The 115,343-nt window shown below is 64.7% G+C and carries 106 protein-coding genes, 3 pseudogenes and 1 riboswitch (2 of these 110 running past the window's edge); of the genes and pseudogenes, 76 read left to right on the forward strand and 33 right to left on the reverse strand.

The window, feature by feature from the left end; genetic code table 11:
- From ftsY to trmD, 12 genes are all read left to right on the forward strand, one after another.
- Positions 1 to 93, forward strand: partial view of a signal recognition particle-docking protein FtsY gene (gene ftsY, locus R4P47_RS04815; protein WP_411567292.1) — the final stretch only. Its footprint begins 1,317 nt before the window's first position; the window shows 93 of its 1,410 coding nt (coding positions 1,318-1,410); the start codon falls outside the window, past its left edge; it ends in the stop codon at positions 91 to 93.
- A 202-nt stretch (positions 94 to 295) separates the two neighbouring features.
- Complete coding sequence (locus tag R4P47_RS04820; protein WP_188078600.1) at positions 296 to 1,585, forward strand: ammonium transporter; 1,290 nt, start codon at positions 296 to 298, stop codon at positions 1,583 to 1,585.
- A gap of 72 nt (positions 1,586 to 1,657) precedes the next feature.
- The gene (locus R4P47_RS04825; RefSeq protein ID WP_019664269.1) at positions 1,658 to 1,996 is read left to right on the forward strand and encodes a P-II family nitrogen regulator; all 339 of its coding nucleotides are present in this window, start codon (positions 1,658 to 1,660) and stop codon (positions 1,994 to 1,996) included.
- Positions 1,986 to 4,517: a [protein-PII] uridylyltransferase gene (locus R4P47_RS04830; RefSeq protein ID WP_317784155.1), complete on the forward strand. Its 2,532-nt coding sequence runs from the start codon at positions 1,986 to 1,988 to the stop codon at positions 4,515 to 4,517. Before R4P47_RS04825 ends, R4P47_RS04830 begins: the two co-directional genes overlap by 11 nt.
- Before the next feature lie 238 nt (positions 4,518 to 4,755).
- Positions 4,756 to 5,688 (forward strand): M23 family metallopeptidase, encoded by a 933-nt coding sequence (locus R4P47_RS04835; RefSeq protein WP_317784156.1) that lies wholly within the window; start codon positions 4,756 to 4,758, stop codon positions 5,686 to 5,688.
- 127 nt (positions 5,689 to 5,815) lie between these two features.
- Complete coding sequence (ffh, locus tag R4P47_RS04840; RefSeq protein WP_068049621.1) at positions 5,816 to 7,375, forward strand: signal recognition particle protein; 1,560 nt, start codon at positions 5,816 to 5,818, stop codon at positions 7,373 to 7,375.
- A gap of 17 nt (positions 7,376 to 7,392) precedes the next feature.
- A complete protein-coding gene (locus R4P47_RS04845; protein ID WP_317784291.1) occupies positions 7,393 to 8,499 on the forward strand; it encodes an amidohydrolase family protein in 1,107 nt (368 codons plus the stop codon).
- A complete protein-coding gene (locus tag R4P47_RS04850) occupies positions 8,496 to 9,326 on the forward strand; it encodes a CPBP family intramembrane glutamic endopeptidase (protein WP_300522744.1) in 831 nt (276 codons plus the stop codon). The genes R4P47_RS04845 and R4P47_RS04850 overlap by 4 nt, the downstream gene beginning before the upstream one ends.
- Positions 9,327 to 9,514: 188 nt before the next feature.
- Positions 9,515 to 9,991: a 30S ribosomal protein S16 gene (rpsP, locus tag R4P47_RS04855; RefSeq protein WP_037189654.1), complete on the forward strand. Its 477-nt coding sequence runs from the start codon at positions 9,515 to 9,517 to the stop codon at positions 9,989 to 9,991.
- Positions 9,988 to 10,230: an RNA-binding protein gene (locus tag R4P47_RS04860; RefSeq protein ID WP_027496687.1), complete on the forward strand. Its 243-nt coding sequence runs from the start codon at positions 9,988 to 9,990 to the stop codon at positions 10,228 to 10,230. Before rpsP ends, R4P47_RS04860 begins: the two co-directional genes overlap by 4 nt.
- Positions 10,231 to 10,244: 14 nt before the next feature.
- Positions 10,245 to 10,787 carry a ribosome maturation factor RimM gene (gene rimM, locus R4P47_RS04865; protein WP_317784157.1) on the forward strand — a complete coding sequence of 181 codons (543 nt, stop codon included), beginning with the start codon at positions 10,245 to 10,247 and terminating at the stop codon, positions 10,785 to 10,787.
- A 3-nt stretch (positions 10,788 to 10,790) separates the two neighbouring features.
- Entirely contained in the window at positions 10,791 to 11,471 is a 681-nt protein-coding gene (trmD, locus tag R4P47_RS04870; protein ID WP_317784158.1) for a tRNA (guanosine(37)-N1)-methyltransferase TrmD, read from the forward strand.
- Positions 11,472 to 11,476: 5 nt separating this feature from the next.
- Here the strand turns inward: trmD and R4P47_RS04875 are convergent, their stop codons facing one another.
- A complete protein-coding gene (locus R4P47_RS04875; RefSeq protein ID WP_300523306.1) occupies positions 11,477 to 12,430 on the reverse strand; it encodes a serine hydrolase in 954 nt (317 codons plus the stop codon).
- Between the two features lie 68 nt (positions 12,431 to 12,498).
- On the opposite strand from R4P47_RS04875, the gene R4P47_RS04880 reads away from it, so the two are divergent.
- The 14 genes and pseudogenes from R4P47_RS04880 (at position 12,499) to R4P47_RS04945 (ending at position 27,801) form a co-directional block, all read left to right on the forward strand.
- A complete protein-coding gene (locus R4P47_RS04880; RefSeq protein WP_149405566.1) occupies positions 12,499 to 14,838 on the forward strand; it encodes a Tex family protein in 2,340 nt (779 codons plus the stop codon).
- A 117-nt stretch (positions 14,839 to 14,955) separates the two neighbouring features.
- A complete protein-coding gene (locus R4P47_RS04885; protein WP_149405660.1) occupies positions 14,956 to 15,810 on the forward strand; it encodes a hypothetical protein in 855 nt (284 codons plus the stop codon).
- A gap of 132 nt (positions 15,811 to 15,942) precedes the next feature.
- Entirely contained in the window at positions 15,943 to 16,284 is a 342-nt protein-coding gene (rplS, locus tag R4P47_RS04890; protein WP_032378188.1) for a 50S ribosomal protein L19, read from the forward strand.
- Positions 16,285 to 16,468: 184 nt separating this feature from the next.
- A complete protein-coding gene (gene lepB, locus R4P47_RS04895) occupies positions 16,469 to 17,245 on the forward strand; it encodes a signal peptidase I (RefSeq protein WP_317784159.1) in 777 nt (258 codons plus the stop codon).
- Positions 17,242 to 18,003, forward strand: a complete 762-nt coding sequence (locus R4P47_RS04900) for a ribonuclease HII (protein ID WP_269593619.1) — start codon at positions 17,242 to 17,244, stop codon at positions 18,001 to 18,003. Before lepB ends, R4P47_RS04900 begins: the two co-directional genes overlap by 4 nt.
- 37 nt (positions 18,004 to 18,040) lie before the next feature.
- Complete coding sequence (locus R4P47_RS04905; RefSeq protein ID WP_008717288.1) at positions 18,041 to 18,346, forward strand: DUF2469 domain-containing protein; 306 nt, start codon at positions 18,041 to 18,043, stop codon at positions 18,344 to 18,346.
- A 411-nt stretch (positions 18,347 to 18,757) separates the two neighbouring features.
- A complete protein-coding gene (locus tag R4P47_RS04910) occupies positions 18,758 to 19,102 on the forward strand; it encodes a histone-like nucleoid-structuring protein Lsr2 (RefSeq protein WP_068049609.1) in 345 nt (114 codons plus the stop codon).
- Positions 19,103 to 19,461: 359 nt separating this feature from the next.
- Complete coding sequence (locus R4P47_RS04915; RefSeq protein ID WP_149405567.1) at positions 19,462 to 19,818, forward strand: YraN family protein; 357 nt, start codon at positions 19,462 to 19,464, stop codon at positions 19,816 to 19,818.
- A complete protein-coding gene (locus R4P47_RS04920) occupies positions 19,818 to 21,323 on the forward strand; it encodes a YifB family Mg chelatase-like AAA ATPase (RefSeq protein ID WP_300523295.1) in 1,506 nt (501 codons plus the stop codon). Before R4P47_RS04915 ends, R4P47_RS04920 begins: the two co-directional genes overlap by 1 nt.
- Positions 21,320 to 21,790: pseudogene (locus tag R4P47_RS04925) on the forward strand (DNA-processing protein DprA); the annotation flags it as partial. The gene R4P47_RS04920 and the pseudogene R4P47_RS04925, both read left to right, overlap by 4 nt.
- A 59-nt stretch (positions 21,791 to 21,849) precedes the next feature.
- Positions 21,850 to 23,301, forward strand: coding sequence for a site-specific integrase (locus tag R4P47_RS04930; RefSeq protein ID WP_317784160.1), 1,452 nt, complete (start codon positions 21,850 to 21,852; stop codon positions 23,299 to 23,301).
- An 83-nt stretch (positions 23,302 to 23,384) separates the two neighbouring features.
- The gene (locus R4P47_RS04935; protein WP_317784161.1) at positions 23,385 to 25,220 is read left to right on the forward strand and encodes a hypothetical protein; all 1,836 of its coding nucleotides are present in this window, start codon (positions 23,385 to 23,387) and stop codon (positions 25,218 to 25,220) included.
- Positions 25,217 to 27,367, forward strand: a complete 2,151-nt coding sequence (locus tag R4P47_RS04940) for a hypothetical protein (RefSeq protein WP_317784162.1) — start codon at positions 25,217 to 25,219, stop codon at positions 27,365 to 27,367. The genes R4P47_RS04935 and R4P47_RS04940 overlap by 4 nt, the downstream gene beginning before the upstream one ends.
- A 98-nt stretch (positions 27,368 to 27,465) precedes the next feature.
- The gene (locus R4P47_RS04945) at positions 27,466 to 27,801 is read left to right on the forward strand and encodes a hypothetical protein (RefSeq protein ID WP_317784163.1); all 336 of its coding nucleotides are present in this window, start codon (positions 27,466 to 27,468) and stop codon (positions 27,799 to 27,801) included.
- 300 nt (positions 27,802 to 28,101) lie between these two features.
- Here R4P47_RS04945 and R4P47_RS04950 read toward each other — a convergent pair whose 3' ends face one another.
- The 7 genes from R4P47_RS04950 to R4P47_RS04980 form a co-directional block, all read right to left on the reverse strand.
- Positions 28,102 to 28,491, reverse strand: coding sequence for a hypothetical protein (locus R4P47_RS04950; RefSeq protein ID WP_317784164.1), 390 nt, complete (start codon positions 28,489 to 28,491; stop codon positions 28,102 to 28,104).
- A gap of 147 nt (positions 28,492 to 28,638) precedes the next feature.
- Positions 28,639 to 31,188 (reverse strand): class I SAM-dependent DNA methyltransferase, encoded by a 2,550-nt coding sequence (locus R4P47_RS04955; RefSeq protein WP_317784165.1) that lies wholly within the window; start codon positions 31,186 to 31,188, stop codon positions 28,639 to 28,641.
- Positions 31,189 to 31,192: 4 nt separating this feature from the next.
- Positions 31,193 to 34,408, reverse strand: coding sequence for a type I restriction endonuclease subunit R (locus R4P47_RS04960; RefSeq protein WP_317784166.1), 3,216 nt, complete (start codon positions 34,406 to 34,408; stop codon positions 31,193 to 31,195).
- 3 nt (positions 34,409 to 34,411) lie between these two features.
- Complete coding sequence (locus tag R4P47_RS04965; protein ID WP_317784292.1) at positions 34,412 to 35,560, reverse strand: restriction endonuclease subunit S; 1,149 nt, start codon at positions 35,558 to 35,560, stop codon at positions 34,412 to 34,414.
- 35 nt (positions 35,561 to 35,595) lie between these two features.
- Positions 35,596 to 37,602: a class I SAM-dependent DNA methyltransferase gene (locus tag R4P47_RS04970; RefSeq protein ID WP_317784167.1), complete on the reverse strand. Its 2,007-nt coding sequence runs from the start codon at positions 37,600 to 37,602 to the stop codon at positions 35,596 to 35,598.
- A 376-nt stretch (positions 37,603 to 37,978) separates the two neighbouring features.
- Positions 37,979 to 38,284, reverse strand: a complete 306-nt coding sequence (locus R4P47_RS04975) for a hypothetical protein (protein ID WP_317784168.1) — start codon at positions 38,282 to 38,284, stop codon at positions 37,979 to 37,981.
- 159 nt (positions 38,285 to 38,443) lie between these two features.
- Positions 38,444 to 39,331 (reverse strand): hypothetical protein, encoded by an 888-nt coding sequence (locus R4P47_RS04980; protein ID WP_317784169.1) that lies wholly within the window; start codon positions 39,329 to 39,331, stop codon positions 38,444 to 38,446.
- Between the two features lie 99 nt (positions 39,332 to 39,430).
- Between R4P47_RS04980 and R4P47_RS04985 the strand changes: the two genes are divergently transcribed.
- Entirely contained in the window at positions 39,431 to 39,703 is a 273-nt protein-coding gene (locus R4P47_RS04985) for a helix-turn-helix transcriptional regulator (protein ID WP_317784170.1), read from the forward strand.
- A 305-nt stretch (positions 39,704 to 40,008) separates the two neighbouring features.
- Here R4P47_RS04985 and R4P47_RS04990 read toward each other — a convergent pair whose 3' ends face one another.
- The 4 genes from R4P47_RS04990 to R4P47_RS05005 all read right to left on the reverse strand — a co-directional run bounded on the left by R4P47_RS04990 (position 40,009) and on the right by R4P47_RS05005 (position 43,024).
- Positions 40,009 to 40,374, reverse strand: coding sequence for a hypothetical protein (locus tag R4P47_RS04990; RefSeq protein ID WP_317784171.1), 366 nt, complete (start codon positions 40,372 to 40,374; stop codon positions 40,009 to 40,011).
- 30 nt (positions 40,375 to 40,404) lie between these two features.
- Positions 40,405 to 40,917, reverse strand: coding sequence for an LppA family lipoprotein (locus tag R4P47_RS04995; protein ID WP_317784172.1), 513 nt, complete (start codon positions 40,915 to 40,917; stop codon positions 40,405 to 40,407).
- 95 nt (positions 40,918 to 41,012) lie between these two features.
- Positions 41,013 to 42,731, reverse strand: a complete 1,719-nt coding sequence (locus R4P47_RS05000) for an alpha/beta hydrolase (RefSeq protein ID WP_317784173.1) — start codon at positions 42,729 to 42,731, stop codon at positions 41,013 to 41,015.
- Positions 42,728 to 43,024 carry a hypothetical protein gene (locus tag R4P47_RS05005; RefSeq protein ID WP_317784174.1) on the reverse strand — a complete coding sequence of 99 codons (297 nt, stop codon included), beginning with the start codon at positions 43,022 to 43,024 and terminating at the stop codon, positions 42,728 to 42,730. Before R4P47_RS05005 ends, R4P47_RS05000 begins: the two co-directional genes overlap by 4 nt.
- Positions 43,025 to 43,596: 572 nt before the next feature.
- Between R4P47_RS05005 and R4P47_RS05010 the strand changes: the two genes are divergently transcribed.
- From R4P47_RS05010 to R4P47_RS05045, 8 genes and pseudogenes are all read left to right on the forward strand, one after another.
- Positions 43,597 to 45,060 carry a hypothetical protein gene (locus R4P47_RS05010; RefSeq protein WP_317784175.1) on the forward strand — a complete coding sequence of 488 codons (1,464 nt, stop codon included), beginning with the start codon at positions 43,597 to 43,599 and terminating at the stop codon, positions 45,058 to 45,060.
- A gap of 278 nt (positions 45,061 to 45,338) precedes the next feature.
- Positions 45,339 to 45,482, forward strand: a complete 144-nt coding sequence (locus R4P47_RS05015; RefSeq protein ID WP_317784176.1) for a hypothetical protein — start codon at positions 45,339 to 45,341, stop codon at positions 45,480 to 45,482.
- A complete protein-coding gene (locus tag R4P47_RS05020; protein WP_317784177.1) occupies positions 45,479 to 46,372 on the forward strand; it encodes a type II toxin-antitoxin system death-on-curing family toxin in 894 nt (297 codons plus the stop codon). The genes R4P47_RS05015 and R4P47_RS05020 overlap by 4 nt, the downstream gene beginning before the upstream one ends.
- A gap of 655 nt (positions 46,373 to 47,027) precedes the next feature.
- Positions 47,028 to 47,475: pseudogene (locus R4P47_RS05025) on the forward strand (IS1380 family transposase); the annotation flags it as partial.
- A 415-nt stretch (positions 47,476 to 47,890) separates the two neighbouring features.
- Positions 47,891 to 48,544 (forward strand): annotated as a pseudogene (locus R4P47_RS05030) (DNA-processing protein DprA); the annotation flags it as partial.
- Positions 48,545 to 48,639: 95 nt separating this feature from the next.
- Positions 48,640 to 49,422 carry a siderophore-interacting protein gene (locus R4P47_RS05035; RefSeq protein ID WP_094669808.1) on the forward strand — a complete coding sequence of 261 codons (783 nt, stop codon included), beginning with the start codon at positions 48,640 to 48,642 and terminating at the stop codon, positions 49,420 to 49,422.
- Positions 49,423 to 49,491: 69 nt separating this feature from the next.
- Positions 49,492 to 50,418, forward strand: a complete 927-nt coding sequence (locus R4P47_RS05040) for a tyrosine recombinase XerC (protein WP_317784178.1) — start codon at positions 49,492 to 49,494, stop codon at positions 50,416 to 50,418.
- A gap of 208 nt (positions 50,419 to 50,626) precedes the next feature.
- On the forward strand, positions 50,627 to 51,805 hold the full coding sequence (locus R4P47_RS05045) for a MinD/ParA family protein (protein WP_316629671.1): 1,179 nt from the start codon (positions 50,627 to 50,629) through the stop codon (positions 51,803 to 51,805).
- 13 nt (positions 51,806 to 51,818) lie between these two features.
- Here R4P47_RS05045 and R4P47_RS05050 read toward each other — a convergent pair whose 3' ends face one another.
- The gene (locus R4P47_RS05050; RefSeq protein WP_317784179.1) at positions 51,819 to 52,316 is read right to left on the reverse strand and encodes a M23 family metallopeptidase; all 498 of its coding nucleotides are present in this window, start codon (positions 52,314 to 52,316) and stop codon (positions 51,819 to 51,821) included.
- 346 nt (positions 52,317 to 52,662) lie between these two features.
- On the opposite strand from R4P47_RS05050, the gene rpsB reads away from it, so the two are divergent.
- The 6 genes from rpsB to R4P47_RS05080 all read left to right on the forward strand — a co-directional run bounded on the left by rpsB (position 52,663) and on the right by R4P47_RS05080 (position 57,756).
- Positions 52,663 to 53,565, forward strand: coding sequence for a 30S ribosomal protein S2 (rpsB, locus tag R4P47_RS05055; RefSeq protein WP_317784180.1), 903 nt, complete (start codon positions 52,663 to 52,665; stop codon positions 53,563 to 53,565).
- Positions 53,566 to 53,725: 160 nt separating this feature from the next.
- Entirely contained in the window at positions 53,726 to 54,550 is an 825-nt protein-coding gene (gene tsf / locus R4P47_RS05060) for a translation elongation factor Ts (protein ID WP_037189637.1), read from the forward strand.
- 176 nt (positions 54,551 to 54,726) lie between these two features.
- Entirely contained in the window at positions 54,727 to 55,455 is a 729-nt protein-coding gene (gene pyrH / locus R4P47_RS05065) for a UMP kinase (protein ID WP_032397808.1), read from the forward strand.
- Between the two features lie 55 nt (positions 55,456 to 55,510).
- Complete coding sequence (frr, locus tag R4P47_RS05070; RefSeq protein ID WP_121870139.1) at positions 55,511 to 56,068, forward strand: ribosome recycling factor; 558 nt, start codon at positions 55,511 to 55,513, stop codon at positions 56,066 to 56,068.
- 36 nt (positions 56,069 to 56,104) lie between these two features.
- The gene (locus R4P47_RS05075; RefSeq protein ID WP_317784181.1) at positions 56,105 to 57,019 is read left to right on the forward strand and encodes a phosphatidate cytidylyltransferase; all 915 of its coding nucleotides are present in this window, start codon (positions 56,105 to 56,107) and stop codon (positions 57,017 to 57,019) included.
- Positions 56,992 to 57,756: a class I SAM-dependent methyltransferase gene (locus tag R4P47_RS05080; protein ID WP_317784182.1), complete on the forward strand. Its 765-nt coding sequence runs from the start codon at positions 56,992 to 56,994 to the stop codon at positions 57,754 to 57,756. Before R4P47_RS05075 ends, R4P47_RS05080 begins: the two co-directional genes overlap by 28 nt.
- Before the next feature lie 43 nt (positions 57,757 to 57,799).
- Here R4P47_RS05080 and R4P47_RS05085 read toward each other — a convergent pair whose 3' ends face one another.
- Together R4P47_RS05085 and R4P47_RS05090 are read right to left on the reverse strand one after the other, a co-directional pair.
- A complete protein-coding gene (locus R4P47_RS05085) occupies positions 57,800 to 58,642 on the reverse strand; it encodes an HpcH/HpaI aldolase/citrate lyase family protein (protein WP_094642195.1) in 843 nt (280 codons plus the stop codon).
- A 102-nt stretch (positions 58,643 to 58,744) separates the two neighbouring features.
- On the reverse strand, positions 58,745 to 59,164 hold the full coding sequence (locus R4P47_RS05090) for a lipopolysaccharide assembly LapA domain-containing protein (protein ID WP_149405994.1): 420 nt from the start codon (positions 59,162 to 59,164) through the stop codon (positions 58,745 to 58,747).
- A 159-nt stretch (positions 59,165 to 59,323) separates the two neighbouring features.
- Between R4P47_RS05090 and rlmN the strand changes: the two genes are divergently transcribed.
- On the forward strand, positions 59,324 to 60,475 hold the full coding sequence (gene rlmN, locus R4P47_RS05095; RefSeq protein WP_094642194.1) for a 23S rRNA (adenine(2503)-C(2))-methyltransferase RlmN: 1,152 nt from the start codon (positions 59,324 to 59,326) through the stop codon (positions 60,473 to 60,475).
- Positions 60,476 to 60,483: 8 nt separating this feature from the next.
- On the opposite strand, the gene R4P47_RS05100 is transcribed toward rlmN, so the two are convergent.
- The gene (locus R4P47_RS05100) at positions 60,484 to 60,753 is read right to left on the reverse strand and encodes a DUF2631 domain-containing protein (RefSeq protein ID WP_149405992.1); all 270 of its coding nucleotides are present in this window, start codon (positions 60,751 to 60,753) and stop codon (positions 60,484 to 60,486) included.
- A 217-nt stretch (positions 60,754 to 60,970) separates the two neighbouring features.
- Here R4P47_RS05100 and puuE point away from each other — a divergent pair, with 217 nt between their 5' ends.
- A complete protein-coding gene (puuE, locus tag R4P47_RS05105; RefSeq protein ID WP_269593730.1) occupies positions 60,971 to 61,870 on the forward strand; it encodes an allantoinase PuuE in 900 nt (299 codons plus the stop codon).
- 1 nt (position 61,871) lies between these two features.
- Here the strand turns inward: puuE and R4P47_RS05110 are convergent, their stop codons facing one another.
- The gene (locus R4P47_RS05110) at positions 61,872 to 62,393 is read right to left on the reverse strand and encodes a DUF1990 domain-containing protein (protein ID WP_317784183.1); all 522 of its coding nucleotides are present in this window, start codon (positions 62,391 to 62,393) and stop codon (positions 61,872 to 61,874) included.
- Between R4P47_RS05110 and dxr the strand changes: the two genes are divergently transcribed.
- From dxr to R4P47_RS05135, 5 genes are all read left to right on the forward strand, one after another.
- On the forward strand, positions 62,392 to 63,654 hold the full coding sequence (dxr, locus tag R4P47_RS05115) for a 1-deoxy-D-xylulose-5-phosphate reductoisomerase (protein WP_317784184.1): 1,263 nt from the start codon (positions 62,392 to 62,394) through the stop codon (positions 63,652 to 63,654). The genes R4P47_RS05110 and dxr overlap by 2 nt on opposite strands.
- 6 nt (positions 63,655 to 63,660) lie before the next feature.
- Positions 63,661 to 64,872 carry a M50 family metallopeptidase gene (locus R4P47_RS05120; RefSeq protein ID WP_068050266.1) on the forward strand — a complete coding sequence of 404 codons (1,212 nt, stop codon included), beginning with the start codon at positions 63,661 to 63,663 and terminating at the stop codon, positions 64,870 to 64,872.
- Between the two features lie 61 nt (positions 64,873 to 64,933).
- Positions 64,934 to 66,073: a flavodoxin-dependent (E)-4-hydroxy-3-methylbut-2-enyl-diphosphate synthase gene (gene ispG, locus R4P47_RS05125; RefSeq protein WP_269593732.1), complete on the forward strand. Its 1,140-nt coding sequence runs from the start codon at positions 64,934 to 64,936 to the stop codon at positions 66,071 to 66,073.
- A 121-nt stretch (positions 66,074 to 66,194) separates the two neighbouring features.
- A complete protein-coding gene (locus R4P47_RS05130) occupies positions 66,195 to 67,031 on the forward strand; it encodes a GNAT family N-acetyltransferase (protein ID WP_068050264.1) in 837 nt (278 codons plus the stop codon).
- An 82-nt stretch (positions 67,032 to 67,113) separates the two neighbouring features.
- On the forward strand, positions 67,114 to 68,928 hold the full coding sequence (locus R4P47_RS05135) for a penicillin-binding transpeptidase domain-containing protein (RefSeq protein WP_188078638.1): 1,815 nt from the start codon (positions 67,114 to 67,116) through the stop codon (positions 68,926 to 68,928).
- Between the two features lie 21 nt (positions 68,929 to 68,949).
- Here the strand turns inward: R4P47_RS05135 and R4P47_RS05140 are convergent, their stop codons facing one another.
- The gene (locus tag R4P47_RS05140) at positions 68,950 to 69,822 is read right to left on the reverse strand and encodes a helix-turn-helix transcriptional regulator (RefSeq protein WP_317784185.1); all 873 of its coding nucleotides are present in this window, start codon (positions 69,820 to 69,822) and stop codon (positions 68,950 to 68,952) included.
- Between the two features lie 139 nt (positions 69,823 to 69,961).
- Between R4P47_RS05140 and map the strand changes: the two genes are divergently transcribed.
- Entirely contained in the window at positions 69,962 to 70,837 is an 876-nt protein-coding gene (gene map, locus R4P47_RS05145) for a type I methionyl aminopeptidase (RefSeq protein WP_317784186.1), read from the forward strand.
- A complete protein-coding gene (locus R4P47_RS05150; RefSeq protein ID WP_317784187.1) occupies positions 70,834 to 72,369 on the forward strand; it encodes a cobyric acid synthase in 1,536 nt (511 codons plus the stop codon). The genes map and R4P47_RS05150 overlap by 4 nt, the downstream gene beginning before the upstream one ends.
- Here the strand turns inward: R4P47_RS05150 and R4P47_RS05155 are convergent.
- From R4P47_RS05155 to R4P47_RS05165, 3 genes are read right to left on the reverse strand one after another with little or no spacing between them, the layout of a single operon-like run.
- Complete coding sequence (locus R4P47_RS05155; RefSeq protein ID WP_317784188.1) at positions 72,353 to 73,048, reverse strand: ABC transporter permease; 696 nt, start codon at positions 73,046 to 73,048, stop codon at positions 72,353 to 72,355. The two genes, R4P47_RS05150 and R4P47_RS05155, sit on opposite strands and share 17 nt — an antisense overlap.
- Positions 73,045 to 73,962: an ABC transporter ATP-binding protein gene (locus R4P47_RS05160; protein WP_317784189.1), complete on the reverse strand. Its 918-nt coding sequence runs from the start codon at positions 73,960 to 73,962 to the stop codon at positions 73,045 to 73,047. Before R4P47_RS05160 ends, R4P47_RS05155 begins: the two co-directional genes overlap by 4 nt.
- Positions 73,959 to 74,321, reverse strand: coding sequence for a GntR family transcriptional regulator (locus R4P47_RS05165; RefSeq protein ID WP_176460506.1), 363 nt, complete (start codon positions 74,319 to 74,321; stop codon positions 73,959 to 73,961). Before R4P47_RS05165 ends, R4P47_RS05160 begins: the two co-directional genes overlap by 4 nt.
- Positions 74,322 to 74,427: 106 nt before the next feature.
- On the opposite strand from R4P47_RS05165, the gene R4P47_RS05170 reads away from it, so the two are divergent.
- The gene (locus tag R4P47_RS05170; protein WP_317784190.1) at positions 74,428 to 74,994 is read left to right on the forward strand and encodes an alpha/beta hydrolase; all 567 of its coding nucleotides are present in this window, start codon (positions 74,428 to 74,430) and stop codon (positions 74,992 to 74,994) included.
- A 6-nt stretch (positions 74,995 to 75,000) separates the two neighbouring features.
- On the opposite strand, the gene mtr is transcribed toward R4P47_RS05170, so the two are convergent.
- Positions 75,001 to 76,386, reverse strand: a complete 1,386-nt coding sequence (gene mtr / locus R4P47_RS05175) for a mycothione reductase (protein WP_317547192.1) — start codon at positions 76,384 to 76,386, stop codon at positions 75,001 to 75,003.
- Positions 76,383 to 77,423 (reverse strand): alpha/beta hydrolase, encoded by a 1,041-nt coding sequence (locus tag R4P47_RS05180; protein ID WP_317784191.1) that lies wholly within the window; start codon positions 77,421 to 77,423, stop codon positions 76,383 to 76,385. The genes mtr and R4P47_RS05180 overlap by 4 nt, the downstream gene beginning before the upstream one ends.
- A 192-nt stretch (positions 77,424 to 77,615) precedes the next feature.
- On the opposite strand from R4P47_RS05180, the gene mqo reads away from it, so the two are divergent.
- From mqo to R4P47_RS05235, 11 genes are all read left to right on the forward strand, one after another.
- On the forward strand, positions 77,616 to 79,136 hold the full coding sequence (gene mqo, locus R4P47_RS05185) for a malate dehydrogenase (quinone) (protein ID WP_283346993.1): 1,521 nt from the start codon (positions 77,616 to 77,618) through the stop codon (positions 79,134 to 79,136).
- Between the two features lie 11 nt (positions 79,137 to 79,147).
- Positions 79,148 to 79,624 (forward strand): GNAT family N-acetyltransferase, encoded by a 477-nt coding sequence (locus tag R4P47_RS05190; RefSeq protein WP_068050238.1) that lies wholly within the window; start codon positions 79,148 to 79,150, stop codon positions 79,622 to 79,624.
- 51 nt (positions 79,625 to 79,675) lie between these two features.
- Positions 79,676 to 79,827: riboswitch (cobalamin riboswitch) on the forward strand.
- 40 nt (positions 79,828 to 79,867) lie between these two features.
- Positions 79,868 to 81,823, forward strand: a complete 1,956-nt coding sequence (locus tag R4P47_RS05195; RefSeq protein ID WP_188078636.1) for a magnesium chelatase subunit D family protein — start codon at positions 79,868 to 79,870, stop codon at positions 81,821 to 81,823.
- An 11-nt stretch (positions 81,824 to 81,834) separates the two neighbouring features.
- Positions 81,835 to 82,455: a cob(I)yrinic acid a,c-diamide adenosyltransferase gene (cobO, locus tag R4P47_RS05200; RefSeq protein ID WP_149405980.1), complete on the forward strand. Its 621-nt coding sequence runs from the start codon at positions 81,835 to 81,837 to the stop codon at positions 82,453 to 82,455.
- A complete protein-coding gene (locus tag R4P47_RS05205; protein ID WP_317784192.1) occupies positions 82,449 to 83,843 on the forward strand; it encodes a cobyrinate a,c-diamide synthase in 1,395 nt (464 codons plus the stop codon). The genes cobO and R4P47_RS05205 overlap by 7 nt, the downstream gene beginning before the upstream one ends.
- A gap of 13 nt (positions 83,844 to 83,856) precedes the next feature.
- Entirely contained in the window at positions 83,857 to 84,243 is a 387-nt protein-coding gene (locus tag R4P47_RS05210; protein WP_188078634.1) for a cobalamin biosynthesis protein, read from the forward strand.
- 2 nt (positions 84,244 to 84,245) lie between these two features.
- Positions 84,246 to 85,262: a zinc-binding alcohol dehydrogenase family protein gene (locus tag R4P47_RS05215; RefSeq protein ID WP_149405978.1), complete on the forward strand. Its 1,017-nt coding sequence runs from the start codon at positions 84,246 to 84,248 to the stop codon at positions 85,260 to 85,262.
- Positions 85,263 to 85,319: 57 nt separating this feature from the next.
- Positions 85,320 to 86,987, forward strand: a complete 1,668-nt coding sequence (locus tag R4P47_RS05220) for an alkaline phosphatase D family protein (RefSeq protein WP_283346989.1) — start codon at positions 85,320 to 85,322, stop codon at positions 86,985 to 86,987.
- 52 nt (positions 86,988 to 87,039) lie between these two features.
- Positions 87,040 to 88,722 (forward strand): ATP-binding cassette domain-containing protein, encoded by a 1,683-nt coding sequence (locus tag R4P47_RS05225; protein ID WP_317784193.1) that lies wholly within the window; start codon positions 87,040 to 87,042, stop codon positions 88,720 to 88,722.
- Entirely contained in the window at positions 88,689 to 89,969 is a 1,281-nt protein-coding gene (gene cobA, locus R4P47_RS05230) for a uroporphyrinogen-III C-methyltransferase (RefSeq protein ID WP_317784194.1), read from the forward strand. Before R4P47_RS05225 ends, cobA begins: the two co-directional genes overlap by 34 nt.
- Before the next feature lie 7 nt (positions 89,970 to 89,976).
- Positions 89,977 to 91,464, forward strand: a complete 1,488-nt coding sequence (locus R4P47_RS05235) for an MFS transporter (protein ID WP_283347160.1) — start codon at positions 89,977 to 89,979, stop codon at positions 91,462 to 91,464.
- Here the strand turns inward: R4P47_RS05235 and mgtE are convergent, their stop codons facing one another.
- The 3 genes from mgtE to yaaA are packed head-to-tail and all read right to left on the reverse strand — an operon-like array spanning position 91,465 to position 94,805.
- Positions 91,465 to 92,811, reverse strand: a complete 1,347-nt coding sequence (mgtE, locus tag R4P47_RS05240) for a magnesium transporter (RefSeq protein ID WP_269593644.1) — start codon at positions 92,809 to 92,811, stop codon at positions 91,465 to 91,467.
- A gap of 42 nt (positions 92,812 to 92,853) precedes the next feature.
- Positions 92,854 to 94,065, reverse strand: coding sequence for a DUF2786 domain-containing protein (locus tag R4P47_RS05245; RefSeq protein WP_269593645.1), 1,212 nt, complete (start codon positions 94,063 to 94,065; stop codon positions 92,854 to 92,856).
- Positions 94,062 to 94,805: a peroxide stress protein YaaA gene (gene yaaA, locus R4P47_RS05250; protein ID WP_317784195.1), complete on the reverse strand. Its 744-nt coding sequence runs from the start codon at positions 94,803 to 94,805 to the stop codon at positions 94,062 to 94,064. Before yaaA ends, R4P47_RS05245 begins: the two co-directional genes overlap by 4 nt.
- A gap of 69 nt (positions 94,806 to 94,874) precedes the next feature.
- On the opposite strand from yaaA, the gene R4P47_RS05255 reads away from it, so the two are divergent.
- Positions 94,875 to 96,626: a proline--tRNA ligase gene (locus tag R4P47_RS05255; protein WP_317532396.1), complete on the forward strand. Its 1,752-nt coding sequence runs from the start codon at positions 94,875 to 94,877 to the stop codon at positions 96,624 to 96,626.
- A 60-nt stretch (positions 96,627 to 96,686) separates the two neighbouring features.
- Entirely contained in the window at positions 96,687 to 98,426 is a 1,740-nt protein-coding gene (locus R4P47_RS05260) for an acyl-CoA dehydrogenase family protein (RefSeq protein WP_411567293.1), read from the forward strand.
- Positions 98,427 to 98,435: 9 nt separating this feature from the next.
- Here R4P47_RS05260 and R4P47_RS05265 read toward each other — a convergent pair whose 3' ends face one another.
- A complete protein-coding gene (locus R4P47_RS05265) occupies positions 98,436 to 99,044 on the reverse strand; it encodes a TetR/AcrR family transcriptional regulator (protein WP_262498350.1) in 609 nt (202 codons plus the stop codon).
- Between the two features lie 82 nt (positions 99,045 to 99,126).
- On the opposite strand from R4P47_RS05265, the gene R4P47_RS05270 reads away from it, so the two are divergent.
- On the forward strand, positions 99,127 to 100,581 hold the full coding sequence (locus tag R4P47_RS05270; protein WP_317784197.1) for a DHA2 family efflux MFS transporter permease subunit: 1,455 nt from the start codon (positions 99,127 to 99,129) through the stop codon (positions 100,579 to 100,581).
- Here R4P47_RS05270 and R4P47_RS05275 read toward each other — a convergent pair.
- Positions 100,544 to 100,984: a ferritin-like domain-containing protein gene (locus tag R4P47_RS05275; RefSeq protein ID WP_317784198.1), complete on the reverse strand. Its 441-nt coding sequence runs from the start codon at positions 100,982 to 100,984 to the stop codon at positions 100,544 to 100,546. The genes R4P47_RS05270 and R4P47_RS05275 overlap by 38 nt on opposite strands.
- Positions 100,981 to 101,484 carry a hypothetical protein gene (locus R4P47_RS05280; protein WP_317784199.1) on the reverse strand — a complete coding sequence of 168 codons (504 nt, stop codon included), beginning with the start codon at positions 101,482 to 101,484 and terminating at the stop codon, positions 100,981 to 100,983. Before R4P47_RS05280 ends, R4P47_RS05275 begins: the two co-directional genes overlap by 4 nt.
- Positions 101,485 to 101,652: 168 nt before the next feature.
- Here R4P47_RS05280 and rimP point away from each other — a divergent pair, with 168 nt between their 5' ends.
- The 8 genes from rimP (at position 101,653) to R4P47_RS05320 (ending at position 110,060) form a co-directional block, all read left to right on the forward strand.
- The gene (gene rimP, locus R4P47_RS05285) at positions 101,653 to 102,228 is read left to right on the forward strand and encodes a ribosome maturation factor RimP (protein WP_300521678.1); all 576 of its coding nucleotides are present in this window, start codon (positions 101,653 to 101,655) and stop codon (positions 102,226 to 102,228) included.
- Positions 102,225 to 103,232, forward strand: a complete 1,008-nt coding sequence (gene nusA / locus R4P47_RS05290; RefSeq protein WP_068050201.1) for a transcription termination factor NusA — start codon at positions 102,225 to 102,227, stop codon at positions 103,230 to 103,232. The genes rimP and nusA overlap by 4 nt, the downstream gene beginning before the upstream one ends.
- Positions 103,233 to 103,328: 96 nt before the next feature.
- On the forward strand, positions 103,329 to 103,661 hold the full coding sequence (locus tag R4P47_RS05295; protein WP_317784200.1) for a YlxR family protein: 333 nt from the start codon (positions 103,329 to 103,331) through the stop codon (positions 103,659 to 103,661).
- 97 nt (positions 103,662 to 103,758) lie between these two features.
- A complete protein-coding gene (gene infB / locus R4P47_RS05300) occupies positions 103,759 to 106,653 on the forward strand; it encodes a translation initiation factor IF-2 (RefSeq protein ID WP_317784201.1) in 2,895 nt (964 codons plus the stop codon).
- 154 nt (positions 106,654 to 106,807) lie between these two features.
- The gene (locus R4P47_RS05305) at positions 106,808 to 107,098 is read left to right on the forward strand and encodes a DUF503 domain-containing protein (RefSeq protein WP_068050194.1); all 291 of its coding nucleotides are present in this window, start codon (positions 106,808 to 106,810) and stop codon (positions 107,096 to 107,098) included.
- A 103-nt stretch (positions 107,099 to 107,201) separates the two neighbouring features.
- Complete coding sequence (rbfA, locus tag R4P47_RS05310) at positions 107,202 to 107,735, forward strand: 30S ribosome-binding factor RbfA (protein ID WP_269593735.1); 534 nt, start codon at positions 107,202 to 107,204, stop codon at positions 107,733 to 107,735.
- Between the two features lies 1 nt (position 107,736).
- Positions 107,737 to 108,735, forward strand: a complete 999-nt coding sequence (locus tag R4P47_RS05315; protein WP_317784202.1) for a bifunctional oligoribonuclease/PAP phosphatase NrnA — start codon at positions 107,737 to 107,739, stop codon at positions 108,733 to 108,735.
- Complete coding sequence (locus R4P47_RS05320) at positions 108,732 to 110,060, forward strand: MATE family efflux transporter (RefSeq protein WP_094642139.1); 1,329 nt, start codon at positions 108,732 to 108,734, stop codon at positions 110,058 to 110,060. The genes R4P47_RS05315 and R4P47_RS05320 overlap by 4 nt, the downstream gene beginning before the upstream one ends.
- A 3-nt stretch (positions 110,061 to 110,063) precedes the next feature.
- Here R4P47_RS05320 and R4P47_RS05325 read toward each other — a convergent pair whose 3' ends face one another.
- The 4 genes from R4P47_RS05325 to R4P47_RS05340 are packed head-to-tail and all read right to left on the reverse strand — an operon-like array spanning position 110,064 to position 113,170.
- Positions 110,064 to 111,158, reverse strand: coding sequence for a sulfate/molybdate ABC transporter ATP-binding protein (locus R4P47_RS05325; RefSeq protein WP_317784203.1), 1,095 nt, complete (start codon positions 111,156 to 111,158; stop codon positions 110,064 to 110,066).
- Positions 111,155 to 111,967: an ABC transporter permease gene (locus tag R4P47_RS05330; protein WP_317784204.1), complete on the reverse strand. Its 813-nt coding sequence runs from the start codon at positions 111,965 to 111,967 to the stop codon at positions 111,155 to 111,157. Before R4P47_RS05330 ends, R4P47_RS05325 begins: the two co-directional genes overlap by 4 nt.
- Positions 111,964 to 112,761, reverse strand: a complete 798-nt coding sequence (gene modA, locus R4P47_RS05335; protein ID WP_411567294.1) for a molybdate ABC transporter substrate-binding protein — start codon at positions 112,759 to 112,761, stop codon at positions 111,964 to 111,966. The genes R4P47_RS05330 and modA overlap by 4 nt, the downstream gene beginning before the upstream one ends.
- Positions 112,762 to 112,771: 10 nt before the next feature.
- A complete protein-coding gene (locus R4P47_RS05340; RefSeq protein WP_411567295.1) occupies positions 112,772 to 113,170 on the reverse strand; it encodes a TOBE domain-containing protein in 399 nt (132 codons plus the stop codon).
- A gap of 242 nt (positions 113,171 to 113,412) precedes the next feature.
- Between R4P47_RS05340 and R4P47_RS05345 the strand changes: the two genes are divergently transcribed.
- The 3 genes in view from R4P47_RS05345 to truB are tightly spaced (at most 35 nt apart) and all read left to right on the forward strand, a layout consistent with a single transcriptional unit that may run on beyond the window.
- On the forward strand, positions 113,413 to 114,336 hold the full coding sequence (locus R4P47_RS05345; RefSeq protein ID WP_317784205.1) for a metallophosphoesterase: 924 nt from the start codon (positions 113,413 to 113,415) through the stop codon (positions 114,334 to 114,336).
- Complete coding sequence (locus R4P47_RS05350) at positions 114,333 to 114,998, forward strand: 4'-phosphopantetheinyl transferase (RefSeq protein ID WP_317784206.1); 666 nt, start codon at positions 114,333 to 114,335, stop codon at positions 114,996 to 114,998. The genes R4P47_RS05345 and R4P47_RS05350 overlap by 4 nt, the downstream gene beginning before the upstream one ends.
- A 35-nt stretch (positions 114,999 to 115,033) precedes the next feature.
- Positions 115,034 to 115,343, forward strand: the 5' portion of a protein-coding gene (gene truB, locus R4P47_RS05355; RefSeq protein ID WP_317784207.1) for a tRNA pseudouridine(55) synthase TruB. 623 nt of this gene lie beyond the right edge of the window; only the first 310 of its 933 coding nucleotides appear in the window; it begins with the start codon at positions 115,034 to 115,036; its stop codon lies beyond the right edge, outside the window.

The following is a 115,343-nucleotide window of genomic DNA, read 5'->3' on the forward strand; positions in this document are numbered from 1 at the left end:
GGAGTGCCCGTCAAGCTCGTCGGTCTCGGCGAGGGTGCCGACGATCTGGCACCGTTCGAGCCGGGTGCCTTCGTCGACGCGTTGCTGGGCTGATCTCGACTCGGGGGTAGTTCCCGAACCGGGGCAAAAGCACAAACGCCAGCACGAAACCTTTTTGCAACAGAATTCGGTCATGCGTTCACATGCCCGAAACACCCGAGTGTCACGGATGAAACTTCGTGAAACCACTCTTCTTGCGTAACGGCGCGCCAACCGGTGTGCAGGAGAATGGAGGGTGTACGTGAGTCCCGAGGATATGTTGGCCAACTCCGGCAACGCCGCGTGGATGCTGATGGCAGCATCGCTGGTACTGCTGATGACGCCGGGCTTGGCGTTCTTCTACGGCGGTATGTCGCAGTCGAAGTCCGTGTTGAACATGATGATGATGTCGTTCGGAGCAATGGCCGTCGTCTCGATCATCTACTTCCTGTGGGGATGGTCGATGTCCTACGGAACCCAGGACATCGGCGGTGTCTTCGCCAACCCGTTCGAGTTCTTCGGACTCAAGGATTCGATCACCGATGCCGACGGTAACTACATCGCCGGCGCATGGGGCTACGCCAACGTCATCGACGTGGCATTCCAGGTCACCTTCGCCATCATCACGGTCGCACTGATCAGCGGCTCGATCGCCGGTCGCGTCAAGTACGGCACCTGGCTCGCCTTCGCCGGCATCTGGGTCACCCTCGCGTACTTCCCGCTGGCCCACATGGTCTGGGGCGGCGGACTGCTCTCCGGATCCGAGAACGGTCTGGCGGCGATGATCTTCGGAACCACCGACGACGGTGAGGGCGGGCTCGTAGCCAACGTCGCTCCGATCGACTTCGCCGGTGGCACGGTCGTGCACATCAACGCCGGTATCGCCGGCCTGATTCTGGCGATCATCATCGGCAAGCGCGCAGGCTTCGGCAAGGTCGCCTACCGCCCGCACAACCTTCCGTTCGTCATGCTCGGCGCAGCACTGCTGTGGTTCGGCTGGTTCGGATTCAACGCAGGATCCGCCTTCGCCGCCGACGGCATCGCCGGCGTGGCCTGGGTCAACACCACCGCCGCCACGGCAGCGGCGATCGTGGGCTGGCTCATCACCGAGCGTATCCGCGACGGTCATGCCACCAGCCTCGGCGCTGCCTCGGGCATCGTCGCCGGTCTGGTCGCCATCACTCCGGCCGCAGGCGCACTGACGCCGGTCGGTGCCATGATCCTCGGCGTCATCGCCGGTGTGCTCTCCGCACTCGCTGTCGGACTGAAGTTCAAATTCGGCTACGACGACTCGCTCGACGTCGTGGGCGTTCACCTCGTCGCAGGACTCTGGGGAACGATCGGAATCGGCTTCCTCGCATCCGAGACCGGCCTGTTCTACGGCGGCGACTACAAGCAGCTCGTCGTGCAGATCGTCATCGCACTGTTCGCGCTGGTCTTCACCGCCATTGTCACCGCGGTCATCGCGTTCGCGCTCAAGCCCCTCGGCTGGCGCGTCTCCGACGAAGAAGAGGCGAACGGCATCGACGAAGCCGAGCACGCTGAGACTGCATATGATTTCGCCTGACAAGGTAGAGATAGACGTGAACGCTGCACCGTACGACAACGGGCACTCGAGGTCTTGTGAAGGGAAGCAAAAATGAAGCTGATCACGGCAATCGTCAAACCGTTCACCCTGGAGGACGTCAAGACGGGGCTGGAGCAGGCCGGCGTACTCGGAATGACAGTCAGTGAAGTTCAGGGATACGGCCGCCAGAAGGGCCACACCGAGGTGTACCGAGGTGCGGAGTACTCCGTCGACTTCGTCCCGAAGGTCCGTGTCGAGGTAGTCGTCGACGACGCCGCTGTGGAGAAGGTCGTCGAGGTCATCGTCGAGGCTGCACGCACCGGCAAGATCGGTGACGGCAAGGTCTGGGTTTCCCCGGTCGACTCGGTCATTCGAGTCCGCACCGGAGAACGTGGCGCTGATGCACTCTGACCCCAAAGGGTCTCGGGCCGTGGGCCCCGGTTCTGGCGCGAAAGCGTCAGGATCGGGGCCTTCGGTCTCCATGGGCTCCGCATCGAAGGGCACGAGCGATGCTGCAGCAGATCTCGCTCGGGCCAGAAAACAATTGCTCGACGGCGGAACACGCAATCGTCGACTCGATGCACCCTCGCTTCGGCAGGCTCTGGTCGATCTCCACGAGTTCTGGCTGACCACCAAAGGTGCCGAGCTCGGGATCAAACCGGACTCCGGTTTCGCGATCGTCGCCGTGGGCGGTCTTGCTCGACGCGAACTGCTGCCGTATTCGGATCTGGACCTGATACTGCTGCACGACGATCTCGAACCACGCATCGTCTCCGATGTCGCCGACAAGCTCTGGTACCCGTTGTGGGACGCACACATCAAGCTCGACCACAGCGTGCGAACGGTGCCACAGGCGCTGCAGGTCGCCGCAGCCGACATGACGGCATCTCTCGGAATGCTCGAGGCGCGGCACATCGCCGGCGACGTCGAATTGAGCAACCTCCTCATCGGCGGCGTACGTCGCCAGTGGCGCAACGGTATTCGAGGGCGCTTCGACGAGCTGATCGAGCAGACCCGCGGGCGGTGGTCGCGCAGCGGTGAGATTGCACACCGCGCCGAACCCGATCTCAAGAGCGGCCGCGGAGGGCTGCGTGATGTTCAGTTGCTCGACGCCCTCTCCATCGCACAATTGACCGACGGCATGCCCGGTCTCGGACCCGAATCGCCCGGTGGCGGTTTGGCTTTCGCACACGGACGTCTGTTGGACGTGCGCACCGAACTGCACCGCGTCGCCGGTCGGGCACGGGATCAACTGCGCGCCCAGGACGCCGACGAGATCGGTGCCGCGCTGCGGATCGGTGACCGCTTCGATCTCGCTCGCGTACTGAGTGATTCGGCCCGCACCATCAGCTACTCGGTCGACGTCGGACTGCGCACTGCCGGCAATTCGCTTCCTCGAAAGGGTCTTTCACGCCTCCGTCGAGTTCCGGTCCGGCGGCCGCTCGACGAGGGGGTCGTCGAACATGCCGGCGAAGTCGTTCTCGCCCGCGACGCTCGACCCAACAAGGACCCCGGCCTGATCATGCGCGTCGCCGCCGCCTCGGCGCAGACCGGAATGCCGATGTCGGCCTCGACCCTGAACCGACTGTCCGACAGTGCTCCCGAGCTCCGCGAGCCCTGGCCGAAGGAAGCCCTCAACGATCTGCTCGTGTTGCTCGGATCGGGTCGCAAAGCCATCGCGGCGATCGAAGCTCTCGATCGAACCGGTCTGTGGGGCAGGCTCATTCCGGAATGGGGTGCGGTCCGCGATCTGCCGCCACGAGATGCCGTGCACACGTGGACAGTCGATCGGCACCTGGTCGAAACTGCCGCCTACGCAAGCGCATTGACCACCCGAGTTGCGCGTCCGGACCTGTTGGTGCTCGGCGCGCTGATCCACGACATCGGCAAAGGACGCGGCGGCGACCACAGCGTCGTCGGAGCCGATCTGGCCATCCAGATCGGCAACAGGCTCGGACTGTGGCCGTCCGACGTGGCACTGCTGACGTCGATGGTGAGGTACCACCTGCTGCTGCCGGAGACCGCCACCAGACGCGACCTCGACGACCCGGCAACCGTGCAAGCCGTCGTCGACGCACTCGGTGCCGACACCATCCTGCTCGAGCTGCTCCACGCACTGGCCGAGGCGGATTCGCTCGCCACCGGACCGGGGGTGTGGGGCGATTGGAAGGCCTCGCTCATCCGCGAGCTCGTGCGCCGTTGCCGATTGGTGATGGCGGGGGAGAGTCTGCCCTCTCCGGATCCACTCGACCCTGCGCACGTCGAACTCGCATCGCGGGGAGGCGTCCATGTCGACATCGCGCCGACCGACGGGCTGCACACCTTCGTCGTCACCGTCATCGCCCCCGACACGCCCGGGCTGCTCTCCGACGCCGCGGGAGTTCTCGCACTGCATTCGCTTCGCGTTCTTTCGGCCTCCCTCGGAAGTCACGAGGGATCGGCGATCAACTCGTTCGACGTCGCGCCGCTCTTCGGATCCCCGCCACAGGCCGGTCTCCTGCGGCAGGAAATCATCCGAGCCCAGGCCGGCGAACTCGACCTCGTCGCCGTGCTCGACGCCAAGGAACGCGACGCCAGAGCCGAAACCGTCGAGGACGATTCCGAGGATTCTGCAGTCCCGGTTCTCTACGCCCAAGCCCCGCCTCGGGTGCTGTGGTTCGACGACAACGAACCGGGTCAGGTGGTGCTCGAGCTACGAGCAGAGGACCGGCTCGGTCTGCTCTGCCGACTGGCCAGTGCGATCGAACAGCAAGGATCGGACATCCGGTGGGCCCGCGTCTCGACCCTGGGTAGCTCGGTGGTCGACTCCTTCTGCATCGACCTTGCGGGAGCCGACAGCAGGGCGGTTCGCGAGGACCTCGAGCGCGCGATCCTCGCGGTGGTACCTGCCCCGGAACCACCCAAGCCCCCGGAAAAGCCCGAAGGCACCTGACCGCGGGTCGGAATGCGAGAGCAGACCGACTCGCGCTGGTGACTATTCACGAACTTCCGGCCACCGGGCCTGCCGCCGATGCCGATTTGTTACATTCGTCCCAGACGCAGAAACGACACTCTCGACCGTTCGAGCGACCTCCACACTGCTCGAACCACGTCGTTCCTGCAGGCTCCACACTGCTCGAACCACGTCGTTCCTGCAGGCTCCACTCCTGATCTTTCGAGAGGCACCAACTGTGGGATCCCACCGACGGTCGACCGTCCACACACCGACCGACATCGCGGCACGTCCGACGAGTGGCAGACACCGCGCCGTACAGGACACACCCGACCTCGGTCGACGGGCGGCAACCATCGTCGCCGCGACGGGCGCGATCGTCGTCGGTGCCACGACGATGGGTGCCGGTACCGCAGGTGCCGCGCCGATCCCCGAGCCACCCGCAGCAGGACTGCCGTTCGCCGTACCGGAGGGTCTGCTGCCCGCGGGATTCGAGCTGCCCCAGTTCGAACTCCCGCAGTTCCTTCCCCCACAGTTCGCGCCACCGCCCGCACCGTCGCAGCCGGCACCGCCCGAGGCCGCGCCTACCGCACCCGCGCCTGCTGCGGAACCGGCACCGGCACCGGCTCCGACCGCGGACCCCCTGGCTTCGTTCGGAGTCGCCGATCCCGGTGCCGTCGCCCAGCAATGGCTCGACGACGTCGGCCTGGGCCAGTTGGGTACGGAGTCTCCTCTCGACAGCCTGCGCTCGCTGAAGAAGGGCACAGTGCAGCCCGTGGCTGGAGTGTTGACGTCCAACTTCGGCTCGCGGTGGGGAACCCAGCACAGCGGCCTCGACATCGCGGCACCCATCGGAACGCCCATCTACGCCGCCGCTGACGGCACCGTGTCCGACGCAGGACCTGCATCCGGCTTCGGTCTCTGGGTCAAGGTGCGGCACGACGACGGCACCGAGACGGTCTACGGACACGTCAACGACTTCTCGGTTCAGCCCGGCCAGCGCGTGGCGGCCGGTGAGCAGATCGCAACCGTGGGCAACCGCGGCCAGTCGACGGGCCCACATCTGCACTTCGAGGTACACGATCCCTCCGGCGTCAAGGTCGACCCCGCGCAGTGGCTCGCGACGCGGGGAGTTGCAGTGACGTGGAACGATTCCGCGCGCCTGGCCTGACTCGACATCGCCACGTTCGACACGACAGTCGAACGCCCCAGCGACGACGCGGCGGGCTGCCGCTAGTGTGGTGACCGTGCCGGATTCGGCTCGTTTTCGGTGATCGGCTAGCTCAGGAGTGCAATCGGTGTTCGAATCCCTTTCCGACAGGTTGACCGGGACTCTCAAGGACCTGCGTGGCAAAGGTCGACTGTCCGACGCGGATATCGACGCCACCGCCCGTGAGATCCGTCTTGCCCTGCTCGAAGCGGACGTGGCACTGCCCGTCGTACGTGAGTTCATCAGCCGCATCAAGGCCCGGGCCAAGGGTGCCGAGGTCTCGGGCGCGCTCAACCCCGCCCAGCAGGTAGTCAAGGTCGTCAACGAGGAACTGGTCGGCATCCTCGGCGGCGAGACTCGCCGGCTCGTGTTCGCCAAGAACCCGCCAACGGTGATCATGCTCGCCGGTCTGCAGGGTTCGGGTAAGACGACGCTGGCGGGCAAGCTCGCGAAATGGCTCAAGGGCCAGGGCCACACGCCACTGCTCGTCGCGTGCGACCTCCAGCGTCCCGGTGCCGTGAGCCAGCTGCAGATCGTGGGCGAGCGCGCCGGTGCCGCCGTCTTCGCGCCGCATCCGGGCACGTCCATCGGTGGCGGCGACAATGCACTCGGAGTCTCGGCCGCGGATCCCGTCGAGGTCGCCCGGGCCGGCATCGCCGAGGCTCGAAGCAAGCAGTACGACGTGGTCATCGTCGACACCGCTGGTCGCCTCGGCATCGACACCGAGCTGATGAGTCAGGCCGCGGGAATTCGTGACGCGGTCCAGCCGGACGAGACTCTGTTCGTTCTCGACGCGATGGTCGGCCAGGATGCCGTCAGTACCGCCGAGGCGTTCCGTGACGGCGTCGGCTTCACCGGTGTCGTTCTCACCAAGCTCGACGGCGATGCTCGCGGCGGTGCCGCGCTGAGTGTCCGCGAGGTCACCGGCCAGCCGATCATGTTCGCGTCGACCGGTGAGAAGCTCGAGGACTTCGACGTCTTCCACCCTGATCGCATGGCCAGCCGCATCCTCGGCATGGGCGACGTGCTGAGCCTCATCGAGCAGGCCGAGCAGCACTTCGATGCCGAGCAGGCCGAGGCGACGGCCAACAAGATCGGCTCGGGGCAACTCACGCTCGACGACTTCCTCGAGCAGATGATGGCCGTCCGCAAGATGGGACCCATCGGAAACCTGCTGGGCATGCTGCCCGGTGCCGGGCAGATGAAAGAGCTCGCCAATGTCGACGAGAAGCAACTCGACCGCGTGCAAGCGATCATCCGCGGCATGACGCCACAGGAGCGGAACGACCCGAAGATCATCAACGCGTCGCGTCGACTCCGTATCGCGAACGGCTCCGGCGTCAAGGTCTCCGACGTCAATCAGCTGGTCGACCGATTCTTCGAGGCGCGCAAGATGATGTCTGCGATGGCCGGTCGGATGGGAATGCCGGGCGCGCGCAAACAGGTGCGGAACAACAAGAAGGGCAAGAAGGGCAAGAAGGGTGCACGCGGCCCGACGCAGCCGAAGATCCGCGGTGGATTCCCAGGCATGCCGGGCGGAATGCCTGCCGGAATGCCCGACCTGTCGTCCATGCCCAAGGGCCTCGACCAGTTGCCACCGGGGCTCGAAGGCATCGATCTGTCGCAGCTGAAACTACCCAAGAAGTAAGCGCGCACGTGTCGGCGATGCGGGTGCGGGGCCGCGGACTGCCGGACGGGTCCGAGATCGATCTGTGGATCGAGGGTGGCGTCCTGTCCACGGAGCCGATCGCGGATGCCGATCTCGTTCACGACGGCGGCTGGATTCTGCCCGGTCTGGTCGACGCCCACTGCCATGTCGGAATCGAGTACGGCGGGGGACACACCGACCTGATCGGGTCGATCCGCCAGGCCGAAACCGAGCGAGGCGTCGGCGCGCTGCTGTTGCGCGACGCCGGGTCTCCGGTCGACACGCGCGAGCTGGACGAATACGAGGACCTTCCCCGCATCATCCGAGCGGGCCGTCACATCGCATCACCCAAGCGCTACATCCCGGGTCTCGCAATCGACATCGAGGACGAATCGCAGCTGCCCGAGGCGGTGGCCCAACAGGCACGATTCGGCGATGGCTGGGTCAAGCTCGTCGGCGACTGGATCGATCGCTCGGTGGGAGATCTCCGACCGCTGTGGAACGACTCGATCCTCGTCGACGCCATCGCCGCTGCCCACGCCGAGGGCGCGCGGGTGACCGCACACGTCTTCGGTGAAGATGCCCTGCCCGGATTGATCGCGGCAGGGATCGACTGCATAGAACACGGCACCGGCCTGACCGACGAGACCGTCGAGATGATGGTCGATCACGGCACAGCACTGGTACCGACGCTGATCAACATCGAGACGTTCCCCGGCATCGCCGACTCCGCCACCCGGTATCCCGTCTACGCCCGGCACATGCGGGCGCTGCACGAACGCGTCGCCGATACCGTCGGACGAGCTCACGACGCAGGCATTCCGATCTACGCAGGCACCGACGCAGGCGGTTCGATCGCGCACGGTCGTATCTCCGACGAGGTCGCCGCACTCGCGGCCGTCGGACTCTCACCGACCGACGCACTCGGTGCCGCCTGCTGGGACGCCCGGTCGTGGCTGGGTCGACAGGGCCTCGAACACGGCGCGCCCGCCGATCTCGTCGTCTACTCCGAAGATCCGCGGGGAGGACCGGATGTGCTGTCCAACCCGGATCTGGTGATCCTTCGCGGACGAGTGACCGACCGGCGTGGTCGCACGACGAGTGGATCGACGGTCCGGGGGTGACCGACCCGGGTGACGGCGCAGGACGAGCCGATCCAGACCGCCCCAGCTGGGCCGGTCTGGCTCCGATGAATCACGTTCATCAGCAAGGATCGGGACTGTCCGAAACCTACTGGCGCGCCGAGCAGGCCGCGCTCGAACGCAGACGCGGCCAACGGTGGGGACTGCCGGCCGCGGCGCTGGTGCTGGGGCTCAATCTGGCCGGATTCCTGGTTCTCGGCCTCGTCGTGACGTCGGACGCCTCGGCCGTTTTCGTGGTGGGCATCATGATCCCGAGCCTGCTCGCCACGGGAGTGGCGGTGGCCATCTCGAAGTCGCGGGGCAACGGTCCCGTCGTCGACTTCGGCCTCCCCAGATCCATCCCCGAATTTCTCGGGCACCTCCGATCCGGGTTGGCGTGGGGTGGCGTCGCCGTGGTCGGCGGCATAGTGCTGGCTCTGATTCTGTTGTCTCGTATCGAAGTCGGCGACCCGACGCCCCTCGGCACTGTCACGGATACGGCCGTCGGCTTGAAGATCGTTCTGGCCCTGTGGATTTGGCTCGGTGCACCGATCTGCGAGGAAACGATGTTCCGCGGCATGCTGTGGGGAGCGCTCGAGAAACGCACCCGCCCGATGCCGATGGCCTGGTTGGGCAACCGATGGGTGGTCCTGGCGATCACCGCGGTGTTGTTCGCGGTGTGGCACCGAGAGTGGTGGCGCCTGGTGGTGCTGCTGTGGGGAGGATTCGCAATCGGAATCGCTCGAATGCGCTCCGGTTCGATCGTCGCGTCGATCACGGCACACTCGTTGAACAACACCCTTCCTGCCCTGGTGGTCCTGCTCGCCTGACGGGAGTGGTTCTGCGGGCCCGATTCACCGATAGTGCGACCCGTCTGGCACAATGAACAGCTGTTCGCCCGTCATCCGGTTACGTACCGAGCGGCGGTCACAACACCCTTCAACGCAAAACCGGGTTCGCATGCCGTGCGGACCGCTGAATTGCGCCGTGACCAACTTTCGAAAGGCTCCACCAGAACATGGCTGTCAAGATCAAGCTCATGCGTATCGGCAAGATCCGCACCCCGCACTACCGCGTCGTCATCTCCGATGCCCGCACCCGTCGTAACGGCCGTGCGATCGAGACCATCGGCACGTACGAGCCCAAGCAGGACCCCAGCATCATCGAGATCAACTCCGAGCGGGCGCAGTACTGGCTGAGCGTGGGCGCACAGCCGACCGAGCCGGTCGAGGCTCTGCTCAAGATCACCGGCGACTGGCAGAAGTTCAAGGGCCTCCCCGGTGCCGAGGGAACCCTCCGCCTCGCCGAGCCCAAGCCGTCCAAGCTCGACCTGTTCAACGCCGCACTGGCGCAGGCCGACTCCGAGCCCCAGGGCGAGGCCACCACCGCCAAGAAGAAGAAGGCTCCCAAGGCCGACGACGCCGCTGCGGAGACCACCGACGCTGCAGCAACCGAGACGGCAGACGCGCCGGCCGCCGAGGCTGCTGAGAAGTGAGTGCCGTTGTCGCCGATGCTGTCGAACACCTCGTTCGCGGCATCGTCGCCAATCCCGATGACGTTCGCGTCGAGATGATCACCGGCCGTCGTGGCCGCACCGTGGAGGTCCACGTGCACCCCGACGATCTGGGCAAGGTCATCGGCCGTGGCGGTCGTACCGCTACGGCACTGCGCACGCTCGTCTCGGGAATCGGTGGTCGCGGCATCCGTGTCGACGTGGTCGACACGGACCAGTAGGTCACGTACCCATCATGGAGCTGGTCATCGGCCGTGTCGCGAAGTCGCACGGCATCAAAGGCGAAGTCGTCGTCGAGGTTCGCACCGACAACCCCGACGACCGCTTCGCCGAAGGAACCGTTCTCTCGGGCCGCAAGCCTCGATCGAACGCCGAGCCAGCCTCGTACACAGTGGACGCCGTCCGGGAACACTCCGGGCGGCTTCTGCTGCGTCTGAACGGTATCGACGACAAGACGGCCGCCGACCAACTCAGGGGCATTCTGTTCGTCGTCGAATCCACCGATCTTCCGCCGTCCGACGACCCGGACGAGTTCTACGACCACGAACTCGAAGGCCTCACGGTGATCCTGACCGACAGCACCGTCGTGGGAACGGTCCGCGAAGTTCTCCACTCCGCAGCGGGGGAGCTGCTCTCCATCACGCCGGATCCGAGTTCCGGCGAAGCAGCACGTGCCGAAATCCTCGTGCCGTTCGTAGCGGCCATCGTGACGACGGTGTCGTTGGCAGACAAGACGATCGAGATCGATCCGCCCGAGGGTCTGCTGGATCCGGAGTAGATCGTGCGCCTCGACGTCGTCACCATCTTTCCCGAGTACCTCACGCCGCTTCGAACCGCGTTGCTGGGCAAAGCAATCGACCGCGGCCTCGTCTCGGTCGAGGTCCACGATCTGCGGTCGTGGACTCATGACGTGCACAAGGCCGTCGACGATTCGCCCTACGGCGGCGGACCGGGAATGGTCATGAAGCCGACCGTCTGGGGTGACGCACTCGACGACGTGCTGACCGATGATTCTCTCCTCGTCGTCCCGACGCCTGCCGGTGTGCCGTTCACCCAGCGGACAGCCGAGCGGTGGTCCGCCGAACAGCATCTCGTATTCGCCTGCGGCCGATACGAAGGCATCGATCAACGAGTGTTCGACGACGCCGCACGTCGGGTCCGTGTCGAGGAAGTCAGCATCGGCGACTACGTGCTCATCGGCGGCGAAGCGGCTGTTCTCGTCATGGCCGAGGCCGTGGTGCGGCTGATGCCAGGGGTTCTCGGCAATCAGCAGTCGCACCAGGAGGATTCGTTCTCCGATGGTCTGCTCGAGGGGCCCAGTTACACGCGTCCCGCACAGTGGCGAGATCTCGACGTTCCGCAGGTACTGCTCTCGGGTGATCACGCCAAGATCGCTGCGTGGCGCCGACGGCAGTCACTGGACAGGACCGCCGAGCGCCGTCCGGACCTGTTGCAGGACTGACGAATTCAGCTGACGGTGCCGTCGGGGAAGAGCATCGAGACGAATCCGGTGAGAGTGTCCCTGGCATGCAGCGCGCTGGCGTCGTCACTGACGTCGACCACCGCGGTGTCCGGATAACTTTCCATGTCGTCGGCGTAGAAGATGTCCTCGCGTGACGACAGAGCCAGAACGTAGCGGTTGTCGACACCGATGGTGCCCGTCGACAGGTGTACCCACCGATCGGACACGCAGCACATCCAGCCCTGTTTCACAGCGTGCACACTCTCGCCGGGCAAACCGTCGACGATCCCGAAATGTTGCTTGTAGCCGTCCGCGGCAATCGGTGCTGAACGGCGCAGCATTCCGATCACGATGTCCGTGGATGCCGTGGTCAGACCGCCGCTGCCGTTGAGCAACCCCGCGTAGTAACCGACCAGGTCGCTGGGTGTGGTCTCGGTGTTGTACCACTCGTCGTCCCCGGGCGGCGTGGTGCTCGTCAAGCCGTAGCGAGCCGCGACCGTGCGCACGATCTCCGACGAGCCGTAGCGATACCAGAGCGTGTACGCGGCGTTGTCGTCGGACAACTCGAGCATGCTGGTCATGGTGGTCAGGTCGTCGGCAGAGACCGGACGGTTCTCCGACTGCGCTCGGAACAACACCTCGTCGGCGATGAAGAGCTTGGATACCGATGCGGTTTCGACCTGGATATCGGCATTGCTGCTGTAGTAGGAGCCCGTCTGACGATCCAACAGTGCGAAATCGACGTCGGCACCGCGGGCCTGGGCCGACGCGATCGCCATCGGGATACGAGCTTCGAGGGCTACGCCGTCGACCTTTTTCATATCGGGAAAGGGCGACGCCGACGTCTCGGCGGTGTCCTTCGAGGCGGAGTCACCGACCTGGTCGTCGGGAGGAGCCGAGCATCCGGCCAGTATCAGGGAGGCGCAGGCTGCAGCCAGGAACCGAGACCCCCTGACCATCCGCGTATCTCTCCCACACGTTGAACCGCTGACCGACTTGTCCCACAGTAGCGGTAGGGTCCATCGCCGTGACCACTGCTCTGAAATCTGTGAACAAGCGCATAGCCGAAGAACTCGACGTTCGTGAAGAACAGGTTCGTGCCGCCGTGGAACTGCTCGACGGCGGGTCGACGGTCCCGTTCATCGCGCGCTACCGCAAGGAAGTCACCGGCACTCTCGACGACACGCAACTGCGTCAGCTCGATGAGCGACTTCGGTATCTGCGCGAGCTCGACGAGCGCAGAGACGCCGTGATCGAGTCCATCCGCTCGCAGGGCAAGCTCGACGACGCGCTGGAGCAGTCGCTGATGCTGGCCGACACCAAGGCGCGCGTCGAGGACATCTATCTGCCGTTCAAGCCAAAGCGTCGAACCAAGGCGCAGATCGCGCGTGAGGCCGGGCACGAGCCCGTCGCCGACGCTCTGTTCTCCGACCCCACCACCGACCCGGCCCAGTTCGATCAGGAGCAACTCGACGGCGCACGGGCGATTCTCGTCGAGCGCTTCGCCGAGGACGCGGACCTGGTGGGCGAGCTGCGCGAACTGATGTGGACATCCGGCAAGCTCGTCGCGTCGGTTCGCAAGGGCAAGGAGGAGGAGGGTGCCAAGTTCTCCGATTACTTCGAGTTCTCGGAACCGTTCACGAGCCTGCCCTCGCACCGAATCCTCGCCACGCTCAGAGGCGAGAAGGAAGAAATACTTTCCCTCGGTTTCGAGCCCGAGCGCGACGAACCGACCCCCGGGGTGCCGAGCGTCTACGAAGGTCGGATCGCGACCAAGTTCGGGATCGAGAATCGAGGACGGCCTGCCGACAAGTGGCTGCTCGATACCGTCCGATGGGCGTGGCGCACCAAGATGCTGGTGACCGTCTCCCTCGACACTCGTATGCGACTGCGTCAGTCGGCCGAGAAGGACGCCGTCGACGTCTTCGCGAGCAACCTCAAGGATCTGCTGCTCGCCGCACCGGCCGGCAACCGCACAACCATGGGCCTGGACCCGGGCTTCCGTACCGGCACCAAGGTCGCCATCGTCGACGCCACCGGCAAGGTCGTCGACCACGACACCATCTACCCGCACAAGCCGCAGGGCAAGTGGGATCAGGCGGTGGCCACCCTCGCCGGCCTGGCCGCCAAACACAAGGTCGAACTGATCGCCATCGGCAACGGCACCGCATCGCGTGAAACCGACTCGCTGGCAGCAGAATTGATCGCCAAGTTCCCCGCCGCCAACCTGACCAAGGTGGTGGTGTCCGAGGCCGGAGCGTCGGTGTACTCCGCTTCCGCGTACGCCTCGAGCGAGCTGCCCGAACTCGACGTATCGATCCGCGGTGCCGTCTCGATCGCCCGCAGGTTGCAGGATCCGCTGGCCGAGTTGGTCAAGATCGATCCCAAGTCCATCGGCGTCGGGCAGTACCAGCACGACATCTCCGAAACCCTGCTGGCCCGTTCCCTCGGGGCCGTAGTCGAGGACGCGGTGAACGCCGTCGGCGTCGACGTCAACACCGCGTCGGTTCCGTTGCTCTCGCGGGTCTCCGGTATCGCCGGCTCTCTCGCCGAGAGCATCGTGGCGCACCGCGACCAGAACGGTCCGTTCTCCAGCCGCAGCACGCTCAAAGATGTACCGCGTTTGGGCCCCAAGGCTTTCGAGCAGTGCGCCGGATTCCTTCGTATCTCCGGGGGAGCGGATCCCCTGGACCGGTCGAGTGTTCACCCGGAGGCATATCCCGTCGTGCGGCGCATCGTCGGCAAGGCAGGCCTGGGTGTGCGCGAGGTAGTCGGTAACACGGCTCTGCTGAGAGGTCTCGACCCTGCCGAATTCGTGGACGAGCGATTCGGTCTGCCCACCGTCACCGACATCATTTCCGAACTCGAGAAGCCGGGACGCGACCCTCGCCCCGAGTTCAAGACCGCCACCTTCGCCGCCGGTATCGAGAAGGTCGCCGATCTGAAGCCGGGTATGACGCTCGAAGGTGTCGTGACCAACGTGGCAGCGTTCGGCGCGTTCGTCGACGTCGGTGTGCACCAGGACGGGCTGGTGCACGTCTCGGCGATGTCGCACAACTTCGTCAAGGACCCCCGCGAGGTCGTCAAGTCCGGTGACGTGGTGCGCGTCAAGGTCATGGAGGTCGACCTCCCGCGGCAGCGCATCGGCCTGAGTCTGCGGTTGGACGACGAGCCCGGTGCCGGTGGCGGCAAGGACGCCTCTCGCGGACAGCAGCCCGACCGGCCCCGAGGCCAGGGCCGAGCTGCGGGCAGCGGCCAGAGCAACCGCAGTCGAGACGCGCGCCCACAGCGCGGCGGCGGCCAGTCGGCAGCACCGGCGGCCGGCTCCATGGCCGATGCGCTACGGAAGGCGGGATTCGGAAAATAGCGGGCGGATCCTCGGGTCGATGCTGCCCTGGGCGGTCCCGAACACGAATAGTGTGAAAGGTGATTCACCGGTCGTTCGGCCGTTCGGCAGGAAGGACGTGAGCCACACGTGAGGTGGTTGCAACACGGGGTCATCGATCACGGCCGCCTGCCGCTGCTGTGTTTCCTACTGGGGCTGTTGGTGGGGTTTCTGCTGATCCGACTCAGCGTCAGGATGATTCGCGCAGATGTGAAGTGGTGGCCGGGAAACATCACGCCCGGCGGTCAGCACATCCACCATGTCGTCTTCGGGATCGTGCTGATGCTGCTCGCGGGGATCGGCTTGATCGCGGTGTACGTCGACGGTTCCGAGTCGGTCGGGGCGGTGCTGGCAGCGGTCTTCGGTATCGGGGCTGCTCTCGTCCTCGACGAGTTCGCGTTGATCTTCTATCTCCGCGATGTCTACTGGTCCGAACAGGGGCGCACGTCGGTGGACGCCGTGTTCGCGGCAGTGGGATTCACCGGCCTGCTGCTGCTCGGCTTGCACCCTCTGGAGCTGCTCAGCCCGGCCGGCTTCCGGGCCGATCCCGACCCGTGGGTGCGCGGCACCCTGGCGGTGTTGGCCCTGGCCAATCTCGCGCTTGGTGTCGTGGTACTGCTCAAAGGAAAGATCTGGACCGGACTGCTCGGGCTGTTCGTCCTGCCGATCCTCGTTCTGGCCGCGGTGCGGTTGAGCAGGCCGAGTGCCCCGTGGGCGAGGTGGCGCTACACCACCAGGCCGAAGAAGATGGAACGCGCACTGCGCCGGGAGAAGCGGTGGCGACGGCCGATCATCCGGGCCAAGATCTATCTTCAGGACGCGATCGCAGGCAAGCCGAGCATCGTGCATGCACGTGAGGCCACCGAGCAGGAATTGGCGCGAACGGTATTGCCTGCGCCGATGCCGAGCGGGACGGCGGCGAGCCGAGAAGCGCCGATTTCGTCGAACGCCTGATGGTCTGGCACAATTGTCGGGTTGCCTCTAGCAGGCACGGACCTCACTCGGAGTACGAACCAGTCGAGCCGCTGTGTCAGCGAGCCGCTCGGTTCCTCTACTCATGCGCAGAACGCAAGGATGGCACAACCGATGAACACTCTGGACTTTCTCGACAATCAGTCGCTGCGTGGCGACATCCCCGATTTCCGTCCCGGCGACACGCTGAACGTGCACGTCAAGGTCATCGAAGGCTCGAAGGAGCGCATTCAGATCTTCAAGGGCGTCGTCATCCGACGTCAGGGCGGTGGCGTTCGCGAAACGTTCACGGTCCGCAAGGTCTCGTTCGGCGTCGGCGTCGAGCGCACCTTCCCGGTGCACAGCCCCAACATCGCTCAGTTCGAGGTCCTCACCCGCGGTGACGTCCGTCGCGCCAAGCTCTACTACCTCCGCGATCTGCGTGGCAAGGCCGCCAAGATCAAGGAAAAGCGCTGACCGGTTCCGCCCGGACACATCAGTTCACACCATGCCGCGTTGCCCGTCAGGGCGACGCGGCATGGTGCGTTCTGCCCGCGATCGACCCGCGTTCCACCCTGTCGACGGGCGGATCGAGAGCCGCGAACCGCCCATGCGCAGACCGTCCGGCCGTGCGGGCGACGGTTCCGGCTAACCTGATCACGTGACGCAGTCCCCACAGGATCCAACCGACGAGCCCGACGACGAGTCTTCACGGAAGAAGCGTCGGGAACGCAAGCCCCGATCGTTCTGGCGTGAGCTCCCCATTCTGATTCTGGTAGCGCTGGTACTGAGTTTTCTGCTCCAGACATTCGTCGCACGGGTGTATCTGATCCCGTCCGAATCGATGGAGCCGACCTTGCACGGCTGCACCGGTTGCACCGGTGACCGCATCGTGGTGGAGAAGATCGGATACCGGTTCGGCGACCCGAAGCCCGGCGACATCGTCGTCTTCCGTGGCCCGGATTCGTGGAACGACGAATTCGTGTCACAGCGGTCCGACAACTCGGTGATTCGTGGCGCACAGGAAGTCGGCTCGTTGATCGGAGTCGTCGCGCCCGACGAGAACGATCTGGTCAAGCGCGTCATCGCCACCGGCGGTCAGACCGTCGAATGTTGTGACGACCAGGGGCGAGTGCTCGTCGACGGACAGCCGTTGGACGAGCCGTACATCCAGATGGATTTCCCGTTCACCTCGGGAACGATGACGTGCGACACCGAACTGAAGTCCGGACGATGCTTCGACCCCGTCACCGTGCCGGAGGGCAACGTCTGGGTCATGGGTGACAACCGGAGCAACTCGCGAGATTCCCGGTATCACGTCACCGACGAGTTCACCGGAACCGTTCCCCTCGACAACGTGATCGGGAAGGCCGTGTTCATCGCGCTGCCGCCGTCACGAACCGGCATCCTGGATTCTCCCGACATCCAGGGTCGATGACGGCAACCCCGCGACGTGCGCCGCGTGCGCGCGCAACTCTGACTCGGTCGTCGTGGCCGCCGCGTCCGATCATCCGACGGGCGGCCGGATTGCGGACGATGGAATCGGCGTTGGAGCGGGGCGGACTCGGTCCGGTCGCAGGAGTCGACGAAGCGGGAAGAGGAGCCTGCGCCGGTCCGTTGACGGTCGCAGCGTGTGTTCTCGGGGCGCGCGCACATGCCGCCCTGGCGGATCTGGACGACTCGAAGAAGTTGACCGAGCGACGACGCGAAGAGCTCTTTCCCAAGATCCAGAGGCTGGCACTGGCATGGAGCGTGGTGTCGATCGATGCGGCCGAGGTCGACCGCATCGGGGTCCACGTGGCGAACATCGAAGGAATGCGACGCGCGGTTGCCGGGCTCGGCATGACCCCGGGCTACGTACTCACCGACGGCTTTCGAGTGCCCGGACTTCCGGTTCCGTCGCTACCGGTGATTGGCGGTGACGCCACCGCAGCGTGCATCGCCGCGGCGAGCGTGCTCGCGAAGGTCTCCCGGGACCGATTGATGGTGCAGTTGGACGACACGATTCCCGGCTACGGATTCGCCGTGCACAAGGGGTACAGCACCCGTGCTCACTCGGCCGCCATGACCGCTCTCGGGCCCAGCCGCGAGCATCGAATGTCCTATGCGAATGTCGCAGCGGCCGCCGCGGGGCTTTCTCCGGACGCCGTCGACGCCCTGGGGCGAATGGACTGCCGCGACGCCGGTACGCGATGATTGCTGTTCACGCCCGACTGGAGGATGAAAGAGACCGATGAGTGCCGAAGATCTCGAAAAGTACGAAACCGAGATGGAGCTCTCGCTGTATCGCGAGTATCGGGACATCGTGGGTCAGTTCAACTACGTCGTCGAAACCGAGCGGCGGTTCTATCTGGCGAACTCCGTCGAACTCATTCCGCACAACGCCGACGGTGAAATCTACTTCGAATTGCGAATGTCCGACTCGTGGGTGTGGGACATGTATCGCCCCGCCCGTTTCGTCAAGCATGTCCGAGTGATCACCTTCAAGGACGTCAACATCGAAGAGTTGGACAAACCAGATCTGCGTCTGCCGGAATAGCTCCTCGTCCGACGCTGGAGCGTGACGGAGTCGCCCTGAGCGTCGGATGTCGGAGCACCGTGCCGCGAACCACCCGATGCGGTGCGGTCGTGCTGTACCGATCGTTTTGCCACCCGAAAAATTGGACGCCCGGCCAAATCGGTCCGCATGTCCTGTTTCCGTGTTCGGTGTCACGGAAAGTTGTTCCCCGTCCAATGGTGCACGGCGGTTGAGATCGGGTTTCCCGTGTGAAATCGATTGCGCAACAAAGCTATTCGAATTGGTCGATTAGTCGCTCGAAATGCTGAACAATTTCTGCACCGATATTCGTCGATTCGACACGTCACGAAACGCCTGCAGTTCTTTGCGTGGATACGAGAATGGGTGGTAGAACTTGAATATCACATCCCCCAGACGTGTAAGAGGTACGAGATGGCACGCAAGACGCTTGTGCAGATGATCGACGATGTAGACGGATCGGTCATCAAAGACGGCCAAGGTGAATCCATCGAATTCGGCATCGGTGGAAACCAGTACCGCATCGATTTGAACCTCAAACATGCCAACGAATTGCACGAACAGTTGGCATTCTGGATCGAGCACGCCGAGAAGATTTCCGGACGCCGCACCCGTAAGGGCGGCGCTGCATCTGCACCGGCCCGCGGCAAGGTGGATCTGCAGGACATTCGAGCATGGGCCCGCGAGAACGGCCACGAGGTCAGTGCCCGCGGCCGTATAAGTCAGGATGTGCAGGCGGCCTACGAGGCTGCTCACTGATCGTCCTTCGCGAACCGAGGCTGGGTGTCTCGGCAGCACGTTTTGCGTATCGGCACTTTCGATGCCGGTATCGACACGCCGCATCAGCTCCGTCCGATTCTCTGAATCAGGACGGAGCTTTTTGCGTATCGAGTCCGCTTTCACCCGGCGGCTCGGACACGCTACGAGCCGTAGCACGGCGGTCCGACACAGTGGACTGATCGCCGCCGACAATCGGACCGTTCGTCCACAGTCGAGCAGTTGTCCACAGGGCAATTTCCCACCTGCACTTTCTTCGCTTCTCCTCCTTCGGGTCGTGTCACCGTCGAGACGACCGAATCGGCCGCAATGCACGGTCGGAGAGTGGAGGAATGGCGGACATGGCAACCAATCAGGAACTCGGTGCGCGCGGTGAGGAACTCGCGGTGCGCCATCTCGAGGACATCGGTCTCGAGGTGATCGAGCGGAACTGGCGGCATCGTTCCGGAGAACTCGACATCATTGCGCGCGAGGGCGAGACGGTGGTGTTCGTCGAAGTGAAGACTCGATCGGGAATCGGATACGGAACACCCGCCGAAGCGGTGACGTACACGAAACAGACTCGAATCAGAGGGCTGGCGCTGCGATGGCTTTCGCTGCAGCAGGGACCGTGGGTGCAGATCAGATTCGACGTGATCGCGATCGTGGTCGGTCGCAACGAGGAACCGGTCATCACGCACGTTCGGGCCGCGTTCTGATGCCACTCGGGAGAGCGCATTCGGTTGCGGTCAACGGGGTCGACGGTGTGCTGGTGGAAATCGAAGCCGATATCGGGCAGGGCCTACCCGGTACGCATCTTGTGGGTCTTCCCGATACTGCGCTGAACGAATCGCGTGACCGGGTCAAAGCCGCGGTGAAGAACTCGGGCGGTACCTGGCCGGACAGCCGGGTGATTCTCGCGCTGTCGCCCGCGACCCTGCCGAAGGGCGGATCTGTGTACGACCTTGCACTCGCGTTGTCGGTTCTCGATGCCGCGAAGGCGATTCCGCGCGGATGCCTGTCCGACACCGTGTTTCTGGGTGAATTGGCACTCGATGGGAGGCTGCGCGCAGTCCGTGGGGTCCTGCCCGGGGTGCTCGCTGTCAAGAGTGCGGGCTGGCAGCGGGTGGTCGTTCCGCTGCAGTGTTTGCCCGAGGCGGGTCTGGTGGACGGGATCGAGGTGCTGGGTGCGGGTTCGCTCGGGGACGTGGTGGCCTGGCTTCGCGGTGAGCAGGCACTCGAATCACCCGTCCCGACCGAATGGCACGAGGAGATCTATCCGGACCTCAGTGATGTCGCCGGACAGGCGGATGCGCGATGGGCACTGGAGGTCGCCGCCGCAGGCGCACATCACATCATGTTGACCGGGCCACCGGGCATCGGAAAAACGATGCTGGCGCAACGCCTTCCGGGAATTCTGCCGCCGCTGACCGAATCCGAAGCGCTCGAAGTGACAGCCATCCACTCGGTGGCGGGTCTGTTGACCACCGCGCGGCCGCTCATCACGTCACCGCCGTTCATCGCGCCGCATCATTCGACCTCGGTGAGTGCCTTGGTCGGGGGCGGAACCGGAATGGCCAAACCGGGAGCGGTCAGCCGCGCACATCGCGGAGTCCTGTTTCTGGACGAGTGCGCCGAGATGAGTGTTCGGGTACTCGAGGCCTTGCGTACTCCGTTGGAAGACGGGGAGATTCGCATTGCCCGTCGTGACGGAGTGGCCAGGTATCCGGCCAGATTTCAGTTGGTTCTCGCCGCCAATCCGTGTCCGTGTGCGCCTGCGCGGCAGGTCGACTGCGTCTGCCCGCCCACAGCGCGACGCAAATATCTCGGCAAGCTGTCCGGGCCGTTGCTGGACCGCGTCGATCTGCGCATTCAGATGATGGGTGTCGCGACAGGTGCACTGGTCGACGAAGTGGGGGAGGGTACGAGCGAAATTCGCGCACGTGTGACCGGGGCCAGGGACGCCGCCGCGCAGCGGTGGCGAGAGTTCGGCTGGAGGACCAATGCGGAGGTTCCCGGACCCGCTCTGCGCCAACGATTTCGATTGGCGCGCTCGACGCTCGCTCCGGTCGAGCGCGCGTTGCGCAACGGATCGCTGACCGCGCGCGGCGCAGACCGAGCCATTCGGGTGGCGTGGACGCTGAACGATCTGGCCGGTGGTTCGGTCCCCGGTGCCGACGAGGTCGGAGCGGCACTCGATTTCCGTGACAGGGGAGTGGCATGACGCACGACGCGCGCCGTCTCGCCTGGGCGTATCTCTCTCGCGTGGCGCAGGGTCCGCATCGGCCGGTGGTCGATCATGCTGCCGCGCACGGTCCCGAAGCGACGGCACAAGCCGTGCGGGCGGGCAGGTTGGGGGAGCGGCTCGCGGTCCGCGCCCACATCGACACCGCTGCAGCAGATCTCGATCACATCGCTGCGCTCGGTGGTCGGTTGATCACGCCGGACGACGACGAGTGGCCGGCGTGGCGCTTCCTCGGATTCGACGGACCGGGCATGACCGCAGGGGTGGATACGTGTCCACCGATTGCGTTGTGGGCGCTGGGAACTCGGCCGGTGGCAACGATCACCGAGCGGTCGGTGTCCATCGTCGGGACACGCGCATCGAGTCCCTACGGTGATCATGTGACGGCGGAGATATCCGCCGATCTGGCGCTCGACGGCTGGACGGTCATCTCGGGAGCCGCCTTCGTTCTATAGCAAGGCACCTGTTGTTGCTAGTCTTCCAAGAACTTATGGGGTGAGTTGAGATGGCCGACAGGGTGTGGCGGGTCTTTCAGTACGACTTCGAGAGGCGCTGGCCTGATGTGCCGGCAAAACTTTGTGGCGACAGCCCGGATCTGGCGACATGGGCTCGGGAGTCAGGGATGCGGCATCGTCAGCGCTTCCTGATCGCGCCAACCGGATTTCCTGACCTGCGGGTGAACGCGTACTTAGCGTCACCGAGGATTCGGAGCCTTGCGGAGACTACACAGCGGGACTACGCGCATTCGCTGGCGTTGTGGCTGAACTTCCTAGATGTCACGGATCAGGTCTGGTGGGAAGCCGGTGAGGACGACGCCGAGGAATTCAAGTTCTGGCGGTTGACCGACCCACAGAACGAACAGCCCGTGGGAACCTCGACCTTCAGCAAGGACCTCGCCGCTTGCAAAAAGTTCTACACTTGGATTAGCGAAAGGTACCCAGTCATTGCCGACCCGTTCGCGCAGATCTCGTCCCCAATTGCGAAACGCGGGGCCGATGTGAAGTGGCTCGATCCTGCGGCAGTTGTACGGTGGCGGGACCTAGGATTGCGAGGGCGACTGCCGTCAGGTCGCCGGGACCGGTCGTGGCGGGGACGCAACGAACAGCGAGACGCAGCCTTCGTCGACGGCTTGTATGGCACGGGGCTACGACTGACTGAGTGGGCCAGCGTGGTGCTACCCGAGTTACCTCAGCTGGAGGTCGGGCGGGGTTATTACCGGTGCGAGCTGGCTGACATGTGCGCCAAGGGCGGAAATGGACATTCGTACTGGATTCCGCGTGCGGCGCTAGCCGAGCTTCGGGCTTACACGGAGGGGGTAAGGGCGCGGGTAGTGCGCGAGGCGCAGGCTGCAGGTCGTTACGAGCGGCTTCCCTGGATCCGGGTGGTGGCGGGGGAGCCCAGCCGTGTGTCCGTGACGATGCCAGATCGGGTAGCTGGGACGGCGACGCGTCCGTGGGCACTGATGCGGCCGGGTCAGCGGCGCGCGTTGTTTCGGTCCACGCCGGCGGGTCTGGAGCCATTGTGGCTGTGGCTGAACGAGGACGGGATGCCGCGGGATCCGCACGGATGGCATCACACATTCGAGGCGGCCAACCGCAGAATCAGCGGGCTAGGGCTGGACGGGTTCAGGTGCACCCCCCACATGTGTCGCCACAGCTTTGCGCTTCGCTGGTTCTCGATCGGCAAGCTGGTTCGTGGTCACCAGATGGCTCATTTGTCGAAAGACCAGACCGACGATTTCCGTGAACAGTTCGGCGACACCTGGCATCTGGTGCAGACAATGTTGGGACACAAGAGGGTGGAGACCACCAAAGATGTATATCTGGAGCCGTTTCGGCGGTTGGAGGTAGAGCAGCTGCTGGCTCATTCCGAGGGTTTTCCCGTGGCGCGGTTCATGGCAGAGGCATTCGCCTCGCACCCCCGTGTACGTACCGACCCGCTGGCGGGGGACTCGTGAGCCCGCGAGGCCGCAAAGCCACCTACCCCAACCGCGGTGGGTCCACGACGGACTGGGGCCTTATGCCTGGGGGTGGTCTAGTCGTGAGGTGCTTCTCACCGGACGGCAAAGAGCAGCGAGACTTCGATTTTGCCAACCTGACGGTGTCGCCACAGCTACAGGCGGCGCTGGCGGGCGCGTTCGCTCTACGCGTTGCACCGAAAAGGAGTTTGACCAGGCTGTCAGCGGTAGCTAATCCGTTCCGGGTTTCCCTGCGTTTCAGCCAATACCTGGCGCAGCTCGCCTGGCCGCCAACGCAGGTGGAGCATTTGGCGCCGGAGCACGTCGACGGCTTCCTGGCTTCGCGCTCGCTGCAAAACTCAACCCTTTATTCGGAGGCGCGGGAGATCAAGACAATGCTCTTGCTGGTCGAGGGAATCAAACCGGAGTTGGTAGTGAAGTGCCGGGAGCCGCTTCCGAAGCGGGTTCGGCTTGAGGAAAATCGAAAGCAGAGCTACAGCAGCCAGGAGTTCAAGCGGATCGCCGACGCGGCCCGATCGGATCTTCGGAACGCAGCTAAGCGGATTCGCGTCAACCGTGAGCTGCTGACGCGTTACCGGGCTAATGAGCTGACAGATCCGGATCGACGTTTGGAGCTGTTGGACTTCGTGGAATGCCACGGTGATGTCCCGCGCACGATCGGCCGAGATAAATGGACCGCGCATCGAGAAGTCCCGATGCCGTGGGTCAAGAAATTTGGCACGGTGGCCGACGTGGTTTCCGGTGCGCATCTGACTGTCCGCGAGGCCACAGCCGGGGTGATCCTTCTCGGCGCGATGACGGGGGAAAACCCGAGCGTGCTCCTGGATACCCCATCGACCCACCACCGGGCCGATGGCTTTGCCGGTGGGCCACGGACGGCGATCGTGGACGCGATCAAGCCGCGTCGGGGCCGAAAGGCCTACATGAACCTGGTGATCTCGCAGGTCCCGGACTGGATCAGTATCCCGGGGGAACCGTCTGAGCTCTCTGCGCGCGATGAGCTGCACACCCCATTTGGGGTTTATGCGTTGTTGCACGAGTTGACCGCAGCTTCGCAGCGTGTGACGGGTTCGGACAAGCTGTTTTTGGCCTACCACGTCAGGGGGCGTGCAGTAGGCGGAGACGGGCGAGGGCTTCGGCCGCTGGCCCCGGCCCACTCGTGGTACTCCACGGTGAGATGGTCGGAGGAGAAGAATCTGAGGGCAGATCCTGACCCAAGAGCTGCCGCCGCAGGCGAGGCCGCCGAGCCGAGAATTCTGCAGGCCAGGCTGGACAGGATCCGGCTGACCTATCTGGAGCTGCATCAAGTACCGGTCGCGCACACTGAGCAGACCCTTGCAAGCCACTACCTTGGTCGCAACCGCGGTAACTACGCGGAGTATCGGAAGGTGGTCGCCGATGCCCTGGCCGAGGAGGTCAATAAGGCTCGCGCTTACGGGCTCATGGCCACGTTCAGTGAGGCCGACCTCAAGGCCGCTCGCACTGACCCGAGCTCGGCAGCTCGCGACTTCGGCGTCGGTTCGGTCACCTTGAATAAGCTAATCGAAGGTCAGTTAGACACGGTGATGAACGGCTGCGTCGATAACGAGAACAGCCCGAAATCCCCATCCGGGCATCCCTGCCGCGCATCGTTCATGGCGTGCCTGGACTGTCCCTGCGCGAGGGCATTGCCCAGGCACCTGCCGATTCAGACACTCGTCCACGACACCCTCGGGGCCCGCCGATCGGAGATGACCCCGCTCACTTGGACGCGCCGCTTCGCGTTGCCGCACACACAATTGGCAGACCTCCTCCGCCAGCACGACAACGCCGACGTCGCGGAAGCGCGCGATGCAGTGACCGATACCGACCGGGCTATCGTTGCGCGGTTCCTCAACAGAGAGCTCGATCTACGATGAGCGGCACCGCACGCGAAGAGAATTTCTCAGTGCCGGTCGGGACTGAATGGCCAGGTCCGGACACGATCGTATTGCTTCACCGCGAGCTGGTGCCTGGCGTCGACATGGAAGTCCTGTCACGTTTCGCCCACGACCGGTGGTATCTCAATTCGGCAGTCTTCGAGGAGAATGCGCAGTCGGCTAGTCTGAACTTTGCCGCGATTCCGGCCCCGCTCCGTCTGATGGCTAAGCACTACTACTGGCAGCAGATCAACACCGACTCGCCGGCAGGCATGCGTTCGGCTCCGCCCGTCCAGACCTCGATCGCGTCGCTTCTTACCACATATCCGCAGTTCAAGTCTTTCATCCTCTGGCTGGACAACTGCGGTATCACCGCGCTGAACCAGGTCGATGCAGCAGTTTTGGACAATTATCTGATCCATCTGCTCGACAGCGAGACAATCACCCTTGGCCTCAAGTACCGGCGGGCCGCCGAAGTCCGCCGCCTGTGGTCTTACCGTGCCTTACTTCCCGAGCAGATGCGGCTTCCGGCGGTTCCGCCTTGGGGCGGTGACCCGACCAGGGAACTGTTCGGCCGCTCCAAGGCCGAGCGGGAGAACTTGACCCACCGAATCAGCGAGGCCACCATGCAGCCATTGCTGTCATGGGCGCTTCGTTTCGTCGAAGATTTTTCCGAGGACATCATCAACGCCCATACCGAATACCGCTTCCTGCACGACAGGAGCCGAAAACGGCGCCGCGCCCTGGGAACGCTAGAGCGGTCGCCCAACGGCCAAATCGAGCAGCGGATGGCGCTTTGGCTGGAGCATCTGCGTGCCTCTGAGCTGCCGCTGCCGGGCAAGCGCCAGCCTGACGGAAGTCTTGCCGTTCACTGGCCCCACGTCGGTAAAGTCCTGAACTGCACCGAGAACCGGACAATGGCGAACACTCCTGCGGGGAAAATGGCATTGGATTCGGGCATCCGCGTAACCGACGGTTGCTTTCTGGAGGTCCCAATCACTGGGACAATCGGAGGACAACGCTGGCGAAACGGTCCTATTGAGTTCGACGAGGCCAGGCGTCTGGGCAGGCTGTTGAGCACAGCGTGTTTCGTCGTGTTGTCCTACCTCAGCGGTGCTCGGCCGGGCGAGGTTCTCAACCTCCGTCGCGGCTGTGTCAGCTACGACTCGGTCACCGATCTGCACCTGCTGAGCGGGGTCTACTTCAAGAATGCGGTAGATGCGAACGGAAACAAGATTCCGGCCGGGGAACTACGCCCCGACCCCTGGGTGGTGGTAAGTACCGTCGCGGACGCCGTCGGTGTCCTCGAACGGTTGCACGGTCACGAATTGCTATTCCCAATTCAGATTTTGGTGCACCATCGGCAGCAAAATCTTCAGCGTAAGGGGCGGGCGCGTGTCAGTTCCGTGATCTCCCGTGATATGGCTGACTTCGTCGCCTGGTGTAACAGCATGGCCGGGCACCTCGGCGTCGATCCTATTCCAGCCGATCCCAACGGGCCTCTCAACCCTTCCCGGTTCCGCAGGACTTTGGCGTGGTACATCCGGCGCCGCCCGCGTGGGCTTGTCGCGGGCGCGATCCAGTACGGCCACGTCCACACTCGGCTGATCCAAGGCTATGCCGGCGATTACGACTCGGGGTTCTCCGATGACTACGCCTTCGAGGACTTCCTGGCCCGCATGGAGGAACTTGCCGAGGACAAGGAAGCTCTTGCTAGCGGCGAGAAGCTATCCGGGCCGGCAGCCGGCCCCTACCGCGATCGCGTGATCGCCGCGCACCGGAACTACGCCGGACATGTCCTGAAATCTGATCGAGAAGCACGAGAACTGATGGCCAATCCTCTGCTGAAGATCTTCCACGGGCACGGCATGACCTGCGTGTTCGATCCGCAGCAAGCGGCGTGTCAGTTGCGTGGCACCCGAGACGACCCGCTGGTCACCCCCGACGTCGACGACTGCCGACCGCGTTGCCCCAATATTGCCCGCACTGACAGGGATATCGACGTTGTTCGCGCCAGGCACGCGGAGCTCAGCGAGATCACCGGTGATGTCCTTGCTCCGCCAATCCGTCACCAGCGGGACCGACACGAGATGGACAGGCTTGAGTCGATCTTGAGCGCCCACGCGGACGCCGGAGTGGTGCAGTGACCGGAGATCCCGCACACGAAACGGACCCTGTTCGGAAAAAAATCATTGCCGCGATGCACCGCCTAACGGCGGGTCAACCGCTGCGATCGACCGGGCGGATGAGCGTGTCCCAACTTGCTGTCGAGGCCGACCTACCCCGCTGGCACCTCACCCACCAGCATGTCGACCTCAAAGAGCTATTCCAGGCACAGGTCAAGACTGCGCAGTCCACACCTGCGGCGTTTGCACGGGACCTCAGCGACTTCGAGAAGCTCAAAGCCCAGCACGCCAAGCTCATCGCGAGTTACGCCGAACTGGAAGCGCAGGTCGCGTTCTACGCAGCCGTGATCAACACGATGGCGCTGGAAAAGGCCGCCGCTCAACATAAGGCCCCACTCGCTGACCTGGGGGCGCGGCGTCAACGAGCCCCGAGACCGGCGGACGATCCAGGCTGACGCCCGGTTCTCGGACCTCGACGGATGGCCCCCACTCGGTACAGCGAAGCCCTCCGCGAGAAAAAGCCGTCGCGGCTGTCTCGTGTCTCGGTCACGCGAGAGGCAGGTTCGTAGCCTTCGGCATAACCTTGTCGCCGCCGACGGTCGTACCAATCACAGCGAGCGATTCAGACGCATGATCGGTCACCCACGTGGGCAGCCTGATCGAGCTTCCGCACAGTGTCGACGCGATCCGTTGGTCATTGCGCTATCGACAGTCGGTATCCTTTGTGGACAGAGGCGGTTCGATCGGGTCGCGGGTCACGTCGCCCACCGACGCGCGTCGGCGCGTGCGAGCTTGAGTATTGGCTCGATGGGGCGCCCTTCGGTGACCCATTGCGCTGCGCTGCGGTCGTCGAGGTCGGCGAGGGAACTGCGCAGCCAGGTTGCGCAGGTCCAGGCATCGGCTGCAGCACGCAACGTCGACCATAAGGTGAGCAGGTCCGGGTACACCGTGCCTGAGTCGGTGAACTGCCAGGTCGGATAGACCCATCCGCCGCCGTCGAGCCGGCAGGCGATCAGCGTGCCGGTGGACGATGCCTTCGCGACGGCCTGCCGGCTCACGCCCCACCACTGGGTCAGACCCGAGGTGTCGTAGAACGGGCCGACGAGCTGGTCGAAGCTACGAGCAGTCGGTAGGGCGGAGATCATAAGATGGCTCCCTTGAGGTCAGGTCGGCCGATGGAGTAGTTAGGCGGCTTCTCCGTTGTCGGGTATCCATTGCGGTACCTCACGTTCGCAGACGGCGATGGTCGCACCGGAAATTGTAGTCCGATATTGGGCTGTGAGGCTGTGCCCTTACGTCCCTCCATGACGGTCATCGGCGGCTGCGTCGGCGAGTCCCCCGAAATCCGAAAGGAGGCTATTCACGTCGTCCTGCAGTTCGCTCTCCGGCCCGTACTGGTAGCTGACCATGCGCACGCTGCGCCCCTCCGTCCGGTTGTAGAAATACGTGGTGAAATGGGCGCTGCTCGGCGCTGCGCGGAGCTGCACGAAGTGCCCTAGGCGCAGCGGCGACTGTGATCCATCTCGGACGAGGTAAAGCTCGTCTTCGAACATTTGCTCCCCCACAGCGAACTCCCGAGCCGCAAAGGGCGTCCGAGTCCCCAATGCGACTTCGGCGGTCTGGATGAGGCCGTCGCGACGGCGTTTGGCGCTGCCGGGGCGAACCAGCACGAGCTGCGACCAAACGTTCCCGAGGAGCCCGCGGAGCTCCCTGAGGTCCGAGTCGAGCGAGTCGACTTGCGTCCTCAACTCCTGCTCTGAGGTGTATCCCGTGTGGCCGGACCAACGGTTGCGCTTGCTGTTCAACTCCTTGAACTTGTTGACGACGTCTTTCGAGATCAGCCGCTCGATTCCGGCGCGGCCAAGTTCGGCGAACGCGCGGCGGATACGGGCCACGTCATCGGCGTCACCGTCCTCTAGCGCGCTGCGGAGGTACTTTGACGTTTTCTCGACGATCACCACCCAGGTACCAAACGAAGCCTTCTCGATGCCTAGGTGCTGCTCATGCAGGGTTTGACGGATAGCGGCCTCGGTTTCGCTGCTGCTGCCCGGATCGGTGCGGCTCGCGGAGAGCAGTACCGTCGCGTGGAAGGTCACGATCGCCTCCCAGGCGCGTAAATAGGCGCGCTGCTGTTCCCCCACCGACTGGGCGGACTCCGCGGTCCACAGTGCCGATGCGATCGGGTACGGCAGCTGGTCGAGCCAGGACGTCAACGAGTCGTCGAAAGCGGCGGCGACCTTGCTTACTACCTCGTCAGCGTCCTCCGGCGCTGACCAGATGCTCGCTCGTCTGGTGCCGAGGTCAGTCTGGAACGAGCTGAGCCGCCCATCCGCCGCCGCGAGGGCGAGCTGCACGCGGAGATCCGGGACCGGCAAGAGGAGCTCGTCGGCCCACCGCATCAATGAGTTGGGATCCGACCGCAGTATCTTAAGGTTGTGGCCCGAGCTTCCCTTGTCAATCGCATGGAGCCTACTGGCGACGCCCTGCTCCGAGTTGAGCCACGCCGCCATGAAGGGCGGGTGGATCGAGTCGTCGTCGAGATGGATCACCAGGACCCGCCCGCCGGCGTTCGTCTCGGATAGGTTCGTAGCGGCTATGCCACCCCCGCCGGTGGGCACGAACAACCGCCGCTCGTCCTGCTCGCTATTTGGATCGATTGCTATGCCGGGCTCTCCGGCGAGAAGACTGCTGAGTCGCCGGCTGGGCCAGCCTTTGGCAGCCATGTCTCGCAACAGCTCGCGCGAGTCGTCCTTAAAAACGTGACTGGGATCGAGGTCGACGGTCTCGCGCGGCTCCTCGATAAGCGAGACGCCGGAGTCTGGCCCATAGCGAGCATTTAGCAAGCCACCGTCGATCGCTGTGTCGTTGTACGTGGTGAGGCGCCACGAGAGCTGACGGCCCTCGCGTGTGGCGCGCGACAGCCGTGCGTCCCTTCGAGTGAACTGGCGAGTGCTGATGGTGCGGTTGCGCGGGCCCGGCTTCATCGTCCGCAGCCCGAATTCGAGCTCGTGGAACGCCTCAACCGGGATCGACCTGCGACCGTGCTCCGTAGTGAACATCGTCTGCAAGTCGGCGACCATCGCTTTACCCCGGGAGACGTCCCTGGCATTGTTCGAGAATGTAAGGAGGTAAAGGGGGATCTGCGTGTTCGGCGAAAGGCCGTCGGGGAGCCGAGTGACCGATTCCAGAAGGCCTTCGTCGAGTATCCGCTGCCGCACCGTAGCGGTTGTGCCGCCGGAGCTCAGAGCGCCCGGGTTCACCAATGCCGCGACACGTCCTCCGCCCTGCTCAGCCAGGTGAAGCTTCTCAAGGGCCAACGAGATGAACAGCCAGGTGCTGTCGGAGCTCTGCGGAAGACCGAACCGGAACTCACCGTTTGACTGGCGCGCTTTCACTTCCGAGGCCGAGCTACTCCAGTCCATTCCCCAAGGCGCGTCGACGATCACCAGGTCGGCGCTGAAGTCCTTGAAGGCATCGTGCGCCAGCGTGTCCGCTTGAGCGATTTCGGCGTCGTGGACCGCGTTGAATCGACGTCGGCCAGCGGACGCGGCGGCCTCGTTAATGTCCTGGCCGCGGTAGCGGGTCTCTACTCCAGCCGCCTGGAGCGCTTCGACCAGTAGGAAACCGGCGAACCCCAAGCCAGCCGCAGGGTCCCAGATCTCGACGGTCGTGAGACCCGGATCGAGGCGACTGAGCCCTCCGACGGCAAGGGCCCTCGCCAAGGACACACTTGTCGCATGGTCCAAGCCAACCGGGCCGCGGTCACCGTCGGTGTATGGCGCGGACTCGAAGTCTTGGAGCACCGCGCGAACTGCCGGGTGTGGAGCGCTCTTCGTCGCCATCGCCTTATTCGCTCTTGCCCGAATGGTCGTCGTCGAGATCCGTCGCATCCACCATCCGCATCCTGCGCGACTTGTACAGGTACTGCCCGATCAGTCGGACAAATTCGTCGGCACGCTCGTTCTCACCGGTCAGCGCACCGGTGAGCTTGCCAAACGCGCCTTCGTTCAGCACGGCAGCGTCGGTCAGCGTCTCGCGCAGCTCCCGCGAGGCCAGGAACTGGTCGACGGCGTTGTGGTCTATCTGGTCGGCGATGCGCTGGTCCTCCTCGGCCATGCCTGCGGCCGCGATGACGAAGCCCGCGATCTGCGGGTCGGCGAACTCCGCGCCAAAGAGCGAGTTGATGCGGGCGATAATGTCCGACAGCAACTCCTGCTGCGGATCGGGCCTGGACACTCCGGACCCGATGCCGGTTATGCCGGACAGCCCGGGCGTGTTCTGGTCGCCGGAGAGGCCGATGTCGGCCTTTCCCTGTTCGATCTGGCGGACGCGGCGCAGCTCAAGGCCGGACACGTCGGCGTCCGCTCCTGGGTCGTTGGAGGGGAGTAGCCGCACGAGCTGCCGAAGAAACTCGGCTAGCTTCTCCAGATTACTGGTGGCGTAGTCGACGACCTGCGACATGAAGTCGTACAGGCGTACGTAGGATCCGCAGTCCTTGCGGAAGGTCCGCAGCTCGTCTAGGCCCTGACTGTCCTGCTGGTCCGCCGCCTCGGCCCAGCGCTGCGCGAACTGGTCGCGGGCCGGGGTCACGGCAGCCGCCAGCGCCGCGTGCGACTGCGTCGGCGTCCACCACGCCTTCGCGTAACGCTCGACGTCCTCGATGGTGTAAATCCGCGCCTGGGCCAGTTTGGTCGCGAGCCGATGCACCAAGTTCGGGTCGGTCTCGGTCTCGATGTGGGCCTCGAGGTAGTAGGTGAGGAATGCTTCGCGGATCTCGGCCGGGTCGTTGACGAAGTCGAGCACGAATGTGCGATCTTTTTTCTCCCCTGACGGCGCTCGGTAGGTGCGGTTGAGCCGCGATAGCGTCTGGACGGCATGCACGTCCGGGAGTTTTTTGTCGACATACATAGCGCACAGCAGCGGCTGGTCGAAGCCGGTCTGAAACTTGTCGGCGACGAGCATCAGGCGATACTCGGGACGGCGGAACTCCCGCGCTAGGTCCGAGCCGAGACCGGGGTTCATCGACGCCTCGGTGACATCGGTCAGGCCGTACTCGTCGTCGCTGATCTTGTCGGAGAAGGCGACTATGGACTGGTAGTCGTAGCCCTTCTGCGCGAGGTACTTGTCGACCTCGACCTTGTACCGCACTGCGGCCTGGCGGGAGTCCGTGACGACCATCGCCTTGGCGTGGCCGTCGAGGAGCTGGGCAACGTTCGCGCGGAAGTGCTCGACGATGATCTCGACCTTTTGGCCGATGTTCGTCGGGTGCAGGTTCGCGAACCGCATGATCTTGCGGGCCGCGACCTTCGGGTCGACGAGGCGGTCGTCGCTGTCTGCCATGATGCCCGTGACGACGCCGTCCTCGCCGCGCTGCTCGATCTCGAACGCGGTCCGGTAAGTCTGGTAGCCGTGCAGCACGTCGAGGATGAAGCCTTCCTCGATCGCCTGCCGCATCGGGTAGACATCAAATGACACCGGCTTGCCGTCTTCGTCCTTGCGGCCGAACAGCACCTTCGTCTTCGTTTTCGGCGTGGCGGTGAAGGCGAGCAGCGACACGTTCCGAGCACCGGCTCTGGCCGCCGTCTCTGCGGCGATCTGCGCCTCGCGAGCGTCGTCGGCCTCGACGATCTCGTTCACGACGTCTTGGGAGTCGACTTCCTCGTCGGTTGCGACCTGACCGCCCTCGGTGAGGACCTTCTTCAGGTCCGATGCCGTTTTGCCGGACTGCGAAGTATGCGCTTCGTCAATGATTACGGCGAAGTTCTTGTCGCCCAGCGTCGTCTCCAAAAGGCCTTTGACATAGGGGAACGTTTGGATCGTGACGACGATGATGAGCGCCGAGCCGGTCAGCGCATCCAGTAGCGCGCGCGACTTCGAGCCACCGGATCGCCGCACAGCTGCCGAGTCGATAACGGCGACGGTGCCGACAGTGTCGTCGACCTGCTCGACGGCCTGCTGCAGCTGCGCGTCGAGTACGCGGCGGTCGGAGACGATGAGGACCTTGTCGAAGATCTTTTCGTAAGCAGCGTCGTGGAGCCGTGCTAGCCGGTGCGCGGTCCAGGCGATTGTGTTGGTCTTCCCCGACCCGGCCGAGTGCTCGATGAGGTAGCGCCTGCCGGGCTTCTCCTCGGCGATGGTCTCGACGAGCTTCGTCACCGCGCGCCATTGGTGGTAACGCGGGAACATCAGCGTCGTGGATCGCCTGATCTTGCCGGTAGCCGGATCCTCGTCGGCCTCGGTCTTAAGAAATATTTGCGAGCCGAGGATGGCCAGCCAGTTGTCGCGTTGTAGGACCCGCTCCCACAGGTAAGAAGTGGCGGCCCCGCTAGGGTTCTGCGGGTTGCCCGCAGCACCGGTGTCCTTGTGTCCGCGGTTGAAGGGCAGGAAGTAGGTCTTCTCTCCCGCGAGCTTGGTGGTCATGTGAACCTGGTCGTCGTCGACGGCGAAGTGCACTAGGGCACGGGTGCCAAATCCGAGCAACGGCTGCCCCGCAGGGTTCCGATCGTTGCGGTACTGACTGACCGCCGTGCGCCATTCTTGCTTGAAGAACGACTTGAGCTCGACTGTCGCCACGGGCAACCCGTTGACGAAGAGCACCAGATCGATCGACCGGTTGTCCCCACGCTTCGGCGAGAAATGCACCTGCCGGACGACACGCAGCCGCATCTTCCGGTAGTTCTCGGTGGTGGTCGGGTTCTGCGTGGTGGCCGGCTTGAATTGACACATCCGCAGATGCGCCGTCGCCCCGCGGGTGTGGGAAAACTTCCGACGCAGTACATTGAGCGTGCCGCCGCCCGAGCTCATCGGCGTGTCCAGCCGCGACACGAGCGACTCCAGCAGCGCCTCTCGGTCGGCCTGCTCTGCACCGGTTCCCACACGGACGACCTTCGCGTACTCCTCGGTCTGCGTCTCGTTCAGCCACCAGTGCACGTCCTCGGGCCAAATCGCCCGCTCGGCGTCGTAGCCGTCGTCGGTCTCGCTGTATCCCCAGCCGTTAGCGGCGAGATACTCGGCGATCTCGCGCTCGAACGCCTCCTCTCGGGTGCCGTCTGGTGCCGCCATGGTTCAGCTCGCCTTCCGTGCGGTGCGTACGTTGATTTGCCCGGTCACCGTTGCGGTGATCAGCGCCGAGCGGCGCTCCTTGGCGAGGGCGATGTGCTCCTCGGCCTTCGCGATCAGTGCATCGATGCGCGACGTCTGCTCGTGGTACTCGGTGACGAACGAATTCTGGCGCTCTATCGGCGGGAGCATCAGCGGGACTCGCGCAAAGGTTTTCCAGTTCCGAAAGTCGACGCTCCGCTGTCTCGTACTCGGGGCCTGCGTGCTGAGGAAGCCCGACGTGCCCATGTACCGGATAAGGAGCGCGAGGTATTCGGCATTGACGTCATTTCGGGAAGCACACACGTGGTAAACCGGTGAGCATTGGCCCTCGCTGTCGGAGATGCCGACAGCACCGGCGAACCCGTCGAGGGCATGAAACACGATGTCCCCAGGCATGACTCCCTGGTAGCCCGCCTCGGACGCTGACATCGTGTACCCGTCGGCTCGGCGGTTGGCGCGCAGCGTGACGACGCCGTCGCGGTAGGCTGTCACGACGCCTAATCCCGGCACTGGCCTGCGTTCGAGGCGAATCAGTGTCTGCCTAATGGTTGCGTTTCGCTTGCCAACGCTCGGTTGAAACTCAGCGTCGGCAATGGCGCTTCGTCGTTCCCGAAGCAGCTGGATGAACTCTCCCTGCTTGGCCACGAGCGCGTCTATCTGGGCCGTCTCGTCGTCCAGGTAGTCGGCAATAGCGCGCTGCTCATCGGGCGGCGGCACGTACACGTGGAGAGGCGCAATCTGGCCGACACCGATGCCAGGTTGGGCGGCGCTTGTTGAGTACTGACCAAGGTTCATCACCCGCAGAAGCGCGGCCAACCATCGCTCGTCGACGTTAGCCAAGGGTGTCGCGACGATCGCGTGCTCACTTGCCCAGAACTCACCATTGACAAGGTGCACGTTGCCGCAGAGTGCGCCCTGACGACCGATGAGCACATGCGTGCCGACATGTGTACGCCGCGAAGTGAACCCCCTCACCCCGTTAGCGCCATAGACGGCGTACTCGCCGGCCTGCTCGATGGCGTCGACGGTAATCGCGTCCCCTGCACGCATCGATCGAACCAGATGCTTCACCCGGGACCTGGTCCATCTCTCAGGAACGCGAAGCCCCGTCATCCAAGCGGCTTCGGCGGCCTGAAGACCACTGTCCGTCACGACTCAACCTCGCGCAGGAGCGTCATGATCTCGCCGACGACCCGCTCAAGGTCGGCATCGATCTCCTCAAGGGGCCTGGGCGGCTCGTAGGTATAAAAATGCCTCGTGAACGGGATCTCGTAGCCGGTGTTCGTCTTCGACCAGTCGATCCACGCGTCGTCGACGTGCGGCTTCACCTCGGCGTCGAAGTATGCCTGCACCGTCTGCTTGAGCGCCTCGTGCGACTGCGGGTGGTCGCGCCATCCGAACGGCACGTTCTCGGTGTCGCGGAGCGCGGCGTCTGGCTCCGGCTTGCCCCTATTCACACCGGATGCATGAACGCAGATGTCGGCGGACTCGTCGTGGACGCCGATGGTCAACCACAACGTCTTGCGCTGCGGGGCGGTCAGTCGAAGTCCCCGGTCGCCGAGGTGCTTGCCGAGCTCCCGGTTGAACTTCTCCCGGTTCAAGTACGGTTCGTCGCCGAACGACTCAAGAGCCAGGATTAGGCCCTCGATCTTCCCGAGCGTCCTGTGCTCGGCCACGGCGCTGATCGTCTGCGAGGTGCACACGAACCGGAGCCGGAGGGGGCGCTCGATGGTGACGGTCCAGTACGCGAAGTCGAGGTTGTTGAACACCTTCACCGGCACCTTGGCGTCGTCGTCCTCGGTGCTGGCGAAGGCGCGCACGATCGCATCTCGGCCATTCTCGGCGATCTCGACGCGCTTGGAGCCGATGGATTTTCTCAGCTTCGACCCGAGCCCGGTGGCGTCGATGAGCTGCACCCTGCCCTCGCGCTCGGCGGGCTTCGCGTTCGACAGGATCCAAAGGTATGTGGCGATGCCAGTGTTGTAGAACATGTCGTTGGGCAGGGCGACGATGGCCTCGACGAGATCTTCCTCGAGCACGTGACCGCGAATGTCGGACGGCCCAGAGCCCGCTCCGCCGTTGGACAGCGGCGAGCCGTTGAGGACGATGCCGACCTTGCCGCCGCGGCCGCTGTGGTCCACGTCGCGCATCTTCGAGGCGACGTGCAGCAGGAACAGCATGGCCGCGTCGCCGACGCCCGGGAGCCCGGGCGCGAAGCGCCCCCGTCCTCCGCGCGCGTGCTCGTTTTTCACGTCGGACTCGACTGCCTTCCAGTCCGTCCCGAACGGTGGGTTAGAGAGCACGTAGTCAAAGCGCCGGTCCTCGAACTTGTCGACGACGAGCGTGTCGCCCTGCCGGACGTTGGATGGGTCCTGCCCCTTGATGAGTAGGTCAGCCTTGCAGATCGCGTAAGTGCGCGGGTTGATTTCCTGGCCGAACAGCGCTGTGGACGCGTCCGGGTTGAGCGCGTGCAGGTGCTCGTCTGCGACGGTGAGCATGCCGCCGGTGCCGACGGTCGGGTCGTAGATCGAGCGGACGGTGCCGCGGTCTCGCAGCGCCTCGGTGTCCTCGGCATACACGAGGTCGACCAGGAGTCGCACGACGTCGCGGGGCGTGTAGAACTGGCCGGCACCGTCGTTGGCGGACTCGGCGAATCGGTAGATGAGGTTCTCGAACAGGTCGCCCATGTCGGCGTTCGAGACTGTGTCGGGGGACAGGTCGATCCTGGCGAAGTGGCGAGCGACCTGCGCGAGCCTGTCGCGCTCGTCAAGCGCGCGGATCACGTTCTCGAAACCGAAGGATCTGAACACGTCGAGGTTCGAGGAAAACCCGCCGACGTAGTCGATCAGGTTTTCAGCCAGGTTGTCAGGGTCCTGCAGCGCTTTCTTCAGCGTGTACGCACTGGTGGTCCAGAACGACAGCCCGGCGCTGTCCTCGGTGCGGGTGGCGACCTTCAGATGCGTACGGCGCTGCTGCTCGCCGGGGTACTCAGCGACGATCTCGGCCATGGCGTCGCGGTGCAGTCCCATGACGCACTCCAGGCGGCGCAACACCGTGAACGGCAGGATTACCGAGCCGTACTCGGCCTCGGCGTAAGGGCCCCGCAGGGTGTCGGCGACACTCCACACAAAGCTGGACAGGACAGACAAAGGCACTCCAAATCAGCAGCGGTACTTTGGTCTCATCGATCCATCACCGACGGACCAAAAGCTCGCCTCGAACACTAGTTGTCGGCACCTACTTCGTGGCGAAGTCGACCTGCCGTGTCGGGTGTACCTCGTCGATGCGACGACGCACGTACCGGCGATGCAGCAATCGGACTGCGACCTTAGTCCTGACCCCAAGAGCGCTACCTGGACTCGCTAGCTCGACGGCTGTTTGTGCTTGCAGGTTAAATTATCTCGATCTGACGGCCACAGCGTAAGAGTTCTGTCGCGCGTTGGATAAGATTCTCCGCGTCTGGAGCGCCGGCGGTTCCCACGCGACAACCGGGCCGTGGCAAGAGCCAGCCTTTGCTGGCAACCGTTCGTATCAAAATTCTCGGACTCCCCAGTTCGGCGGCCAGCCATGGATGCCCTCAGATGAGTTCGCTTCGAATCCCGGCAAAGCAACGATGCCGCGAGCCGTCGCGGCATCGACCAAACCACGCGCAGAGTCCACGCACCAGTGATCGGTGATGGCAATCAGGCTGATGTCCAGCACCTGGCATTCATCGCGGAGCGCCTCGTTGTAATCCTCCTCGTTCGCGAAGAAGTTCGTCGGGGCGTTCCGGCCCTCGTACGCGTAGGGATTCACCTGTAGAGCCGCACGAATCCAATGCGTACCGTCGCTGGTCACCTGTCCTCGACCTCGTTCCTTGCGTTGCCGCCGCGGACGATCTGTCTCCCGGCGCTTCGGATGCGAACACGCTAGAGGCCGTGACACATCGCTCATGCGAAAGTCGGCCCGGCGGTCGCCCGACCCGACCTCGTCAACGACTCGAGCAGCTTATGCCAGCTATTTTTGTTTCGAACTTTTCTGACGACCGGCCGATCGTCGTGCCGTCTGTGCCTTGGCTTGCGCCCCGCGGCGGATTTCTCCGTTCTCGATTCTGATCCACTCTTGGGTGAGTAGCCATCTCGATTGAGCTTGCGCATCGGTGCCGCTCGCAAAGATGCATAGGTCGCGTTCATTCTTGGTGAGGCTTGCGAGTTGGCTCCAGGTGGGGCTCCGGTGATGTCGGAACCTGAATTCACCGATGAACCGTCCAACTTGTTGACCGATTTTGTACGAACTTTGTCGACGTTTCTTTCCGCAGAGGAAGGCAAAGTGGGTTGGCCCGGCACAGAGCGACCGTCGGCTCTGGTTCGAGACGAGCCAACCTGTGCGGTGGAGTTCCGCGCACAGCATCGATCGCAGCTGAGGGTTGGTCGTATGGGCGAGGTTGTTCGATTGCGAGAACGCGACGACTGTTTCCGCTGCGAAGGCTTCGCTTCGCAGTGGGCCGCGACTGTTGTCGACCCAAAACTGTTCTACTGCGGTCGATATGACCGGGCCGAATGCATCGATGTGCTCATACCAATGGTCAGCGGAGACCTTAAATGCTTCGTCTGCAGCCTGCATTGACACGGGTGTTCTCGTTTCAGACTGCTTCAGGTGCGCGCGGACGGATCGAGGTGTGGGAACCTGACCAGCCCGAAGTAGCGAGACGACAATTGCTTCTTCTGCCGTATCTGGATCGGGTGCCGACAAAGCCTCGCGGCCAGAACCGTAGGCATGTGGCGCGAACGCTCGGGCCAGAACTGCGATGATCCGTGGTTCTGTAGGTATTCCGACTCTCTTAAGCCACTGCTGAGCCTCAGAGTTGGCCTGCCAGGCGGTATCCCCATCATTGTCGGCGCGCACTGGTCTACCTCCTGGAAGCGGTCACCGCAGTCTTCGATGACCGCATAAAGAACTACTAGTAGGGCAGACTTATTTATACCGAATTGACGTACTTGTCGAGTGCCCACGCGACCGAGTCAGACAGATCCCGCGCGTGCGCGCCGATGGGATGAATATCGAGGACAGGTTGGAGCCCGTATCCGCCAACTTCGGATCGAGCAAGGCTTGACGCAGGAGGCACTCGCGCTCGAATCAGGCGTCACTCGTAACGTGCTCATACATGTCGAGCACGGAAGACGCGGGCTGCTGTACGAGCGGCTGTTCGATATTGCTGAAGTGCTTGGTGTTCCCGCCGGCTCCTTGCTCGACGAACGCGAACAGGACTCGACGTAGCTCAATATCCCTATCGAGACGTAAGACTGTGTAAGCAGGAGGCTTGCACAAAACCCGTTTCTAACGCACCGGCGGACAGGGGCAGATACGGCCGTTCGCGATGCCCGCCCCGATGACTCTGCGACCCCAAACTCACAGAATATTCGCCACACAAGGCGGCCCCAACAACGAAGACCGACTTCGCCGCCGTTGACTGGGGACGCGCACATCGCATTCGGAGCCGAGCAGGGCGTTGCCAAGCAGGCCGCCCGACGATCAGGAGAAGCGAACCGCAAATAGGGCCTACCGAACTGAGTCGCCGGTCATCAGTTCCGGCCGAGTGGATTCTGGTTGAAATTCTGGAAGTAGGTGTCGTCGTCTTCGACGGGCTGCGCTGGGGACGCCGGCATGATAGCAGTGGTGCGCTGTACGAACGAGGTGATCGCGTGGGCGTCGGGATCGCTGAGAACATCCTGCATCGCGTCGACCACCTGCGGCATCTTGTCGAGGAGCGCTGCTCGGTACGCAGCCAGGATTACGTCGGCATCTGGGTGGTGAAGTGCGACCAGCCGGTTCTCGGCGTCGACCTCGACAGCGATACCGCCGACCCTGCCGACACCACGAATCTCGCGCACGACCGATTGTGCGCGTTTTACTTTCGCACCCAGCTCTTCGAATGCGCTGTTGGACATCGTCACCGGAACCTTTCGATACGCGGATGGTCACGGGTTCGGCGTGACAGGAGGCTGCGGAGCCTGTGCCCCCGGCATTTTCGCCTGGGGCAAACGACATCCCGTGTTCGCGGAGATGACGGCACCGGTGCTGCCGATGAAGATGGCCGTGCCATCAGGACTGTAGAAGCGAACCTGGTGTCGGCTGGGATCGTCATGAAAGATTTGATACTCGGTCGCGCCCACCGCGGCAGCGAGAGCCTTGGCATGTTCGAATACCCGCGGCCATATCGAATCCGGGATCGGCCCCTCCGACACATAGTTCTTCAATTTGACGTCGTCACCGTCGGTCCCATCGAACGGCCGGCTGCAGCCGCCGACACTTCGCTCGCGTATCCAGGTCCACTTCATACCGGGTACGAGGGTGTCGACGAATGCTCCGATCTGCACGACGGCACTGTGGACCTGCATTTCGGTGTCCTCGAGCGACGGCAACGTCTCGAGGATCGCGGCTGAGTCCGCCGTCACGGCCGGGCTGGATTTTTCGTACGGGTTGTCGAGCACGTCTGATCCACATCCTGTCAACGTAAGGACTGAGGCGACGGTCAGTGCCGTCATCCACCGTCGTGATCGGGTACCGGTCGTTCGTCTCTCGTACATCATCGGGTCAGGTCCATCAGGCCGTCGAGAATGTCGATACCTCCGGTTTTCAATGCCGGGTCACCGGTCACGAGCAAGCCGGGCACATCGGCCAGACCGGCGATGACGACGGCGGTGTTGTAACCCGATGTACGCAATTCGTTGTTGTCCCCCAACCTCGGGTAGTCGCTGTGCCCTGTCGCGCCTTGGCGCGCGACACCATCCGCCGTGGTCGTCGCATCGGTGTCGAGGTGGGTGAACTCCGACATGTATCCGGGACTCCATCCGAAGCGGTTCATGTGCGCGACGGGGTCGTCGTGCGCGGTCATCTCGTACGCGTGCCCGGGTGCGATGTTGAGCTTGTCGAGACTGCTGTCGAAGTCGTGGCCGGTACCCAGGCCCGGAGACCCGTAGACCATCACATCGTCGACAATTCCCTCGGGAGTCTCCTGCAGCGCGAGCCCGGTGGTGAACGACCCGTACGAATGCCCGACAGCCGTCAGATGTGGGTCACCGTCATAGTTCGACGCGTCGATGCCCTCGTAGAAGTGCGACAAGTTGGGTGCTGCGGCCTGCGCGTTCCATGGCTGCGCCACCTGAATCAACCCCGTCGCACTCTCCTCGGAGAAGTAGTCGTCTTTGTCGAGTTGTGGTGCGTCGTAACCGATCCAGGCGATGGTCGCCACCGTCTCACCCGCATGGTCGACCGTGTCGTCGAGTTGCTGCTCGGCGGTCATCTTCATCTGTTCGCCCTCCTCGGTCATGGCCCCGATGGCACCGCCGACGGTGGTATTCAGACCCGGCGTGGTGACGGACACGTGATCGGCTGTGTCCGGGTTACCGACCGCTACTGCCGCGTGGGTTTGTGCACCCGACTGAGTGTCGAGGAGCATCAGCATCCGGTTGGGATCTTTCTCGATGGTGTCTCGGACGGCCTGTAGGTCCACGAGCCGATCCGACACGGTCGGGTCGCACGCCTGCGCGCGGGACATCTCGTCGTCGAGCTTGATTCGGTTGTAGTGATCACGATCGACGACGGGGAGGCCGTCGCGGTTGCCGATGTAGTTGTCGTGGGCGAACAGCGCGTCCTTGTCGGCCGGGGACAGTGTGGACCACATCTCGTGCAACTGCGCCGGGTCCGACGGCAGCGACGTCGTGCCGCTGATGATGTCCGATACGACCGGGCTGATGGCCCCGTCCTGAGGCGAGTTGGAGGCGACGTCGAGTTGTTGCTGCGCGGCTCGAATAGCCTGCGCTGCACGCAGTTCCCCGTCACCGAATTGTGCGAGGAGGGCCTTGATGCGCACCTCGATGTCGTCGGCCTGCCTGTCGAGTCGACTCTGCAGAAGCGCCGCGATGACTACAGCGCCGCCGATCGGAACGGTCGGGGCCGTCACCGCGCCGTCGTCGGACACCGTCATACCAGCGCCGGGTGCCTCTAGGTCCACGATGGCCAACAGCGACGTGCGTATGCCGTCGAGTACACCTCCGTGGGAGGCGTGCGCTTCGGCGATGGCGATGACGGCCGTGTCGATGTGCGAGGCGGCGAGGGTGTCCGACAGACTGCGCGCCGACGCGGCTGCCGCCGCCTCCCCCTGCCACTTGTCCATCGCCGCGTCGACCGCACGGTCCATTCGGTGGATCTGATCGGTGAACGAACTGTTCGACGCCAGTAGAGACGTGGCGTAGTCCAGCATCGAACTCGGTTGGCAGCCCCGCACGTGCGAGATGGTGGTCACCGCGGGGCGCCGGCTTCGTAGCGCAGCAACTGAGAGCTGAACGCCTCGTCGACGTCCTCGTAGCTCGTCGCGCTCCACTCACACGTTGCCGACATTTCGTTGATGTTGAGGGCGATGCGTGCGTACGCCTCCGCCGTCGACCTCGTGCTCTGCTCGGAGTCCGCGGCAATGGGCGAGCCCGGCATCGTGACAGTCGCCGTGATGCTGATGGCGTTGATCGTGCTTGCGGTATCGGTGAGTATTCTACCGAGCGCTCGAAGCTCCCCCAGATCGACTGCCAGCAATTCGCCCACTTCTCGCCCCCCAGCGAATCCACCGGCGCGGTCGGACCAGCGCCATATTGCCAGCAGGCTAACACGCCGCGACAGTTAGAACTCGTAGCGGTTTGAACAAAGGTGCGGCTGCTCGTGGAGTTTGGGATTTTCGTGTGCACCGAGTGACGTGGCGCAGGCATTGAGGTACGTCGTCTACTGCTCTGCATCTGACAGTTGCAGCCGTTGGTCGAGCTCGAAGCAAGGCGAGTTTTCCGAATGAAGTGCTCGTTGGCCGCATTCACGAATCCGTCGGAGATGCTGCACCGGGGATCAGTACTGCCACCGACCGGCTCTCCGATTCGCGTTGGCCGTTACCTAGACTCATCGAACTTGGGTTCTCGTTCAGCCTGTTTCGGTTCCTTCAATCTCGATCTATCTGCCCATAACCGCCTCTCCAAGCCACACCACGGTCAAAATCCGACTCCGTGGCTCTGCCGCTGTTCGCCGACTCGCGAGACAGCCCTGTCCAATCAAACCGCATTTTGAACCATTCGATCCGCTTATGAACACTCGTGCGTGAAACCTCAGCGACTGTCTGTAAAGATCCCTGAATGGTCGATGAGGAGTCAGGGGCAACCGAAACCGTGCCGGCGCATGTGTGGGAGTTCGCAAACGAGCAGGACCAGTTGAAAAAGGCCGCAGACCAGATGCGGGGCTTCTTGTACGAGCTGTCGACCGAGGGGCTGATCCCCGTACACACCATCGAGACGCGGGCGAAGAGCCTCACCTCATACATGGAGAAGTGCAGTCGGATTGACGACGGCACCGGTGCGATCAGGTACCAGAATCCACTCTCTGAGATTGACGACTGCGTGGCGGCAAGGGTGATTGTGTACACGACGCGAGCGCGGAGAGACTTCCTGAGCCTTTTGACCACGCGATCCAAGACTCGGGATCATGCGAATCCGGGCAAAGAGAAGCACAACGGATATGACAGCGACCACTTAGTTGTGACCTCGATTGAACTGCCGCACCTGAACGCGCGCTACCCCGACCTTGGGGCGTACTTGCGCAAACGACCAGGTCTCGAGGTCCAGATTCGGACGGTGGCGGGTCACGCATGGGCGGAGTACGAGCATGACGTGCGTTACAAATCGGCCGCATACAGAAATCTGGAGCCCGGTCCGCGGAAACGCGTAGACCAGTGGTTCATTGAGGCTGGCGGCCTCCGGCGCTATCTCGATCAGGTTTTCAACGAGATCGATGAGTTTCTCGTGCCAAGTACCGAAAACACGGCTAAAGCTGACGAGGGTGTTGACGACAGTGCAAGCGAAGCTGCCGATGGCCTCGCTGACCCGGACGATCGGTCACTGGACCTCGACACTCTGACCTCTCTGATCAATGACCGGTATCGGGGTGCGGCGCCCGGGAGCGAAGAGGCGGCGCAGGAGCTGCTCGATCAGCTCGACACTCTCGGCATACGCACCGTGGCCGAACTGCAGACCGTATTGGATCAGAACGACCCGGACGAGGTCGCCTCTCTGATGGACTATCCCATCCCGGTCTCCGCCACGCGCCGCCTCGATGACGAACTCCTCGCAGCTTTCACCCGCAAGTATGTCGACGCTGCAGCGCCGAACGAGGCTCGACAACAACTTTTGCGGCTGCGACTTCGCCGAGTGGATGGCAGGTTCACCATCTATGTCCTGGAGCCGAAGGGCAAGGAGCGCACTCGACCCATCGCGGCCGCTCGAGCTGTCCGAGAGTTGACTCGGCTCGTCGCCGACGAACTGGGACCGGAGCAGGCATGCATCGAGCATGCAATTGCCTTGGAGCGAGGCGATCTTCAGGCTCATACCAATCCGCGGGTAGTCCAGGTGGGTGACACAGCGATCTACGTCGCAACCAACCTGAACCGCGCCTACTCCGAACAGTTGATGAGGCAGCTGGTTGACCGCCTACCGCGCAACGAGATCCTCGTTCTCAGAGCCGGCGACCAGATACTGCCGTCGTTGGCCAACCAGCAAGCTGAGAATGATCCGCAGGAACTATCGGAGATGCCCATTCAGACGTAGCATCCTGCGCTGGCGGTCCGCGTCGATGTCATGATCGTGTGTGTCTTTGGCTGGCGCGCATGCTGCCGCCTTGGGGGGTGGGTTTGCCTGCACGTGGCGGAAGCTTCAACCGCGATAAGCGTTAGGTGGGAGCTGCTGGTTGCGCTTGTCATCCGGTGCGCGGCAGGGCGGCAAAGCGACTCAGTTCGCTGCGGTGGCCCGACGGATTCGAAGGCTTAATGCGCCGAGAACGCAGCAGTATCTGCTGCGCCTGGCCTATGGCCGGTACTGTCAGACAGGTGAACACCGAACACGATCTCGAGCTGCACTCGCTTGGTGTGTCGCCGTCCGCCTCCGAAGTTGCAGACCTCGAGGAGACGTTGCGTCTGGCACGTGGCGAAGCCCGCCGGTGGGAGACGCTTTTGACTCGATTGGCGAAGTGACTCGCTATCTGAGCGCTGAAGCACTGATCGCCATCAACGCAGAACACGGTGGCGCAGGGGCGGGCGTTGCAGACCTCGCGGGTATCGAATCCGCCGCACACCGCCCGCAGACCGAAGCCTTCGGAACCGAAATCTATCCGGACATTTGGTCCAAGGCTGCTGCGTACATCCACAGCCTTGCCAGCACTCAGTACTTCACCGACGGCAATAAGCGCACCGCATGGCTTGCGGCAATGACGTTCCTGACCCTCAACGGCCATCGGATGCCCCGGATCGGTGATGCCGACTCCGAAGCGCTCGTTCGGTGCGTAGCCGGAAATTTGTTCGCCAGCGACAGCGAACCAGACCGCACGATCGAGGTTGCGGCCGACTGGATACAAACTCGCTACGGGCAGCGCAACCGAGTCGGACCCGCCATCGACCCCAGGCTCGAATTCGTGCAGCTGTGCTATCACTACGAAGTCGACCCGGGCCAGGCCGTTTACTCGATTGCCAACGCCGGATTCGACATCCTGTCGGCCCCGAACGGATTTCCCCATCCGGGCGATTTCTACATGCTCGGCCGAATCCACTGGCGTCCCGTCGACATCACTCGGTCCCATACCCTCACCACTACCGTCATAGCTCTCGATGGCACTAAGCGTGTCAATCGGGCTAGGAAGTCCGAAACACTTTCGGGTTTCCCGATGCTTGAGAGCGACAAGTGGCAGTACCCCAATGGCATCGTGCCGTGGACGTTCGTGACCGACATCGACGCAGTGTTCCTCGAAGCCGGGGAGTACGTCATTCGCCTGGATATTGACGGAGAGTGCGCCGCAGAGCATGCCCTGACTGTCGTCCAGTTCGGGGCAGCACCACCGGACATTGCATCCCTTCACCCGAGCAGCTGACCACCGCGTTTCGCGGTGCGACCGTACCGGACCGAGAGGCGTCGGCGAAGCCGACCTCGGAATGCTATTGACGCGATTAGGCAACCCCTGCCGTCGCCGCAGATTTGTCCGAGCAGGAGAAACGCCGTGACTGTCACCCTCACCACGATCGACCGCAGCGCGCTGACCCTGCTGATCGTGCCGGTATAGGTGCTCCCGCCCGCCGACCTGCCGCAGGCCTAACCCATCGATCTTCCTCGCACGCAGCGGTACCGCAGTGCGCTGCGCCCCCGACGGGTGGGTGCTGCGACGGCCCGAGCACGAAGAGTTTTAAGAGCGCTTCGACGCCGTGTGCGCCGAGTTCGGCATCGACGCGCAGCTTAAACTCGCCGTCCCACAAGCGCTTCGTCCGGGCGGACGGGTCGACGCGAGCGACCGGGTCCAGGCTGGTGCCCGCCTTGTCAGGCGCTCACAGCCGGAGGGCTTTAGCTCCGCGCAGCAACCGCGGCTAGTTGCCAGGTGTTGCGCCACGCGGCCGCGCTCACCTAGACAGAGGAGGTCGTCGCGAGGGCAACACGTCGCCCTGAACTGGGAAAATTGAACGTGGGAAAGTACCAATCCAGCGAGTTCAAGGAGCACCGTTCCGGTGAGTTAGTCAACGTCGTCGTTCCCCGCCCTGTCCGTCCATGCCACCGGGACCGGTGTTGTGTCGCACGCCGGAGCCCTCACGTAGCTGCGGGCGGCAGAGGCCACAGGGCTGGCGTCCGCGTTGTCGACGGGCCTGGCGTCTTGGCGGAAACCGTTGGCGCAGTTCGACCCCAGGAAAGTCGTGCTCGATCTTGCGACGGCGTTGGCGGTCGGTGGAGACTGCTTCGCCGACATCGCCACCGCGCGCGAACGCAGCGCCGTGTTCGGGAAAGAGCGGGCACATTTAGAGAAGGAATCAGCTGCGCCTACTTACAAACGAGGATTCGGATTTCACCCCGCTGCTCGCGTTCGTCGACCACGGGAGCGACGGAACTGGTGAACCTGTCGCAGCGTAGCTCCGGCCCGACAACGCCGATCACAACACTGCCGACGGCCACCTCGATCTGACCCGAAAAGTGTTGGCGCAGTTATCGATATTGATCACGGTGGCGGATTTCAGAACCGCCGCCCTTGGCTTGAGTAGAGCAAGACGTTGCGGGAAATTGTTTGCGGGGGATGGATTTCATCACGGTCGTCGGCTCCAAGTTTCAGAACCTCGCCTCCTGGAAGCCAATTGCTCTGCTTCGCAGTCATTTTCGCCAGTTTGCTGCAGTTGGGGATGTCGAGAAAATGTCGGCGTTGGGCTCCTCACCAGCACAATGGACACGGCAAAAGCCACGGTGGCATGTTCCAACCTGTCAGCCTGCAACTGGCCTTCCCTGCGGTTAGACAGTGCCTTCGGGGTGACTTCTGGTCTGTTGCATGTAAGCTGAGCTTCTAAACGTAGTCCTACCTGCGAATTAGTCCTAAATACAGGGTAATCGAGCAACAGTGCAGACACGCGATAGAACTTTCGGTATCGACGCCGCGGCGCACCGGGCGGCTCTCGGAGTCGAGGGTACGACGATGGCGGTACTCGCCTGTGGCGTCGATCGCGCATATCCAGCGGGCCATTCGCGGTTACTGCGGCAGATCGCTGCCAGTGGCCTGGTTCTCAGTGAATACGCGCCGGGTACGACACCGGCAAAGCATCGTTTCCTCGCTCGCAACAGGCTCGTCGCGGCACTCGGATCCGCTGTGGTGGTCGTCGAGGCCGGGTGGCGCAGCGGCGCTCGCAACACAGCGGCGTGGGCAGCGAAATTGGGTAGGCCCGTGCTCGCGGTCCCTGGGCCGGTCACCTCGCCGACGTCCACGGGCTGCCACCGCATGATCCGGGACGGCGAGGCCGTGCTGGTGTCGAGCTCGCACGATGTCGTCGCCGAGGCGGGTGCACTCGGGTCCCCGGAGGAGCCTCGACCCGACCTCTTTCGGGAGACCGATGCGCTGTCGGACACTGCCCTGTTGATCTACGACGCGTTGCCGGCCACCGGTTCGGTGTCGAGTAGAGAGCTGTCCGAGCACTCCGGTGTTCCGCTGAACAAGGTGCGTGCATCCCTGCCGGTACTGGAGATGGACGGATTCGTCGCCAGCGACGAGACCGGATGGTTCCGCGTCGTGCGTGGGTGAGCGCACCACGATTCGAGAGCCCAACGGTAGGGTGTTAGGTAATGCTTAGTCGACGCATCGGCTGTCGGCGTCGTTCACTCGAAGAGGGGTCAGAAGTGCCACGCAAGAAAACCACCCTGTCCGTCCTGCGCACCGAAGCGCTCACCCCGCACATGCACCGGGTCTACCTGGGTGGGGCCGGCTTCGACGACTTCGATGCGATCGACGAGACCGACGCCTACGTCAAGTTGTTCTTCGGGACCGATGACGAACCGATCATGCGCACGTACACCGTTCGCTCGGTCGATACTCGCGCTCGGGAGATCGCCATCGACTTCGTGGTGCACGGAGACGAGGGAGTCGCCGGGCCGTGGGCCACCCGGGCGAAGCCGGGGGACGAGATGTCGTTCTTCGGCCCGTCGGGTGGGTACGCCCCACGACCCGACGCGGACTGGCACCTCTTCGCCGGCGACGAATCGGCGATTCCGGCGATTTCGGCTGCCGTCGAAGCGCTCCCGGAGGATGCCGTCGCCAAGGTCTTCATCGAAGTTGCCGACAGGCACGACGAGATCTACATGGAGACGCTCGCTGTCGTCGACGTGACCTGGATTCACCGGGGTGCGTCCTCGAACGAGGTGGGAGACGACCGAGCCGGAGACAACGCACCGTTGATTGCAGCGGTGAAGGAAACGGAATGGCTGCCGGGGCAGGCTCAGGTCTTCGTGCACGGAGAAGCCCAGGCCGTCATGCACAACATTCGGCCCTACATCCGTAAGGAGCGCGGGGTCGGTGCCGAGTGGGCCTCGATCTCGGGCTACTGGCGTCGCGGCCGAACCGAGGAGACGTTCCGAGTGTGGAAGCGCGAACTCGCGCAGGCCGAATCCGGTGTCGACGCCTGATCGCGCGACGACCCACCTCGGACGGCGTGTCCGGTTGTCGCGCGGCCTGCCAGCGCCCAAGCTGAGCCCATGACCGATTCGCTGCCGCCTCACCTCGGCATTCACGTCGAGGAGTTCGCCGAACATCTTCGACTCGGTCGAGAGCGTTCCGAGCACACGATCCGGGCCTACGTCTCCGATGCTCATTCACTGCTCGCGCACTTCGCTGAGTCCTCGCCGGATGCGACCATCGCCGACCTCGACCTCCGGGCGGTGCGTTCGTGGTTGGCCACGCACTCGGCCGCCGGATCGGCCAGAACATCGATGGCGAGACGAACCTCGTCGGTGAGGACGTTCGGGAAGTGGCTCGAACGGGTGGGAGCGGTGGCGGTGGCACCGGCGGAACGCCTGGCCGGTCCGGCCGGCCACCGTACGCTGCCCGGTGTTCTTCGCCACAGCCAGGCGGAGCACGCGTTGGCCGCGGCCGAATCGGGCGCCGCCGAACTCGACCCCATCGCGCTGCGGGACAGGCTCATCGTCGAGTTGCTGTACGCGACCGGGGTGCGCGTGGGGGAGTTGTGCGGACTCGACATCGACGACGTGGACACCGAGCGTCGCTTGATCCGTGTGCTCGGCAAGGGCAACAAGGAACGCTCGGCACCGTACGGTGCGCCGGCAGCGCATGCGGTCGAGAACTGGCTGGTCAGCGGCAGACCCGAACTGGCCTCGGATCGATCCGGTGCCGCATTGCTGCTGGGGCGTCGAGGTGGACGGCTCGATCAACGGCAGGCCAGAACGGCGGTGCACGAGGTACTCGACACCGTCCCCGGTGGTCCCAGCCTCGGTCCGCACGGCCTGCGCCACACAGCGGCAACTCACTTGCTCGAAGGTGGAGCCGATCTGAGGGTGGTGCAGGAGCTGCTCGGCCACGCCTCTCTGGCGACCACCCAGATCTACACACACGTCTCGGTGGAACGGCTGCGCGCCGTGCACGATCAGGCTCATCCCCGGGCATGAGCCGAGCGTCGGCGGCGCAACGTTTGGTAGCGTCGTGGACGACTGACGACACCGAATACGGGGGACCGTGGACCGCGACCGACCGCAAGGTACTTCGGAGACGTGGTCCATGCATGTCCGTGACGGCTCTGCCGCCGACCATCGGAATCCCCCTGGTCGATCGGACAGCGCACGCGACAACGGCAGTGGGCCCGTATCGTCGGGCTCGATGTCCACTCCCCGTTCGACGCCTCGGCAACCTCCACCCTGGCAGACGCCCGACTCGGGCGATCGACAGCCGTTGCCGCCGAGGTACAACCCGCCGGTGCCGCTCGAGCCAGGGCCGCCGGCAGCGCAGCCGGACCGGTACCTGCCGGTACCGCCACACACCGAGGATTCGCGAACGCAGCCGGATCGGTGGTCGCCGCAACCGTGGTCGGGGGCGCCCAACGCCTACCGACCCAACAGTCAGGATCTGGGCGCGGATTCGTTGCTCAAGCGTCCCAAACGAGCGTCGAACTCCGGCTGGCGGCGAGGAGTGCACCGACTCACCGGCGGAGTCATCAACCCCGGTGAATCGACGGCGGAAGAGCGGTACCGAAACCAGGTCGAACGTATTCGGCAGCCGGTGCTCGGCGACTACCGGATCGCGTTTCTGTCGCTCAAGGGTGGCGTCGGCAAGACGACGACCACGCTGGGTCTCGGTTCGACTTTCGCGTCGCTGCGCGGAGATTGCGTCATCGCCGTGGACGCGAACCCCGACTTCGGCACCCTGGGTGAGCGAGTTCCGCGGCAGACGTCGTCGACCGTGCGTGATCTGCTCGCCGCGGCACCACACATTCGTCGTTACTCCGACATCCGCGAGCACACCTCGCAGGCACCGAGTCGACTCGAAGTGTTGGCAGGCGAGCGCGATCCCGCAGCGTCGGAGATGTTCGGCGAGGAGGACTACCGCGCCGTCATCGACATGTTGCAGGTGTACTACAACCTGATCCTGACCGACTGCGGTACCGGGATCATGCACTCGGCGATGAACGGGGTGCTGCAACTGGCGAACGCACTGGTTCTGGTCAGCTCGCCTGCAGTCGACGGTGCGCGCAGTGCTGCGGCGACGTTGGACTGGTTGGAACTGCACGGCTACGGACACCTGGTGGAGCGGACCGTCGTGGTGATCAGTTCGGTTCGCCCGGGTTCGTCGGCGGTGGACATGAACCTGCTGCAACAGCATTTTCTCGAGCGCTGCCGCGCTGTGTTGGTGATTCCGTTCGACGAGCACCTAGCCGAGGGTGCAGTGGTCGACCTCGACCTGTTGCGTCCCCAGACTCGAAGCGCGTTCGTCGAACTCGCCGCGATGGTGGCCGACGATTTTCCTGCGGCGTCCGGCAGGCACTCCGGCCCCCAGCGCTGAGTATGATCTGCCGTCATTCGTCGAGGGGTTTCAACCTGATCGGGCTTGCGCGCACCGTCGCCGTGGGATCGAGGTAGTCGCGGCCCCGTCTGATGCCCCAGTGAAGGCACGTCGACGAGCAGCCCTCGTGCCCCGATGTCACCGAACCCAACACGGTCCCTCGCCGAACCCGCGTGCCGGCGGCAACCGACGCCGACACCGGTTCGTACGTCGATCTCAGTCCGCTCGGATGATCGACCGATACGACGGGCTTGCCCGCTACCGACCCGGCGTAGACCACGATTCCGTCGGCGACGGCGAGAACCGACTGGCCCTCGTGGGCGGCGAGGTCGACACCACGGTGGCCGGGCAGCCAGTTCTGCTCGGGACGGTCGAACGGGGTGACGACCTGCGGTTTCGGCTGCAGCGGCCAGGCGAATGCGCCTGGTTGCGCCGAGGCGACCGGCGTCGAGAGCGTTACCGCGGTGACGAGGCACACCGCGAGTGCGCGGAGCGTGAGAGAGATGTTCACCCGTCGACCATGTCGTGGATATGAGCAATCGAACGAACCAGGACGCGATTTGTGGACAAGAAGTTTCTTTGTCCACAGGCATCGGAATCCCTTGACAGTCGGGCCTGGTTATGACGGGGGCCGTGGCAGGTCTACACTCGTCACTTGCGGCCTGTGCGTGCACGGGTCGACTTCGCGCGTCCGCGTCATCGCATCGTCTGCCTCGAGCAGAATCACCGATACGAGAACCGGTTGTCGGCGGTCCTGAGATCTTCGTGATGTCAGGTCCGGCAACTTCAGCGGGCGCCAGGGCAGAGGTCACCGACACTCTGCGTCAACCGCACCATCGAAAGAGAGTTATTCAGCCATGGCTGTAGTAACAATGAAGCAGCTGCTCGACAGCGGCACACACTTCGGACACCAGACCCGTCGCTGGAACCCGAAGATGAAGCGATTCATCTTCACCGACCGCAACGGCATCTACATCATCGACTTGCAGCAGACTCTGACCTTCATCGACAAGGCCTACGAGTTCGTCAAGGAGACCGTCGCCCACAACGGCACGGTTCTGTTCGTCGGCACCAAGAAGCAGGCGCAGGAGTCCATCGCCGCTGAGGCAACCCGCGTGGGCATGCCCTACGTGAACCAGCGCTGGCTCGGTGGCATGCTCACCAACTTCCAGACGGTGCACAAGCGTCTGCTCCGCCTCAAGGAGCTCGAGGCCATGGAGCAGACCGGTGGCTTCGAGGGACGCACCAAGAAGGAAATCCTCATGCTCACGCGTGAGATGACCAAGCTCGACCGCACCCTCGGTGGCATCCGGGACATGTCCAAGGTTCCGTCGGCCATCTGGATCGTCGACACCAACAAGGAGCACCTCGCGGTTGCCGAGGCTCGCAAGCTGAACATCCCGGTCATCGCGATCCTCGACACCAACTGCGATCCCGACGTGGTCGACTACCCGATCCCGGGTAACGACGACGCGATCCGTTCCGCTGCGCTGCTGACCAAGGTCGTCGCATCCGCAGTCGCCGAGGGCGTGCAGGCGCGAGCAGGTCAGAACACTGCATCCGACGCCAAGCCCGAGGTCGGCGCAGGCGAGCCCCTCGCCGAGTGGGAGCTCGAGCAGCTCGCTCAGGCTTCACCGGCAGCAGAGGCTCCCGCAGCAGAGGCTCCCGTGGCGGACGCCCCGGCAGCGGACTCTCCCGCAGCCGATGCCCCGGCAGCAGAAGCACCGGCAGCAGAAGAAGCACCGGCCGCTCAGGCTTGATCGAATTCGGTCCCGGTTCACCCTCAGGGGTGGGCCGGGGCCGCTTCGGTATGTCAGGGTCGAGGTCGGCACGGCTCCGCAACGAGCCCGTCGATCACGCCCTGAGAACAGCATTTTTCGTCAACGCACGTACCCAGACATTTGAGGAGGCTCGCCCACGATGGCGAACTACACTGCCGCCGACGTCAAGCGGCTCCGTGAGCTCACCGGCTCCGGAATGATGGACTGCAAGAACGCGCTCGCCGAGAACGACGGCGACTACGACAAGGCCGTCGAGTACCTGCGTATCAAGGGTGCCAAGGACGTCGGCAAGCGCGCCGAGCGCAACACCGCCGAAGGCCTCGTCGTCGCCGAGGGTGGAGTGCTCGTCGAGATCAACTCCGAAACCGACTTCGTGGCCAAGAACGACGAGTTCCAGACGTTCGCCGCATCGGTTGCAGCGACTGCTGCAGCAGGCAAGCCTGCCGACGTCGATGCCCTCAAGGCGCTCGACCTCAACGGCAAGACTGTCGAAACGGCTCTGAACGAGCTGTCGGCCAAGATCGGCGAGAAGCTCGAGCTGCGTCGCGTCGTGTCCTACGACGGCAACACCGCGACGTACCTGCACAAGCGCAGCGCGGACTTGCCGCCTGCCGTGGGCGTGCTCGTCGAGTACACCGGTGACGGCGACGCCGCAGGCGATGCCGCGCGCGCAGCTGCGATGCAGATCGCCGCCCTCAAGGCCAAGTACGTCACGCGCGACGAGGTCCCCGAGGACCTGGTGGCCGCCGAGCGTCGCATCGCCGAGGAAACCGCTCGCGAAGAAGGCAAGCCGGAACAGGCACTGCCGAAGATCGTCGAAGGTCGCGTCAACGGATTCTTCAAGGACGTCGTTCTCACCGAACAGAAGTCGGTGCAGGACGGCAACAAGACCGTCAAGGCCATTCTCGACGAGGCCGGCGTCACCATCACCCGCTTTTCACGCTTCGAGGTCGGTGCCAGCTAGTCTGCGCACCGGTTCGGTCGAGCGATGCCGTTCATTCGATTCCATCGAGTGGGCGGCATCGCTCGTGCGCGGGGCAGGTGGGTGTGCAGGCCGGAGCCCTGTCCACCACCCGGGCCTCGATAGGGCAGGATGATCCAAGAGGAAACCGTAGTGTTCGACGAGTACCGAGGAGAGCTATGACCGATCCGGCCCCTGACCGTCCCGGGTTCCGACGCGTGATGCTCAAACTGGGTGGGGAGATGTTCGGAGGCGGCCAGGTCGGTCTCGATCCGGATGTCGTGAACAACGTTGCCGAACAGATCGCCGAGGTGGTGGCCACCGGGGTTCAGGTCGCCGTGGTGATCGGCGGTGGCAATTTCTTCCGTGGTGCCGAACTGCAGCAACGCGGCATGGACAGGTCTCGCTCGGACTACATGGGCATGCTGGGTACCGTCATGAATTGTCTTGCGCTGCAGGACTTCCTGGAGAAGCAAGGCGTTGCCACCAGGGTGCAGACGGCAATCACGATGGGCCAGGTCGCCGAGCCGTACCTTCCGCTCCGCGCGCGACGGCACCTGGAGAAGGGCCGCGTGGTGATCTTCGGAGCCGGCATGGGCATGCCGTACTTCTCCACCGACACCACCGCTGCGCAGCGTGCACTGGAAATCGGTGCCGAGGTGTTGTTGATGGCCAAGGCAGTGGACGGCGTGTACTCGGCCGATCCGCGCCTCGACCCCGACGCGACGATGTTCGACACCATCACGCACCGCGAGGCCATCGAACAGGGACTCAAGGTCGCCGACGCAACGGCCTTCAGCCTGTGCATGGACAATCAGATGCCGATGCTGGTGTTCAATTTGCTGATTCAGGGAAATATTGCTCGCGCTGTGTCCGGTGAGAAGATCGGCACGCTGGTCACGTCGTGATCGTTGCCGACGGTGACGTGAGCGAATCGAAGACGAAGACGATGGAGGACAGATCGTGATTGACGAAGCTCTCTTCGATGCCGAAGAGAAGATGGAAAAGGCCGTATCGGTTGCACGTGACGATCTGTCCTCGATTCGCACCGGACGTGCAAACCCCGGAATGTTCTCCCGCATCGTCATCGAGTACTACGGTGCTCCGACGCCGATCACTCAGTTGGCCAGCATCAGCGTCCCCGAAGCGCGCCTGGTGGTCATCAAGCCGTACGAGTCCAGTCAGCTCGGACCGATCGAAACTGCTATTCGCAACTCCGACCTCGGTGTCAATCCCACCAACGACGGCAACCTCATTCGAATCGGAGTTCCTCAGCTCACCGAAGAACGTCGCCGCGAATTCGTCAAGCAGGCCAAGGGCAAGGGCGAGGACGCGAAGGTGTCGATTCGTAACGTCCGCCGAAAGACGATGGAAGAGCTCAAGCGAATCCAGAAGGACGGCGAAGCAGGCGAGGACGAGGTCGTCCGCGCCGAGAACGATCTGGACAAGACCACTGCGAAGTACACCGCCTCGGTGGACGATCTCGTCAAGCGCAAAGAGGGCGAGCTGATGGAGGTCTGACTCGACCTCGACAGCTGCTTTTCACGACGGACGACGATGAATTTCGAGGAGATGACGACAGTGGTGGGACCGGATCGGCAGGAGGGCAGCGGTACGCCCGCTGCCTCGTCCGGGGTCGCTGCCGCGAAGTCCGCCGGGAAAGCCGGCCGCAATCTGCCTGCCGCGATCGGCGTCGGCGGGTCGTTGGGTATCGGGTTGATTCTCGTGCTCGTGTTCGTCCCGCTGGTGTGGATCGGTGTCGTTGCGGTTGCGTTGGCCGTCGCGACGTACGAGGTGTCGAAGCGCCTGCGCGAGGGCGGCGTTCTCGTGCCCCGCATCCCCCTGATTCTCGGCGGTCAGGCGATGATCTGGCTCGGCTGGCCGTTCGGGGCAGTCGGTGTACTGAGCGCAGCGGTCGGCACCATCGTGGTCTGCATGGTGTGGCTGCTGCTGCGGCAGGGATTCGGCACCGCTCCGAAGAATTACCTCGAAGAGCTCTCCGTCACCGTCCTGGTGGCCTGTTGGCTGCCTCTGCTGGCCTCGTTCACCGTGCTGATGGTGCTGCAGGACAACGGCGCAGGACGCATCCTGGTGTTCGTCATCGGCGTCGTGTGCTCGGACATCGGCGGCTACATCGCGGGAGTGTTGTTCGGAAAGCACCCGATGGCACCGGCCATCAGCCCGAAGAAGTCCTGGGAGGGGCTCGTCGGGTCTCTCATCTTCTGCATCATCGGATGTCTACTGACCGTCACGCTCATCCTCGAGGCCAACTCGCTGATCGGCATCCTTCTCGGAGTGGTGCTGGTGGTGACCGGCACACTGGGCGATCTGATCGAGTCGCAGGTCAAGCGTGATCTCCGCATCAAGGACATGGGCACCCTGTTGCCCGGCCACGGCGGCATCATGGACAGGCTCGATTCGCTGTTGCCCTCGGCTTTCGTGGCATGGCTCGTCTTCACCGTGCTCCTCTGACCGGACTGCTCTCAGGCGTGCGCAGCGATCCCACCGCGGTGATTCCCAGCCCGAACATCTGGAATTGGCCGCACCTGTACGAGGCGGAGAACCGCGCTCAGGACGTCGACGGTGCCCTGTTCGGCGCGATCAGGTCCGTCGCGGACTGGACAGCGAAGACGATCGTCGACGTGGGCTGCGGAAGCGGTTTCCATCTTCCGATATTCGCGGCCGACGCCGAACGGGTACTGGGCATCGAGCCGCACGAACCACTCGCTGACGCTGCGAGAACGCGAGTCGCGGACCTGCCGAACGTCGAGGTGAAGACTGCGCGGGCGGATTCGCTCCCGATCGGCGACGGCACCGTGGACGTCGTCCATGCCCGCACCGCGTACTTCTTCGGACCGGGCTGCGGGCCGGGAATAGTCGACGCCATGCGGGTGCTCGCGCCGGGAGGAGCGTTGGTCGTCGTGGATCTGGATGCAACCGCGTCGCCGTACGGGGATTGGATGCGGGCCGATCTACCGCGCTACGACCCGTCGACGGTCGAGGCGTTCTTCGACGCACAGGGTTTTGCGCTCACCCGCGTGGACACGAGATGGTCGTTCCCGAATCGACGCATACTGCGCGATGTGCTGGGAATCGAGTTCGGACCGCGCGTTGCGCGCGATGCCGTGAAGTCGGTGGACGGTGTCTCGTTCGAGGTCCGGTATCGAGTTCACGTTCGATACAAGCCGACCGGAATCGAGCTGCGCTAGCGAGCCGGTGGGACTCGGCCGACGCACCTCGACTGCGGGGATGTCAGGAGGCGGCGGAAATCCCGAAGATCTCGGCCAGTTCGTTGATCTTGAGTGCTTTCGCCAGGCGAGGCAGGTCGCTTCCATCCTTGACGTGCGCTCCGTCGGCACCGAGGGCATCGATGACGTCACGGGCCCACGACACATCCGTCGGTGACGGGGCGAGCTCGCGGTTGACGATGGCAGCCTGCTCCGAGTGCATGCACAACTTGCCCGTCATGCCCATCGACAGGGTCAGAGCTGCGTCGCGTCCGAGGATGCTGTCGTTGGCCGTCAGCGTCGGTCCGTCGATCGGTCCCGGAATGCGCGCTGCGCGTGAGGAGACGACGAGGCGCGAACGGGGGTACGCCATAGCCAGCGGGTCGTCGCTCATACCCGTGTCGCGGCGGAAGTCGCCACTGCCGAAAGCGAGACGGAAGGTCGACTCCGCACGGGCGATCTCCGTCGCGGCTTCGAGGCCCATCGCGGACTCGACCAGTGCCAGGATCGGAGTGCCTGGTGCCAGGCGAGCAGCTGTGGCCTCGACCTGACCGCCGCTCTCGGTCTTCGCGAGCATGACGCCGACCAGTCCGGGCAGACCGGACAACGCGGCGAGGTCATCGGCCCAATACGGGGTCGTTGCATCGTTGATGCGCACCCACGCAGAGTTTCCTTCGCCGAGCCACTGCACGACGGCCTCGCGCGCGGCCGGCTTCTTGGCCGGAGCGACTGCGTCCTCGATGTCGAGGATGACGGCATCGACTCCCGACGCGACGGCGTCGCCGAAGGTCTCGGGCTTGGTGGCCGGCACCAGCAGCCAGGACCGGGCTCGGTCCGGGGCGACGCCGGATGCCACAGGTGTCTCCATGAAAGTTGTCACGTCATGCTCCTCGAGTGAAGTGGGGCACCCCAAGCCTGATCGATTCAGTGAGTCAGCGCCAGCTTCTGTACATAGTGTTCACGAGTGGCGCTACTTCTTCTTGGCCGAACGTCGCACCTGAAGGATTCGAGCGCCGCCCACCATTGCCATCACCAGCGCGCCGGCGATCGCGGCCAGCAACATGCTGATGCCGAGGGGCAGATCGAGCTGCCACGCGAAGATCTGGACCGTGACGGAGTCGAGATTCTGCACGATGAACACCAGCAGGATCACCAGGACCACAGCTCCGACCACCAGGCCGGTCCACAGGGCGGCGGTGCGAGTGTGGGCGATATCGGTCGGAGCGGCAGCCTGTCGCTCGGGAACGAACTCGGGATCGGGAGCGGAATGGCCGTCCGAATCCGGAGTCGTGATCGGAGCGAGGTCGCCCGAGGCGCTGTGCTCGCCGGGGTGCCCTGCGCCCGATTTGTCCAGCGATGTCTCGTGATTGTCGTCAGCTCTGGTGGCCATGTCGATGATCCTTCCGCACGTGAAGGCCGAATGCACGTGCATCCGGCCACGACCTCGATACCCATCGGATAACGGACGGAAACAGTCGCGAATAGGACTGCGAGGCGATGGGGTGGACAATGGTGGAATGCAGTGTCACCGAAAGATGTGGGGTGGAGTATGAGCGACTCCGTCGAGGCAACGAACACGTCGACCGAGCAGAAGAGGCCCAATCTCCCCTTGGTCTTCACTGCGCCGCGTCGCGGTATGCCGTCGCGCCACCTCGCCGACCTGGACAAAGAGGGTCTGCGGGATGCGGTGAAGGCGCTCGGTCTACCTGCGTTTCGCGCCGATCAGCTGGCCCGGCACTACTACGGGCGCCTAGAGGCCGACACCACCAAGATGACCGATCTGCCGGCCGAGGCCCGCGAAAAGGTCGGTGCCGATCTCTTTCCCACGTTGCTGACGCCGATCAAGCACCTGGCATGTGATGACGGTGACACTCGCAAGACCCTGTGGAAGGCTAACGACGGGACCTTGCTCGAGAGCGTTCTGATGCGGTACCCGGATCGGGCCACCCTGTGCATCTCCAGCCAGGCCGGCTGCGGAATGGCCTGTCCCTTCTGCGCGACCGGCCAAGCAGGTCTGACGAGGAACCTGTCGACGGCCGAGATCGTCGACCAGGTCCGTTCGGCTGCAGCCGACCTGCGCGACGGCGTGGTCCACGGAGGCGAAGGTCGACTGTCGAACGTGGTCTTCATGGGGATGGGCGAGCCCCTGGCGAACTACAAGAGGGTCGTCTCCGCGGTGCGCAAGATCGTCTCGCCCGCACCCGACGGACTCGGTCTCTCGCAGCGCTCGGTGACGGTGTCGACGGTCGGTCTGGCACCGGCAATCCGCAAGCTGGCCGACGAGGGACTGTCGGTGACGTTGGCGGTGTCGCTGCACACGCCCGACGACGAACTCCGCGACACGCTGGTTCCTGTGAACAACCGTTGGTCGGTGGCAGAGGTGTTGTCGGCGGCAAGGTACTACGCAGACCAGACCGGTCGTCGTGTCTCGATCGAGTACGCGATGATCCGAGACGTCAACGACCAGCCGTGGCGAGCAGACATGCTGGGCAAGAAGCTGCACAAGGCACTCGGCTCACGAGTTCACGTGAACCTGATCCCACTCAATCCGACTCCGGGTAGCGAATGGGACGCCAGCCCGAAGCCGGTGGAGAGAGAGTTCGTCCGACGGGTGATTGCGCAGGGCGTCTCGTGCACCGTCCGAGACACCCGCGGTCAGGAGATCGCCGCAGCGTGCGGTCAGCTGGCAGCCGAGAACTGACTCGGTTGCTAGCGGGGCTTACGGCGGACGATGACGTCTCGCACCACGAGCCCGACCAACATCGCGGCGAATCCGACCAACCACAGATCCTCGACCTTGCCGGTGTGGTTGCCGATCATCATGAACAGCAGGAACACGGCGACGACGATGGCGGCCACCCGCATCGCGCGATTCGATTCACCACTCCACCCCCACTCGGCGGACGGCACGTCCGGCACCTCGTTGCGGGTATCGACGACCGGGTCGTACGAAGCGGATTCCAGTTCGGTATTTGCCACCGGTCGGTCCTCTCGGGTGATGAATTCTCGAAGTCGTCCTTCACGAGGCGTCGAGCCTGCCGCGTTCGGACAATATTGGCATACGACCGCCCGTCGTAGCCATCAGGGTTGTGTGCTCATCCGGCGCGACTGCCGACTTCGGTGAGAGACTGCGGCGGTGACGTCCGAGCGCCTTCCGCATCCACTGACCCAGTTTCCGCTGAGCTACCCCCGAGACATGGTGGGGTACGGCCGCACGCCGCCGCACGCCCAGTGGCCGGGTCAGGCCAACATCGCCGTCCAGTTCGTCCTCAACTACGAGGAGGGTGCGGAGAACAACGTCCTCGACGGTGACACCAAATCCGAGACGTTCCTCTCGGAAATGATCGGGGCGCAAGCCTTTCCGAACCGGCACATGAGCATGGAGTCGCTGTACGAGTACGGCTCGAGGGCAGGCGTGTGGCGGGTGCTGCGGGCGTTCGAGAAGCGCGACCTACCCCTGACGGTGTTCGCTGTCGCCAAGGCCATGGAACGAAACCCGGAAGTGGTTGCCGCGCTTGCGGAATTGGGCCACGAGATCGCCTGCCACGGTCTGCGCTGGCTGTCCTATCAGCAGATCGACGAGAACGTCGAGCGTGAGCACATGGCCGAGGCCGTGGCCATCCTTCAGGGCCTCACCGGCTCGGCCCCGCTCGGGTGGTACACCGGGCGTGACTCTCCGAACACCCGGTCGCTCGTCGTCGAGCACGGCGGCTTCGTGTACGACTCGGATTCCTACGCCGACGATCTTCCCTACTGGGAGAAGGTCTCTCGTGGCTCCGAGGTCGTCGATCATCTGGTGGTGCCGTACACCCTCGACACCAACGACATGAGATTCGCGTCGCCGGGAGGGTTCTCGACCGGGGACGAGTTCTACGCGCATCTACGGGACGCGTTCGACGTGCTGTACGCCGAGGGGGAGAACGGCAGCCCCAAGATGCTCTCGGTCGGACTGCACTGCAGGCTTGTGGGCAGACCGGCTCGTATCGCCGCCCTCGAGCGATTTCTCGATCACGTTCAGTCCCACGACAAGGTGTGGGTGGCCAAGCGAATCGACATCGCCGAGCACTGGCGCGCGGTGCACCCACCCTCCTCCTGACTCAGCGCGGCGACCGGCACGCCGACGCCAACGCCGTCAGATAGCGGTCGGTGAACAGGGCCTGGACTCGCTTGCCCACCGGACCGCCGAGCCTGGTGTACCAGCGGCCGGGGTTCGAGAACGCGGTGATGTGCGCGGACACCGTCCCGTCCTCGGGGGAGTAGTCGACGTAGAACAGTTCCTCGCCGGACTCGGGATGACCGTCGAGGGTGCCGTAGGCGAAGCCCTGTCGGTTGGCTTCGTCGATGACGTAGACGACACGGCAGGGGATGCGAACGGGCCCGAGCGTGAGAACGACCACGGCGTCGGGGACGGCGGTGTCGTGGTCGGAATGGACCTTCAGTCCGGTGCCGCGGTGCATGTCCCAGCGCATCAGCGTGTCGGCTGCGGCCACGAAGTCCTCGAGCCCGGATCCGATGACCCGCGACTTCTCGACGTGGTGGTAGCCGGACGGGAGCCTGCCGCTCGTCGCCCCTACGTCGACGTAGTTGAACGATGCCGCGCGATACTTCGAGACGTCCATGCCCTCCAGCGTGCCAGCTACGGCGGCACATAGGGGTTTCTCAGCCTCGGTAGGCAACAATGGACCGGTGCCAGACCATCGTGAGCGAACGACCTCCTCGGATCGTCCCGAGCCGATTCGAGTGTTGCTGCTGGGCAGCACCGGCTCGATCGGAACCCAAGCGCTCGACGTCATCGCCACCGACCCCGACCGTTTCGTCGTCGTCGGTCTTGCTGCGGGCGGTGGAAACATCGACCTACTTCGCCGTCAGATCGCCGAGACCGGTGCTCGACGCGTGGCCGTGGCCGACCCCGCCGCTGCCGCCGAGCTCGACTTTCCCGGGGTTCTCAGCGGGCCGCGCGCGGTCACCGAGCTCGTCGAGTCCACGCAGGCGGACGTGGTGCTCAACGCGCTGGTGGGCTCGCTCGGTCTCGAGCCGACGTTGGCGGCGTTGAAGACCGGAGCCCGGCTGGCGTTGGCGAACAAGGAATCTCTGGTCGCCGGCGGGGAACTGGTGCTCGCTGCCGCCGCACCAGGACAGATAGTTCCGGTGGACTCGGAGCACTCGGCGCTGGCGCAGTGCCTGCGCAGTGGCCACCGAAGCGAGGTGGATCGACTGATCCTGACCGCATCGGGCGGCCCGTTCCGTGGGTGGAGCGAAGCGGAACTGAAGTCGGTGACGCCTGCCCAGGCCGCGGCTCATCCGACTTGGTCGATGGGTCCGATGAACACGTTGAACTCGGCAACCTTGGTCAACAAGGGCCTCGAGTTGATCGAAGCGCATCTGCTGTTCGGGGTGCCCTACGACAAGATCGACGTCACCGTGCATCGGCAATCCATCGTCCATTCGATGGTGACGTTCGTGGACGGATCCACCATTGCCCAGGCCAGCCCGCCGGACATGAAGCTTCCGATCGGGTTGGCGCTCGGGTGGCCCGATCGAGTTCCCGATGTCGCGCGTGCACTCGATTTCACTGCAGCGTTCTCCTGGGACTTCGAGCCACTCGACGATCGAGTGTTCCCCGCCGTGCAGCTGGCCCGCGAGGCCGGAATCATGGGCGGGTGCACGACGGCGGTGTACAACGCGTCCAACGAGATCGCCGCCGAGGCGTTCCTCGCCGGGCGCATCGAGTTCCCGCAGATATTGCAGACGGTGCGCGCCGTGGTCGATGACGGCAGTGGACAATGGTCGACGGTGCCGACCGACGTGGACGACGTCCTCGCGGCGGATTCCTGGGCTCGCGCACATGCGCGTGAGCTCCTGAAACAGAAGGGCCTGTAGACACACATGCTGTTCGCTCTGGGTGTGGTGCTGTTCGCTGTCGGCATCGGTGTGTCGATCGCGCTGCACGAGGCAGGACACATGTGGACCGCGAAAGCGCTCGGCATGAAAGTTCGCCGTTACTACATCGGTTTCGGCCCCAAGATCTTCTCCTTCCGACGCGGCGAGACCGAGTACGGCCTCAAGGCAATTCCGGCCGGCGGATTCTGCGACATCGCCGGAATGACGGCGATCGACGAGCTCGCACCCGACGAGGTCGAGCGCGCGATGTATCGCCAGAAGACGTGGAAGCGGATCGTCGTCATGGTCGGCGGCATCGCGATGAACTTCGTACTGGGAATCGTGCTGATCTATGCGCTCGTTCTCGGGTGGGGCACGCCCGATCGGGTCACTCCGACCACGACTGTCCAGGGTGTCGGCTGCGTCGGAACGACGCAGACACCGGACGGTGAGATCGCCGATTGCTCGGGTGACGGTCCGGCCGCAGCGGCAGGGCTGCGTGAGGGCGACATCATCACAGCGGTGGACGGCACCCCCACGGAGGTCTGGTCGGATGCGGTTCTGGCCATTCAGGCCTCCACCGGCTCGGTCGAGCTGACAGTGGATCGCAACGGTGCTTCGCAGACCATCACCGTCCCGGTCACACAGGTTCAGCGATACGTCGTCGATCCCGACACCGGAGCGAGGGAATCGACGACGGTCGGGGCGGTCGGTGTCACCGGGGGTCCGCCACCGAACATCACCTACAACCCGATCGAGGCGGTACCCGAGACCTTCGCTTTCACCGGCGACATCTTCGTGCAGACCGGCAAAGCCCTCGTGCAACTGCCGACCAAGGTGCAGGCGCTGTGGGAGTCGATCTTCGGCGGTGAGCGTGGCCTCGACACCCCGATGAGCGTCGTCGGTGCCAGTGTCATCGGTGGTCAGGCTGCGGAGACGGAGAACTGGGCGACGTTCATCGGGTTGCTCGCGTCGTTGAATTTCTTCCTCGGGGCATTCAACCTCGTGCCGCTGTTGCCGCTCGACGGTGGCCATATCGCCGTGACCATCTACGAGCGCATCCGCAACATCTTCCGCAACCGCCGTGGCCTGCCGGACGGCGCGCCGGTGGACTACATGAAACTGATGCCGGTCACTTACGTGGTCATCGTCGTTTTCATCGGGTTCTCCTTGTTGACACTCACGGCGGACATCGTCAACCCGATTCAATTGTTCTAAGTAGACTCGTCAGTCGTAGCTAGGAAAGAAGGCCACTGTGTCCGTGTCAGTCGGATTGGGAATGCCGGCACCGCCGGTACCGGTACTCGCGCCGCGTCGAAAGACCAGGCAGCTCCAGGTCGGGTCGGTGGGAGTGGGCAGCGACAGCCCCATCTCGGTGCAGTCGATGACAACCACCAAGACCCACGACATCAACGCCACTCTGCAGCAGATCGCCGAACTGACGGCGTCGGGCTGCGACATCGTGCGTGTGGCATGCCCCACACAGGACGACGCGGATGCGCTGTCGATCATCGCCAAGAAGAGTCAGATTCCGGTGATTGCCGACATCCACTTCCAGCCCAAGTACATCTTCGCCGCGATCGACGCAGGGTGCGCCGCTGTGCGCGTCAACCCGGGGAACATCAAGGAATTCGACGGCCGGGTCAAGGAAGTCGCCAAGGCCGCCGGTGACGCGAACATTCCGATCCGCATCGGCGTCAATGCCGGTTCGCTCGACCCTCGCCTGATGAAGAAGTACGGCAAGGCGACACCGGAGGCCCTCGTGGAGTCCGCGCTGTGGGAGGCGGGCCTGTTCGAGGAACACGGATTCGGTGACATCAAGATCTCCGTCAAGCACAACGACCCCGTCATCATGGTCGCCGCGTACGAGCAGCTGGCCGCGCAGTGCGACTACCCGCTGCACCTCGGCGTCACCGAGGCCGGCCCCGCTTTCCAGGGCACCATCAAATCCTCGGTGGCCTTCGGCGCACTGCTGTCCCGTGGAATCGGCGACACCATCCGCGTCTCCCTGTCGGCTCCGCCGGCCGAGGAGATCAAGGTCGGTAACCAGATTCTGCAGTCGCTCAACCTGCGTCCCCGCAAGCTCGAAATCGTCTCCTGCCCGTCGTGCGGACGCGCGCAGGTCGACGTGTACACCCTCGCCGACGAGGTCACCGCAGGCCTGGAGGGCATGGAAATTCCGCTGCGCGTTGCCGTCATGGGGTGCGTCGTCAACGGTCCGGGCGAGGCGCGCGACGCCGACCTCGGCGTGGCGTCGGGCAACGGCAAGGGCCAGATCTTCGTCAAGGGCAAGGTCATCAAGACCGTGCCCGAGGCTCAGATCGTGGAGACCTTGATCGAGGAAGCAATGCGCATCGCCGAGGAATTCGAGAAGGATGAGACCGCAGACGGCGGCGCTCCGGTGGTCACGGTCAGCTGAGGATGATCGATCCGGTCGGTGTCCGGTTTGCCGCTCTGCCACCGAGGGAACAGGTTCTCTGGAATGATTCGCTACACGCTCGGTCGGTGTGTATGCGGTAGGTGGGTCAGGAGGTCGGCAGGTGCTCAAGCTCCTCGGTGCGAAGCCTCTCGGTAATCGAGACGTGGCGCATGTCTTACGGGTGCTCGATGCCGACCCGGTTGCCACCTGCATGGTCGCCGCCAGGGTGCAGGAATCCGGACTGGATCCGAGGTCGTTTCACGGTGAGATGTGGAGCCGGGGCGGACCGGACGAATCGTTGTGTTTCTACGGAGCCAACCTTGTCCCTCTGCTCGGATCGAGTGACGATCTGCGGTCGTTCGCCGACCGCGCATGTCGCGGTCCACGGCTGTGTTCCTCGCTGGTCGGTCGAGCCGAACTGACACTGCCGCTGTGGGAGATGCTCGAAACCGACTGGGGCCCGGCTCGTGAGGTTCGCGGTGAGCAGCCACTGCTGGCCACGTCGGTTCGATCGTCCGTCACCCCCGATCCACACGTACGTCTCGTTCGCCCAGAGGAACTGGACGTGTATCTGACTGCGGCCGTGGCCATGTTCATCGAGGAAGTCGGAGTCGACCCGAGGCAGAACGACGGCGGCCGCGGATACCGGCGACGGATCTCGAGTCTGATTGCCGCGCAGCGTGCGTGGGCTCGATTCGAGGACGGTCGGGTGGTGTTCAAGGCCGAGATCGGGTCGCAGTCGGCGACGGTGGGGCAGATCCAGGGGGTATGGGTTCACCCCGATCGGCGCGGGCACGGTCTCGGTGCGTCCGGTACCGCAGCGGTGGTGAACTCGGTGGTCCGCCAGGGCCGCACCGCAAGCCTCTACGTCAACAGTTTCAACTACGTCGCCAGACGGGCGTACGCGAAGATCGGTCTGACCCAGGTGGCGACCTTCACGACCGTGCTCCTCGACTAGATCGGCCGTCGCTCGAACGGGTTGTGCCGAACCGCGATTCGTTGCCGCAGCCGGAGGCAGCGCCCTATTACTATGGGGCGCAATGAGATCACGTGGTGCAACCGAAGTGCGGTATCGGATCGGCGCGGTATCGGTGGTCGCAGCCGTCGTTGCTGCCGCCCTCGCCGGATGTACCCCCAAGCCCGACGGCCCGGAGCCGGCTGCCCAGGCTTTTCTGGCCGCGTTCGAGTCCAATGACATCGCCGCCGCGGCCGCGGACACCGACAAGCCCGACGCGGCGGCCACGGCACTGACCGAGGCGTGGACCAATCTTCAGGCCGAGGCTCTGGAAGCGGAGACGACGTCGGTGCAGGTCGACGGTGACACCGCCACAGTCGGCTACAAATACACGTGGCAGCTGCCGAAGGATCGGGTGTGGACGTACGACGGTCAGCTGAACATGGGTCGCAGCGAGGGCGAGTGGGTGGTGCGCTGGACGGCGTCGGACATCCATCCCAAGCTCGGTGACACTCAGACGATGTCCTTGCGATCCACGGCGGCTCCTCGCGCACGAGTCAACGAGCGCTCCGGGACCGATGTGTTGGTGCCCGGGGTGGTGCACCGAATCAAGTTCGACGCGGCCGATGCGAACAATGTGGTGGCCTCGGCGACGGCGCTGTCGACGTTGCTGACGCCGTTCGATGCGTCCATCACCGCGCAGTCCATCGTCGAATCCGCCACCTCTGTCGACGGCGACTATCCGGTGGCGTTGCTTCGAGACAGTGACTACCAGCCCATCTCGGCCGCGCTGACCGAGATCCCGGGAGTGACTGCATCCGACGAATCGGATCTGGTGTCCACCGACCCCACGTTCGCGCCGGACCTGGTCGGCCAGGTCAAGAAGGCCGTCATCGACGAGGTCGACGGCAAGGCGGGGTGGAGTGTGGTCACCACGAATCGCAACGGCGTCGACATCGATGTCCTCACCGACACTCCGCCGGAGCCCTCTCCGTCGTTCTCCATCAGTCTCGATCGCAACATTCAGGTCGCCGCGCAGCGTGCGGTGAACGCACGCACCGAGCAGGCGATGACGGTCGTCATCCAGCCGTCGACCGGGGCGATTCTGGCGGTGGCACAGAACCCGGCTGCCGATCGGGACGGACCGGTCGCGTCGGCCGGCCTCTACCCACCCGGATCGACCTTCAAGATCATCACCGCCGGTGCCGCCATCTCGAGCGGACTCGCGTCTCCGGGCAGCACCGTCCCGTGTCCGGGTCGAATCGTGATCGGTGAGCGCAGTGTGCCCAACTACAACGAGTTCGCACTGGGTGACGTGACGATGAGTACTGCGTTCACTCGCTCGTGCAACACCTCGTTCGCCAAGCTGGCCAGCGAGATGGCACCGGATGCATTGACCGTGGCGGCATCCCAGTTCGGCGTCGGGCCGGACTACGACGTCGTCGGGCTGCCGACCGACTCCGGCTCGGTACCCCCGGCCGAGGAGCTCGTCCAGCGCACCGAGGACGGCTTCGGTCAGGGCAGAGTGGTCGTGTCGACGTTCGGTATGGCCCTGGCCGCCGCGACGGTTGCCCATGGCTCGACGCCGGTGCCGAACCTCCTGGTCGGACGCGACACCGTCATCACGGGAGAGCATCCGCAGATCGAGCCTGCGATGGTCGACGGGCTGCGCGGGATGATGCGTTCGGTGGTCACCAGCGGTACGGCCGAGCGCATCGCAGACCAGGGCGAGGTGTACGGCAAGACCGGCGAAGCAGAGGTCGACGGCGGCTCGCACTCGTGGTTCGTCGGCTACCGCGGAGACATCGCCTTCGCCACCCTCGTGGTGCGGGGCGGCAGCTCGGACAATGCGGTCGCGGTGACCCGAGAGATGTTCGAGCAACTGCCGCCCGGGTACTGACCGATCGGCGGTGTGCCCGGTTCAGGAGGGCAGAACGCCGAGTCGACGGCAGGCCACCACGGCTTCGTATCGAGTGTGCGATTCGGTTTTGCGCATCACGCTGCGCAGGTATGACTTGACGGTCTCGGCACCGATCGACAGACGCGCGGCGACCTCGATGTTGGTGCAGCCCAGAGCAACTTGCGAGATCACGTCGATCTCTCGTGGTGTCAGTGACTGCGACACGTCCTGGGTCCGTGGGTCGTGGGGCATCTCCTGGCCGAACGACGCGGCCACGCGGGCTGCGACCGCGTCGAGTCTGCGCCGGATGGCCACGTCACCGACAGATCGGGCGAGATCGGACAGTTCCTCGTGGACGCTGCGCAGTTCGGCCGTGCGGGAGAGATCCGAGTCGAGCATCGAGCGGGTGGTCGCCAGCAGACGGATCCGGCGGTCGACCTCGTCACGCACGGAGATCTCCTGGCCGAGACGCCTGGCGGCGGTCGTCATGATGTCGCCGACGCGATCTCCGAGGGGGCCGCGTTCGCGTAGGGCCGCGTACATCACTATTCGCGCCACACCGGCAACGACCACCGGCACCGCCAGTATCGATTTGAGGCCCTCGCCGAGTACCGGTCGGTCGAAGTGATGGGTGATCGACATCGACGCGCCGTAATCGCTCACGGCCGCGGGCCTGCGCTGTTCCATGACTCGCCCGCCGAGGCCGGATCTGGGTGGGATGGCGAGTCCGTCCAGGCCGCGGGTTCTGGTTCCGTGGAACTCACTCAAGTACAGGGTCTCCGAGGAGACCTCGCCGCCGAACACGACGGGCACGTCGGACGCCGCTGCCACCAGGCGCAGTTCGGCGCGCAGGGCATCGCCGTCACGGGGCCGCAACAGATTCGAATGGACCACGGAGCTTCCTTTCCCGTGTCGGATGCACGAGCGACGAACGTGATCCAGATCATATCCACAACGGCAAGCGATGTTTCTACTGGCACAGGCCACTGCGCTGCGGTTCGGGGCCGAATACGAGCCGACTACTCTGGACGTCATGTCTGTGACCGCCGAGAGCAAGCCCCGTCAGCCACTCGTACCAGGCGTCGTATCGCCCGTCCTCGCTGTGCCCAAGTCCATCGAGCGCCCCGAATACGCATGGAAGTCGACCGTGGCCGAAGGCAGTGAGCCCTGGGTCCAGACCCCCGAGGTCATCGAGAAGATGCGAGTGGCGTCGAAGATCGCGGCCAGGGCACTGCAGGAAGCGGGCCGGGCGGTGGCACCGGGAATCACCACCGACGAGCTGGACCGGATTGCCCACGAGTACATGATCGATCACGGTGCGTACCCGTCCACGCTGGGCTACAGGGGATTTCCGAAGTCCTGCTGTACCTCCCTGAACGAGGTCATCTGCCACGGCATCCCGGATTCCACCGTGATTCAGGACGGTGACATCGTCAACATCGACGTCACCGCATATATCGACGGCGTCCACGGCGACACCAACGCGACCTTCCTGGCCGGCAACGTCTCCGAGGAAGCGCGCCTGCTGGTCGAACGTACGCACGAGGCCACCATGCGTGCCATCAAGGCGGTCAAGCCGGGGCGCGCGCTCAACGTGATCGGCCGCGTCATCGAGTCGTACGCGCACCGGTTCGGCTACGGCGTGGTGGAGGACTTCACCGGCCACGGCATCGGTACCACCTTCCACAACGGTCTCGTCGTTCTGCATTACGACCAGCCGTCGGTGGACACCGTCATCGAGCCGGGTATGACGTTCACGATCGAACCGATGATCAACCTGGGCACGATCAACGCCAAGATGTGGGACGACGGTTGGACGGTCGTCACGCACGACAAGAAGTGGACCGCGCAGTTCGAGCACACGCTGGTGGTCACCGAGACGGGCAGCGAGATTCTGACCCTCCCGTGAATCCGAAAGGCGCCCTGCTGGTTGCGGGGACGACATCCGACGCAGGCAAGAGTGTGTTGGTTGCCGGGCTGTGTCGGATGTTGGCGAGACGGGGCGTGCGGGTTGCTCCGTTCAAGGCGCAGAACATGTCCAACAATTCGGTGGTCACGCTCGACGGCGGTGAGATCGGTCGAGCGCAGGCGATGCAGGCGACGGCCTGTGGTCTCGAGCCGAGTGTCCGCTTCAATCCGGTGTTGCTGAAACCGGGGAGTGACCGAACCTCGCAGTTGGTGGTGCGCGGGCGGGCCGTTGCGCAGGTGAGTGCGAGCAACTACATCGAGCATCGGCAGTCGTTGCGCGCCGTGGTGGCAGACGAATTGGCCTCTCTGCGTGAAGAATTCGATGTGGTGATCTGCGAGGGGGCCGGCTCGCCCGCCGAGATCAATCTGCGCGCCACGGACTTGGCCAACATGGGGTTGGCGACGGCGGCGTCTCTTCCGGTGATCGTGGTGGGGGATATCGATCGAGGGGGAGTGCTGGCTCATCTGTTCGGCACCGTTGCGGTGCTGTCTCCGGAGGATCAGGCGCTCGTCGCCGGGTTCGTGATCAACAAGTTCCGCGGTGATCCTGCTCTGCTGGCACCTGGTCTCGATCAGTTGCGCGCGTTGACGGGACGTCCGACGTACGGTGTCGTTCCGTTCGCCGACGGATTGTGGATGGACGCCGAGGATTCACTCGGAACCGTTCCCGATGCTCCGGTGGGGCGGCCGCGTGCACCGCACGGCTCGCAGTGGTTGCGCGTCGCGGCCGTGCGTTTGCCGAGAATCTCCAACACCACCGATGTCGAGGCGTTGGCCTGCGAGCCCGGGGTGTCGGTCCACTGGGTCACCGAGCCGTCCCGGCTCGAGGATGTGGATCTGGTGGTCGTTCCGGGCAGTAAGTCCACCGTGTCGGACCTGGAGTGGTTGCGACGCACCGGTCTTGCCGATGCGATCGCGGCACGCGGGGCTGCGGGCCTTCCGGTTCTGGGGATCTGCGGTGGCTATCAGATGTTGGGCCGAACGATCGACGACACCGTCGAATCCGGAGCGGGGGCAGTCCGGGGTCTCGGTCTGCTCGATCTCGACATCGAGTTCGCTGCCGACAAGGTACTCGCGCAGGTGGCGGGGCAGTCGATGCAGTTCGGCCCGAATTCCGTGTCGGGCTACGAGATTCACCACGGCCGGGTCGCACGAAACGGCGACGACGCCTTGTCGACCACCGCGTCGGGTATCTCCGAAGGCAGCCTACGCGGCAGCGTTCTGGGCACCCACTGGCACGGACTGCTCGAGTCCGACGATTTCCGTCGTTCCCTGCTCACCTGGGTGGCAGAGAAATCGGGTCGTACGGGATTCGAGGTGGCACCCGACACGTCGGTCGCGGCACTGCGAGAGCAGCAGTTGGATCTGTTGGCCGATCTGGTGGAAGACAACCTCGACGTCGACGCCGTACTCGACCTCATCGAGCACGGCGTCGATCCGGGCCTCGACACCATTGTCACGCAGTTGCTTTGAGCAGACCGAACCAGCTGGCCGCAGACAGTATCGCCGTGATGGTCAACGGAATGACGACCAGTAGCAGAATTCGCGGTGTGTCGGTGAAGAAGTCGCCGACGTCGGGCCACCAGTTCTGCCAGGTCACGAGTACAGATCCGCCGCCGAAGACTACGAGCGCTCCGAGTCCGAGGGTGAACAATCCGTTGGTGCGGAACCGTCGATACACGACGCCGATGAATGCACCGAAGCCGCCGAGGAGCAGCATGACGGTAACGAGTGCGGCCCACTGCACCAACGGATTGTCGGTCGCGTACCGAGCGATGCCGAACATTCTCAGTTTCAGGCCGAATCCATCCGTGGCTGCTTCGATCACGGACAGCACGTAGATGATCGTGCCGAATGCAATCGACTGGCACACACCTACCAACGCTGTGGCGGTGAGGAATTCGCGGCGAGTGACGCTCAGACCCAGGGCATAGGGAAAGCACTGAGTGATCGCGGTGATGTAGAACGCCATGGCGAATCCATAGATCGAGAAGACACTACCGGTGAAGTTGTATTCGGAGTCCGTGGTCGGGATGACCAGAAATGTGCCGAAGGTGATCACGAAGGCGATCGCGAGAACCGCCATCGGCCACACGAATGTCGTTGCCCACGAAGTGTTGTGGATGCGAGCTACGTTCAGTATCCGTTTCATGACAACGCCTCCTCGGCGGTGGTGCGTTCGATGATCAACTGTTGCAGTGGAACAGCTTCGATGGTGAGCCCTGCGGCTCGGCCGTCGGATCTCTGCTGTGCAGTCAGTCGGGCGTCGATCGTCGTTCGTACGCTCGGTCCAAGAGCGGAGCGGCGCAGGGTCCGGTGAGCAGCGGCGAACTCGTCGACAGCCGGCGCAGGACCGGTGATCTCGAATGCACTCTCGCGCAGAGCATCCGACTCGTCGTCGAGCACGATCCTGCCCTTGTCGATGAGGATCACGTGTTCGATGAGATCGCTGACCTCATCGATGAGGTGAGTGGACAGAACGACGGTCCTGGGGTGCTCGGCGTAGTCGGCCAGCAATCTGTCGTAGAACAGGTGTCGCGAGACCGCGTCCAGTCCCAAGTAGGGCTCGTCGAAAAAGGTCAGTGGTGCACGTGACGCGAGTCCGATGACGATTCCGAGAGCCGACGTCATTCCTCGCGAGAGCTTCTTGATCTTGCGGCCGAGGGGCAGGTCGAAGTCGCGCAGCAATTCGGCGGCGAAGTCGCCGTCCCAGTGTGGAAGGACATGTGACGCGTGCGAGACGGCGTGCTTGACCTTGAGATCGTCGGGATACTTCTGGCTTTCCTTGACGAAGCACACGTGACCGAGCGCGTGAGGGTTCTCCCAAGGACGTTGTCCGAACACCGAGATGTCCCCGGCGTTCTGGCGCATTTGAGCCGTCATCATCTGCATGACGGTGGTCTTACCCGCGCCGTTTCGGCCGAGGAAGCCGTAGATCTTGTTGCGTTCGATCTCGAAACTCACATCGTCGACCGCGGTGAACGAGCCGAAGTTCTTGGTCAGGTGCGTGGCCGACGCAACGATGCTGCTGGGTTCGTCGAACGAGTCGAGGGTGTGGACGCTCATCGTGCTGCCTCCCAGTTGTCGAGCATGGTCTTGAGTTCGTCGACGGTCATGCCGAGCTTGCGAGCCTCGGTGACGAGCGGATCGATGTACTGGCGAGCGAAGAGGTCTCGGCGACGGAATCTAAGAGCGTCCCGAGCGCCTGTGGTCACGAACATTCCGATTCCTCGTTTCTTGTAGACGACACCGTCGGCGACGAGCTTGGCGAGTCCCTTTCCTGCGGTGGCCGGGTTGATTCGATGGAATGCGGCCAGTTCGTTGGTCGAGGGGACCTGCTCTTCCTCTGCCAGGGAGCCGTCGATGATCGAGTTCTCGATCATCTCGGCAATCTGCAGGAAGATCGGCCTGCCCTCGTCCATCAGAACCGCCGCCGGTGCGTCGAGGTTGCTTGCCTCAGTGGTTCATTACTCATGTAACTAACCATAGAACCGACGCGTGGTCGGCGCAAGAGGCAGTACCGTCGTCCCCATGGAGTTCACGCATGTGAGTGCTGCGGGTGGGCAATGTTCGGTGCGAGTCGCAGGCCCGGACAGCAGGCACGCCGTTCTCTTGCTTCCCGATGCAGGCGATCCGGTGGATGTCTACGACGCCGTCAGTGAACGGTTGCACAATTCGGATCTGAAAACTGTTGCGCTGGAAAGCATCGACGGCGTCAGCGACGAGGCGATCCTGACGGTTCTCGACGAGCTGAAGCTGTCGTGGGTGCACCTCGTCGGCAGCGGAGCGGGTGCGGAGTCGGCATGGACGTTGGCCGCCAAGACCTTCGGACGCTTCGCCAGTCTGATCGCGGTGAACCGGTGCCACCCCGCGATCGCCGACGAGCAGGGGACCGTGCGCGGCGCGGATTGCCCCCCGGTCGAGCTGCCGACGACATTGGTCGTCGGGTCCTCTCTGGGCCGCACATCCGCCGACGCGAGCGGACGGTTCGTCTACGCGGACTTCCGCGTGGTCCAACTCGACGGCAGCGCGAATGTCGTCGCCGACGAGCCGGCTGCGCTGGCCACCGAGATCGTGCTCCGCACCAGCCCCTGGTAACCGGAACTACAGCTCGAGTCCCAGGAGAGCGTTCTCGACCACCTCGGGAAGACCTGGGTGGATCCAGTACTGGCCGCGGGCCATGTCCTGAGCGGACAAACCGAAGCTCATGGCCTGGATGAGTGGCTGGATCAACGTGGGGGCCTGTGCGCCGATGATGTGCGCGCCGAGGATCTTCCCAGTGCCCTTCTCGGCGATGATCTTGCACAGACCTTCGCTGTCCTCCATGGCCCAGCCGTAGGCGACATCTCCGTAGTTCTGGACCTTGACGGTGATGTCCAGGCCGGCGTCGCGGGCGTGCTCTTCGGTCATGCCCACCTCGGCGATCTGGGGATCGGTGAACACCGCCGCGGGAACGAACCGATGGTCGTTCTTCCGTAGCGTCGAGGTGTCGCCGTGCCACGCGTCCTGCAGCAGGTTGTACTGAACGACGCGAGCTTCCTGGTTGGCCACATGCTTGAGTTGGTACGGGGACGATACGTCGCCGAGTGCGAACACTCCTTCGGCCGTGGTGCGGCCGAATTCGTCCACCACGATGCGGCCTTCGTGGTCGAGCTCGATGCCTGCCGCAGCCGGATCGAGACGGTCTCCGTTGGGCTCGCGGCCCACGGCGACGAGGAACGCATCGCCGAGGACCTTGGTGCCGTCGGCGAGTTGGACCCCGTGCAACCCGCCCTCGGACAGGGGAGTGGTCTCGCCGGAGTCGAGGTGGACGTCCCACTTGGCGCGGGCGAGCTCGGTGAATCGCTTCGAGATGTCGGCGTCCAGTGCGCGGAGCAAGGTGTCCTTGCGGGCCACTATCGACACCTTGGAGCCGAGAGCAGAGAAGACGTGCGCGAATTCTGCTGCGATGTAACCGGATCCGAGAATCACCAGGTGCTCGGGTAGCTCGCGGAGACGCATCACATCACTGTTGGTGTGGTACGTGACACCCGAATCGGCGATGGACTGCGGCACCGTCGGACGCGATCCGGCGGCGACGACGATCTGGTCGGCGGTGATCACGGTGCCGGTGCCGGTGTCGATGGTGCGCGGGCCGACGAAGCGTGCGTGACCCTCGAACAGGGTGAGATTCGGGCTGCCTTCGGCGCGGTAACGCTTGCCGCCCTCCGAGATCGGGTCGATGCGGCCGAAGACGCGATCGACGATGTCCGGCCAGCGCACAGCGTCCACGTGGGCGTCGACACCGTATTTCGAGGAATCGCGTACTGTCCGCGCAACCTCGGCGGCGTAGACGAACATCTTGGTGGGGATGCAGCCGACGTTGAGGCAGGTGCCGCCGAAGGTCGAGTTCTCCTCGATCAGAGCGATCTTCTTGTCTTCGAAGCGCGAATCGGCGATCGAGTTGCCGGATCCGGAGCCGATGATCGCGACGTCGAAATGCTCGGTCATGAAATGTGCCCGCTCTCGGTGTGGTCCTTGCCCGACGCGTGGTCGGTGCTCTCGCTTCGATGCAACCACTCGATCCACTCGTCCATTTCCTCGAAGGCCCGAGCGCGTGGAGTCTCGGTGGACAGAAAGACGTCGTGGCGGGCTCCCTCGATGGGCACGATCGTGGTGCGGTCGCCCAGGCAGCCCGCCCAGCGCGCGATCTGGCGAACGTCGAGTACGGCGTCTGCGGCGTCGACCGCGGAGCTGTATCGGCGCGAGAAGTGCGTCACCTTGGAGCGCAGAATCAGTGCGGGGATACCGATGTCGAGGCCGCGATGAAGTTCGGCGTGTCCGTGGCGGACGGCGCGAATCCACCCGAAGGTGATGGGGAAGCCTGCCAAGGGCTTCCAGTCGAGGTCGTAGTCCCACTCGCCGTTCTCCGATGCCGCGAGCGACAACCCGTACGTATCGAGCCCGCCGCCGGGAACCTGTGCCTTGGACCGGAACCTGCCGATGACGTCGATCGCGGCGGTACCGACGCTGCGGATGGCAGGTGGGCCCTGCAGGTCGAACCACGGGCTGTTGAGGACCACACCCGACAGGCCCAGCCCGGCCGATCCGCCCTCCTGTCTGTTGAGACGGTTCAGCCACAGCGGCAGTACGAGCCCGCCGGTCGAGTGCGCCATGAGCAGGACCGGGGCACCCGGGCGTTCCGCGTGGACCAGGGCGAGAGCCTCGTTCAGCTCGGCGTCGTACATCGCCAGATCGGTCACGAAGTGTGCGGTCTGGCCCTCGCGGCGCGAGCGTCCGCATTTACGCAGGTCCAGGGCGTAGAAGGCGTATCCCTGCGCTGCGAAGTGCTCGGCGATGTGGCGCTGGAAGAAGTAGTCGGTGAAACCGTGGACGTAGATCACCGAACGCTCGAAGTTGGCGGCACCGGGCGGTTGGTACCGCACGAGAGTGGCCTCGACCTGCCCTTCGCCGTCCGGATCGTTGCCGAGTGGAATGGTCGTCTGTTCGTAGCCGTCGCCGAGGACGTCGGGCACCCAGGTAGTCACAGATCACAACTGTAGTGGGCACCGCGGGCGGCGTCCGAGGAGCACAATCGGAACCGGGTTGACGTGGTGTCCGACGGGGTAGGCCCAGCTAGTAACCTGACCGCATCGGGTGAAGCAGCCCTCTACAGCAGAGTTCTCCGGTCGATACCGCCACCGGCCGAGACCTCCACAGACAAGGAAGTCGATTCGCCAGTGTCCAAAGATGAGCAGGGTAAGCGGATCAAGACCGACGTCGTTCTGGTCGGTGCCGGAATCATGAGCGCCACCCTCGGTGCGCTGCTCCGTCAGCTCGAGCCGAACTGGTCGATCGACGTCTACGAGCGGCTCGACGCGGCCGCGGCCGAGAGCAGCGACGCGTGGAACAACGCTGGCACCGGCCACTCGGCACTGTGCGAACTGAACTACACGCCGCAGAACAAGGACGGCAGCGTCGATATCGCCAAGGCGCTCAACGTCAACGAGCAGTTCCAGGTGTCGCGTCAGTTCTGGGCACACGGCATCGAGACCGGTGTGCTCTCCGACGCCAAGAACTTCATCAATCCCATTCCGCACGTGAGCTTCGTGCACGGGGCCGAGAACGTGAAGTACCTGCGTGCCCGGTACGAGGCGCTCGTGGGCAACCCGTTGTTCGCAGGCATGGAGTACATCGACTCCAAGGACGAGTTCTCGGCGCGACTGCCGTTGATGGCCAAGGGCCGTGACTTCTCCGATCCCGTGGCCCTGAACTGGAGTCAGGAAGGCACCGACGTCGACTTCGGTGCGCTCACCAAGCAGCTGCTGAACTACCTGTCGTCCGCGGGCGGCACCGTGCACTTCGGACACGATGTGCGCAACATCACCAAGCAGTCCGACGGCAGCTGGGACGTCAAGGTCGCCAACCAGCGCACCGGCGTCAAGAAGACCGTCAACGCCAAGTTCGTTTTCGTCGGCGCAGGCGGCGGCGCACTGCACCTGCTGCAGAAGTCCGGAATCGCGGAGATCAAGGGATTCGGCGGCTTCCCGGTCAGCGGCGAGTGGTTGCGGTGCACCGATCCAGCTCTGATCGAGCAGCACTCGGCCAAGGTGTACGGCAAGGCTTCGGTCGGTGCTCCGCCGATGTCGGTCCCGCACCTCGACACCCGCGTGATCAACGGCCAGCAGGGTCTGCTGTTCGGCCCGTACGCCGGCTGGTCGCCCAAGTTCCTCAAGCAGGGCAAGATCACCGACCTGCCCAGCTCGGTGAAGCCCGGAAACCTGATGTCGATGCTCGGGGTCGGCGTGACCGAACTCGGACTCGTCAAGTACCTGGTCAGTGAACTGGCTCAGTCGCAAGCAGATCGTGTCGAGACGCTGCGCGAGTTCGCGCCCTCGGTGCTCGGCGAGAACTGGGAGCTGGTCACCGCGGGTCAGCGCGTCCAGGTGATCCGCAAGAAGGGTCGCGGCGGTGTGCTCGAGTTCGGCACCGCTGTGGTCAACGCAGCGGACGGCACCATCGCCGGACTGCTCGGTGCCTCTCCCGGCGCATCCACCGCCGTTCCGGCCATGCTGGACGTGCTGCAGCGGTGCTTCGGGGACAAGTACGACGCGTGGCAGCCCAAGCTCAAGGAAATGGTCCCGTCGCTGGGGGTCAAGCTGGCGCAGAACAGCTCGTTGTTCGACGAGGTCTGGGGCTGGACGTCCAAGACACTGCAACTGGAAAATGCTCGTGAGCTCGCACAGCCCACGGGTGTGTGATAGCAAAAGGTATGAATACGCAAGCAGCAGCTCTCAAACGATCATGGGCACTAGACCTGTCCAACAGCACGTTGTACGACCTGTTGAAGCTGCGTGTCGAGGTGTTCGTGGTCGAGCAGGCGTGTGCGTACCCGGAGTTGGACGGGCGTGACCTGCTGACCGAGACACGGCACTTCTGGCTCGAACGGGACGGCGAAGTGGTGTGCACACTCCGCCTGCTCGAGGAGCACGACGACGGCGAGAAGGCGTTCCGTATCGGCCGGCTCTGCACGCAGCGCTCGGCCAGGGGACAGGGCCACACCACGCGAATTCTGCGGGCCGCGCTTGCCGAGGTCGGTTCGGCCCCCTGCCGTATCAACGCTCAGAGCTACCTCGTAGACATGTACGCCAAGCACGGCTTCCTGCCGGACGGCGAGGAAGTTCTCGAGGACGGCATCCCGCACACGCCGATGCGTCGGGGTGGCGGCACCGCCTGGAGCGAGAGCTGACCTCCCTGTAGTACGAGAAGAACGAATGCCACACACGGCCCTACCGTGTGTGGCATTCGTTCGTTCGGCGGTAGTGTTCCGTTCGAAGTCGGTCGCGGAGAAGTCCTGTGTCAATCAGGCGCGGTCCCGCCACTGTGTTCAGGAGAATCTTCGCTCGAGGAGATTCCCCTGTCAGCCAGATCGCCGCTCGGCTTCGCGTATCTCGACCGAACGTCCGGCGCGGAACTCCGGGCACGAAGGGAATTGGCTGTGCAGCGAAGTGGGAGTGTTCCCGAACCGGGATATCCGTTCAGTGCGATCGTCGGTCAGGATCAGCTGAGGTTGTCGCTGATTCTGTGTGCCGTGCACCCCGGTATCGGCGGTGTACTGGTGCGAGGAGAGAAGGGCACCGCGAAATCGACGGTGGTGCGCGCACTCGCGGCACTGCTGCCCGCCGTGCAGGACGAGGACGGCTCGCGTCCGGCGAAGCTCGTCGAACTTCCGGTGGGGGCAACCGAGGATCGAGTGGTGGGGTCCATCGACCTCGAGAAGGTTCTGCGCGACGGCGAACGTGCGTTTCAACCCGGTCTGCTCGCGGCTGCGCACCGTGGAGTGCTCTACGTCGACGAAGTGAATCTGCTGCACGATCACCTGGTCGACGTATTGCTCGACGCGGCCGCGATGGGGCGGGTGCATGTCGAACGTGACGGTGTCTCTCATTCCCACCCAGCGCAATTCGTTCTCGTGGGCACGATGAATCCCGAAGAGGGCGAGCTTCGCCCGCAGCTGCTCGACCGGTTCGGTCTGGCAGTGGAGGTGACGGCGTCGCGGGACGTGGACGTTCGCATGAACGTCGTCCGCCGCCGGATGAACTACGAGCGTGACCCGCACGCATTCGCCGCCGAGTACCGCAACGAGGACATCGCAGTGGCCGAGCAGATTCTGGCCGCCCGAAAGATTCTCGACGATGTGGTGTTGAGCGACAAGGAACTTCGGCGTATCGCCGCGCTCTGCGCATCCTTCGACGTCGACGGTATGCGCGCCGATCTTGTGCTCGCTCGCACCGCATCCGCCCACGCCGCCTGGCGAGGCGCAAGCGACGTGGCCGAGGAAGACGTGCGGATTGCCGCCGAACTGGCGCTGCCGCACCGGCGTCGGCGCGATCCCTTCGACGAGCCGGGCATCGACGACAAGCAACTGGACGACGCCATGCGGGACGCGGCCGAACAGGCCGAGCAGCAGCCGGATCCGGATCCCGACCCCGACGGCGGTGGGGGAGCTCCCGATCCCGAGGCTCCCGACGATGCCTCCCAGTCCCAACCCTCCGATACGCAGCCCTCCGACACACAGTCCTCCGATTCGCACGAGGATTCGGCGCAACCACCGCCGCCCTCGGGTACCGGCAGTGAGAAACAGGCAGGTACTCCGGGAGCACAGTTCAGAGCACGGTTGCTCGAGGTTCCCGGAGTGGGCGAGGGTGCGCCTGGTCGACGCTCGCGGTCACGGTCCGCGCACGGACGATCGGTACGTCCCACCGTCGAGGCGGGCAAGGGCCTGCACCTGGTGGGCACCCTGTTCGCCGCGGCCGAGCAGCAGGTCGTCCGCGGCCGCACCTCCGGCCGGTTGAAGCTCGAGCCTGCGGATCTGCGGGGCGCGATCAAGGAGGGACGCGAGGGCAACCTCATCGTCTTCGTCGTCGATGCCTCGGGTTCGATGGCTGCGCGAGATCGACTGTCCGCGGTGACCGGTGCGGTGCTCTCGCTGCTGCGCGATGCGTATCAGCGCCGCGACAAGGTTGCGGTGATCACCGTGCGCGGCACGGAAGCCGAAACGGTGTTGCCGCCGACGTCGTCGGTGGACGTGGCCGTGACCCGGTTGCGGAAGATGAAGACCGGTGGCAGATCGCCACTGGCGCAGGGCTTTCTGAAGGCACGGGAACTCGTTCTGCGAGAGCGTGTTCGAGATCCACTGCGCCGCGCTCTGGTCGTCGCGCTGACCGACGGCCGTGCCACCGGAGGCACCGATCCCGTCGGCCGGGCCCGAATCGCCGCGGGACGTATCGCGTCGGACAAGATCGCCTCCGTCGTCGTCGACTGCGAATCGGGAATGGTGCGCCTCGGGCTCGCTGCCGATTTCGCGACGTGCCTCGGCGGCGGTTACGTGGCGCTGGCGGATCTGTCGGCGGAGCAGGTCGCCGCCGTCGTTCGCGCAGCGGCGTAGGGGGGTTCGCGATGCCTCAGGGTGTACCGGCTCCCGGAACCGTTCCGCAGGACGGCCTCACGACGCGTCAGCGCCGCAATCTGCCCGTGCTTGCCGTGCATACCGGGCCGGGCAAGGGAAAATCGACGGCCGCTTTCGGAATGGCGCTACGGGCCTGGAATCAAGGTTTCGACGTCGGAGTGTTCCAGTTCGTCAAGAGTGCCAAGTGGAAGGTCGGCGAAGAAGCGGCGTTTCGCACACTCGGCGAACTGCACGAGAGCACCGGGGTCGGCGGAGCCGTCGAATGGCACAAGATGGGCGAGGGCTGGTCGTGGACTCGGAAGAAGGGCAGCGACGTCGATCACGCCGAGGCCGCGGCTGAGGGCTGGCAGGAGATCGCCCGGCGAATCGAGCAGGAGTCACACCGTTTCTACGTGTTGGACGAGTTCACCTACCCACTCAAGTGGGGGTGGGTCGACGTCGCCGAGGTGGTCGATGTCCTGACCCGCCGACCGGGCAATCAGCACGTCGTCATCACCGGACGCGACGCGCCCCGTGAACTGATCGAGGCCGCGGACCTGGTCACCGAGATGGCCAAGGTCAAGCATCCGATGGACGCCGGACGCAAGGGTCAGCGAGGCATCGAATGGTGAACCAGTCCTGTCCCGCAGTGGTGATCGCGGCCCCCGCGTCGGGCAGCGGAAAGACGACGGTGGCCACCGGACTTATGGGCGCGCTGCGCAACGCCGGCCGCACCGTCGCACCGTTCAAGGTGGGTCCGGACTACATCGACCCCGGATATCACTCACTCGCGGCCGGTCTTCCGGGCCGCAATCTCGACGCCGTGATGGTCGGTGCTGACCGCATCGGGCCCCTGTTCCGACACGGCAGTCGGGGCTGCGACATCGCGGTCGTCGAGGGCGTCATGGGACTGTTCGACGGCAAGATCGACATGACCGGACCGGGGGAGGCCTCCGCCGAGGGATCGACCGCTCGGGTGGCCGCGATGCTCGGTGCCCCGGTGATCCTCGTGGTCGACTCCCGTGGACACAGTCAATCGCTTGCCGCTGTGCTGCACGGGTTCTCGACGTTCGACGCCAGCGTCCGCATCGGTGGTGTGATTCTCAATCGCGTCGGTAGTCAGCGGCACGAGGACGTGTTGCGTCAAGCGTGCGAACGGGTGGGTGTTCCGGTACTGGGCGCGTTGCCGCGCATGAGCGAACTGGTGGTCCCGTCGCGGCATCTGGGGTTGATCACCGCAGTCGAACACGGCGGTGCCGCAACCGATGCCGTCGACGCGATGAGCGCTCTCGTCTCGAAATTCGTCGACATCGAGGCAGTGAGCGCGCTGGCTCGATCGTCGATGACAGCGCCGCAGTGGTCCCCGGAGGACGAGGTAGGCACCTGCGAGGGATCGCCCGTCGTCGCGGTGGCCGGTGGCCCGGCATTCACCTTCGGATACACCGAGCACGTCGAACTGCTCCGCGCAGCGGGGGCCGACGTCGCCGTGTTCGATCCACTGCGTGACGGATTACCCACCGGCACAGCGGCAGTCGTTCTCCCCGGCGGATTCCCCGAGGAGCATGCGGCCGCGTTGGCGGCGAACGAACTGCTGTTGGCCGATATCAGGACGGCCGCGGCCAAGGGTTTGCCCATTCATGCCGAATGCGCCGGATTGCTGTATCTGGCAAGCCGATTGGACGGTCATGCCATGGCCGGGGTCGTCGACGTGGACGCGGAATTCGGAAACACCCTCACGCTGGGATACCGCGATGCGGTTGCCCTCGAATCGTCCACACTGTTCGATGCGGGCACCCGAGTCACCGGCCACGAGTTCCACCGAACGAAGCTCGTGGACGTGCGCGAGAGCGCCTCGGCCGCGTGGGGCTGGCACAAGCAGAGCCCCGACGGCAGAACTGCGGCGCGCGAGGGTTTCGTGCAGGGCGGGGTCCACGCGTCGTACCTGCACACCCATGCTGCGGGCAATCCCGGATCCATCACCCGGTTCGTTGCCGCCGCAGTCGACTACGCGCGAGTGTAGAGGGATCGCAAGAATGCGGGTCGTCGTCGGAATAGGTGCCCGAGCCGGCGTCGATTCCGCCGACGTCGAAGCGGCGATCTCGACGGTGCTGCAACCGGATTGGAGCGTCGAGGCGATCGCCTCCATCGACCGGAAAGCCGACCTGGTTGCTGCGGTGGCGTCGAGCATGGGGGTTCGGGGCGTGACGTACTCGGCGAGAGAACTGTCGACCGTCGTGACACCGACCGTGTCGGTTCGTGTGCTCGATGCCGTCGGATGCGCCAGCGTCGCCGAAGCAGCGGCACTGCTGGCCGGTCGTTCGACGAAGTTGACGGTACCCAGGTTCGGTCTGGACGGTGTCACCGTTGCCGTGGTCGAGCTCTGCCTTGACGGTGGACAGGGGGTTCGGGCCATCCTGTAGGTATGACCGAGACGATGAAAGCTGTTGCCTACACCCGCTCGCTTCCGATCGACGATCCTGCCAGCCTGACGGATGTGGTCCTCGACGTGCCCACTGTGCGCCCGCGAGACCTGCTGATCGAAGTGCGCGCCGTGTCGGTGAATCCGGTGGACGTCAAGGTCCGCGCCGGCAACGATCCGCAGGGCACCCCGAAGGTCCTCGGGTTCGACGCCGCCGGTGTGGTGCGCGCCGTCGGTGCCGACGTCACCATGTTCGCGCCCGGCGACGAGGTCTACTACGCGGGCGACATCGGCAGACCCGGAACGAACTCGCAGTTCCATGCAGTGGACGAACGCATCGTGGCGAAGAAGCCGACCACCCTCGATTTCGCACAGGCTGCGGCATTGCCGCTGACCGCGATCACTGCCTGGGAAGGTCTGTTCGACAAGCTCCGCATCACTGCCGAGACCACCGGAACGTTGCTGATGGTCGGTGCCACCGGTGGTGTGGGATCCGTTGTGATGCAGCTGGTTCGGGCCCTCGTTCCTGGCGTCCGCGTGATCGCGACGGCAGCGGACGAGGACGCCGTGGAGTGGGTCCGTTCTCTCGGTGCAGCCGAGGTGGTGAATCACCGGCGCGATCTTCGGGAGGAAGTAGGCCGAGTAGCGCCCGACGGCGTCGATTACGTGTTCACTGCTCATTCCTCCGGGCAGGTCGAGATCTACGCGGACCTGTTGACGCCGTTCGGTCAGATCGTGGCGATCGACGATCCGGAGACCCTCGACGTTCTGCCGCTCAAGACGAAGGCGATCTCGTGGCACTGGGAGTTCATGTTCGCGCGTCCGATGCACGACACGCCGGATCTGATTCGCCAGCACGAGTTACTGACCAGAGTGGCCGAGCTCGTCGATGCGGGTTCGGTGCGTACCACCGTCACGACGGTTCTGTCTCCGATCGATGCCGAGCAGCTGCGCGAAGCGCATCGGTTGGTCGAGACCGGCCACGTACGGGGAAAGGTTGTGATCGCAGCCCGCTCGTGAGGGCCGATCCGCGCCACTGACTGGCGAAAGCGGGCCGACGCAGGCAATGTGGATCCAATGACTTCCGACAGCCTTGTCCTACTCGGCCCGATCGTCCGGTACGTCGGCACCGAGACTGCGACCCTGTGGTTCGAGATGGCCGAATCGTCGACCGTATCGGTCGTGACCGACGTCGGCGTCCGCGCAGAAGAACGAACGTGGGGCGTGCACGGACACCACTATGCGCTGGTGCCACTCGAAGGTCTGCCCGCCAACTCTCCGGTGCACTACGAGGTGTTCGTCGACGAGCGTCGAGTGTGGCCGCCGGAGGGCCGCAGGGCCGCCATTCACACGGTCGACGCGCAGGGACCGGTGACGCTGGCATTCGGATCGTGTCGGCGAGGTGACAACTACAGCGACGAATCCTTGAAGGAGATCGGAGCCGACGCGTTGGCCGGGCTCGGGAACGCGCTGATCGAGGAGGACCCGAGCCGGTGGCCACAGGCCTTGCTGCTCCTCGGCGATCAGGTCTACGCCGACGATCCGTCGCCGGAAATCGTCGAACGGCTGCAGGCGCGGCGTCGGTCCGGCGAGGGTCCACGAAGTGCCGTCGGTACCGACGCGGAGAACGAGATCTGCGATTTCGAGGAGTACTCGTGGCTGTACCGAGAGTCCTGGGGACTCGAGCCGGTGCGGACACTGTTGGCGAGCATCCCGTCGTGCATGATCCTCGACGACCACGACCTGCGCGACGACTGGAATTCCTCCGCTTCCTGGCGTCGAGACATCGTGACGCGGCCCTGGTGGAACGACCGAGTGGTCGGCGCGTATTCGTCGTACTGGGTGTATCAGCACTTGGGCAACCTCTCACCCAAGGAGCTTGCGCAGGACGAGATGTATGCCGCGGTACGATCGGCCGCCAGTGACGCAGAGCGCGAGAAGTTGTTGTCCGACTTCGCTTTACGAGTCGACCGGCGGCCCGAGACCGGACGCTGGAGCTTCTACCGCGACTTCGGTGACACACGGCTGATCATGATCGATTCGCGCTGCTCTCGAAACCTGGATCCGGACAACAGAGAAATGGTCGACGAGAAGGAGTGGGCTTGGGTACGTGAACGCGCGCTCGAGACCACTCCGCGGCATCTGCTGTTCGGTTCGTCGTTGCCCTACCTCATGCTGCCCGCCCTGCACTACCTGGAACAGTGGAACGAGGCTGTGGCGCAGGGCAGTTGGGGGTCGATGTCGGCCAAGGTGGCCGAGAAGATGCGGATCGGTCTCGATCTCGAACACTGGGCCGCTTTCACCAACTCGTTCAACGACATGGCCGCTCTGACGCGTGAGCTCTCTCGCGGCGAGAACAAACCCGCCTCGATCATGTGGCTGTCCGGAGACGTGCACTGTTCCTACGTGGCGAACGCGGACTTCGGTGTCGGCGGGCGCGAGGTACCGGCCACGTATCAGCTCACCATGTCTCCGTTCCGCAATCCGCTCGATCTGCCGATTCGCGCGGTCAACAAGCTGGCCATCAAGCGTCCCGCCGCCCGAATTCTGTCGAAGCTGGCGCGCGCTGCCCACGTGGGCCCATCCGGTGTCGAATGGGAGGCCGAGGCCGGGCCATGGTTCGCCAACGGCGTCATGCTGCTGACTCTGCACGGCGACTCCGCCCGGTTGCGGGTGCACCATGCTCACGTCGACGATGCGGGCAAGCAGGTGCTCACCGAGACGTCGACCCTGGCCCTCGCCTAGCGAACGGTAAACGATTGGCCATAGCCGGGCCGATGAGGTTGGCTGGTTCGTTGTGGCCCACCTCGAACTCAACGACATCGTCTACTTCCTGCCCGACGGGCGGCAGTTGCTCAACGGTGTCGGGTTTCGTGTCGGCGACGGTGCCAAGACCGCCCTCATCGGGCCCAACGGAACCGGTAAGACCACGCTGACGCGCATCATCGCGGGTGACGAGACCCCCGACGAGGGATCGGTGTCGAGTTCGGGCTCGCTCGGAGTGATGCGGCAGTTCGTCGGCCAGCTACGCGACGACTCGACCGTGCGCGATCTGCTGCTGTCGGTTGCGTCCCCGGCCGTGCGGACGGCCGCCGCTGCCCTCGACACCGCCGAGAACACGATGATCGAGGTCGACGACGAGAAGACCCAGATGAAATACGCACAGGCCCTGTCGGATTGGGGCGATGTCGGCGGTTACGACCTCGAACCGTTCTGGGACAAGGTCACCACGGCGGCCCTCGGAATGCCGTTCGACCGCGCGAAGTGGCGCGCTGCATCGACCCTCAGTGGCGGTGAGCAGAAGCGCTTGGTGCTCGAAGCGTTGTTCGCCGGCACCGACAATCTGTTGCTTCTCGACGAACCGGACAACTACCTCGATGTGCCGGGCAAACGCTGGCTCGAAGCGACCATTCGTGATTCCGACAAGTCCGTTCTGTTCATCAGTCACGACCGGGAGCTCATCGCCAACGCCGCGAATCGGATCGTGACGCTGGAACCGGGCGTCAGCGGTGCCACTTCCTGGGTGCACGGCGGCGGGTTCGCGACGTATCACGCTGCGCGTGAGGACCGGAATGCTCGGCTCGACGAACTACGACGGCGGTGGGACGAGGAACTGGTCAAACTCCGGGCACTGGTGCTGCGTCTGCGAGAGAAGGCCAAGTTCAACGACGGGGTCGCTGCGCGCTATCACGCGTCCCAGACTCGATTGGCGAAGTTCGAGGAGGCCGGACCGCCGGAAGCGGTGCCGTTGAAGCAGCACGTCACCGTTCGTCTGCGCGGCGGCCGCACAGCCAAGCGCGCGTTGGTGTGTACGGCACTGGAACTGACCGGACTGATGAAGCCCTTCGACACCGAGATCTGGTACGGAGACCGCGTCGCCGTGCTGGGCTCCAACGGTTCCGGCAAATCGCACTTCCTGCGTTTGCTCGCCAACGGTGGAACCGATCCGGAGAAGGAGCACGAGCCGGTTCAGGAACTGGCACTCGATCCCGTTCCGCACGCCGGCACCGCGGTGCTCGGCGCCCGCGTTCGGCCCGGCCTGTTCGCGCAGACCCACACTCGGCCCGATCTCGCGGGCAACACACTCCTCGACATCCTGCACATGGGCAACGAACACCGCGACGGCATGGGCCGGGAGGCCGCAGGCCGGGCACTGGACCGTTACGGTCTGGCCCGAGCCGCCGAACAGTCCTACGACAATCTTTCCGGTGGCCAGCAGGCGCGCGTACAGATTCTGCTGCTCGAACTCTCCGGGGCCACCCTGTTGCTGCTGGACGAGCCGACCGACAACCTCGACCTGATGTCCGCCGACGCACTCGAAGACGCCATCGCCGCGTTCGACGGCACCGTCATCGCCGTGACCCACGACCGCTGGTTCGCGCGCAGCTTCGACCGATTCCTCGTGTTCGGCAGCACCGGTCAGGCCTACGAATCGAACGAGCCCGTATGGGACGAGAAGCGGGTGCAGCGCGCGCGGTAGCGTTTCCTCTCGTGAACGCGACTGACTCTCCCTATCTGGTCGGCCTCAATCTGGAAGGTCGACGCGTCGTCGTGGTCGGTGGCGGCACCGTCGCGCAGCGCCGATTGCCGCTGCTCATCTCCTGCGGTGCCGTGGTTCACGTCATCACTCGGGAGGCCACGCCCGCTGTGGAGGCGATGGCAACTGCCGGTCAGGTGACCATGGAGTTGCGTGACTATCGCGTGGGCGACCTCGCCGACGCCTGGTACGCCGTCGCGTGCACCGACGAGGCCGCGACCAACATCGCCATCGTCGCCGAGGCCACCGCGTCCAAGATCTTCTGTGTGCGAGCCGACATCGCCAAGGACGGCACCGCGGTCACCCCGGCGTCCGCCGAATGGGACGGGCTGACCCTCGGAGTGCTCGCCGGCGGTGAGCACCGTCGATCGGCCGCGGTACGCAATGCCGTCATAGAAGCCCTGCAGTCCGGTGTGGTCGCCGACTCGGACCGTGCGCCGTTGACGGGCGTCGCGCTGGTCGGTGGCGGACCCGGCGATCCGGACCTCATCACCGTCCGCGGGCGCAGGCTGCTCGCCTATGCCGATGTCGTGGTGGCCGATCGGCTCGCGCCGCCCGAGCTGCTGGCCGAACTGGGCCCGCACGTGGAGGTCATCGATGCCTCGAAGATTCCGTACGGCCGCGCGATGGCGCAGGAGGCGATCAACCAGGCGCTGATCGACGGGGCGAAGGCAGGCAAGTTCGTCGTCCGACTCAAGGGCGGCGACCCCTACGTGTTCGGTAGGGGATACGAAGAACTCGAAGCGCTCGCTGCCGAGGGAATTCCGGTCACCGTGGTGCCCGGCATCACCAGCGCCATTTCGGTGCCCTCGTCCGCCGGGATCCCGGTGACGCATCGCGCCGTCACCCACGAGTTCGTCGTTGTCAGCGGCCACGTGGCACCCGACCATCCCGATTCGCTCGTCGACTGGGACGCGTTGGCCAAACTCAAGGGCACCATCGTCCTGCTCATGGCCGTCGAACGGATCGGGCAGTTCGCCGACGTACTCATCGCGGGCGGCCGGGCGTCCGCTACCCCGGTCATCGTCGTACAGGAGGGCACCATGCGTACTCAGCGCGAGGTTCGAGCGACGTTGAGCACCGTCGCCGACGCCGTTCGCGAAGCGGGGATCAGGCCTCCCGCGATCGTCGTTATCGGGACCGTTGCCGGTTTCTCTGTGCACGCCGGTAACGTGAAGACTCGTGCCTGAGTCCTCGATGTCCGATACGTCCACCACCGAGATCAAATACCCGGTGACGACCAGAGCATTCGGGTTGGCGATCATCGTCCTGAGTGGTCTGCAGTTGATGGTGGTGCTCGACGGCACCGTGGCCAATCTGGCACTTGCTCCGTTGCAGGCGGATCTGGGCCTTTCCGATGCCGGACGCAACTGGGTGCTCACGTCATATGCCCTCGCCTTCGGCGGGCTCATGCTCCTCGGCGGCAGACTCGGTGACGCATTCGGTCGCAAGAAGATGTTCCTGGCCGGCGTCGTGCTGTTCACCATCGCATCCCTGCTGTGCGGGCTCGCGGTCAACGAGGCGACGCTGGTAGCGGCGCGCGCGCTCCAGGGCGTCGGAGCCGCGGTGGCGTCGCCCACGGCGTTCGCGTTGGTGGCGACCACCTTCGCGCCGGGCCCGGTACGAAACCAGGCCATCGCGATCTACGCGGCCATGACCGGTGTCGGCTCCATCGCAGGCCTGATCATCGGCGGTGCGCTGACCGAGGTGTCGTGGCGGTGGATCTTCCTGATCAACGTGCCGATCGGTGTCGTCATCGTGGTGCTCGCAGTCGTGTCTCTGCAGGAGACGGTGGGGGCAAAGCTACCGCTCGACGTGCCGGGAGCGATTCTGGCGACGCTCGGCTGCACCGGAGTGGTGCTCGCTCTGAGCGAGGGCACCGAACTCGGCTGGACCAATCCGATCGTCATCGTCTCGTTGATCGCCGGACTGCTCTTCCTCGGGCTGTTCCTGCTGGTCGAGCGCCGCGCCGACAATCCATTGCTGCCGTTCTCGCTGTTCGGCAGCCGAGACCGGGTGGCGACGTTCGTGGCCATCTTCTTCGCCGGTGGCGTGATGTTCTGCCTCGCCGCTTACGTGGCTCTGTTCGTCCAGGACATCCTGGGATACAGCCCGTTGCACGCGGGCCTGGCGTTCGTGCCGTTCGCCTTCGGACTCGGTGCCGCCGCATTCCTGGCCTCGCAGCTGGTGACGCGTATCGCCCCACGGTGGTTGATTCTGAGCGGTGCCGTCATCATGGTCGGGTGGCTGATGGTGTCGGTGGCGACGATGAACGCCGACTCGTCGTACTTCCCCGGACTGTTCTTCCCCGTCATCGGTATCGGATTCGGCGTCGGCCTGACGGTCGTGCCGCTTCCGCTGTGCGCCATCGCCGGAGTCAGCCCCACCGAGATCGGCCCGTTGACCGCCATCGCCCTGGTTGCTCAGACCCTCGGGGGGCCGCTGGCTCTCGCCGTGATCGGTGCGTTGGTCACCTCGCGAACCTTGTCTCTCGGTGGCATCTCCGGACCGGCGACGTTGATGAACGACAATCAGCTCGACGCGTTGAGCTCGGGCTACATGTTCGCGCTCTTCTGCTGCGCAGTCTGCGCCGTGGTGGCGGGAATCGCTGCTGTGTTCATTCGGTTCACCCCGGAGCAGGTCGCGCAGGCGCAGGCAGCTCAGGAAGATGCCCAAAAGGGCTGATCACACGCCCAGTACGGCCTTGGCGATGAGGAAGTAGACGATCAACCCCGTCGCGTCGCAGAAAGTGGAGATGAAGGGCGTCGAGAAGACCGCCGGGTCCACCCCGATCTTCTTCGCGATCAGCGGCATCGCACCGCCGACCGTGGCTGCGAGAGTGCAGATCGACAACAGCGTCGTACCGATGACGACCCCGAGGTGCCAGTCGTAGACGAGTCCGGCGATGACGAAGCCCAGGGTGCCGAGCATCGCACCCATCGTCGCGCCGACGCGAACCTCGCGAAACAACACGGCGGCGATGTCGCGCGGTCGCACGTCGCCCAGTGCGAGTGCCCGCGTGACAGTGGTCGCGGCCTGCGAGCCGGTGTTGCCGCCGGTTCCGGTCAGCAGCGGAATGAACAGCGCGAGAGTGACGACTGCGGCGAGTGCGTGCTCGAAGATCTCGAGAACCTGCACCGTGAGGATGGCCGACAGCGCCAACACCAGCAACCACACCACGCGCGAGCGAACGATGGACAGCACCGGCGTCGACAGATACGGCCGGCGCAGCGGCTCCGAGCCACCGGCGCGGGCGGCGTCCTCGTCCTCGGCTTCCTCCAGGATTCGTGAGGACTGCTCCAGTGTGAGAATGCCGATCAGTCGTTTCTCGGAATCGACCACCACCACCGCAGGACTGCGGTGCTCGAAGCACAGTCGTGCGGCCTCCTCCGCCGACGAATCGGCCTCGACCACAGGATGATCCGAATACAGGTCGCCGACCGGGGTGCTCGGTGCCGCGGTCGCCAGATCGGCGAGGGTCACCACCCCCAGCAGAGTTCGGTCATCGTCGGTGATCGGCAACAGGTACACCGACTCGGCGTCCGAGCCGGTGCGCCGCACGGCGACGAGTGCGTCGGCGGCTGTCGCTGCAGTCCGCAGTCGAACGAACTCCGGGCTCATCCGGCGGCCGACCGACCCGCGGTCGTACCCCAGCATGGGCGCGGTGAGTGCGCGCTCGTCGGGAGACAGGCCCACCAGCAGCCGATGCGCGACATTGGAGGGGAGTTCGTCGAGCAGCTCGACGCGGTCGTCCGGGTCGAGATCCTCGAACAGCGCGATCACGTCGTCGCTGCGCAGACTCTCGAACAACTCGCCGCGAACGGTGGCGTCGAATCTCTCGAAGGCCGTCACGGCCTCGTCCTTGGGCAGCAGACGAAACAACACCGCGCGTCGAGACGAGTCGACCCGCTCGAGCATGCGCACCGCATCGGTCGTCGACAGCTCACCCATCAGAGTGGACAGGGCGGCCATGTCACGGGCGGTGAGGAGTTCGGACGTTCGCGTCATGATGTCGTCGAGAGTTTCCGGCACGGAACCATTTTGCCTTGCGGATCGACAGTCGACTCCCACACCTCAGCGCGAGAGATCGGCCCGATCCGCCGCAGCCTGGCCCGAATCCCATCCCTCGGCGTCCAGGCGTGGGCCGCGCATCGGCTTCGCCGTCGGGAACAGTCGATCGAATTCGGCTTCGACGGCGACGGTCTGAGCGGCGAGTATCGGTAGTAGATCACCGGATTCGTGACTCGCCTCCTCGAGGGCGTTCGCATCGGCGTCGGTGAGGCGGTCTCCGATTCGGACGGCGTACGCGTACAGGAATGCCTTGCCGAACGCCGCCGATCCGGCCTTCTTGCGCTTCTTCGCCTGCGGTGAATGCCCGAGGGCGCGTGTGGCCTGAACGAGCAGAGAGGTGAACAGCAACTCGGTCTGTTCCACGTCCACCGGCGCTCCGACCAGGGTTGCGACGGCGAACTCCTGGTCCCAGATCGCTTTGACTCGGTTGGCGGTTCCGACGACGTGCAACAGCTGCGCCTTGGCCGGGGCATGCGGGCCGTCGACATGAACGCGTCGGCCGTGAATATCGATGTGGCCCTGCGAGAGCAACATGGTGTCGATGGAGTAGCGCGTCATCAACTCCTGGGCTTTGGCCGTCAGCGTCTCGGCCTCCTCCTCGAAGTCCGTGGCGTCGGCCTTGGCCAGTAGGCCGCGAATCTTGCTCAGCATCTTGGTGTTCGGGGAGTCGGAGCCGGCGACACCGGTCACCGTAGGACGAGTGCGCGGCCACTGGGACGGCTTCGGGCCGAGCTGAGGCCAACGGGGGAGTGTCTGCCATCGACCGAGCAGGGTGAGTACGTCGAGCCACTGATCACTGGCCGCGATGTAATCGGTCTTACCGGAAGAGGTCAGGTACGCGGTCAGGAAATCGGGCGTGGCCTCGACCCGGGCCGCAACCTTCGGGAACTGCTCGCAGATCGTGGACATCTGATCCACCCAGTCCTGTGGAGCCCGCGAGTCCGCGTCGGCGAGATCGGCCTGATGCAGCAGTACCGCGGCAGCGAGATCGGCCACTGCCACCGTGTGCTGACGCCGCACGACGTGCACCAGATCCATGGGCTGCCAGCCGTTTTCGTACAACGTCTCGATCATGTTCGTCAGCGCGCGAGAGCCGAGTTCGGTCGCGTCCATCGAGACCAGTCGATCTGCGACGTCGTCGGCGACGCGTTGGCTCTTGGTCTTGCCGACCGAGGCGTCGGCGCCGCGGCGGAGCAGTCCAGGAATCTCGCTCATTCGGTGAGCACGATCAATTCGGTACTCGATGCCACTTCGACTCGCAGTCCGGCCTTGGACGCCACGCGCGCAACGGCTTTCACGTCCTTCGGCTCGGCGGTGGTCAGAGTCAACGCGCGTGCCAGCAGGCCCTTGTGGTGCTTGTTGAAGTGGCTCACCACCGAACGGGTGCCGTCGGGCTTCTCGGTGAGCACCGTGGCGGTGATCGCACCGGGGACGGGACCGAGCTGCTGGTAGGTGCCGGATCGGAGGTCGACGACGATCCCCTCGTCCTCGGCGTCGATGGCGTCGGAGAGTTCGGGCTTCCAGTGTGAGCGCAGGGTGCCGAAATTCGGAACGGTCGATCCACCGGAGAGTCGGTAGTACGGAATCGGGTCGCAGGCACGGACGGCTCCGAACAGGGCCGAGCCGATCCACAGCCGCGCGTCCGCTCGGGCGCGACCGGCCCGAGTGAACGACGCCGCATCGAGGGCGTCGTAGAGCACGCCGGTGTACCGATGCAGCGCAGGTGCGGTCGGTGAGGTCCACACTCGGGCGTTGCGTTCGATCTCGTCCTTCTGGGTGGGGCCCAGGCCGAGCGCCGCGATCGATGCATCGACGTCGCCGGCGAGTTCCACCAGCGCGTCGGCGAGCTTTCGGCGGAGCGGTGTCAACGTGGGCAACGACAGTCGGTCCAGATCGAGAGGTGCTCCGGAACCGCCGTCGGACTTCGTCTCGGAGGGAGGCAGCAGAATCAGCACGGGCACGAGGCTACTCACTGTACGGCCGCCTGCTCACAGGCACTGCGTGAGCGACTAGTCTGACAACCCGTGATCACCCGTCTTTCGCAGTTGTTCCTTCGTACCCTTCGCGACGACCCCGCCGACGCCGAGGTCGACAGCCACAAGCTGTTGGTCCGCGCCGGCTATGTCCGTCGTATCGCGCCTGGCGTCTACTCCTGGTTGCCGCTGGGTCTGCGGGTGCTGCGGCAGGTCGAGCGTGTCGTGCGCGAGGAGATGAACGCCATCGGTGCGCAGGAGATTTCTCTGCCCGCACTGCTGCCGCGCGAGCCGTACGAGACCACCAATCGGTGGACCGAATACGGCGACGCGCTGTTTCGGCTGCAGGACCGCAAGGGCAACGACATGCTGCTCGGTCCCACCCACGAGGAATTGTTCGCGTTGACGGTCAAGGCCGAATACAACTCGTACAAGGACCTGCCGGTCACGCTGTATCAGATTCAGACCAAGTACCGCGACGAGGAACGTCCCCGCGCCGGCATTCTGCGTGGCCGCGAGTTCGTGATGAAGGACTCGTACTCCTTCGACATGGACGAGGACGGACTGAAGAAGTCCTACGCCGCCCACCGCGAGGCGTACCAGCGCATCTTCGCCCGCCTCGGTGTCAGCTACGTCATCGTCGCCGCGACGTCCGGTGCCATGGGAGGCAGTGCCTCCGAGGAATTCCTGGCCGAGAGTGACATCGGCGAGGACACCTACGTGCGCTGCATCGAATCGGGATACGCGGCCAACGTCGAGGCCGTCACCACTCCGGCACCGGCGCCGCTGCCCATCGAGGGGCAGCCGGCCGCCGTCGACCACGAGACCGGCGACACCCCGACCATCGCGACCCTGGTGGAGTGGGCCAACTCCGCGGATCTCGGACGCACCGTCACCGGCGCGGACACGCTCAAGAACATTCTGCTCAAGGTGCGCAACGCAGAAGGGGAATGGGAACTGCTCGCCGTCGGTCTGCCCGGTGACCGAGAGGTCGACGAGAAGCGCCTCGAAGCGTCCCTGGAGCCTGCCGAGTTCGCCCTGTTGACCGACGCGGACTTCGCTGCCAATCCGTTCCTCGTCAAGGGGTACATCGGGCCCCGCGCGTTGCAGGCCAACGGTGTTCGCTATCTCGTCGACCCGAGGGTCGTCGACGGAACGTCGTGGATCACCGGCGCGGACGTCAAGGGCAAGCACGTGGTGAACCTGGTCGCCGGTCGCGATTTCGTTCCCGACGGCACCATCGAAGCAGCCGAGGTGCGCGACGGCGACATGTCTCCCGACGGTCGCGGCCCGCTCGTCAGTGCTCGCGGAATCGAGATCGGGCACATCTTCCAGCTCGGCTACAAGTACACCGATGCGTTCTCGGTCGACGTCCTCGGTGAGACCGGCAAGCCGGTTCGCCTGACTCAGGGTTCGTACGGTGTGGGCGTCTCCCGTCTGGTCGCCGTGATCGCCGAGCAGATGCACGACGACAAGGGTCTGCGATGGCCGTCGGAGGTTGCGCCCGCCGATGTCCATCTGGTGATCGCCAACAAGGACGACGCGGCTCGCGCCGGTGCGGAATCGATTGCGACACAACTCGATACGCAGGGAATCGAGGTGCTCTTCGATGATCGCAAGGCCTCACCAGGAGTGAAGTTCAAGGACTCGGAACTGATCGGCGTCCCGCTGGTGGTCGTTCTCGGCCGTGGCTGGGCCGACGGCAAGGTCGAGATTCGCGATCGCTTCTCCGGTGAGAGTCGCGAGCTGGACATCGACTCGGCGGTCGGGGAGATCGTGAAGGCCGTGCGCCGCACTCCGTAGAGGAGTCTCGCGATCTCTCTGCGCGGTTGTTTACCCGCTGGTAGCTTCGGGTCAACGACTATGAGAGGTCATCACGTGTCTCGCTTTGCGCTGTTCGATCCCACAACCTTCGATCCGGCCGAGCTCGACGAGGATTCTCGCCGACAATTGCGTGCACTGATCGACTGGTTCGAGAGTCGCGGCAAAGGCAGGCTGTTGGCGGACGATCTCGACAGCGTATGGCCGGCGGATTTTCTGGAATTCGTCGCCGAGCAGAAGTTGTTCGCGACGTTCTCCACGCCTGCCGCCTATACGGACGGGTCGCCGAACACGCGCTGGGACGCCGCCCGCAATGCCGCGCTGAGCGAGGTTCTCGGGTTCTACGGTCTGGCCTACTGGTACACCTGGCAGGTCACCGTGTTGGGTCTCGGTCCCATCTGGATGAGCGCCAACGACGACGCCAAACGCCGCGCCGCACGCGAGCTGGACCGCGGCGGGGTGATGGCGTTCGGTCTGTCCGAGCGCGCGCACGGAGCCGACGTCTACTCCACCGACATGCTGTTGACGCCCGCGACCGAGGACTCCGAGCTCGAGTTCACCGCGTCGGGGGAGAAGTACTACATCGGAAACGGCAACGTGGCGAACATGGTCTCGGTGTTCGGCCGACGTACCGACGTCGAAGGACCCGATTCGTACGTGTTCTTCGTGGCCGACAGTGCGCACCCGGCCTATCGGCTCCGCGAGAGCGTCGTTCACGGTCAGATGTACGTCAGCACGTTCGCGCTCGAGAACTACCCCGTCCGGCGACAGGACATCCTGCACACCGGTGCCGACGCGTTCTCGGCAGCTCTCAACACGGTCAACGTCGGAAAGTTCAACCTGTGCACTGGATCCATCGGCATCTGTGAGCACGCCTTCCACGAGGCGATCACGCATGCGAACAACAGAATTCTGTACGGCAATCGGGTCACCGACTTTCCGCACGTGCGCAGTGCGTTCGTCGATGCCTATTCCCGCTTGATCGCGATGAAGCTCTTCAGCGCGCGGGCACTGGACTACTTCCGTGCCGCAGGGCCCGAGGACCGGCGCTACCTGCTGTTCAACCCGATGACGAAGGCGAAGGTGACCTCGGAGGGTGAAACGGTCGTGCGGCTGCTGCACGACGTCATCGCGGCCAAGGGCTACGAGAAGAATACCTACTTCCGCGAAGCCGCCCAGCTGATCGGAACACTGCCCAAGCTCGAGGGCACGGTGCACGTCAACGTGGCGCTGATGCTCAAATTCATGCCGGCCTACATGTTCTCGCCCACCGACTATCCGGACGTCGGTACCCGAACCGAGCCGGTCGACGACAGCTTCTTCTTCGCCCAGGGGCCGGCCCGCGGTGCGAGTTCGGTGCGGTTCCACGACTGGAAGCCGTTGTACGAGAAGCACTCCGGAATCCCCAACGTGGGACGCTTCTACGAGCAGGCACAGGCATTCACCTCGTTCCTCGCCGAGTGTGCGCCCGACGAGTCCCAACAGAAGGACCTCGATTTCCTGCTGGTGGTGGGTCACCTGTTCTCGCTCGTGGTCTACGGTCACCTTCTGCTCGAGCAGGCCGACGAGATCTCGTCCGAGATGATGGACCAGATCTTCGACTTCCAGATCAGAGACTTCTCCGGCTATGCCGTCGCGCTGTACGGGAAGCCGTCATCGACTGGAGCGCAACAGCAGTGGGCGCTCGATTCGATTCGCAAGCCGGCGGTCGACGCGGGGCGTTTCGAGACGGTGTGGAACGAGGTCGTCTCGTACGACGGTCGGTACGAGATGCGTCCCTAGCGCCGACGCTCAGCCGGGATCGGCCGGGACCAGATTGGTTCCGAACGCGCACACCGTCATCTCGTGCAGTCCGGCGCTGTCGTTCGGATGCTCGAGCGCCTGCATCGACATGAGGACGTTGAGCAGCATCCCGTGCGCGATGAACTGCCGTGCCTGATCCTCGGAACAACCTGTGCCGGCACGTATCTGGCTGTAGATGGCGCCCATTCCCTCCCGGGCTGCCCGGCCGATCTCGGGTACCGAGCCTGCGCCGAATCCGTGCATCATGACCATCAACAGGTCGCGATCGGCCACCAGATCGGCATAGGCGGAACCGAGATTCGCCCAGGTGCTGTCGTCGTCGGGGTCGAGCGGGCCCGCTGCCAGCACGGCATCGAACGCGGCCATGATGCCGTCGACGGAGCGTTGGAACACCAGACGAAACAACTCGACCTTGGTGCCGAACATGCGGACCACATACGGCTGAGAGACGCCCGCTTCCTTCGCGACCGCATCGGTACTGGTGCCGGCGTAACCCCCGCGCGCGAACGCGCGCATCGCTGCGTCGAGCACGAGCTCTCGGCGGTCGGCCGCATCCATGCGGGTGGCTCTGGGCTTGGGCGCTGACGGGTCGGACATGTTGACAGGTTATCAGTTGATAACTTACCGTCTCGAATAAGTAATCATTCGATGCTTACAAGCGCGAGACGGGACGACCGCAATGACCGCCACAGACTCTCCACCTGCAGTGCAGCCCGCCACTCGGAACGTTCCCGTGTGGCTCGGCATCCTCGCAGCATCCCTGCCGATGTTCATGGCAACCCTCGACAATCTGGTGATGACCAGCGCACTACCGGTCATCCAGCAGGACCTGAACGCCTCTGTCGGACAACTGCAGTGGTTCCTCAACGCATACACCCTCAGCTTCGCCACCTTCATGCTGACGGCGGCGACGCTCGGCGACAGGTGGGGCAGGCGGGCGGTATTCCTCGGCGGCATCGCGGTCTTCACTCTTGCCTCGGTGGCCAGCGCGCTCGCTGCGAGTCCAGCGATGCTCATCGCCGCGCGCGCCGTGCAGGGAATCGGTGCCGCCGCGATCATGCCGTTGTCCCTGGCGTTGCTCGCCGCGGTGGTACCGGTGGGCAAGCGCGCGATGGCAATCGGGATCTGGGGTGGAGTCTCCGGACTCGGCGTCGCGCTGGGACCGGTGGTCGGCGGAGCCGTCGTCGACGGGATTTCCTGGCAGGCGATCTTCTGGATCAACGTTCCGGTGGCCCTCGTCGCAGTTCCGCTTGCGTACATCGCGCTGAAGGAAACAGCAGGGCGCATCCAACCGCTCGATCTGCCCGGCGTGGTCCTCGCAGGCGGCGGTGTCTTCCTCCTGGTGTGGGCGGTGGTCCACGGCAACGACGACGGGTGGGCGTCGGCCACGGTGCTCGCCGGTTTCATCGGCTCGGCGGTGCTGCTCGTGGCGTTCGTTCTGCGCGCCTCGCGCACCCGACACTCGGTACTGCCGCTCGCACTCTTTCGTTCGCGCAGCTTCACCATCGCCAACATCATCGGAATCACGTTCTCGCTCGGCATGTTCGGGGCGGTGTTCCTCCTCGCACAATACCTGCAGATCGTGATGAACTACACGCCGTTCCAGGCGGGCCTACGCACGCTGCCGTGGACCGCCGCACCGATGGTGGTCGCACCGATCGCAGGTCTGCTTGCCGAGCGCGTCGGACTGCGTGGGCTGTTGGTCGGCGGCCTGTCGCTGCAGTCGGTCTCGCTCGTGTGGATGGCGCTGATTCTGGGACCCGACACCGAGTATTCGTCGATGGTCCCGGCCCTGCTGATGGCGGGAGTGGGCATGGGGCTGACGTTCGCTCCGTCCGCCACCGCGGTGCTGCGGGACATGAAGGACGACGATCATGCCACCGCCAGCAGTGCGAACTCCACTGTGCGGGAGGTGGGTATCGCACTCGGCATCGCGGTATTGACAGCGGTGTTCATCGGAGCCGGTGGATCACTGACGCCCACCGGTTACACCGACGCCTTGGCACCCGCTCTGCTCGTCGGCGCTGGGGCAGTGGCGATCGGACTGGTGGCGGCGTTGTTCATGCCGGGGCGTTCCGTCGGATCGGCACAGGTGCTCACGGTTGGCCGGGAAATGCCGTCGACGACGGACTGACTCCCAGAATTTGCTGCCACGTCGCGAGGCGAATCGCCGCGTCGGTCAGCGCTTGAACACCCATGTCGCGGGTCGCTCCCGACCTGCTGCGTTCGATCAGCGAACGCCACGCGATGCTGGTGTCGATCTCGGCTTGCGCGGCCAACTGCGCGGCCGAGATCGCGTCGGTCACCGGGAACGGGGACGCATACGCCGGATCGGGCAGCGGCACAGTGACACTCGCCGCCCGGAGTGCATCGACGGTCGCGTCTCGACGCGCGCGGTGGGCGGCAGTGTTCGACGCCACCAGATCTGCGCGCGTGGGATTGGAGAATGCCGCGACGACGCCGTAGGCGAACACCGCCGCATACTCGGCGGCCAGTGCATCGACGAGGCCTTGCTGTTCCGGGCCGAGATCGCTCATGCCAGCACCACCAGGGCCGAGACCGTGCACGAGGCGCTGATGGAACCGAGAAGGCCTGCTCGGTAACCGCTTTCGCTGCGAGCCGCATCTGCCGCGCTGCGAGCGGAGGCCGTCAACATCTCTCGCACGGCGGCGAGATCGGGCGGCGGCGTCGTGGGAACGGGTGTCGTGGTGGCCGTGACCGACGACGTCTCGGTCGAGGCACCGGTGGCGCGGGCGATCTCGGTGTCGAGCGCATCGGCGTGCTCGGTCCGCTGCGCCGCGACGATCCCCAGGGCGGCGGCGTAGTCGGCGATCACCGTCGCGGCCGCGGTGGCATCCGCGGCATCGGCGCGGGCAGCGCGCAACTGCGCAGTCAAGGTGTCGAGGGCAGGACCCGAGATCGTCTCCTGACCGCAGGCCGCAACACTCGACACGGTGGCCGCGGACAGAGCAGCGACGCCGGCGAGTCGGAACAACCCGCGGCGACTGAGCGCGAAGGGGACGGTCGGCGTTGGCACTCCGATATCGTGCCAGACCGCGGCGCTCGCACGTGCCGTGCCCGTGTGTCGCGTCGGCCGATCGTGGTCACGAGCACTGCCTGCGGGGCGGTAGGCTGTTGGTTCACCAAACGCAGTCCGGCTGCCGTACGCCGGATCGCCCACAACTACACACGAGGAGTTCGCGACATGCCTGTTCCGTCCAAGGAAAGGGTTGTCGAACTGCTCGCCGACCTCGTTCGAGAACGGGGTTACGACCTCGAAGACGTGAACGTCGTCGCCGCAGGAAAGCACAGTGCAGTGCGGATCATGGTCGATCGCGAAGAGGGAATCGACCTCGACGCTCTCCCGGAACTGAGCCGCGAGATCTCGGATGCCTTCGATGCCGTGACGGATTTCGGGGAAGCTCCGTACACGTTGGAAGTCACCACCCCCGGAATCGACCGCCCACTGACCGAGGCACGGCATTGGCGTCGGGCTCGCGGACGCAAAGTGCGTATCGAACTGGCCGACGGCAAGTTCGACGGTCGCGTCGGGGTGCTCGACGGCGATTCGGTCACCGTGGTGATCAAGGACAAGGGTGTGCTGTCGACTCGCCCCGTTGCCTTGTCCGATGTTGTGAAAGCTGTTGTACAGGTGGAGTTCTCGCGGCCGAGTGCCGAAGAGATGGACCTGGCGGGTGGTGTGGTCGGCAGTAGGCCGTCACCCGCGAACACCGATGAGATCGTGGACGTGGAAGCACCGGAAGAAGGGTCGGACAAGTGAATATCGACATAGCCGCATTGCGTGCCATCGAGGCGGACAAAGGAATTCCGATCGAGATGGTGATCTCGACGATCCAGACCGCGTTGCTGACGGCCTACCGGCACACCGAGGGGCACCAGTCCAACGCGTGGATCGACGTCGATCGCAAGACCGGCTCCGTTCGGGTGATGGCCAAGGAACTCGACGCCGACGGCAATCTGATCTCCGAATGGGACGACACCCCGGAAGGCTTCGGACGCATCGCGGCAACCACGGCGCGTCAGGTCATCCTGCAGCGCCTGCGCGACGCCGAGCACGAGCGGTCGTTCGGTGAGTACTCCACGCACGAGGGTGAGATCGTCAACGGTGTGATCCAGCGCGACACGCGTGCCAATGCGAAGGGCACCGTGATCGTCCGTATCGGAAGTGACGCCAACGGAGCCGACGGCCTGCTGCCGCCCGCAGAGCAGGTGCCGGGCGAGAGCTACGAGCACGGCGAGCGCATCAAGTGCTACGTCGTCGGAGTTGCCCGGGGCAATCGGGGTCCGCAGATCACGCTCTCGCGCACGCACCCGAATCTGGTGCGCAAGCTGTTCGCCCTCGAGGTTCCCGAGATCGCCGACGGCTCGGTCGACATCGTGGCAGTGGCTCGCGAGTCGGGGCACCGCTCGAAGATCGCCGTCGCGTCCACCGTGTCCGGGCTCAACGCCAAGGGTGCCTGCATCGGACCGATGGGTCAGCGCGTGCGCAACGTGATGAGCGAACTGGCAGGCGAGAAGATCGACATCATCGACTTCGACGAGGACCCGGCCACGTTCGTCGGGAATGCACTGTCCCCGTCGAAGGTCGTCTCGGTGACCGTCGTCGACGCGGTTGCCCGTGCGGCCCGTGTCGTGGTTCCCGAGTACCAGCTCTCTCTGGCCATCGGCAAGGAAGGGCAGAACGCTCGACTGGCTGCTCGATTGACCGGTTGGCGCATCGACATCCGCAGCGATGCGGCGGCACCCGAGACGACCAGCGCGTAGGGCCGGAATGCGGAGTTCGGGGCAATACAGCGGTAGAGTGGTCGATGGTTCGGTAACGACCTCTCCGCCCAGGGGCATGAACGCGAGTATCCGGTAGTGACAAGCCGGCCGATTCGTACATGCATCGGGTGCAGGGAGCGAGTGCCGGCCGCCGATCTGTTGAGGATCGTGGTTCGAGAAGCTGGTTCGCACGAATTCGCTCTCGTCCCCGATGTCCGGCATTCGATGTCCGGCCGTGGTGCGTGGTTGCACTACAGCCGAGAGTGCCTGCACAATGCGGAACGACGCCGAGTCTTCGGTCGTGCGTTTCGGATATCGGGAAATGTGGAATCGTCCGCAGTGACAGTCGTGCTCGACGAGCACGAACAACTGCAGGCCGAGGACACGACAAGAGCAACACCCGTCGACAAGAACAGGCAACAGCACTGATGAGCACACCGTGAAGCACCAACGATGAACGTCCATCGGAGATAACCCGAGGTCGTGCGGGCACCAAGCCTCGCTCGGCCTCTCAGTGAGGAGAGCAGTGGCAGGCAAGGCCCGCGTGCACGAGTTGGCAAAAGAACTCGGTGTCACCAGTAAGGAACTACTCGCACGGCTCAAAGAGCAAGGCGAGTTCGTCAAGTCCGCATCATCCACAGTCGAAGCCCCCGTGGCGCGTCGACTGCGTGAATCCTTCCCGTCCGAGAACACGGACGCGTCGGCACCGGCCGCAGCTGCACCGAACGGTCGCGCAGCGGCCGATCGGGCAGCGAGCAGCACCGCGAAGCCGGGTGCCGCGAAACCGGGCGGACCCCGTCCCGGCCCCAAGCCGGCACCGCGTCCGGCAGAGCCGGAAGCACCCGCAGCGCAAGCTCCCGTGGAGGCAGCACCCGCTGCACCCGCGACTCCGGCTGCTGCGCCGGCTCCGGCCCCCGCAGCGCCTACCCCCGAGCCTGCCGCTCCGGTCGAGCAGGCTCCCGCCGCGTCGGCTGCCACCAGCGACGCTGCACCGGCCCCGGCCGCTCCGAAGCCCGCAGGTCCCGGCCCCAAGCCCGGCCCCAAGGCTCCGCGTGTCGGTAACAACCCGTACTCCTCGGCTCCCGTGGAGCGCCCTGCTCCTCGGCCCGCTCCCGGTGCTCCGCGCCCCGGTGGCGGACGCCCCGCTCCCGGACAAGGTGGGCCTCGTCCCGCAACACCGTCCGGTGGCAGTCGTCCGGCTCCAGGGCAGGGTGGGCCCCGTCCCGCACCGGGCCAGGCCGGACCTCGTCCGAGCCCCGGCTCGATGCCTCCTCGCCCCAACCCCGGTGCCATGCCGACCCGTTCGGCACGTCCCGGCCCCGCAGCAGGTCGTCCCGGTCGTCCCGGTGGCGCTCCGGGCGGACGCCCGGGCGGCGGCGGTGGCGGTGGCTACCGCGGCGGCGGCGCTCCCGGCGCTCCCGGTGGTGCCCCCGCAGGCGGCGCTCCCGCAGGTGGTTTCCGCGGTCGTCCCGGTGGCGGTGGACGCCCCGGTCAGCGCGGCGCAGCAGCAGGTGCATTCGGTCGTCCCGGCGGAGCAGTTCGTCGTGGCCGCAAGTCGAAGCGGGCGAAGCGCGCCGAGTACGAGAGCATGCAGGCTCCCGCAGTCGGCGGCGTCAGGCTGCCCCGCGGCAACGGTGAGACCATTCGTCTCGCCCGCGGCGCATCGCTGTCGGACTTCGCGGACAAGATCGACGCGAACCCGGCTGCACTTGTCCAAGCCCTGTTCAACCTCGGTGAGATGGTCACCGCGACGCAGTCCGTCAACGACGAGACGCTGGAGCTTCTCGGCGGCGAGATGAACTACGTCGTTCAGGTCGTCAGTCCCGAGGACGAAGATCGTGAGCTGCTGGACTCGTTCGATCTCACCTACGGCGAGGATGCCGGCGGCGAGGACGATCTGGAGCAGCGTCCCCCGGTGGTCACCGTCATGGGCCACGTCGATCACGGTAAGACGCGACTGTTGGACTCGATTCGCAACACCACGGTGCGCGAAGGCGAGGCCGGCGGAATCACGCAGCACATCGGTGCGTACCAGGTGCTGACCGAGCTCGAAGGTAACGAACGTCTCGTGACGTTCATCGACACCCCCGGTCACGAGGCCTTCACGGCCATGCGTGCCCGTGGTGCCAAGGCCACCGACCTCGCGATCTTGGTGGTCGCAGCCGACGACGGCGTCATGCCGCAGACGGTGGAGGCCATCAACCACGCACAGGCAGCCGACGTGCCGATCGTGGTCGCGGTGAACAAGATCGACAAGGAGGGTGCGAACCCGGACAAGATCCGGCAGCAGCTCACCGAATACGGTCTGGTCGCCGAGGAATACGGCGGCGAGACGATGTTCGTCGACATCTCCGCCAAGCAGGGCACCAACATCGATGCCCTCCTCGAAGCGGTGCTGCTGACGGCCGACGCGTCGCTCGATCTGCGCGCCAACCCGGACATGGACGCTCAGGGTGTCGCCATCGAGGCGCACCTCGACCGTGGTCGCGGCCCGGTCGCGACCGTGCTCATCGCTCGCGGAACGTTGCGTGTCGGTGACTCGATCGTCGCCGGTGACGCATACGGACGCGTTCGTCGCATGGTCGACGAGCACGGTGAGGACGTCACCGAAGCGATGCCGTCCCGTCCCGTGCAGGTCATCGGCTTCACGTCGGTGCCCGGTGCAGGCGACAACCTTCTGGTGGTCGACGAGGACCGAATCGCTCGACAGATCGCCGACCGTCGAAACGCGCGCAAGCGCAACGCTCTGGCAGCCAAGAGCCGCAAGCGCATCAGCCTCGACGATCTCGATGCAGCTCTGAAGGAGACTTCGCAGCTGAACTTGATCCTCAAGGGTGACAACTCGGGAACCGTGGAAGCGCTCGAAGAGGCGCTGCTCGGAATCGAGATCGACGACGAGGTCGAACTGCGCGTCATCGACCGCGGTGTCGGTGGCGTCACGGAGACCAACGTCAACCTGGCGTCGGCATCCAACGCGATCATCATCGGCTTCAACGTTCGAGCGGAGGGCAAAGCCACCGAGCTGGCCAACCGTGAAGGCGTCGACATCCGGTACTACTCGGTGATCTACCAGGCCATCGACGAGATCGAGAAGGCTCTCAAGGGCATGCTCAAGCCGGTGTACGAAGAGGTTGCCCTCGGGCAGGCCGAGATCCGCGCGCTGTTCCGTTCCTCCAAGGTCGGAAACATCGCCGGTTGCCTCGTCACCTCCGGTACGATCCGTCGCAACGCCAAGGCGCGACTCATCCGAGACAGCGCCGTTGTCGCGGAAACCGTCACGATCTCCTCGCTCCGTCGCGAGAAGGACGACGCGACGGAGGTCCGCGAGGGCTACGAATGTGGTTTGACGGTGACGTACTCCGACATCAAGGTGGGCGATGTCATCGAGGCGTACGAACTCCGTGAAAAGCCGCGCGACTAGAACGGATGTGGAGCCTTTCGGCTCCGCACCCGGTCGCGTCGGCTCGGTGGTGAAGCCAGGGGAGTGACACTGCGCTCCGACTTTCGAGCCGGTGGTGGTACGACAGATGTACCGCCACCGGCTTTGTCGTCGAAGCTGATCGAAGGACGTCAGCGTGTATCTGGGTGCTCTGGAGTTGGACGTGTTGTTGGGGGATGTGCGTTCGCTCGCCGAGAAACGGTCGATGGTGGAACCGGTGCTCGGTGATCTGCAACGGCTGGGAGTCTCGGCTGCCGAAACCGGTGAGCGAGAACGTATTCGGCGGTCCCTGCTGGGGGTTGCCGCGGCCGGTACCGACGTCGACCTACTGCACGACAAACTGGACGAGTGCGAACGGCATGTCGCCGAACGCCACGATCTGGAACTGTTGGCAGTACGCCGGAGAATCTTCGGACCCGAGGATTGATCCGGGAAGTCCGCCGAGCGCTGCTCGGCGGACGAGAAGTGCACAACCGCCGCCACGTCGGAACAGAATCGACGTTCGGCCATGAAAGAGGAGTGTGATTGTCGTGGTGGATCAGGCCAGGGCTCGAAAGTTGTCCAAGCGAATCGCCGCCATCGTTGCAACGGCGATCGATCACGAGATCAAGGATCCACGGCTGGCATTCGTGACCATCACCGATACCAAGGTGACTGCCGACCTGCACGACGCCACGGTGTACTACACCGTGATGGGTGAAGACCTCGATACTCCGCCCGATCTGCAGGCCGCCGCGGCAGGGCTGGAGAAGGCCAAGGGCGTGCTGCGCTCGAAGGTCGGAGCCGGAACGGGTGTGCGGTACACGCCGACGTTGACGTTCGTGACCGACACGGTGCCCGACACCGCACGCCACATGGAAGACCTGCTCGAACGCGCCCGCGTGGCCGACGAAGAACTGGCCCGCGCGCGTGCGAACGCCAAGCCGGCCGGGGACCCGGACCCGTACAAAGCTCCACGCGAAGTCGCAGACACAGATGGTCATTCCGCAGGCTCCACTCCTGCACTGGATGGTCATTCCGCAGGCTCCACTCCTGCAGACGTCGAGCCCGCCGAAGCCGACTGACATGTCCGACGGTTCGGGGGCAGTGTCGGAGGCCGACGAGGATCTGGCGCGGGCGATCGAGATGCTCGAACGTGCATCCTCGGTGACCGTGCTGTGTCATGTTCAACCCGATGCCGACACGATCGGTAGTGGGCTTGCACTCGGTTCGGTGCTCGAACGTCGCGGCGCGACCGTCCAGGTGGCATTCGCAGCACCGGCGTCCCTGCCCGAGTCGATGGACGAATTACCCGGTAGACACCTTCTCGTCGACGCAGACGAGGTCAGCGAGTCCGTCGACCTGGTGGTCACGGTCGACGCCGGAAGCAGGGGTCGGCTGGGTTCGCTGGGCGACCGACTCGATACGGCGTCGGCCAGCCTCGTCATCGATCATCACCGCAGCAACACACGATTCGGAACGCTGAACGTGGTGCACGCGTCTGCTGAGTCCACCACCGCCGTCATCGCGCGGCTGTTCGATCGGTGGGGCGTCGAGATCGATGCCGATCTGGCCCACCTGCTGTTCGCGGGTCTGGTCACCGACACCGGTTCGTTCCGCTGGGTTCGCCCGGGTTCTCACCTGTTGGCCGAGAGACTGTTGGCCACGGGGATCGACGGGGCTCACATCGCCCGCAAGCTGCTCGACACTCACCCGTTCGACTGGTTGCCGATGCTCGGGTCGGTGCTCGGTTCGGCATCGTTGCTTCCCGACGCAGCCGACGGACGAGGGCTGGTGTACGCCGTCATCAGGAGCGAGGATTCGGCCGGACTGCGGTCCGAGGAGATCGAGAGCGTGATCGACATCGTGCGCACCACCTCCGAGGCCGAGGTCGCCGCGGTACTCAAGCAACAGGATTTCGGGTCGGTCTGGGTGGTCTCTCTGCGCTCGAAGACCGAGGTCGACGTGTCGGCGGTGGCGTGCGCGCTCGGCGGTGGCGGGCACCGCAATGCAGCCGGCTACACCGCGACCGGCGACCTGCCCGACGTGATCGATGCGCTGTGTGAGGCCCTGTCGGCGTCGTGAGTTCCACCCCGGTCACGGCTCGAAAGATCCTCGGTCTCTCGTTGCCCTCTCTCGGCGTCCTCGCTGCCGAGCCCCTGTACCTGTTGTTCGACGCCGCCGTGGTCGGCCGGCTCGGCGCGCTCGCCCTCGCCGGCCTGGCCATCGGTGGGCTCGTGTTGGCCCAGGTCAGCACGCAGCTGACGTTCCTGTCCTACGGCACGACCGCGCGAGCGGCTCGCATGCACGGTGCAGGCCGCGAACGCGACGCCGTCGGTGAGGGTGTGCAGGCGACGTGGTTGGCCTTCGCGATCGGTATCGCCATCGTCGCGGTGATGCAGCTCGCCGCCGAGCCCGTGGTCTCGGTGCTGACCGGGGGCGGGGACATCGCTGCCGAGGCCGTCGCGTGGCTGCGCGTGGCTCTGCTGGGTGTGCCGTTCATCCTGGTGTCGCTGGCCGGAAACGGATGGATGCGTGGAGTTCAGAACACGGTGACGCCACTACGTTTCGTCGTGTTCGGCTTCGGTGTATCAGCGGTGTTGTGCCCCCTCCTGGTCCACGGGTTGCTGGGATTCCCACGGCTCGGGCTGGTGGGATCGGCCGTGGCGAACGTGATCGGCCAGGGCGTCGCCGGTGCGCTGTTCGTCGGCGCAGTCGTGCGGGCGAGCACCGAATTGCGCCCGCATTGGTCGGTGATGCGCGCACAACTGGTGCTGGGCCGCGACCTGATCGTGCGCAGTCTGGCATTCCAGGCCTGTTTTCTGTCCGCCGCTGCGGTCGCGTCGAGGTTCGGCGCCGCCTCGGTCGCCGCCAACCAGGTGGTTCTGCACATGTGGAACCTGGTGTCGTTGATGCTCGATTCACTGGCAATCGCCGCTCAGACCCTGGTCGGAGCCGCCCTGGGTGCGAGCAGGATCGACGATGCGCGCGCCCTGGCGTGGCGATTGACAGCGTGGTCGACGGTGTTCGCGGTCGTTCTCGCCGGCGTGTTCGCCGTCGGGCGTTCGTTCGTGCCGGATCTGTTCACCACCGACGCATCGGTCATCGACGAGATGCATGCGATCTGGTGGATCTTCGTCGCGATCATCCCCATTGCCGGCGTGGTGTTCGCGTTGGACGGTGTGCTGCTCGGCAGCGGCGACGCTGCATTTCTGAGAAACGCGACCATGGCCTGCGCCGTCGTGGGCTTTCTGCCGTTCATCTGGTCGGCTCTGGTGTTCGACTGGGGACTGGTAGGGATCTGGACAGGGCTCGGCGTCTTCGTCGCACTGCGGATGCTTGCAGTCGCAGGCCGGGTACTGTCCGGAAAGTGGCTGGTGATCGGCAGCGATCGCCAACTCCGCCGATAGCCGTCAGGGTTGCAACGGCAACGCGGGATGCAATGCCACCTCACGGCTCTTGACGACGAAGAAGACGGTGCCGCCGGGCTCGAGCCCGAGATCCGACACCGCGGCAGGGGTGATGTCTGCAGCCATGCCCGGAGACCCGTCGGGTTGCGGGCGAGACCGAACACGAATGCCGGAGCCCTGCACCTCCATCTCCTCGATCACCACCTCGAACACGTTTCGCGGGCTGGCGTGTGGGGCCGTCGGGTGTACCGAGACGGCGGCGGGGGAGAACACCGCCACCAGTGCGGTTCCGGTGGTGTACCGCCCGGAGCCGTGGACCGTCAGTCCCCAGTTCGTGGTCAGGGACGTCGAGTCGTCGGCGTCGACAGCCCGTCCCGAGAGCAGGTTCACCCCCGCGATGCGGGCACCGAATTCGCTGCGAGGTGCGGTCAGGACCTCGGTGACCGAGCCTCGCTCGACGACGCGTCCGCCGTCGACGACCGCCACGGAATCGGCGAGCGCGACGACGTCGAGCAGATCGTGGGTGACGATCAAGGCCGTGCGACCGCTCGCGCGCAGCACCGTGCGCAGTACTCGTCGAATGCTCGGTGCCGTGTCCACATCCAGCGCCGCGAGGGGTTCGTCGAGCAGCAGCAGGCGCGGGTCGGCCGCAAGAGCGCGCGCGATGGCGATTCGTTGAGCCTGACCGCCGGACAGCTGGCCGGGGCGGCGATCGGCCAGGTGGGAGGCTCCGACCGCGTCGAGCCAGGTATCGGCGACGGCACGCGCGGCGACGCGGTTGGCGCCGGCGCTACGCGGTGCGAAGGCCACGTTCGTGCGAGCGTCCATGTGAGGAAACAGCAGAGCTTCCTGAGAGAGGGTCGCGACGCCTCGGGCGTGAATCGGCACGACGGTGTTCGAGACGGTATCGGTCAGCACGTCCTCGCCGAGTCGGACGATTCCCTCGTCGGGTGCCACCACACCCGAGACGAGCTGCAGCAGTGTCGATTTGCCTGCCCCGTTCGGTCCGAGGATGGCGACCGTCTCACCCTCGGGGACGTCCAGTTCGAGATCGATGCCGCGAACGCCGAGTGTGGCCCGCAGGTGCAGTGAGTTCACAGCGTTCCCGACGACCGAGTGCCGCGTGCGGTCACGACGACGAGTGCCGCCACGAGAATCAGCACCAGCGACAGCGCCACCGCGGCATCGGGGTCGCTCTCGCGCTGCAGATAGATTTCCAGCGGCAGTGTCCTGGTCACGCCTTCGAGGGATCCGGCGAAGGTCAAGGTCGCTCCGAATTCTCCGAGCGCGCGCGCGAAGGCGAGGACGGTTCCCGATATCAGTCCGGGAAGTATCAGCGGAACGGTGACGCGCCGTAGGACGGTCGTGGGTGTGGCCCCCAGAGTCGCGGCCACCACGTCGTACCGGTCGCCGGCCGTGCGCAGTGCGCCCTCGACGCTGACGACCAGGAAAGGCAGCGACACGAACACCTGTGCCAGCACCACGGCCGAGGTGGTGAACGCTATTCGAATCCCGAAGGCGTCGAGGTGCTCGCCCAACAGGCCTTGTCGCCCGAAGGTGTAGAGCAGCGCGATGCCCCCGACCACCGGGGGCAGAACCAAGGGCAGTACGACGAGAGAGCGAAGGATCGAGAGCCCGCGAATCGAGCTGCGCGAGAGCACGATTGCCATCGGCACGCCCAGAACCACGCACACTGCGGTGCTGGCCGTCGCCGTCTTCAAGCTCAGGATCAACGCCGCGACAGCGGATTCGGAGGTGATGAGTCCGAGAAAATTGGACCAGTCGATTCGGGTGAACATCGCGGCCAGCGGTGCCACCACGAGGAGTGCACCGATGGCCGCCGGAACGAAAATCCACACCGGCACACCGACGGTCGACCGCCCGTCGTGTGCGACTCGTACGGTCACGGAGCTGCGAAGCCGGCTCGACCGAGTACGTCTTGCCCGACGGGTCCGGCGACGAACTCGGTGAATGCGCGAGCGGTGCCCTCGTTGTCGGACCCGCTCAGTGTCGCGATCGGGTAGGTGTTGACGGCCTCGCTCGACTCCTCGAAGGGCACCGCGGTCACGGCCTCTCCTGCCCCGGCAGCGTCGGTCACGTAGACCAGTCCGGCATCGGCCTGCCCCGAGGTCACCTTGCCCAACACATCGGTGACCGAGGATTCCTCGCTCACGGCCGGGATCTGCGTGCCGGTAGCGGCCTCGACCGAGGCCGTCGCCGCGCCGCACGGCACCTGGGGCGCGCAGATCACCGTGAGAACGTCGGGGTTCGCCAGATCGGCGAACGATGCGATGCCGTCCGGGTTTCCGGGGGCGGTCACGATGGTCAGCGTGTTCGACGCGAAGTCGACGGGGTCATCCGCAACCAGGCCCTCGTCGACCGTCTCGGTCATGTTCTTCGTATCCGCGGAGGCGAAGACGTCGGCAGGGGCGCCGGAGATCAGCTGCGCGGCCAGATCGGATGAGCCCGCGAAGCTGAACTCCACCGAGGTGCCGGGGTGTTCGGCCTCGAATCGATCACCGAGCTCGGTGAACGTCGCGCGAAGCGATGCTGCGGCGAAGACCGTGATCTCGCCTCGGATCGCGCTGCCGTCCGAGGATCCGTCGGGCGCGGTCGAATCGGACTTCGAGCTGCACCCGACGAGCACGAGGGTGGCTGCAAGCACGAGCGCGGATACCGGGCGCAGTGTCTTCACGAACATCTCCTGTGTCCTACGGTGTCTCGACGATGACGGTCGTGGCCTTGACCACGGCGACGGTGACCTTGCCGGGCTCCAGCCCCAGTTCGCGAACCGATCGGGTGCTCATCAGGGACACGATCGTGAACGGCCCGCACTGCATGCTCACCTCGCTCATCACTGCATCCGAGACGACCTCGGTGACCAACCCTACGAGTCGGTTACGTGCAGAGCTTCCGCCCGACGCGATCTCCGGCGGAGGGACGGCATGTTCGCGCGCGTAGTCGGCCAGGTCCCGGCCGGCGACGACCTTGCGTCCGGTCTCGTCCTCGAGCGAGGGGAGCGCTCCGCTGTCGATCCATCTGCGGACGGTGTCGTCACTGACACCGAGTAGCGCCGCGGCGTCTCGGACGCGGATCGGGGGCACCGTCATCGTGATGCCACCCGAGCAGACATCCGCAAACAAGTCATGAAAGGCACCATATACCCGAATCTGCGGGTGAACGGCCTCGATTCTGTTTTCTGTCCGTACTCCCGTCCGACCGTCGATCGAGTGGCCGCCTCACCCCGCCCGGATACGCCGCGGAATCTGCAGGGAGTATTGGACGTTGGTACGTTCTCGGACGGTTCTGGCGATTCGACGCCGGCGGCCGAGCGCATCGGAAGGATTTTTCAGTGGCAGCGAAGCTGTGGGCAGTGAGCGACATTCACGTCGGACATCGGGGCAACCGGCCCGTGACCGAGGACATCTTTCCCGAATCGCCCGACGATTGGCTGATCGTCGCCGGTGACGTGTCGGAGAAGACGGACGACATCAAGTGGGCGCTCGAACTGCTCCGTAGCCGTTTCGCGAAAGTCATCTGGGTTCCCGGAAACCACGAGCTCTGGACGACGGTGAAAGATCCCGTCCAGATCCACGGGGCGGCTCGATACGAGTACCTGGTCAACCTGTGCCGCGAGATCGACGTCGTCACCCCGGAGGACCCGTATCTGCGGTGGGAGGGGGAGGGAGGCCCGGCGACGATCGTGCCGATGTTCCTGCTGTACGACTACACGTTCCTGCCGCGGGGAGCTCGGGACAAGGAGCACGGGCTGGCGATCGCACGTGAGAAGAACGTCGTCGCCACCGACGAGTTCCTGCTGTCCTCGCAGCCGTACGCGACGCGCGATGCCTGGTGTCATGCGCGGATCGAGGCCACCCGGGAGCGTCTCGACGCGCTGGACACCTCCGTTCCTACCGTGTTGATCAACCACTTCCCGATGGTTCGGCAGCCGACCGAGGTGCTGTTCTACCCGGAGTTCGCACTGTGGTGCGGGTCCACTCTGACGGCGGATTGGCATACGCGGTACAACGCGATCTGCTCGGTGTACGGGCACCTGCACATCCCGCGGACGACCTATTACGACGGCGTTCGTTTCGAGGAGGTGTCGGTGGGCTACCCGCGCGAATGGCAGCGCCGCGGCCTGCCGAAGAACGTTCTGCGGCAGATTCTTCCGGTCCCCGAGTATCCGCCGGGTGCGTTGAACAAGTGGGGTGGACACTTCACGGTGACGCCCGAGATGGAGGCAGAGGTAGAGAAGATGAGGGCAGGCAAGTGATCGAGTCGATACTTCCCAACGGCGTCGTCTCGGCCGAATTGTTCGCCGACCCTCCGGGTTTGACGCCGCATCCACTCGAAGCCCCGCTGGTGGCCAAGGCGGTGGACAAGCGCAAGCGTGAGTTCACCTCGGCTCGACACTGTGCGCGCGTGGCGATGGAGAAGTTGGGCGTGGAGCCGGCACCGATCATGCGCGGTAAGTCCGGTGCCCCGCAGTGGCCGAAGGGTGTGGTCGGATCGTTGACGCACTGCGACGGTTATCGCGGTGCGGTGTTGGCCTACTCGATGCAGGTGCGGTCGGTGGGAATCGACGCCGAGCCGCACGGACCGTTGCCCGATGGAGTGCTCGGGGCGGTGAGCCTGGAGGCCGAACGCGAGTGGCTCGCGACCGTGGGCCGTGAGGACGTGCACTGGGATCGAGTGTTGTTCTGCGCCAAGGAGGCGACGTACAAGGCCTGGGAGCCGTTGACCGGACGTTGGCTCGGCTTCGAGGACGCGCACATCACCTTCGAGCGCACCGGCTCCGGTGACGATGTGTCGGGAACGTTCCATTCGGAGCTACTGGTGCCAGGGGAGACGACGTCCGGTCCGCCGTTGCGGGCTTTCGACGGTCGATGGATGGTGGCGGGCGGTCTGGTGATGACCGCGATCTCGGTGACGTGACGACCGGCTCCGCGAGCCTGGCACAATGCTCTCTCGTGAGTGCTCGCGAAAAGATTTCGTCCGGTCTCGTCGGTGCCGGCCTGCTCGTGGTCGACAAGGGGCCGGGAGTGACGAGCCACGATGTGGTGGCGTCGTGCCGAAAGCTGTTGCGCACCAGAAAGGTCGGCCATGCTGGGACCCTGGATCCCATGGCGACCGGCGTGCTCGTGCTCGGCGTGGAGCGTGCGACCAAGATGCTCGGATTGCTCTCGCTGACCACCAAGTCGTACACCGCCACGATCCGGCTCGGCCGGAGCACGACGACCGACGACGCCGAGGGTGACGTGCTGGCCGATGTCTCGGCAG

The sequence above is a fragment of the Rhodococcus sp. IEGM 1370 genome (assembly GCF_033142325.1).
In the GTDB taxonomy this organism is placed as follows: Bacteria; Actinomycetota; Actinomycetes; order Mycobacteriales; family Mycobacteriaceae; genus Rhodococcoides.

Coding starts and splice junctions, on each gene's coding strand:
- R4P47_RS05265 (WP_262498350.1), bottom strand. CDS start 99,044: ATGTCCGACCCGTCAGCGCCCAAGCCCAGAGCCACCCGCATGGATGCG.
- R4P47_RS05080 (WP_317784182.1), top strand. CDS start 56,992: ATGGCTCGTCTTCACCGTGCTCCTCTGACCGGACTGCTCTCAGGCGTG.
- R4P47_RS04940 (WP_317784162.1), top strand. CDS start 25,217: ATGAGCGGCACCGCACGCGAAGAGAATTTCTCAGTGCCGGTCGGGACT.
- R4P47_RS05205 (WP_317784192.1), top strand. CDS start 82,449: ATGGTGAACCAGTCCTGTCCCGCAGTGGTGATCGCGGCCCCCGCGTCG.
- mtr (WP_317547192.1), bottom strand. CDS start 76,386: ATGACCGAGCATTTCGACGTCGCGATCATCGGCTCCGGATCCGGCAAC.
- cobO (WP_149405980.1), top strand. CDS start 81,835: ATGCCTCAGGGTGTACCGGCTCCCGGAACCGTTCCGCAGGACGGCCTC.
- R4P47_RS05270 (WP_317784197.1), top strand. CDS start 99,127: ATGACCGCCACAGACTCTCCACCTGCAGTGCAGCCCGCCACTCGGAAC.
- pyrH (WP_032397808.1), top strand. CDS start 54,727: ATGACCGATCCGGCCCCTGACCGTCCCGGGTTCCGACGCGTGATGCTC.
- R4P47_RS05045 (WP_316629671.1), top strand. CDS start 50,627: ATGTCCACTCCCCGTTCGACGCCTCGGCAACCTCCACCCTGGCAGACG.
- R4P47_RS05210 (WP_188078634.1), top strand. CDS start 83,857: ATGCGGGTCGTCGTCGGAATAGGTGCCCGAGCCGGCGTCGATTCCGCC.
- rimP (WP_300521678.1), top strand. CDS start 101,653: ATGCCTGTTCCGTCCAAGGAAAGGGTTGTCGAACTGCTCGCCGACCTC.
- rpsP (WP_037189654.1), top strand. CDS start 9,515: ATGGCTGTCAAGATCAAGCTCATGCGTATCGGCAAGATCCGCACCCCG.
- R4P47_RS04965 (WP_317784292.1), bottom strand. CDS start 35,560: ATGACGGGGCTTCGCGTTCCTGAGAGATGGACCAGGTCCCGGGTGAAG.
- rimM (WP_317784157.1), top strand. CDS start 10,245: ATGGAGCTGGTCATCGGCCGTGTCGCGAAGTCGCACGGCATCAAAGGC.
- R4P47_RS05160 (WP_317784189.1), bottom strand. CDS start 73,962: ATGAGCGTCCACACCCTCGACTCGTTCGACGAACCCAGCAGCATCGTT.
- R4P47_RS04990 (WP_317784171.1), bottom strand. CDS start 40,374: ATGTCCAACAGCGCATTCGAAGAGCTGGGTGCGAAAGTAAAACGCGCA.
- cobA (WP_317784194.1), top strand. CDS start 88,689: ATGGGACGAGAAGCGGGTGCAGCGCGCGCGGTAGCGTTTCCTCTCGTG.
- tsf (WP_037189637.1), top strand. CDS start 53,726: ATGGCGAACTACACTGCCGCCGACGTCAAGCGGCTCCGTGAGCTCACC.
- R4P47_RS04955 (WP_317784165.1), bottom strand. CDS start 31,188: ATGGCGACGAAGAGCGCTCCACACCCGGCAGTTCGCGCGGTGCTCCAA.
- R4P47_RS05215 (WP_149405978.1), top strand. CDS start 84,246: ATGACCGAGACGATGAAAGCTGTTGCCTACACCCGCTCGCTTCCGATC.
- rlmN (WP_094642194.1), top strand. CDS start 59,324: ATGAGCGACTCCGTCGAGGCAACGAACACGTCGACCGAGCAGAAGAGG.
- R4P47_RS05040 (WP_317784178.1), top strand. CDS start 49,492: ATGACCGATTCGCTGCCGCCTCACCTCGGCATTCACGTCGAGGAGTTC.
- R4P47_RS04905 (WP_008717288.1), top strand. CDS start 18,041: ATGAGTGCCGAAGATCTCGAAAAGTACGAAACCGAGATGGAGCTCTCG.
- R4P47_RS05275 (WP_317784198.1), bottom strand. CDS start 100,984: ATGAGCGATCTCGGCCCGGAACAGCAAGGCCTCGTCGATGCACTGGCC.
- R4P47_RS04825 (WP_019664269.1), top strand. CDS start 1,658: ATGAAGCTGATCACGGCAATCGTCAAACCGTTCACCCTGGAGGACGTC.
- rplS (WP_032378188.1), top strand. CDS start 15,943: ATGAACACTCTGGACTTTCTCGACAATCAGTCGCTGCGTGGCGACATC.
- R4P47_RS05260 (WP_411567293.1), top strand. CDS start 96,687: ATGAGAGGTCATCACGTGTCTCGCTTTGCGCTGTTCGATCCCACAACC.
- R4P47_RS04845 (WP_317784291.1), top strand. CDS start 7,393: ATGCGGGTGCGGGGCCGCGGACTGCCGGACGGGTCCGAGATCGATCTG.
- R4P47_RS05110 (WP_317784183.1), bottom strand. CDS start 62,393: ATGGACGTCTCGAAGTATCGCGCGGCATCGTTCAACTACGTCGACGTA.
- R4P47_RS04820 (WP_188078600.1), top strand. CDS start 296: ATGTTGGCCAACTCCGGCAACGCCGCGTGGATGCTGATGGCAGCATCG.
- R4P47_RS05190 (WP_068050238.1), top strand. CDS start 79,148: ATGAATACGCAAGCAGCAGCTCTCAAACGATCATGGGCACTAGACCTG.
- R4P47_RS05220 (WP_283346989.1), top strand. CDS start 85,320: ATGACTTCCGACAGCCTTGTCCTACTCGGCCCGATCGTCCGGTACGTC.
- R4P47_RS05245 (WP_269593645.1), bottom strand. CDS start 94,065: ATGAGCGAGATTCCTGGACTGCTCCGCCGCGGCGCCGACGCCTCGGTC.
- R4P47_RS04920 (WP_300523295.1), top strand. CDS start 19,818: ATGCCACTCGGGAGAGCGCATTCGGTTGCGGTCAACGGGGTCGACGGT.
- R4P47_RS04910 (WP_068049609.1), top strand. CDS start 18,758: ATGGCACGCAAGACGCTTGTGCAGATGATCGACGATGTAGACGGATCG.
- R4P47_RS04960 (WP_317784166.1), bottom strand. CDS start 34,408: ATGGCGGCACCAGACGGCACCCGAGAGGAGGCGTTCGAGCGCGAGATC.
- R4P47_RS05075 (WP_317784181.1), top strand. CDS start 56,105: ATGAATTTCGAGGAGATGACGACAGTGGTGGGACCGGATCGGCAGGAG.
- R4P47_RS05155 (WP_317784188.1), bottom strand. CDS start 73,048: ATGAAACGGATACTGAACGTAGCTCGCATCCACAACACTTCGTGGGCA.
- R4P47_RS04915 (WP_149405567.1), top strand. CDS start 19,462: ATGGCAACCAATCAGGAACTCGGTGCGCGCGGTGAGGAACTCGCGGTG.
- puuE (WP_269593730.1), top strand. CDS start 60,971: ATGGTGGGGTACGGCCGCACGCCGCCGCACGCCCAGTGGCCGGGTCAG.
- dxr (WP_317784184.1), top strand. CDS start 62,392: ATGCCCTCCAGCGTGCCAGCTACGGCGGCACATAGGGGTTTCTCAGCC.
- R4P47_RS05085 (WP_094642195.1), bottom strand. CDS start 58,642: ATGGAGACACCTGTGGCATCCGGCGTCGCCCCGGACCGAGCCCGGTCC.
- R4P47_RS04875 (WP_300523306.1), bottom strand. CDS start 12,430: ATGGTCAGGGGGTCTCGGTTCCTGGCTGCAGCCTGCGCCTCCCTGATA.
- R4P47_RS04950 (WP_317784164.1), bottom strand. CDS start 28,491: ATGATCTCCGCCCTACCGACTGCTCGTAGCTTCGACCAGCTCGTCGGC.
- R4P47_RS04930 (WP_317784160.1), top strand. CDS start 21,850: ATGGCCGACAGGGTGTGGCGGGTCTTTCAGTACGACTTCGAGAGGCGC.
- R4P47_RS05010 (WP_317784175.1), top strand. CDS start 43,597: ATGGTCGATGAGGAGTCAGGGGCAACCGAAACCGTGCCGGCGCATGTG.
- R4P47_RS05235 (WP_283347160.1), top strand. CDS start 89,977: ATGTCCGATACGTCCACCACCGAGATCAAATACCCGGTGACGACCAGA.
- R4P47_RS05170 (WP_317784190.1), top strand. CDS start 74,428: ATGGAGTTCACGCATGTGAGTGCTGCGGGTGGGCAATGTTCGGTGCGA.
- R4P47_RS04830 (WP_317784155.1), top strand. CDS start 1,986: ATGCACTCTGACCCCAAAGGGTCTCGGGCCGTGGGCCCCGGTTCTGGC.
- R4P47_RS05120 (WP_068050266.1), top strand. CDS start 63,661: ATGCTGTTCGCTCTGGGTGTGGTGCTGTTCGCTGTCGGCATCGGTGTG.
- R4P47_RS04945 (WP_317784163.1), top strand. CDS start 27,466: ATGAGCGTGTCCCAACTTGCTGTCGAGGCCGACCTACCCCGCTGGCAC.
- R4P47_RS05090 (WP_149405994.1), bottom strand. CDS start 59,164: ATGGCCACCAGAGCTGACGACAATCACGAGACATCGCTGGACAAATCG.
- modA (WP_411567294.1), bottom strand. CDS start 112,761: ATGTTCGTGAAGACACTGCGCCCGGTATCCGCGCTCGTGCTTGCAGCC.
- R4P47_RS04900 (WP_269593619.1), top strand. CDS start 17,242: ATGACGGCAACCCCGCGACGTGCGCCGCGTGCGCGCGCAACTCTGACT.
- R4P47_RS05315 (WP_317784202.1), top strand. CDS start 107,737: ATGTCCGACGGTTCGGGGGCAGTGTCGGAGGCCGACGAGGATCTGGCG.
- map (WP_317784186.1), top strand. CDS start 69,962: ATGTCTGTGACCGCCGAGAGCAAGCCCCGTCAGCCACTCGTACCAGGC.
- R4P47_RS05135 (WP_188078638.1), top strand. CDS start 67,114: ATGAGATCACGTGGTGCAACCGAAGTGCGGTATCGGATCGGCGCGGTA.
- rpsB (WP_317784180.1), top strand. CDS start 52,663: ATGGCTGTAGTAACAATGAAGCAGCTGCTCGACAGCGGCACACACTTC.
- R4P47_RS05340 (WP_411567295.1), bottom strand. CDS start 113,170: ATGACGGTGCCCCCGATCCGCGTCCGAGACGCCGCGGCGCTACTCGGT.
- ispG (WP_269593732.1), top strand. CDS start 64,934: ATGCCGGCACCGCCGGTACCGGTACTCGCGCCGCGTCGAAAGACCAGG.